Below are 90,744 nucleotides of genomic sequence, written 5' to 3'. Positions count from 1 at the left end.
CAAGGAACGGACGCTTCCTTTGTACTCACCCGAGAGACTCTCTCAGGCTTTCCTCCGGGCGCTTCCCTTCGGTCTTGCGTTTCCGACTCTATCAGGGTTTTTCCGGCCTCTTGACCACCATCCTGCAGGCATGCAGAAGATGATCCAAAGATAGGATCTGACAAGTTGGGTGCTGCTCAGTAAGCGCGCTTGATCGCGTCGCTCACCCTCAAGCAGGAGTACGACTGTACACGGGGCCGCGGAGGCGCTGCAAATCGGCTAGGCTAGTGGTCTAGACCACGGATCGTGAGCTCTCGTGCGGAACCGGTACTTCATATGACATACCCTGCTGCACAGTGCGCGGCCCTGGACAGGCAGTAACGGCCCATATACATCTCCACCCCTGGGAGGCTTCCCATGACCACCGTGACGTCCCCTCTTGCAGGACGCGCCATCGGACTGGCCGGCGTACCGGATCCGGTCTTCTCCGGAGCCATGGTCGGCCCGGGCACGGCGATCGACCCGGTGCGTGAGCCTTCCGAGGCCGTCGCACCCGTGGACGGCGTCATCGTCTCCCTCCATCCGCATGCTTTCGTCGTGGTCGACGCCGAAGGGCGCGGGGTGCTCACACATCTCGGGATCGACACCGTGCAGCTCAATGGCGAAGGCTTTGAGGTTCTCGTGAACAAGGGCGACACGGTCACCCGCGGGCAGAGCATCGTGCGGTGGAACCCTGTCGCCGTGGAACAGGCCGGCAAGTCCCCGGTCTGCCCGATCGTCGCCCTGGAGGCCACGGCCGAGTCACTCGGCGATCTCCGTGAAGACGGCGATGTGAAAGCCGGCGACGCTCTCTTTTCCTGGCAGTAGAGCCGACGCCGTCAGTGCGGCGGCACAGAGGACAACCACCGCGGCGGCGGGACCCGCCGCACTATCGGAGACGGGTGAGATGGAGACAACGCTGCGAGGCGTCGGCGTGAGTCACGGTGTGGCGATCGGCGAGGTTCGACACATGGGAACGGCGGTGCTCGAACCGCCTGCCAAGCAGATCCCTGCGGAGGAGGCGGAGCGCGAACAGGGGCGCGCCCGCAAGGCCGTCGAAGCTGTGGCAGCCGATCTGATGGCGCGCGGCAACCTGGCGGGGGGCGAAGCCCAGGCAGTGCTCGAAGCTCAGGCCATGATGGCTCAGGACCCCGAGCTGATGGTCGACGTGGACCGGCGGATCGCCGTCGGCAGCACGGCCGAGCGTGCCGTCTACGACGCTTTCGCCGCCTATCGCGAGTTGCTGGCAGGAGCCGGTGAGTACCTCGCCGGGCGGGTGGCCGACCTCGACGATGTGCGGAATCGTATCGTCGCCCGGCTGCTGGGTGTCCCGATGCCGGGTGTCCCGGACAGTGACGAGCCGTACGTGCTGGTCGCCCGGGACCTGGCGCCCGCCGACACCGCACTGCTGGACCCGACGCTGGTACTCGGTTTCGTGACCGAGGAAGGCGGGCCGACGAGTCATAGTGCGATCCTCGCCCGCGCCCTCGGCGTGCCGGCCGTCGTGGCCCTGCCGGGTGCCGGCGAGCTCGCCGAAGGAACGGTGATCGCCGTCGACGGCAGCACCGGCGACATCTTCGTGAACCCGAGCGACGCGAAGAAGGCCCAGCTCCAGGCTGCGGCGGCCGAGCGCAAGGCGGCGCTGGCCGCCTCGACCGGGCCGGGTGCCACCGCCGACGGTCACAAGGTGCCGCTGCTGGCGAACGTCGGCGGGCCGGCCGATGTGGCGGCTGCCGTCGAGGCCGGTGCGGAAGGTGTCGGGCTCTTCCGTACCGAGTTCCTGTTCCTCGACGACAGCAAGAACGCGCCCTCCGAGCAGAAGCAGGTCGAGGCCTACCGGCAGGTACTCGAGGCGTTCCCCGAGGGGCGAGTCGTCGTACGCGTGCTGGATGCGGGGGCGGACAAGCCGCTGGACTTCCTGACGCCGGCCGACGAGCCCAACCCGGCGCTGGGCGTGCGTGGGCTGCGGACGCTGCTGGACCATCCCGACGTCCTGCGGACTCAGCTGACGGCGCTGGCGAGGGCTGCCGAGGGGCTTCCGGTCTACCTCGAGGTGATGGCGCCGATGGTGGCGGACCGTACCGACGCGAAGGCGTTCGCCGACGCGTGCCGTGCGGCGGGACTGCGGGCGAAGTTCGGTGCGATGGTGGAGATTCCGTCGGCCGCGCTGCGGGCTCGTTCGATCCTGCAGGAGGTGGAGTTCCTGTCGCTGGGTACGAACGATCTCGCGCAGTACACCTTCGCCGCCGACCGGCAGGTGGGTGCGGTGTCGCGGCTGCAGGACCCATGGCAGCCCGCCCTGCTCGACCTCGTCGCCCTGTCGGCAGAGGCGGCCTCGGCCGAGGGCAAGAGCTGCGGTGTGTGCGGCGAGGCGGCGGCCGATCCGCTGCTCGCGTGTGTGCTGACGGGTCTGGGGGTCACCTCTCTTTCCATGGGCTCGGCATCGATTCCCTATGTGCGGGCCTCGCTGGCGAAGTACACGCTGGCGCAGTGCGAGCGTGCCGCTGCTGCGGCACGTGCGGCGGACACCGCCGAGGAGGCGCGTGGCTCGGCGCAGGCCGTGTTGTCCGGCGAGTAGTCGGCTCCGGCCGGCGATCGGCCGGTGAGCAGGGGCGCTCCACCGTCGGGTGGAGCGCCCCTGCCGTGTGTGGGCGTCCTTTCCGGTCAGTGTGTGTGGGCGTCCTTTCCGGTCAGTGTGTGTGGGCGTCGTTTCCGGTCAGTGTTGGTGGCCCGGTGGCGGTCCCTCCGGTCCGAGGTCCGGTGGGAAGCAGTAGTCCACTCCTGACTCGGGTGAGATGAGGTCGCCGGATTCGGCGTCGGTGCAATAGGCGTCGAAGACCTCGCCGGCGGTCAGGGGTTCGAGGCCGTCGCCGCGCAGCCGCCATCCGTAGATCCGGTCGGAGACGCCGTCAGCGGTGGTGCGCATGACCAGGCCGCCAGGGCTCTGAGTGGCGAGGCCGAGGGCGAGGACGGTGGTGAACTCGAGCGCTTCGGCCTCGTCGAGTTGTGGGGCGGCGTTGGCCTCGTCGTCCGAATGGAGGACGGCGACCAGTGTTTCGGGGGTGCCTGTGACGCTGCAGACGAGGTGTCGGTTGCCGTGTGGTGCGGTTTCGAGGATGCGAGCGACGAGGTTCGATGCGCGGGCGAAGGCTGCCCGGCCGATGTCTTCACCGCAGGTGGCGCAGGCGCCGAGGCGGGACAGGAGAATGGCCGCGTACTCCCAGGTCGCCTGCCGGACGGCCTCGTCGACGAGGGCCGGCACGAGGTCGGCGAGGGGTTGGCCCTCGTAAGGGATGGTGGGGCCTGTGGTCGCGAGTTCGGCCGTGAAGCGGGTGCGGTTGGCGGGGATGTCCGGGTCGAGCCCCTTGGCGGCGCAGTATGCGGCGTACTCCTGGGGGTCGAAGAGGGCCACGGTGGTGTGGGTGCCTTGGAGGGCGCGTGTCCTCAGGAGGTCTTCGACCTGTTGCAGATAGGTGGTGTGATCGTCGAACGTGAAGGTGCGGTAGTCCCGCATGGCGAGAAAGTCGTGCTCGTCGGTGAGCAGGCCGATGGTGCCGGCGATTTCACGGCGCAGGACGCGTCGCATGGTCTGGCGGTCGGTGTGTGCCATGTTTCCCCCTGTGTGCACAGTCGATCAATGCTCACTCACGGTAATCGACGGCACTGACAACGGGCTTTGCTTGAGTCGGTCGCGGACCAGGCGGTGTTGAAACATGCAGGTCACGGCGATTCCGCCGCCGAAGGTGAGCCAGCCGAGGGGGCCGACGGCGATCGCGGCGGTGACGGCGAGTGGTCCGAGGCTGCGCTGGGCGGACTGGGCCAGGCCATGGACGCCGAGGTAGGCACCCTGGGCGGTGTCGGGGGCCAGGGCGACGGAGAGTTCCCACGAGATCGTGGCGTGGAGCATCTCGGCGAGGGTGAAGAACACGGCCGCCGCGGTGAGGAGCAGGGGGGCGGTGAGAGGTCCGCCGGTCGTCGCTGCCGTCATCGCGACGCCGCCCAGGGCGAAGGCCGCCGAGAGCGGGACCAGGAGCGCGCGGGCTGCGGTCGTGGTCGCGCCGAACCGGGACAGGGGGACCTGAAGTGCCACAACCAGGACGTTGTTCAGCACGAGCAGGAGGGGTGCGAGGCCGTGCGGTGCGGTGGTCACGTGTGCGATCCACAGGGGTAGGCCGACTTTGAATACCGCGTCGTCGAGGAAGAGGACGGTGTCGGTGGCCACGTAGGCGAGGTAGGTGCGGTCGCGCCATGGGCCGACCGGTCTCACGGTGGGCCTGGGGTCCTTGGCGGTGATCACCGTGCGGGTTCGGGAGGACGGTTCGCCGCAGCGGAGGGTGAGGAGGGCGGAGGCGACGAAGGACAGGGCGTCGCCGACGAGGAGCCACTGGTATGCGGCGGTGTCGCCGACGGCGAGGGCCGCCGCTGCGGCCAGGCCGCCGAGCGCCCAGCCCACGTTCGCGACGGTGCGATGGATCGCCTGGTAACGCACGCGATCCGGGCCGGCGGCGCGGGTGGCGTAGAGCTTGGTGAGGACGTTGGCGGCTCTGTCGCCGAGGCTGCCGAGGGCGCAGAAGGCGAGCAGGAGGGCGTATCGGTCCGTGGTGAGCAGGGCGAAGGAGGCCAGCGCCCGCAGCAGTTGGACCGCGATGAGGACGCGAGTGAGCGGGAAGCGGTCTGCGAGTCGGCCGCCGAGCGGGGCGCCCGCTATCCCGACGGCTCCGGCGACGGCGACGAGGGTGCCGACCTCGCCGAGGGAGAGGCCGCAGACGTAGGTGAAGTACAGGACGCTTACCGATGCCCACAGACCGCTTCCGATGCGGTCGACGAGGGCGACGGTCAGCATCGCGCGTCCGTCACGGCCTCCGGGTATCCGACTTGGCCAGGTGGCTGCGCGACGGATCGGATGCATGTGGCTCCCCCCTTGCCGAGAGTTATGTATTGATACATAATTGGCAATGTGGCAACACAATATGGGATCAGCGGTACGACAGCCAAGGGGATTGCCGGGTCCGTCGAACGGGGCGTGGCCGAGGGCGTGTTGCGGCCAGGGTCCGCGCTGCCCCCGGTGCGACGGCTCGCGGACGAGCTCGGGGTGAGTGCGGGTACGGTCGCGACGGCCTACAAGGAGTTGCGGCGGCGGGGCATCGTGGTCACGCGCGGGCGGGGCGGCACCGTCGTGGCCCCGGTCCCCGCCGTGGCATCCCGCAGGCCGCCCAGGGTGCCGAGCGGGCTGCGGGACCTGGCCGGCGGGCATCCCGATCCCGCGCTGCTTCCGGCGCTGGTGCCGCCCTCACGCCTGTCTCCCGGCGCCCGTTCCCATCGTTCGACGCCCAGGTTGGAACGGTTGGAGGAGGCCGTACGCGCATGGTTGCGCCCCGACGGCGTACCGGTGGATCACGTGACGTTCGCGCACGGGGCGCTGGATCTGATCGGACGGCTGCTGTCGGTGGAGCTGCGGCCCGGTGACGCGGTCGCCATGGAGGATCCCGGCTATCACCATCTGCTGGACCTGGTCACCGCGCTGGGCCTGCGCATCGTGCCGGTGGCCGTCGACGACGAGGGGGTGCGGCCCGAGGCGCTTCGAGCGGCCCTCGGGGCGGGGGCACGCGCGCTGGTGTGCAGTCCGCGCGCGCAGAACCCTTATGGGGGCTGTTTTTCCGAGACGCGCAGGGACGCGCTCGTCGGCGTGCTGCGGGACGGGCCGGATCTGCTGGTCGTCGAGAACGACCACGCCTCCGTGATCGCGGACGCGCCCTTGTGGACCCTCGCCTCCGAAGGGCTGCCGCGCTGGGTGCATGTACGGACGGTGAGCAAGTTCCTGGGGACGGATCTCCGGTGGGCCACCGCGGCCTGCGACGCGACCACGCTGGCCCGCCACGACGGTCGGCTGCTGCTGACGTCGGGCTGGGTCAGTCATCTCCTGCAGGAGACGGTGTACGGGTTGCTGACCGACGACGACACGCGCGCGTTGGTGCAGCGTGCGCGGCAGACGTACGCGCTGCGCAGGGATGTGCTGCTCCGGGAGCTCGCGGCCCGGGGCATCGACGGCCACGGTGTGAGCGGGATGAACGTGTGGGTGCCGGTGCGGGACGAGTCGGCCGTGGTGAACGGGCTGCGGTCGCACGGTTGGTGGGTCGCCGCGGGAGCCCGGTTCCGGTCGGCGTCCGGTACAGGGGTGCGGATCTCCGTCGCCGAGCTGGAGCCGGCCGACGCGGTGCAGTTGGCCTCGGACTTCGCGGCAGTGCTCGGCGAGTCCGAGGCCACCTACGGCGGCTGAGGCGTCGTCTCTCGCGAGGTGCTCTCAGACTCGCTTGCGGGCGAGGTCTTCGTAGAAGTGCAGGAGCTCCAGGTTGTCGACGGAACCCGGGTTGACGGCCTTTTCCAGTGGGGTGCCCTGGAGAAGGCGTTTGACCGGGACCTCGATGCGTTTTCCGGTGAGGGTGTGCGGGACTCCTGGTACCTCGATGACCTCGTCGGGGACATGGCGCGGCGAGAGCTGTTCGCGGATGGACTGTTTGATGCGGCCCAGCAGTGCCTCGTCGAGGACAGCCCCGGGGGCCAGATGCACGAAGAGGGGCATCCAGTAGCCGCCGTCGGGCTGTTCGATGCCGATGACCAGGGATTCCTTGATCTCGGAGAGCCGTTCGACGACCTCGTAGATGTCGGCCGAGCCCATGCGCACGCCCTGCCGGTTGAGCGTGGAGTCGGAGCGGCCGTGGATGACGAGGGAGCCGCGCGAGGTGACGGTGATCCAGTCGCCGTGCCGCCATACGCCCGGGTAGGTGTCGAAGTAGCTGTCGTGGTAGCGGCTGCCGTCGGGGTCGTTCCAGAAGCGGACCGGCATGGACGGCATGGGGTTGGTGACGACGAGCTCACCGACCTCGTCGATGACCGGGTGACCGTTCGGGTCCCAGGACTGCAGGTCGGTGCCCAGGCAGGGGGCCTGGAGTTCGCCTGTGTGGACCGGGAGCGTCGGGACCGCACCGGCGAAGCAGGAGCACACATCCGTGCCGCCGCTGACGGAGGCGATCCACAGGTCGTCGCGCACCTCGTCGTGCAGCCAGCGGAAGCCGTCGGGCGGGAGCGGCGAGCCCGTGGTGGCGACGCACTGGACGCGGGAGAGGTCGAATGCGCGGGCCGGGTGGACCTCCGCCTTGCGGCAGGCCATGACGTACGCCGCCGAGGTGCCGTAGAGGGTGGCACCCGTGCGTTCGGCGATGCGCCACTGGGCGCCCGTGTCGGGGTAACCGGGGCTGCCGTCGTAGAGGACGATCGTCGTACCGGTCAGGAGACCGGAGACGAGGAAGTTCCACATCATCCAGCCGGTCGAGGTGTACCAGAAGAAACGATCCTCGGGGCCCAGGTCGCAGTGCAGGCCGAGTTGCTTGAGGTGTTCGACCAGGATGCCGCCCTGGGAGTGGACGATGGCCTTGGGCAGGCCGGTCGTGCCGGAGGAGTAGAGCACCCAGAGGGGATGGTCGAAGGGGACCGGTTCGAAGAAGGGTTCCTCGTCCGCGGCCGTGAGGGCCGACCAGTCCAGGGCTCCTTGGGGCGGTTCGGTGCCCAGGAGGGGGATGTGGATCACGGCGCGCAGGGTGGGCAGTCCGGCTCGGAGTTCGGCGACGACGTCACGGCGGTCATGCTCCTTGCCTCCGTAGCGGTAGCCGTCGACGGTGAACAGGACGACGGGTTCGACCTGCTGAAAACGGTCCAGGACGCTGCGGGCGCCGAAGTCGGGGGCGCAGGAGGTCCAGACGCCGCCCACGGCGGCCGTGGCGAGGAGGGCCACGACGGCCTGCGGGACGTTCGGGAGGTAGCCGCTGACCCGGTCGCCGGGGCGCACGCCGAGGGCGCGCAGCTCGGCCGCCAGCGAGCCGACCTGGCGGCGCAGCTCGGACCACGTCACCGGGCTGGGTTCGTGGGTCTCGTCGACGTACAACAGAGCCGGTTCCGCCGGGCGGGTGGTTGCGGCGCGCAGGGCGTGCTCGGCGTAGTTCAGTGTCGCTCCGGGGAACCACTGGGCGCCGGGCATGGCGCGATCGCCCAGCACGCGCGCGTAGGGTGACGAAAACCGTACGTCGAACCACTCCGTGACGGCTTTCCAGAACGTCTCCAGCTCGTCGACGGACCAGCGGTGCAGTGCCGGATAGCCGCCTTCGGACGGGGCTCCGTGCTGCTCGGCCGCCCAGGTCTGGAACTTCGCGATCTGGGCCTGGGCGATGCGCTGCGGATCTGGCCGCCAGAGCGGCTCGGGGTTCACGGTCGGCATGGGGCGGCTCCCGGACTCTGCGCGTCGTGTGCGTCGCCCGCGCACGAGCTGGGGTGGAGCCCGTGACGCGGCTGACACGGACGATGCCATGTGATCGACTTCTGCACCAGGGTGGGTTGCGCACAGTCCGTGTCGTGAAGATGTGGCCCCACCCCGGGTGAACGCAAGTTGAACGACCCGCGCGCGTGGCGCGGTCAGTGACAGGGTGAACAGCATGGACGGTCGTGACCTGGTGCGTTCGATGAAGCGGGTCGGTCCCGCGGGTGCGGGCCGGGGGTTGCGCACGGTGCGGGCCGCGTGGCGCAGGAGGCGCGCCGATGCCGCCGGGCTGCCGGTGCGGGGTCCCGAGCGGGCGCGGGTGCCGGGTCTCGTGCAGGAGGTGGAGCCGGGGCCCGGCGGTGGGACGCTCCGGTTCAGCCGCTCGGAGCTGTCGATCCGCGTCGCGGTGAACGGGGCGGTGTTCTGGGGCTGGGACGGTGCCGAGCCGGAGCCGTCGTACGCGCTGGCCGGCCGCTGTCCGGAGCCGGATCCCCGGGCGGTGCTGGAGCCGGACAAGGACGGTGGATGGCGGGTCGTCGCCGAGCGGGTGACGGTCGTGGTCTCGCGGCACGGCGCCGTGGAGGTGTGTACGCCGGGAGGCGTGGTGTTGCGCCGTGATCTGCCGCCCCGGTGGTGGGAGCCGCAGGGCGGTGGACCGGCGCGCTGGATGCAGCGCTCGGAGGTTGCGGCCGACGCGCGCTTCTTCGGTCTCGGCGGGCGGGCGTCCGGGCCGCGTCTGCGCGACGGGACGTACCGGCTGTGGAACACGGATCCGGGGCACGCGTTCGATCGCGAGGACGATCCCCTCTACCTCACGATGCCGGTGCAGCTGGTGGTGGCCGACGCGGGCACGCACCTGGTGTTCCACGACACCTCCTGGGACGGCTCGGTCGCGCTGCGGGAGGGCGAGGAGGGAGCCGGCTCGGGACATGACCGGGCCGGTGGGTGCGAGGTGCGGATGGACGGCGGACCGTTGCGCTGCTGGGTGATCGTGGGCACCCCCGCGCGCGTGCTGCTCGCCTGGGCCTCGCTCACCGGGGCGCCGGCGCTGCCGCCCGCGTGGGCGCTCGGACACCATCACGCGCGCTGGGGCTTCGGCAGCGAGCAGGAGGTGCGCCGGATCGTGGCGGGCTATCACGAGCACGGCCTGCCGCTCGACGCGGTCCACCTCGACATCGACCACTACGACGAGCACCAGGTGTTCACCGTCGACGAGGACCGCTTCCCGAAGCTGTCGGTGCTCGCCGAGGAGTTGCGGCGGGACGGGATACGACTCGTGTCGATCATCGACCCGGCGGTCAGGGCCACGCCGGGCAACGCCGTGTACGACAGCGGGGTCGCCGAGGACGCGTTCGTGCGGGACGCGTCGGGTCGGCTCGTCGAGGGCGTCGTGTGGCCGGGGGAGGCCGTCTTCCCGGACTTCACGCACGCGCGCGTGCGGAAGTGGTGGGGAAGTCTCTACGCCGAGCGGCTCGCCCAGGGGTTCGCAGGCTTCTGGCACGACATGAACGAGCCGACGTCGTTCGCCGCTTTCGGGGAGTCGACGTTGCCCCGGTCGGCCCGGCACTCCCTGGAGGGGCGCGGTGGTGATCATCGCGAGGCGCACAACGTGTACGGGCTGTGCATGGCCAGGGCTGCGTACGAGGGGCTGCTGGAGCTGGTGGCGGACCAGCGTCCGTTCGTCTTCTCCCGGTCGGGCTGGGCGGGCCTGCAGCGCTACGGCGGCACCTGGTCCGGGGACGTCGCCACGGGCTGGCCGGGACTGCGGGCGTCGCTGTCCCTGGTGATGGGGCTCGGGCTGTGCGGGGTGCCGTATTCGGGGCCGGACGTGGGGGGTTTCGACGGCAGTCCGTCTCCGGAGCTGTATCTGCGCTGGTTCCAGCTGGGCGCGTACCTGCCACTGTTCCGCACGCATGCGAGTCTGCGGGCGGGACGCCGGGAGCCGTGGGAGTTCGGCCCCGAGGTGTTGGAGCACGCGCGCGTGGCGCTCGTCGAGCGGCGGCGGCTGTTGCCGTATTTCATGACGCTGGCGCATCTGGCCCGGCGTACGGGAGCCCCTTATGTGCGCCCGGTGTGGTGGGGAGCGCCCGGTAACCGGGCGTTGCGGGACTGCGAGGACGCGTTCTTGTTGGGTGACTGCCTGCTGGTGGCGCCGGTCCTCGGCCCGGGCGTCGACCAACGTGCGGTGCAGCTGCCGCGGGGGCGCTGGTACGACACGGCGACGGGGCGGGCGTACGAGGGGCCGGGGCAGGTGCTCGTGGACGCTCCCCTGTCGCGTATTCCGGTGCTCGCGCGCGCGGGTGCCGTCATGCCGGTGCGGGGAGACGACGGCGCCGTGGAGCTGGAGGTGTGGGCGCCGGTCCGGGGGCGGACGGGTGGTGGTCTGGTGGTGCGGGACGCGGGCGACGGCTGGGCGGAGCCGGAGATCGAGCGGTACGTGGCCCGCTGGGAGGGCTCGCGGGTCGTCGTCGAGCAGGAGGGCGAGGACGGCGTGCGCGTGCCGTCCCACCCGGTGCGCGTACGCGGGCTCGGCGAGCGCTGAGCTCAGATGTAGCGGCCTTCGAAGAAAGCCCGCACGGCGTGCGTGTGCAGAGGGAAGGCGAGTTCCTCGGCCCTGCGCAGGAGGTGCCAGCCCTCGGTCTCGTCCGTGGCGGCGGACGTCGGGAGGCGGTCCGCGGGACGCTCCGGAAGGAGCCCGAACAGCAGCAGGTGGCCGTCGGGGGAGCTCATGGCGTCGGCCAGCCGCACCTCACGCGGCGTCGCGGCTATGCCGGTCTCCTCCATGAGTTCGCGGACGACTGCCTGCCGCCAGTCCTCACGGTCGTCGATATAGCCGCCGGGCAGTGCGATGCCCCCGCGCGCGGGGGCGATGGTGCGGGTGATGACGACCAGGGCGGTGCCCTTGGTGTCGTACACGGGCTGGAGTGCGACGGCCACCGGCAGCGGGTTGCGGTAGGCCACGGTGGCGCAGGCCCGACAGGTGCGGGGCCAGCCGGTGACGCCCTCCCCGTAGGGCGCTCCGCAGCTCGAACAGTGGGAGTCGCGCGCGGAGTTCGATGTGGAGTGCAGAGTTTCGGACACGCGGCGGAGCGTATCCGATCTTGGGGAGGGCGTCGTACGGGGGCGGTTCAGTGCTGCCTGGGGAGGGAGTCGGCGGACACGGGGAAGTCGAAGTAGGTGTCCGGATAGGGCTCGGGTTTGAAGGTGTAATGCCACCACTCCTCGGCCAGGTTCACGAAACCGAGGTTCTCCAGGGTGCTCTTGAGGAGCAGCCTGTTGGCGCGCTGTTCGCCCTGGATGCGCGGGTCGAGGGTGTGGGCGAGGGTGTCGAAGCAGTCGAACCCCGTGCCCATGTCGACCGAGTTGTCGGGGAAGCGCTGCTGTGGTGGGGCGTAACAGGGAACGAGGGGTTCGCCGGGGACATAGGGCCGCGTCGGCACGGCCGGGAGCCGCACGATGGTGAGGTCCGTCGTCGAGCCGCGGCTGTGACCGGACTTCTCGGCGATGTAGCCGTCCTCGAACAGACGGGTCTTGTCGACGTTCGGGTAGAACTCGCCCTTCATGCCCTGGGCGTTCAAGTCCTCCGCCCAGCGGACGAAGTGGTTCACGGCGCGCTGGGGCCGGTAGCAGTCGTACACCTTGAGTGTGTATCCCTGGCGCAGCAGCTTCGTCTGGGCCCGGTGGAGCGCCTCGGCGGCCGGCCGGGTGAGGATGCAGATCGGCTGCCGGTAGCCGTCGATGGGCTCGCCGACGAAGGTGTGCGGGGTGACGTAGCGCATCTCCTGAAGGATCGTCGGGTCCACGGTTCTCAGGGCCACGAAGTCCGCTGGGGCCTTGGGGGCGGTGTGCGCCCGCGCGGTGGCGGAGGCGGTGGTCACGGCCAGCAGGGCGGCGAGTGCGGCGACCGCACCGCGTACTGCGCTGGGGAGTCGTGTCATGTCTCCTCCCTGCCCAATTCCGGAGGGGCGTGCCACACTCCTGACGTCTCGTCAGATTCCGTGGCCCGGGAGGGAACCTTGTCGCGTACACGCACGCCCGTGGTCGCCGGGTGGTTCACCGGGGACGGGGAGGACTTCAGGTTGCTGGGGACGCACTGTTCGGCATGCGGGTCGGTCTTCTTCCCGCGTGAGGACACGCACTGCCGCAATCCGGGCTGCCGGGGCGGCGACCTGGAGGAGGTCCCGCTCTCACGACGCGGGCGCGTCTGGTCCTACACGGACAGCCGATATCGTCCTCCGTCACCCTATGTGACCGATCCGGAACTTCCGTGGGACCCGTATGCGTTGATCGCTGTGGAGCTGGAGTCCGAGCGGATCGTGGTGCTGGGACAGGCGGTTCCCGGGGTCACTGTCGCCGATCTGGCAGTGGGCATGGAGGTGGAGGTCGTCCCGGGCGTGCTCGACGAGGATGCGGAGACGACCTGGACGACCTGGCGATGGCGGCCGACGGGGGTGGCGGGATGACGGCAGAGGTGGCGGTGCTCGGCGCGGGGATGCATCCGTGGGGCAAGTGGGGGCGCAGTTTCGTCGAGTACGGCGTGACGGCGGCGCGGGCCGCCCTGGCCGATGCGGGCGTGGACTGGCGGGAGGTCGGTTCGATCGTCGGCGCGGACACGGTGCGTGGCGGCTATCCGGGGTATGTAGCCGGGGCGACGTTCGCGAAGGCCCTGGGATGGCAGGGAGCCCGGGTCTCGAGCGTGTACGCGGCGTGCGCGTCGGGGGCTCAGGCGATCAACACGGCGCGGGCCCAGATCCTCGCGGGTCTCGCGGACGTGGTGCTCGTGGTGGGGGCCGACGCGGCCCCCAAGGGCTTCTTCCGTCCGGCCGGCGGGGACAGGCCGGACGACCCCGACTGGCTGCGCTTCCGGTTACTCGGCGCGACGAATCCGACGTACTTCGGGCTGTACGCGCGCCGGCGCATGGCGGTGCACGGGGACACACCAGAGGACTTCGCCCAGGTCAAGGTGAAGAACGCGGCCATGGGAGCGTTGAATCCGAACGCGCGCTATCGGAAGCGGGTCACCTCGCAGGAGGTGGCGGCGTCGGCTGTGGTCGCCGATCCGCTCCGGCTGCTGGACATCTGCGCGACCTCGGACGGCGGGGCGGCCCTGGTGCTCTCCAGCATGGAGTTCGCCCGTCGGCACGGGGCGGCGGAACCGGTGCGGATCAGGGCCGTGTCCACCGTCACGCCCCGCTATCCCAACACGGTGCTGGATCTGCCGGACATCGCGACCGATTCCGCGCCGGCGGCGGAGCCTGCCAGTGAGACCTTCCGGGCCTCGATCGCCCGAGCCGCCTACGAAGAGGCGGGCATCGGTCCCGAGGACCTGTCCCTGGCCGAGGTCTACGACCTGTCCACCGCCCTGGAGTTGCAGTGGTACGAGGACCTGGGGCTGTGCGGCGACGGTGAGGCCGCCAAGCTGCTGCGGGAAGGAGCGACGGCTCCCGGCGGCCGTATACCGGTGAACACCAGCGGAGGACTTGCCTCCTTCGGCGAGGCCGTGCCGGCGCAGGCGATCGCCCAGGTCTGCGAGGTCACCTGGCAGCTACGGGGAGAGGCGGGCGATCGCCAGATACCGGGCGCGCGCGTGGCCGTCACGGCGAACCAAGGGCTGTTCGGGCATGGTTCGGCGGTAGTCGCCGTACGGTGAGCGGGAGGGAGCCTTCGGCGTGACACGGCCGTCCAGCCGACCTTTCACAGGCACTGCGATCGCCCCGGAATCCTGTGTGAACGTCTCATGAACTGCGCCTGGGCGCGCGCCCGCAGCGCCACCATGCTCCCGTGCACTCCTGGACGGACACCCTCCGCTTCGCCTTCCAGCCGGTGGTCAACCTGCCCACCGGAGGGGTCGTGGGGCTGGAGATACTTGCCCGCCCCGAGGCCGGCGACATCCTGGCACGGGCTCGCCGGGAGCCCGAACTCGACGGTCGGCTAGCCGTGTTGGCGGTTCGCGCGGCGGTTCGCAAGGAGACTCTGCTGCCCCTGCACGTGAACGTGTTCGCCGGCACCCTGGCCGATCTCGGCGGGCTCACCGCGCTGCACGACGCCGTGCGCGAGGCAGGGCGGCTGCCATGGGAGGTGACGCTGGACGTCGTCCCGCCCTACACGCACGTTCCCCAGGCCGCGCTCCTGGAGGCCGTGGCCGCACTCCGGGGCCACGGCTTCCGGATCAGCGCGGACGGGGTCGGGGACGGGGACACGCACCCCTGCGGCTGCTCGTCGGCATCGCGCCGGACCTGGTGAAGCTGGACGCCTCACTCCTGGCACGGCCCGCGGCGGTACGCGCGATGCGGACCCTGTGCGACGAGCTGAAGGCGTTCCTGGTCGTCGAGGGTGTGGAGACCCAACGGCAGTGCGCGGCCGCGCTGTCGGCGGGGGCACAGCTGGCGCAGGGCGCGCTGTTCGCGCCGCCCAGCCGCTTGCCCGCCGCCGACGTGTACGTTCCGCCCCTCGGCCGCGGCCCTGTACCGGCGCCCCCGTCGGGGCCGTCGGTGCGGGAGTTCGTGCGGCCGGCCGCGCTGCTGCCCGCGACCGCCTCCGCCGGACAGGTACGGGCGCTGCTCACCGGGGCCCCGGATGTGTCCGGGGCGCTGCCCGTGGACCGAGAGGGGGTTCCGGTCCGCTCGGTGCACCGGCCGCGCTTCCTGCTGTCGATGTCGCGGACGCTACGGCCACGCCCTGTACGCGGACCGCCCTGCGGCCAGACTGGGCGATCCACCGCGGACGGTCGGGGTGGAGGCGACGGCCTGGGAGGTACTGGACGTGGTCGCGGTCGGCGACCGGGACCGCACCTCCGACGATGTGGCCGTCGTCGATCGCAGCGGGCGATGCTTGGGCGTGGTCCGGCTCGCGGACCTCGTCCGGGCGCCGGCCGAGACCCGGGTCGAGGAGGCGGCCGGGCTCAATCCGCTGACCCGGCTGCCCGGCTCGGACGCGATCACCGGGGAGGTGGACCGGCGGATCGCGCAGGGGCGGACGTTCGTGTTGGGCTGGCTGAACATCGACCACTTCAAGCAGGTCAACGACGAGACCGGGTTCGCGGCGGGTGACGAGCTGATCCGGTCGGTGGGAGCGGCTCTGCGGATCGCGGCGACAGGGCATGCGCGCTGGGGCCACCACGCGCGCGTGGGGCACATCGGAGGGGACGACTTCCTGGTGCCGGCCGATCCGGAAGGCCTGGATCCGCTGGCAGCCTGCGTGCTGGACGCGCCCTGGTCGGCAGGCGGACGCCCGGTCACGCTGTCGCTGGCCTTGAAGAAAGCTGCGAAGTCGTTGAGCGGCGCGAGTTGGGTCGTGGGCCACGCCGGGCCGGCCGGATACGAGATCCGGCGCCGGTCGCAGCCGACGGCTCCTGCGGGTACGGGCGCGGTCGGGGAGGAACCCGGGAGGAACTGACCCTGACGGTCGGGAGCCCACACGAGGCGGCCGGGCCGTGGAAGCCGCCCCCGGTGCTGGGCTCGGATGGGCGCCCTCTCCCCCGGGCGCCGCTCCCCCGGGTGTCGGCTTTAACGGTCCGTGCTGCGCATCCCCAACCGTTGCTGTCGGCCTCCTTGACGCTCTCTGGGCACCGGTGAACACTTCCCGGTGTCAGCCGACATCGCCGTACATTCTCGGCGTATCCAGGCGCGCGCCAGGGGGACTTTCCGATGAAAGTCCCGCTCCCCCACAGGCGATTCGGCTACGACGGCACGCTCGTCACGGACGCCGGGTGGGGCGCGGGATCTCCCTGCCCCGGCCGAAGCAGCCACGGGAACCGCACCCTGCACGGAACACCGGGGTCGATCCGCCTCGGACCGGGCCAAGGAGCCGCCATGAGCAACGGAGACATATTCGTCGGCGAGGTCATCGGTACCGCGATCCTCATCCTGTTCGGCGCGGGAGTCTGCGCGGCCGTCACTCTCAGGTACTCCAAGGCCCGGGCCTCGGGATGGGTCGTGATCGCCTTCGGCTGGGGGTTCGGCGTGCTGGCGGGGGCGTACACCGCTGCACCGCTGTCGGGCGGGCAGCTCAATCCGGCGGTCACCCTCGGCATCGCCGTCGACACGGGCAAGTGGGGCAAGGTGTGGGTGTATCTGCTGGGCCAGATGGTCGGTGCGATGCTGGGGGCCGTCCTCGCGTACCTGGTGTACCTCGCCCAGTTCCAGGCGAACGTCCAGCAGCAGGGCACCACCGAAGGCACGGCCGAGGAGCCCACTCCCACGCTGGGCATCTTCTCCACCATTCCCGAGATCCGGAACCCGGTCGCCAACCTGATCACGGAGATCATCGCGACGATCGCCCTGGTCCTGCCGATCCTCGCCTTCGGGCTGACCAAAGGGCTCGGCGAATCCGGAACCACGGTGCTGATCGTCTCCCTGCTCGTCGTCGGCATCGGACTCTCGCTCGGCGGGCCCACCGGCTACGCCATCAACCCGGCGCGCGACCTCGGCCCGCGCATCGTGCACACCTTCCTGCCCATCCCGAACAAGGGCACCTCGGACTGGGGTTACGCCTGGATCCCGGTCGTGGGACCGCTCGTCGGCGGAGCGCTCGCGGGGCTCCTCTACAACGCGGCCTTCTGAATCGTCCGACACCCGCGCAGCCTTCTCAACCCAGCCCAAGGGGTAGCCATGACGGACACCGCCGAGAAGTACGTCGCCGCAATCGACCAGGGCACCACCTCCAGCCGCTGCATCGTCTTCGACCGCAACGGCGCGATCGTCGCCGTCGACCAGCGTGAGCACCGCCAGATCTTCCCCAAACCCGGCTGGGTGGAGCATGACGCCACCGAGATCTGGTCCAAGGTGCAGGCGGTGGTCGCCGGGGCGATCGCCAAAGCCGGGCTGCGCGCGGACCAGATCAGCGCCCTCGGCATCACCAATCAGCGCGAGACGACCGTGCTGTGGGACCGCGCCACGGGCAAGCCGGTGCACAACGCGATCGTGTGGCAGGACACGCGTACGGCGGCGCTCTGCAGTCAACTGGGCGGATCCGATGGGCCGGACCGATTCCGTGAGCAGACCGGGCTGCCGTTGGCCAGCTACTTCTCGGGGCCCAAGGCGGCCTGGCTGCTGGACAACGTGCCGGGCCTGCGGGCGCGCGCCGAGCGCGGCGAGATCGCCTTCGGCACCATCGACTCGTGGCTCATCTGGAACCTCACCGGAGGCACCGACGGCGGCCGGCACGTCACCGATGTCACCAACGCCGGACGCACCATGCTGATGAACCTGGAGACCCTCCAGTGGGACACCTCCATCCTGTCCGCGATGAACGTGCCCGAGGCCGTCCTGCCGGAGATCAGGTCCTCCGCCGAGGTGTACGGCACGGCGGTCGGCCAACTCGCCGGTGTGCCGGTCGCTTCGGCGCTGGGCGACCAGCAGGCGGCGGTGTTCGGCCAGGCCTGCTACGACGTGGGCGCGGCGAAGAACACGTACGGGACGGGGAGTTTCCTGCTGCTCAACACCGGTAACCGACCGGTGCCCTCGAAGAGCGGGCTGTTGACGACGATGGGGTACAAGATCGGCGGTGAGGCGCCTGTCTACTGCCTGGAGGGTTCGATCGCCGTAACGGGTGCGCTCGTGCAGTGGTTCCGGGACCAGCTCGGCATCATCCGTACGGCTGATGAGATCGAGAGCCTGGCGGCGAGCGTCGACGACAACGGCGGCGCGTACATCGTGCCCGCGTTCTCCGGGCTGTTCGCGCCGTACTGGCGGTCCGACGCGCGCGGTGTGGTCACCGGACTCACCCGCTACGTCACGAAGGCCCACCTCGCACGGGCGGTGCTCGAGGCGACGAGCTGGCAGACGCGCGAGGTCGTGGACGCCATGTTCCAGGACTCCGGGGTGCGGATCACGACCCTGAAGGTGGACGGGGGCATGACCAAGAACAACCTGCTGATGCAGCATCAGGCGGACGTGCTCGGCGTTCCCGTGATCCGGCCACGGGTCTCCGAGACGACCTGCCTGGGCGCGGCGTACGCGGCGGGCCTGGCCACCGGCGTGTGGAACGACCTCGACGAGCTCAAGACGCACTGGCAGAAGGACGCCGAGTGGTCTCCGGCGATGGAGGCGTCGGTGCGCGATCGCGAGTACCACAATTGGCGCAAGGCCGTGGAGAAGAGCTTCGGCTGGCTGCAGGACGGTGAAGGCTAGTGCGTGCGCGTGCAGCTGATCCACTGCACGCGCGCGTGTGTCTCGCTTGTGCCACACGCGCGTGCGGCTCCTCGCGCCGCGCTTCCCCCTGAACCACGGCCCGTACCCCAGTCGGCGGGGGTACGGGCCGTGCCGGTCGGCGGCCGTCCCTCAGGTGGTGACGGCCTGGCGACGTTCGGCGCCGTAGTCCATCGCGTGCTGGACCACGCCGACCAGAACGTCCCGGACCGACCTTCGGTCACGGGCGTCGCACAGCACCACCGGTACGCCGTCGTCGAGGTCGAGGGCCTGGCGCACGTCTGCCTCCGGGTACCGGGCGCCTCCCTCGAAGCAGTTGACGGCGATGAGGAAGGGGATGGAGCGCCGTTCGAAGTAGTCGACGGCGGCGAAGCAGTCCTCCAGGCGGCGGGTGTCGGCGAGCACGACGGCGCCGAGTGCGCCCTCGGAGAGCTCGTCCCACATGAACCAGAACCGTTCCTGGCCGGGCGTCCCGAACAGGTACAGCACCAGATCCTCGCGCAGGGTGATGCGGCCGAAGTCCATGGCGACGGTGGTGGTGTGCTTGCCCTCGACGCCGGTGGTGTCGTCGACCGGGCGGCCGGCCTCGGTGAGGTACTCCTCGGTGCGCAGCGGCTTGATCTCGCTGACGGCGCCGACCAGAGTGGTCTTGCCCACGCCGAAGCCGCCGGCCACCAGGATCTTGAGCGTGACGGGCTCGACCGGGGGCTTGCCGCGCTCAGAACGCCCGAAGATCATCGATCACTTCTCCTGCTTGATGGCTTGACTGGGGGTGTGGGGCGGCGGGCCGTAGCCTCCGCCTCCAGGGGTCTCGATGACGAGTACGTCGCCGCGGCCGACGTCCACGGAGTCGCTGCCGCCGAGCCGGACCACCGTGCCGTCCGCGCGCTCCACCCGGTTGGCGCCCAGCGCGCCGGGGGCGCCTCCCGCGAGACCGTACGGGGGGACCCTGCGGTGCTGGGACAGGGTGGAGACGGTCATGGGCTCGTGGAACCGGATGCGGCGGACCGCGCCGTCCCCGCCACGCCATCGCCCCGCGCCTCCGCTGCCGGGCCGGACCGCGAACTCCTCGAGCCGGACGGGCAGCCGCCACTCGAGGACTTCGGGGTCGGTCAGCCGGGAGTTGGTCATGTGGGTCTGGACGACGCTCGCGCCGGGGAAGCCGTCACCCGCGCCGGATCCGGAGGCGACGGTTTCGTAGTACTGGTGGCGTTCGTTGCCGAAGGTGACGTTGTTCATGGTGCCGGAGCCCTCGGCCTGGACGCCGAGGGCGGCGTAGAGGGCGCCGGTGATCGCCTGGGAGGTCTCCACATTTCCGGCCACGACGGCGGCGGGCGGTTCGGGCGAGAGCAGGGAACCGGGCGGCACGACGATCCTCAGGGGGCGCAGGCAGCCGTCGTTGAGCGGGATGTCGTCGGCGACCAGGGTCCGGAAGACGTACAGGACGGCCGCGTTGACGACGGAATAGGGCGCGTTGAAGTTGGTGGCCAGCTGCGGTGAGGTGCCGGTGAAGTCGACGGTCGCGCAGCGGTTCTCGCGATCCACGCGCACGCGTACCCGGATGACGGCGCCCGAGTCGGTCTCGTAGGCGTACGCGCCGTCGTCCAGGGCGTCGATGACGCGGCGCACGGCTTCCTCCGCGTTGTCCTGGACGTGCCTCATGTAGGCCTGTACGACGTCGAGCCCGAAGTCCTCGATCATGCGGGCCACTTCGTCGACGCCTTTGTGGTTGGCGGCGATCTGGGCGCGGAGGTCGGCGAGGTTGGTCCGGGGATTGCGCGAGGGGTACGGCGCGTCGGTGAGGAGACGGAGGGTCTCCTCTTCGCGGAATCGGCCGTTCTGCGCCAGCAGCCAGTTGTCGAAGAGGATGCCCTCCTCCTCGATGGTGCGACTGTCCGCCGGCATGGAGCCGGGGGCGATGCCGCCGATCTCGGCGTGATGGCCGCGTGAGGCGACGTAGAAGAGAAGCTCTTGCTCACTCTCCGTGACTTTGGTCTGCTCGGCTGCGCCGGCGCCGAAGACGGGGGTGATCACCGTGACGTCCGGGAGGTGCGTGCCCCCGTGGTAGGGGTCGTTGACCGCGTAGGTGTCGCCGGGGCGCATGGAGGAGCCGCGGCGGCGGATGACCTCCTTGACGCTCGTCCCCATCGATCCCAGGTGGACGGGGATGTGCGGGGCGTTGGCCACCAGGTTCCCGTCGGGGTCGAAGAGGGCGCAGGAGAAGTCGAGGCGCTCCTTGATGTTGACGGACTGGGCCGTGGACTCCAGTCGGGCGCCCATCTGTTCGGCGATGGACATGAAGAGGTTGTTGAAGACTTCAAGAAGAACCGGGTCGACTTTTGTGTCGAGATCGGAACTCTGCGTAATCGCCGCGCGTTCCATGACCAGATGCCCGTCGTGGCTCGTCGTGGCCTCCCAGCCGTCGTCGACCACGGTGGTGGCACTGGCCTCGGTGATGATCGCGGGGCCGGTGACGATCTCGCCGGGAGGGAGGTCCTCGCGGCGGTGAAGGGGTACGTCGCGCCAGGCGCCGCCGGTGTGGAGGCGGACGGTCCGGGGTTCGGCGGGGTGGCCTTCGTACGGGGCGAGGGCGGACAGATCGGGGGGTTCGGTGATGCCAGTGGCTTCCACGGAGAGTGCTTCGACGACGATCGGGCGGTCGAGCGTGAAGGAGTACGTGGCGCGATGACGTTCTTCGAAAGCCCGCCTCATCACGGCGGGCTCGGTGAGCTCGACGGTGAGGGCGGTGTCGGTGCCGTCGTAGCGGAGCTGCGCGCGGCGGGTGATGCGGACGCGGTCGTCGGGGATGTCCTCGGCGCGCAGTTCCGCGCGGGCCGCCGCCTCCAGATCGTCGGCGGTCTTGAGGATCGCGGGCAGTGCGGCGGCCTCCAGGGGCGCCTCCACGGACTGTTCGCGCATGGCTGTCGTGTCGGCGAGTCCGATGCCGAGCGCGGACAGCACGCCCGCCATGGGCGGCACGAGCACGGTACGGATGCCGAGCGAGTCGGCGACCATGCACGCGTGCTGTCCGCCCGCACCACCGAAGGTGGTGAGGGCGTAGCGGGTGACGTCGTGGCCCTTCTGGACGGAGATCCGCTTCACCGCGCCCGCGATGTTGGCGACGGCGATCTGCAGGAAGCCCTCCGCGACCTGCTCCGGCGTGCGGTCGTCGCCGGTCTGCTCGTGGATCTCGCGCGCGAGGGCGGTGAAGCGGTCGCGCACGAGGGCGTCGTCGAGCGGCTGATCGCCGTCGGGCCCGAACACCTTCGGAAAGTGGGCGGGTTGGATGCGGCCGAGCATCACGTTGGCGTCGGTGACGGCGAGCGGGCCGCCGCCGCGGTAGCAGGCCGGCCCGGGGGCCGCGCCTGCCGAGTCCGGTCCCACCCGGTAGCGGGAGCCGTCGAAACGGAGGACGGATCCGCCGCCCGCGGCGACGGTGTGGATGTCCAGCATCGGGGCGCGCAGCCGTACGCCCGCGATCTGCGTGGTGAAGACGCGTTCGTACTCGCCCGCGAAGTGCGAGACGTCCGTGGAGGTGCCGCCCATGTCGAAGCCGATGACCCGGTCGAAACCCGCGAGCTGGGACATCCTGGCCATGCCCACGATGCCGCCCGCGGGCCCGGACAGGATGGCGTCCTTGCCGCGGAACTGGCTCGCCTCGGCAAGTCCTCCGTTGGACTGCATGAACATCAGTCGCACACCGTGCAGCTCGTCGGCGACGTGCCGGACGTAGCGGCGCAGCACGGGCGACAGGTAGGCGTCGACGACGGCGGTGTCCCCGCGCGGGACGAGCTTCATGAGGGGGCTGACCTCGCTGGACAGCGAGATCTGCGCAAAGCCCGTGCGGGCGGCGAGCTGCCCGACGGCCTGTTCATGGACGGGGTGGAGATGGCTGTGCATGCACACGACGGCGACGGCCCTGATTCCGTCGTCGTACGCCTCCCGCAAGGGGCCCGCGAGGGCGTCCAGGTCCGGGGCGCGCAGGACGCTGCCATCGGCGGCGATGCGCTCGTCGACCTCCAGGATCCGCTCGTACAGCAGCTCCGGGAGCTCGATCCGGCGGGCGAAGATGTGGGGGCGGTTCTGGTAGGCGATGCGCAGCGCGTCGCGGAATCCGCGGGTGATGACGAGCAGCGTGCGCTCGCCCTTGCGTTCCAGCAGCGCGTTGGTCGCGACCGTCGTGCCCATGCGGACGGTCTCGACGGCGTCCGGTGCCCCCGCCAGGAGGGCACGGACACCGGCGACCGCCGCGTCGGCGTACCGCGCCGGGTTCTCCGACAGCAGTTTGTGCGTCAGCAGCCGGCCGTCGGGGCGGCGCGCGACGATGTCGGTGAAGGTGCCGCCCCGGTCCACCCAGAACTGCCAGCCGGTCACGTCCTCACCTCGCTTCCGCGCTGCTCACAGCGCTCGGAGGCCGTTGATCACGTCGCGCAGAATACTCTCGTCGGGCAGTTCGGCAGGGGGGACAGGTCGGTTCACATGGACGAATTCCGCGTCCACGAGGTCTCCGACCAGGACCCGCACCACTCCGATGGGCAGGTTGAGTCCGGCGGCGAGTTCGGCGACCGACTGCGGCGCGTCCTGGCACAGCTCCACGATGCCCACATGCTCCGGGGACAGCCCGGGGTCCTGTTCCGCCTCGTCGGCGTGGGCCTCGGCCACGACCACCGCGATCAGATCCAGGCGGTGCTGCATCGCACTGGTGGTACGGCCGCGCGTCATGGCGTACGGACGCACGACCGGTCCGGCCTCGTCGTCGAACCAGCGGCTGTTTCCCTGACCGTCTGTGCTCATGCCATCCCACTACCCGCCCGAGGGCAGATCGGTGCGCGGGGTGGTGCCCAGATGTACGCCGACCCGCTTGACGAGGAGCGTCATCTCGTACGCCACCTGCCCCACGTCCGAGTCCGCGTCCGAGAGGACGGCGAGGCAGCTGCCGTCACCGGCGGCCGTGACGAACAAAAAGGCGTCGTCGAGTTCGACGACCGTCTGGCGGACGCTACCGGCCTCGAAGTGGCGACCGACGCCCTTGGCGAGGCTGTGGAAGCCGGAGGCGACGGCGGCCAGGTGCTCGCCGTCCTCCCGGGACAGGTCCTTGGACACGCCGGTCGGCAGGCCGTCGCCGGAGAGGACGACGGCCTTGCGGATGCTGGCGACACGTTCGACGAGTTCGTCGAGGAGCCAGTTGAGCTCGCCGTTGGTGGTGCTGTGGCCGGTCGCCTTCGGTGCGGTCATCGACCGTCCCCCTTTGTCGTTCCTTGTGGTGCTGTGCCGCTGTGGGCGTCGTCGCCCTCGGCGTTCTCTACGCGGCCACGCTGCCAGCCCCGCTGGAGCGAGGCCATGCGGCTGCGTACCTCGTCGGCGTCCCGGTCCGCGGGGTCGGCACGGTTCTCGGTGCGCGGATCCGGGCCTTGCCGAAGTTGCGGGGCCAGGTTCGCCTGGCGCACGCGCCGCGGCAGCGCTCGGGTGCCGGAGCCGTCGTCATGAGGCACGGTTCCCGGGTTCCGGGTGCCGCTGCCCCGCTCACCGGCCTGTGCGCTCCCGTGCGTCCCGGGGGCTGCGGTCGCCGCGCGCACGGCCGTGTCGTCGGGGCCGGTGGGCAGCGCGGGGGTCTGCCGGCTGCGCCGTGGGAGAACTGGAGACGGGGGCTGCTCGTCGGCACCGCGCCCGGGGTGTTCCGGCAGTGCGGGCCGGTCGACGGGGCCGCCGTTGCGGGGGATCTGTGCCGTGGTGCCGCGGCGGCGGGACGGCAGAGGCGCCGGGCTTTCGCCCTCCACACGGCGGGGGCCGGGCCTGGCCGGGGGCTCTGTGTCCGTCTCCGCCCGCCGGGGCCGCTGTTCCGTGACCGGGCGCCCGTGCGAGCTGACCAGCTTGGGCGTGCGCGAACCGGGCAGCAGCGGTACCGGGGCGGCCGGGTCGTCGCTGGCCAGCCCCTCGGGGTCGCCGAGGCCGTCGGGCAGCCTGCGGTGCTGGTCGAAGGCGCCGGCGGCCGGCTCGTCCTCAGCACGGGTGAGGGAGCGGCGCGGACGGAACAGGCCGCCGTGCTCGTCGTCCTCCTCCAGCGCGGCCGGGAAACCTCCGAGGGCGTCCAGGTCGACGGGGGCCTCCAACTCGACGGGACCGTCGAGCATCGAGGCGGGCAGGCCGGGAAGCTGCACCGAGGCCGCAGAGAGCGCGGCCCTGCGGGTCTCCCCGGACTCCGGCTCCTTCGGGGGCCGAGGGCGGTCGAGGCGGAAGCCGATGCCGTTGGTGTCGGGGACGTCGTCGGTCAGCAGTGCGTCGGGAATGAAGACGATGGCGGTCGTCCCCCCGTACGGCGAGGGCTGCAGGGAGACGCGGACGTTCTGCCGCTGGGCGAGCCGGCTGACCACGAACAACCCGAGGCGATCGGTGTCGGACAGCTCGAATTCCGGTGTCTCGGCGAGCCGGAGGTTGGCCTCCAGGAGAGCCTCGGGCGCCATGCCGAGGCCACGGTCGTGGATCTCGAGAGTGAAACCGTTGGCGACCCGGTCGCCGAACACCTGGACGGCGGTGTGCGGCGGGGAGAACACCGTGGCGTTCTCCAGGAGTTCGGCCACCAGGTGGGTGAGGTCGGCGACGGCCGGGCCGGTCGCCGCAAGGCGGGGCAGGCGGCGGACCTCGATGCGTTCGTAGTCCTCGACCTCGGCGACCGCGGCACGCACGATGTCCATGAGCTGAACGGGCTTGCGCCACTGCCGGGAGGGGGCCGCGCCGGAGAGGATCACCAGACCCTCGGCGTGCCGGCGCATGCGGGTGGTGAGGTGGTCGAGGCGGAAGAGGTCGGCGAGTTCCTCGGTGTCCTCGGTGCGACGCTCCATGGTGTCGAGCAGGGTGAGCTGCTTGTGCAACAGGACCTGGCTGCGGCGGGCGAGGTTGACGAAGACCTCGGAGACGCCGGCACGCAGCTCGGCCTGTTTGACGGCGGCCTCGACGGCGGCACGCTGGAGGGTGTTGAGGGCCTGGCCGACGTCGCCCATCTCGTTCTTGTCGTATTCCAGCCGCGGAACCTCGGTCTCCACGTCGACCTGTTCGCCCGCGGACAGGCGGCGCATCACGCTGGGCAGCCGCACACCGGACGCCTCATGGGCCTCCAGCCGAAGCTGACGCAGGTCGCGGATGAGGCCGCGGCCGATGCGCACGGACAGGACGAGGGAGACGAGCAGGGCGATCAGCCCGAAGACACCGGCGACGACCGCCTTGACGATGACCTCCGTCGCCACCGGACCGACACGGTCCTGGTAGCGGTCGTTGGCCTGCTCGTCCAGGGTGCCGAGCTCGTCGAGGACGTTTCCGGCCGCGGTGTCCCAGTTGCGGGCGCTGACGCCTCGGGGCAGGCCGCCAGGTGTGGTGGCGACGACAGCCTGTTCGACCGTCCGCAGCGGGGCGGTGGTGGCGTTCTTCCAGAAGCTCTCGTAGCGTTCGCGCTCCGCGGTGGGCAGTTGGGCGAGGCTGATGTCGTAGACCACTGTCCGCTGGGCCGCAAGGTCGGAGACGTCGCGGATCTCCTCGCGGCTCAACTTGCCCACGACCAGGGCGGAGCCGAGCAGGGCATCCTCCTGGGAGAGCAGTTCACGGGCGCGGGCGACGCCGACGAGCGCGCGGTACTGCTTGTCCATCTCCACGCTGTCGACCACGTCCATCTTCGCCAACAGGGCGTAGCAGGGGTCGATCAGCTGGGTGTAGAGGTCGAGGGCCTGGGCTCGGGTGACGGTGCCCTCCTCGACGCTGCGGCGCAGGGAGTCGACGCCGTCGAAGGCGTCGAGAACCGCGGTCAGGCTCTCGCCGTCCTCCTGGTCGAGGACGTCGCGTACGTCGGGGTCCTGGGCGTTCCCCCGGATCTCGGCGAGTGCCTCGTCGGTGGCGGTCCGGGTGCGGCGCAGCGCGGACAGCGCGTCGGAGGCACGGGGGTCGGCGAGGTAGACGAGGGTCTGGCGGCGTTCCTGCTGGACGACGCGGACGGTGTCCTCGATGGGGTAGCCGACCTTCTCGACGAGGGACGACATGGTGAACAGACGGCTCGCCTCACGTCCCGTGAGTACCGTGGCGAAGCCCCAGATCGCGGTCAGGGAAACCAGCGGCACGAGGAGCAGCGCCACGATCTTCCGGCGGATCGACTTCCCGCGAAAGCGCATGGCCTCCCCCAGCTCGAACCCCCACCGACAGGGGGTACGCATGTGCGTCAACAAACGGCGCGAGCCTACTACCGACGCACAGGTAACTCGAAGAGCGGTCCGGAAGCTGAACTTCCGTACCGAGGGCGAGACATGGTGTGTTGTCCGGGCATTGTGGGAGATTGCCTCCCCGAATCCGGTGCGCGACCGCAGGCCGGATCCGACCGGCTCTGTAAACGAGTTGGCCAGAATTTTTCGCAACGCGGGAACATTCGGGGCAGGTCGCTCGTCCTACTCATTGGGAATTGGGGGCGGAATCGGCCACACGAGCCGTATGCCGCACCTGGGCGGCGTAAATCAGCGCAAGCCGGGCAGCCACTGGGGAGCCGGGTCTTCGATCCGGAGGCGAGCGGACTGCTGGCGGTGGGGAGTGACACGGTGATGGGCACGGCGGAGCGGCGTGAGGCACCCGAGGACGGCGCGGCGGCGCGCGGTACCGCGCTGCGGGATCCCGAGGCACGGGATCGCGACATTCCCGCGAACAGGCAAGTGACAGCGGATCGGCGCGACGGTTCGACGGGCACGCGAGAGTCGACCAACCGCGGTGTTCCGACGGCCGCGAAGTCCGTCGGCGCGAAGCGAGAGGGCGCCCGGCAGCCCGGTGCGGCCGGCGCCCCCGGTGCGGCCGCCTCAGGACAACAGCGGGCGTCCTACCGGCCGTTGTGGGTGGAGGAGCCGGCACGTCGACGCCGAATGCCCGATCCGGTGCGTACGGCGGCCGTGCGTGCGGTGCTGCTCATCGCCGTGACACTGATTCAGGCGATGGTCGCCTTCCTGTGCACACTGGCCGGATCCTGGCTGGCCTTCCCCATGGTGATCAGCGGTGTGGTCAGCACGGTGCTGGCCACCTGGGGCGCGCTGGACGTCTGGGTGACGCGGCAGGTGTGGAACCAGCGCAATGGCGTGGTGTCGACACCGAGCAGCACGGCGCGTTCGTTGCGCCGCGAGCGCCGCCGGGCGCGACGGCAGGCACGGGTGGCCGAGCGTCAGCAGGAGCGGATACGCAGGCAGAGCGGCACCGGGCAGCTGTCCCACTCCTGAGGCCGTCCGACGCGTCCCTGATGCGAGCGGCGACACGCTGACGCGGTCGGCGGCTCATGAGCATCGACGAGTTCGACTACTCGTGGTCGGCGGCGGCACGGGCGCGACGCCCGGGCCGAGGCGGGTACCTGGTCCCGGACTCGATGTTCCCCTACGGGTCGGTGCCGTGGACATGGACACCGCCCACCACGGCTGACCCGCCTCGGAGTACGCCTTCTGCCTCACCGCCCCTCAGGGGGCGGTGTCGGGTGCCGGCCGTTTGAACATGCGGGTCGCCGTGATCTCGCTGTGCACCGCTTCCCCGGCCTGGGGCTGTTGCGGCAGGCCCGGGCGGAGGTGTTCCTCGACGCTGATGTACTTCAGGCCCGCCCGCAGGTCGGCGTCATTGCGCAGCCGGATGACCAACGGGAACTCAGCCAGCGCCGTCGTGTCGAACAGGCCCGTCGTATACAGGAGCTGCACGCCCAGGGCGTCCGAGACGGCGCGCTGGAGCTCCAGCAGATAGGTCGCGTTGGCGCGACCGATGGGGTTGTCGAGGAACAGCGTGCCCGCGTGCCGGTGCTTGTCCCGGCCCCGGTCGTTGCTCCTCAGGGCCGCCATGGTGCAGTACAGGGCGATCGCGGCGGTGAGCAGCTGGCCGCCGGAGAACACGTCGCCCATCTGGCCGACGGGGACCCGCTCGGCGCGCAGGACAGCGTCCGGCTTGAGGATCTCGACTGCGACGCCCTTGGGCTCAAGGGCCGCGCCGACCCCGCGCAGCAGCAGGGACATGCCGTCGCGCCGCAGGTCGGAGTTCTTCTTGACGGCCGCGCGGGTCGCGTCGTCGATGACCTCGCCGAGCCGCTCGGTGAGGGTGGCCTGATCCGGTTCCTCGAAGCGGATGCGCAAGAACTCCTGGCCGGACCACTCGCCGAGCCCCTCGGGCAGGCGGGAGAGCCGCTGGGCCGAGCGCAGGGTGGCGAGCGCGGACTCGACGAGCCCCCGCAACCGGTCCACGATCGAGTCCCTGTTGCGCTCCAGCTGCGCCAACTCGTCCGTCAGGACGCGCAGTCGGGGCGCGAACGCGTCGGCCCACTTCTGTGCGTGCTCGGGCAGCGCGGCGGCGGGCAGCTCACGGATCTGCTGACGCGCGGGGGTGCGGACCTGCTCGTAGCGGGTGGAGTTGGCATGCCGGACGAGGATGTCGCCGGCCTCGCGTAGGGCGGACTCGGCGGCGGACAGGTCGGCGGCGCAGCCGCGCAACGAGCGGCGGGCCTCGGCGGCCGAATGGCGGGCCTCCTCCAGGGTGCCGGGGTACGGCTCCGGCTCCTCCTGCTCCTCCTCCTGCGGGTGTTCGCGCAGCAGGTCGCGGAGCATCGCGGCGATCTCGTCGAAGCCGCCGGCCGCGTCCTCGGCGGCCCGGTGGGCGGCCAGCAGTTCGGCGTGCGCCTCGCGGGCCTGGCTCAACGCCTCGGTGCGGGAGGCGAGTTCGGCCGTTGCGGTGCGCAACAGCGCCTGTGCGTGTTCGGCGTCGCGCGGCTGGAGCTCCTCGGCCAGCCCGGTGTGGGCCTCGCCGTCCTCGGGCGCGAGCCGCTCGTGCTCACCGCGCAGTCGCCCGAGCTGCTCGCTCGCGGTGGACATACGGGTCTCCAGGAGCTGCACCAGCTCCTCCGCACGTGCGGCGGCGGCCTGCCGGGACGGCCCGTCGGAGCCGTCGGGCGACTGCAGCAGCTGCTCGGCACGCGTACGGACCTTGTTGCTGAGCCGGTCCAGCTCCGTGCGGGCGGCGCTCTCTTCGCCTTCCGCGCGGGCCTGCTCGGCCCGCAGGTCGGCGCCGACGCCGACCTTCTCGTACAGCTGGGAGGCGGCCCGGTAGGCCTCGCGGAGGGCGGGCAGGGACGCCCTGGACGCGTCCGGGTCGGCTTCCGGGACGTCGTCGGGGGCGCCGGCGATCTCGGCGCGTTCGGCGCGCAGCGCACGGGCGGTGCGGCGGGCGTCGTCGGCGGCGCGCTGGGCTCCGCGGCGGTCCTCGTCGGCGGCGCGGGCGCGTTCCAGGCAGGACTGGGCGCGGGCCTCCGACTCGGCGGCCTCGTCGGCGAGTTCGCGCACCTTGACCTGCCAGCCGGCCCGCTCGCGCAGCCGGAAGGCGAGTCCGGCGAGAGCATCGGCGGCCCGCCGGGCCTTCTGCGCGGCCTCCTGGCGCTCGTCGCGCACCTGGGCGGCCTCGGCGGCGGTCTCGTCGGCCTCCGCTCGTACGGTCCGCGCCTCGGCCAGCTCGGCCTCGGACTCCTCGGCGAACACGCGCGCCTCCCCGGCGGCGTGGGCGAGTTCGGTGAGCCGCCCGGCTGGACAGCCGGTACGCCAGGAGGCCAGCCGGGCAGCCAGCTCCCGGTCCTTGCCGAGGCGCGCGGCGAGCCGGCGGATGTCCTCGTCCCGCTCGGTCGCCCGCGCGCGCAGCGCCTGTCGTTCCTCGTCGGCGGCGTGCTCGTCGTGCATGGCCGGGTTCGGTGGGACGAGGAAGACGTCGTCGCTCCGCGTGTCGGCGGCCGGGGTCGGTGCGAGCAGAGCGGCAGCCGTGCCGACGGCCACCGCCGAGCGCGGCAGCAGCGCGGCTTCACCGAGCGCCTCCCGTGCGCGTGCGTGCGAGTCGGGGTCGGTGATGATCACGCCGTCGACCAGCTCGGGCCGGGCGGCGAGCACGCGCGCGTGGTCGACGGGGTCGACTGCCTGGGCGAGGTAGCGCCAGCCGGGCAGGGCGGGGATGCCGTGTTCGCCGAGGAACTCGACGGTGGCCAGCACGTCCGGCCCCGGCGGCAGCAGTCCGCCGTCGCCGAGCGCGCCGAGGATGCGGGAGTCGTCGGCGGCGGCGGTGCGCAGCTCGAAAAGCTGCCGTTCGGCGGAGGAGACGGCGTCGTCGAGGAGTTCGCGCAGTTCGTCGGCGCAGCGGTCCAGGTCCTCGGGCGTGAGCGAGGAGCCGTCGTCCGGCTCGCCGTCGTGACGAGGCTGGGGGATCTGTCGGGGTGCCCCGCCGCCGGTCAGGCCGAGCAGCTCGGCGAGCCGTTCCTCACCGGCCAGCGACTCGGCGAGCCGCTGCTCGGCCTCGTACGACCGTTGGGCGGCCGTCGCCGCGTCCGCCGCGCGGGCCGCGGTGAGCTCGGCGCGGGACTCCGCGGAGGCGGCCTCGCGCGCGTGATCGGAGGCCCTGCGCGAGGCCTCACGGGCGGTGTCCCAGGCGGCGACGGCCGTCTTCTCCGCATCGCTGGCGGCGAGGGCCGCGCGCGCGGGATCGGCGTCGGGCGCGCTGTCGTCGAGCCAGCCCGCGCGCACAGCCTCGGCGGTCTCCTGTTCCACTTCGGCAAGGCGCTGGCGCAGGTGCCCGACCTCGCTGCGGGCGCGCTGGGCGTCGGTGGCGGCGGACGTCGCGTCCCGGTGGGCGGTCTCGCCGACCTCCTGGAGGGCGGCGGAGCGCTCCTCCTCCTCGTTGGCGAGGGTCTCGGCGCTCTCGGCGGCCGCGTGCAGGGCCCGGACGAGGTCGACCGCGGCCTTGGCGCGGGCGGCGAGGGCGGGCGCGGCGTCGCGTTCGGCCTCCTGGATGGCTGCGGAGACACGGGCGACGCGGTCGGCGGCGGCGCGATGGCGCAGCACGGCCTCGGCGGCCTGCCAGGCGGAGTGCAGGGTGCGGGCGTCGGCGAGTTCGCGCTTCTGCGCGGCGGCGGACTTCTCGGCGGCGGCGAGCGCCAGCGAGGCGTGCCGGAAGGCGAGTTCGGCGGCGATCAGCGCACTGCGCTCGCGTGCCCCTTCGGAGTGCGTGACCGCGTAGGCGGCGGCCGTGACCCGCTGGGCGAGATCACCGGCCCGCACCTTCTCCCGTACGCCCCGCGCGGACAGCCGGCGGGCCTGCGCGCGGGTGCGCCGCTCGGCGCCGGCGTGGACGTCACGCGCGCGTGCCCGCGCCTCGGCGGCCTCGACGATCCGCCCCAGCAGGTCCACCGAACCGGCGGTGAAGTCCCGTTCGGCGATCAGTTCGGCGCGGCGGCCCAGCTTGTTGCCGAAACCACTGACCAGGTCGGCGAGTCCGTCGGTGTCACGTGTGTCGGTCACCGCGCGCAGCAGCAGGTCGGTGAAGTCGGAGTCCTTCTTGACCGCGAAGAGGCCGGCGGCCTCGCCTTCGTCGGCGTTCATCTCCCGCTGGTAGCGGAAGAGTTCGGGGTCCAGGCCGAGCTCGCCGAGGTGCTCGATCCACCGGTCGTGGATCTCCTCCCAGTGCACCTCCAGGTGCGGATACGCCTTCCCCGCCTCGGTGAGGGCGTCCCGGAACCCTTTCATGGTGCGCCGCCGCCCCTGTGCCCCGGAGGCGCCCTCCACGGGCGGGCGTACCGCGGTGGACTCGGCGACGGGCAGGTTGTCCAGGCTCAGCCCGGGCCCCGGCCGGAACGAGTACCAGGCTTCCGCGAACTTCCGCGGATCGTTGGACACCTGCCGCCCGCGCCACTCGCTGACCTTGCCTACGACGACGCACTCACCGGTGAGCACGTGCTGCCATTCCAGCGCCACGTGTCCGCAGTCGTCGGCGAGCAGGAACTTGCGCAGCACACCGGAGCTGGCGCCGCCGAGGGTGTTGCGGTGACCCGGCAGCATCACGGAGAAGATCAGCTTGAGCAGGACGGACTTGCCGCCGCCGTTCTCCAGGAAGAGCACGCCGGCGGGGGCGGGGCGGCGCGGCGGGCCGACGGGCTCCTCCTCGAAGAACTCCGCCTGCGTGGGCGCGGGATCGGGCACGACGTCGCCCACACCCCGCAGGTCAAGCACGGTGTCGGCATAGCGCGCACCGGCAGGCCCGATGGAGTAGAGGCGGACCCGGGACAGCTCGTACATGGCGGACTCTCGTAAGTCTTCGGCAGATCGGCAGATCAGGGGGTTGGCGGTTCTTCGGGCTTCAGAAACCTCGGGGGCTTCAGAAACCTCAGGGCCTCAGGAGACTCAGGAATGGAACGGGAGTCCGGCGTCGGCCACCAGTTCCAGGTCGTCGCTCTCCTCGGGTGGCAGCAGCGTCGGCGTGCCGTCGGTGACCGGGACGACGCCCAGCTCCAGCAGTTCGGCCATGGCGGCGCCGCCCGCCATGTCACGCACCTGGAGCTGGTAGCGCGCGGTGGTCCGGTAGGTGCCGCCGTTGTCGTCGCCGGTCCGCTGGAGGAAGCCGGAGTCGGTGAGGAACCCGACGGCCTTGCCGACGATGCCGGTCGTCGAGCCGGCGAGTCTGCGCGCGTCCTTGGTGGCGCCGGTGGAACTGCGTCTGGCCCAGATCCGCCAGGCCGACTCCAGGCCGGGCGCGTCGGTCGCGGGGTCGGTGTTCTCGCTCTGCTCCTCGGCCCGCTCCTCCAGGCGCCGACAGGCCTGACGGACGAAGGCGTCGACTCCGTTGACGCTGACCCGCCCGATGTAGCCGTCGTCGGCCAGGTCCTCGGGCCGCGGGAACGCCATTGCGGCGACGGCGAGATGCGCGAGGCCGTGCAGGAAGCGGTCGCCGCCGTCGGCGGACGTGCGACGCGCGTAGTCCCCCATCCGCACGGCGAACACCGAGTCCTCGGCGGCGGTCACCGCCATCCCCGCGCGCGGGGACACCTCCAGCACGATCAGACCGAGCCCGGCGGCGACGGCGTCGGCGAGCCGGGCGAACGCCGGGTCCTCCCGGTAGCGCCGCAGCAGCTCCGCGTACTCCTGATCCCGCGCGGGCTGCAGTTTGGGCTGCAGCCCGAAGGCGACGAGCCGCGCCGCGTCGGCGGCGTCGGCGGGGGTGACGGAGGCGTTCACCGCCGGGGAGGGGACCTCCGTGTCGCTCCACTCGACGTGCTCGGTCACGGCTTCGGCTCCTCGGTGTTCTCGTGCTCGTCCATACTGTTCCCGGCTCGGCTCCCGGCTCGGCTCCCGGTCCGAATCCCCGCCCGATTCCCCGCCCGGCTCATGCCGCCTCCGTGCGGTCCGCTGCCATCCCCGCGGCGTCCAGCAGGGCGGTGCCGACTATGAGGTCGGCCCCGCCGAACTCCGGGTCGTCCAGTTCCGTCCCGTCGTCCACGGCGAACAGCAGTTTCTCCTCGCCCTGGCGGTAGGCCGTGCCCACGGCCGGGCTGGCGGCGTGCACCGCCAGCAACGCCACCAGGTACGGCAGATCGAGGTCGCCGGTGCTGCGCGCCTGCGCCAGCAGTCCGGACAGCCGGCGCGGCGCGTCCGCCGGCAGGTCGAGCAACTCCTTGGCGATCGCCAACTGTTCCTCGCTGAACCGGCTGTCGTCCGGCGTCGCGATGAGGTCCGGCTCCGGCATCTCCGCCCCCAGGTGCTCCCGTTCCACCGGCGGTGTCAGCAGCAGGTCGACGAGGTCGCCCACCCGCACGGACGCCGGCGTACGCAGTCCGGTCCCGCGCGCGAAGAACGCGTCCGTGACCCGGACCGCCTGCTCCAGCGGCAGCGGCAGCACGGGCGCGACGAGATGCCCGTACAGGTCTATCCCGGACGAGGTCATGGGGGTGGCGAACGCCTGGCGGTCCTGCTCGGCGCGGAACAGCGGGCCGGCCTCCAGCAGCCGGGACTGCAGAAGTGTGTGCCGGCGGATGCAGTCCTTGACGATGTCGACGAGTTCGGCGGCCCGCCGCTTGTTCTCCGCGTCCTCGATCTCGTCGCGGGCCTTGCGGATGTTGGTGAGGATCGCGTTCTCGTGGCGGTAGCGGTCGGCGACGTGGTCGAGGGCCTCGGCGATCATGTCGGGCACGGAGTTGAGCCAGTCGACCGCGCGCACGTTGCGCCGGGTGGCCTCCAGGGCGCGACGCAGGGTCTCCGAGTACTGCACGGTGCGGTAGCGGGCCTGCTCGGCGGCCAGCTGGGCGTCGGCGAGGCGGCCGCGGCGGATCAGCACCTCGAGCTTGACCTCGGCGGCGATCTGCGCGCTGGTGACGTCGGTGTCGAGGGCGCCCACCAGGACGTTGACCGCCTCGTCGGTGGTGCGGAGGTAGACCGCGCCGCCGTAGCCGGGGACCTCCTCGATCAGCTTGAAGTCGTAGTCGCGGCGCACATATGTGCCGTCGGGTGCGAACGTGCCGTACACGGCCCTGAAGCCGCGGTCGACGCTGCCGACGTTGATCAGGTTCTCCAGGACCCAGCGGGCCACCCGCTCGTGCTCGGCGACGGGCCGCTGCGGGGCCTGTGCGGCGATGCGCGGCAGGAGACGGGCCACTATCTGGTCGTGGTCGGCGCCGGTGTCGAAGTCCATGTTGAGCGTGACCAGGTCGATGGCGGCGAGGGCGAGCTCCGCCATGCCGTACACCGAGTACTCACCGGCGAGATTGGCCTTGCGCGCGTCGAGGTCGTGGATCGGCGCCGTGCAGGCGAGCGCGCGCAGCCGCCGCGCCAGCCCCTCGTCGGCGGCCGGACCCAGCGCGGGGCGCGGCCCCGCGCTGAGCTGGGGCGGAACACGGTCCGTCGAAGCAGGCGAAGTCACGGTGCACAGACTAGGTCCTCGGTCTGACATCGACCCAAACGACGCGGAACGCCTCCGGCGGTCGGGCGGGCGACCGGTTGTGTTTCGTCTACGGGCCGGTGGGGGCCTGTCGCGCGGTCCCGCGCGCCCCTACGAGGTGCTGTCCTCGCCCACCCTTCGCCGGTACACCTCGACCACCCGCGCCAGCGAGTCGGTCAGGTACGTCTCGAGCAGCTTTGCCGCCCCCTGCCTGTCGCCGGCCTCCAGGGCCTGCAGGATCTGGCGGTTGCGCTGGAGGTACGGCTCGTGCAGCCGGCGCGGCTCGCCGACGAGGTGGAAGGCGAGCCGCAGCTCGGCGAAGACGCTGCGCATCAGCTCGTCGGTGCGGGCGCTTCCGGCCAGGGCCACGAGTTCCCGGTGGAAGTGGAAGTTGGCGGTACCCAGTTCTTTCCAGTCATTCTCGAGAGCTGCCACCTGCCCCTCCGTGACGCTCGCCCGGAGACCGTCCAGCGTGTACGGCGGTTCCCCGAGCCCGCGCACCACGGCGCACTCGACGAGCATGCGCGTGCGGTAGATGTCCTCGACGTCCTCGACGGTCACGACCCTGACGAACACGCCCCGGTTCAACTCGTGGACGAGCAGACGCTCATGGGTGAGCAGCCGGAACGCCTCGCGGAGCGTGTTGCGGGAGACCCCGAGCGCTCCGCCGATGCTGTCCTCCGACAATCGCGTCCCGGGCGGGAAATAGCCCTCGGCGATACGGCTCCTGAGGATGTCCGAAACCCGTTCGGCCGTGCTCGTGCGGCCCAGGAGGGCGCGGTCGTCGGCCAGTCCCGCCAGCTGCTCTGCCATGCCCGGAATTCAACCGCAGTCACGAGAACGAAACAACATGGGTATTGAAGGATCGTTCAACGATCCTCTACCTTCCTTTCCAGGCACACGGCACGGCTCACTCCCCGCACCCTCCGTCATCCCTCAGCGAGGTGCCCCATGAGCACGACCCCTCCACCACAGGCCCCGACCACCGACGCCCGCGCCACCACGACCGAACACACCCGCGACGATGGCGCGCTGGGCTGGCTGCGCGCCCTCGGCCCGCGCGGCCGACGCGCCTTCGCCGGCGCGTTCGGCGGCTACGCCCTCGACTCCTACGACTACTTCACGCTGCCGCTGAGCATGGTCGCGCTGGCGGCGTACTTCGGTCTGGACAGCGGCCAGACCGGCCTGTTCACCACCGTCACCCTGGTGGCCTCCGCGATCGGCGGGGCCGTGGCGGGCGTCCTGGCCGACCGGATCGGCCGGGTCAGGGCCCTGATGATCACCGTGATCACCTATGCGGTCTTCACCGTCGCCTGCGGCTTCGCGCCCACCTACGAGACGCTGCTGGTCTTCCGCTCCCTGCAGGGTCTCGGCTTCGGCGGCGAGTGGGCGGTCGGCGCGGTCCTGGTCGCCGAGTACACGAGCGCGAAGCACCGGGGTCGCACCCTCGGCGCGGTCCAGAGCTCCTGGGCCGTCGGCTGGGGTCTCGCGGCCCTCACGTACACGCTGGTCTTCTCCTTCTTCGGCGACGACATGGCCTGGCGCGTGATGTTCTGGACGGGCGCCCTGCCCGCGCTGCTCGTCGTGTGGATGCGGCGCCGGGTGCAGGACGCGCCGCAGGCCACGGCCGCCCGCGAACAGAGCGCCCGGAAGGGGTCGTTCCCGGCGATCTTCAAGGGCCCGCTGCTGCGGACGACGCTCTTCGCGGGCCTGCTCTCCACCGGTGTACAGGGCGGCTACTACACGCTGGCGACCTGGGTGCCGACGTATCTGAAGTCGGAGCGCGGCCTGTCGGTGGTCGGCACCGGCGGTTATCTGACCTTCCTGATCTCGGGCGCCTTCCTCGGCTATCTGACCGGCGGTTACCTCACCGACCGGCTGGGCCGGCGCCGTAACATCTGGCTGTTCGCCCTACTGTCGGCGGTGTGCATCCTGGCGTACGCCAACATCCCTAGCGGCGCGGACACCCTGCTCCTCGTGCTCGGCTTCCCGCTCGGGTTCTGCATGTCGGCGATCTTCAGCGGCTTCGGATCCTTCCTGAGCGAGCTGTATCCGACCGCTCTGCGCGGCACGGGACAGGGCTTCACGTACAACACCGGCCGCGCCGTGGGCGCCGTCTTCCCCACCACGGTCGGTTTCCTGGCCGACAGCTGGGGTGTGGGCGGTGCGCTGGTCTTCGGCGCGATCGGATACGCCATCGCCGCCCTGGCGCTGCTGGGGCTGCCGGAGACCCGCGGGAAGGAACTCGAGTGACCCGTCCGATCCTCACGCAGGACCGCCGACCGCCCCGTGGCGAAGACCGTCCCGTCACCCTCGTCGACGAGCACGCGCACGCGTGGCGCCCCGAAACCGCCCGGGCCCGCTTCCGGGCGGGCCTGACCGGCCCCACGGCCGGAGTCGCGGCGGGCCACACCCAGGTCAACCTGATCTCGGTGCCCGCGGACTGGGCGTACGACATGCTGCTGTTCTGCCAGCGCAACCCGAAGCCCTGTCCCGTCCTCGACGTCACCGACGCCGGCTCCGTCACCACCGTGCTGGCCGAGGGTGCGGACCTGCGCACCGATCTGCCGCGCTACCGGGTGTGGGCGGACGGGGAACTGGTGGACGAGCCGACGGACGTGCGCGCGTACTGGCGTGAGGACCTGGTGTCGTTCCTGATCGGCTGCAGCTTCACCTTCGAGTGGGCGCTGTCCGGGGCGGGCGTACCGATCCGCCACATCGAGCAGGGACGCAACGTCCCGATGTACGTGACGAACCGTCAGTGCCGGTCCGCGGGCCGGCTGCACGGCCCGATGGTGGTGTCCATGCGGCCGGCGCCGCCGCAGCATCTCGCGGCGGCGATCCGGGAGAGCAGTCTGCTCCCGGCGGTCCACGGCAGCCCCGTACACTGCGGCGACCCGGCGGGACTGGGCATCGACGACCTCGGCCGGCCCGACTTCGGCGACCCGGTGGAGGCCGCGCCGGACGACATCCCGGTGTTCTGGGCCTGCGGAGTGACCCCACAGGCCGCGGTGACGGCCTCGCGCCCGCCGTTCGCCCTCACCCACGCCCCGGGACAGATGTTCCTCACCGATGCCCGCGACGAGCAGTACCGCGTGGCCTGAGAAGGAGACACGGAAAACCATGACCGCGACGACCGCGACGACCGCGATCGATCTGAACGCCGACCTCGGCGAGGGCTTCGGCCGCTGGCAGCTGACCGACGACGAGCAGCTGCTGTCCGTCGTCAGCAGCGCCAACGTGGCCTGCGGCTTCCACGCCGGGGACGCGGCCACCATGCGGCGGGTGTGCGAGCTGGCGGCCGAGCGGGGCGTGCGGATCGGCGCCCAGGTCTCCTACCGGGACCTGGCCGGATTCGGGCGTCGCGCCATGGATGTGCCGAGTGCCGAACTGGCCGCCGAGGTGGCGTACCAGATCGGCGCCCTGGAGGTGTTCGCCCGGGCGGCGGGCGCGCGCGTGGCGTATGTGAAGCCGCACGGCGCGCTCTACAACCGGGTCGTGCACGACGAGGAGCAGGCCGGCGCGGTGGTCGACGGGGTGCTCCTCGCCGACGCCGCACTGCCCGTGCTCGGCCTGCCCGGCTCGCGTCTGCTGGAGCTGGCCCGCAAGGCGGGGCTGCCGACCGTCCCGGAGGCCTTCGCGGACCGCGCGTACACCGAGGCGGGCACACTCGTGCCGCGAGGGCAGGCCGGGGCCGTGGTCTGCGACCCGGACGCCGTCGTGGAACGGTCGGTGAGCCTCGCCCGCCTCGGCCGGGTCACCTCCCACGCGGGGTCCTCCATCGAGGTACGCGCGCGTTCCCTGTGCCTGCACGGCGACACGCCCGGCGCGGTGGAGCTGGCCCGCCGGGTCCGGCGCCGGCTGGAGGAGTCGGGCGTGCGGGTGGAGGCCTTCGCATGAGTCTGCGCGTCCTGTCCGTCGGCGATGACGCCCTCCTGGTCGAGGTGGCCTCGGGTGCGCAGGCAGAGGCCCTGCATGCGGAGCTGCTGCGCCGTCGTGCGGCGGGCCTGCTCGCTGCCCGTGAGATCGTCCCGGCGGCCCGCACCGTCCTCCTGGACGGCCTGACCGACCCCGGCAGGCTGGCGGCCGAGCTGGCCGTCGCCGACGTACCGCCCGCGCCGCCACGGGAGCAGGACGTCGTGGAGATCCCGACGCGTTACGACGGCCCGGACCTGACCGAGGTCGCCGCTCACTGGGGTGTCTCGGAGCAGGAGGTGGCCCGCATCCACGCGGCCGCCGAGTTCCGGGTCGCCTTCTGCGGGTTCGCGCCCGGCTTCGGCTATCTCACCGGCCTGCCCGCGCGCTACGACGTCCCGCGCCGGGCCACTCCGCGCACGGCCGTTCCGGCGGGATCGGTGGCGCTGGCGGGGCCGTACACGGGCGTGTACCCGCGCTCGTCGCCGGGCGGCTGGCAGCTGATCGGCACCACGGAGGCCGTGTTGTGGGACCACGCGCGCGTACCGGCCGCGTTGCTCGCGCCGGGCACGCGCGTGCGCTTCGTCCCCGCGGATCAGGCGGATCAGGCGGATCAGGCGGAGCAGGCGCGGCCGGTGGGAGCGGTATGAGCGACCGCGCACTGTGCGTCGTCCGCGCCGGGGCGCTCACCACCGTGCAGGACCGGGGCCGTCCCGGACACGCGCATCTGGGCGTCCCCCGTTCCGGGGCACTGGACCCGCCCGCGGCGGCTCTCGTCAACCGGCTGGTGGGCAACGCGCCCGACGCGGCCGTCCTGGAGACCACGCTCAACGGCTGTGCCCTCAGGCCGCGTTGCGACGTGACCGTGGCGGTCGGGGGCGCGCCGTGCCAGGTCACCGTGGACGGCCGGCCGGTTGCCTGGGGCGCGGCCGTACGCGTGCCCGCCGGTGCGGTGCTCGACGTCGGACCGGCCCTGTCCGGTGTACGTGGCTATATAGCCACGGCCGGCGGCATCACCGTCGAGCCGGTCCTCGGCAGCCGCTCCACGGACCTGCTCTCGGGCCTGGGCCCCGACCCGCTCACGGACGGCACGGTCCTGCCCCTGGGGCAGGAACTCGCCCCGCACGCGCGCGTGGACGTCGCCCCGCAGCCGGCGCCCCCGGCCGAGCTCGTCCTGCGGGTCACGCTCGGCCCCCGGGACGACTGGTTCACCGCCGACGCGGTCCGGGCCTTCACCTCGCGGACCTTCCGCGTGTCCTCGGCGAGCAACCGCATCGGGCTGCGCACCGAGGGGCCCGCGCTGGAGCGAGCCCTGAGCGGGGAGCTGGCGAGCGAGGGCATGGTTCTGGGCGCCGTACAGGTGCCGCCCGCGGGTCGGCCGGTGGTCTTCCTGGCCGACCACCCGACCACCGGGGGCTACCCGGTGATCGGGGTGGTCCGCGCGACCGACCTCCCGGCGGCCGCCCAGGCGCCACCGGGAACACCGGTCCGCTTCGTGGCCGTACGCCGACGGTGACGCCCAGGGCGCCTCAGGCGGCGTCCGGCTGCCGTTCCGCCACCGACAGGGCGGCGAGCGCGGCGGACACGGCCGCGGAGGCCCGCAGGTCGAGCCGGGCGCTGGTGCCCCGCGCGCGGTGACGCATCTCGTCGGCCGCCAGGGTGAGCAGTTGCGGGAGCAGGTCGGTGCACCGTCGGGCCACCCAGCCGGTGCCCGCGGTCGCCAGCCACCACAGGCTCGCCGACGTCGTGGGCGCCGGGAAGTCGGGCTCGGGCGAGGGCGCGGGCCCGCTCGCGAGGCCCGCCTCCGCCAGCACCGCGTGGAAGCGCACGGCCAGTTGCCGGTGCCCCCGTTCGCCGGGGTGGAGCCGGTCCGCGCTCCACATCGCCCGGTCGGTGAGCCAGGCGCCCTCCGAGGCGTGCAGGTGGACGGCGCCGTAACGCTCGGAGAGGGCGTGGACGACGGTGTTGACGGCGCGCTGCCTGCGGGCCAGCGGCCGGGCGAGGGCGCCGGGCAGCCCGAGGGTTCCGCCCGGGTCGGGCAGGCACGCGGTGAGCAGGACGGCGCCCTGCTCGGCGAACGCGCCGTAGACCGTGTCGAGTCGGGCGGCCACGGCATGGATGTCGAAGGTGCAGCGCAGGGTGTCGTTGACGCCGACGACGACGGAGACCAGGTCGGGCCGAAGCTCCAGCCCGGCCGGGAGCTGCCGTTCCAGCACGTCCCGTGTCTGCGCCCCGCTGACCGCGAGGTTGGTGAACTCCACGGCTGCCGCGGGCCCCTCGGCCCCCTCGCGCCCTGCGGCCCCTTCGGCCTCCCCGGCGAGCCCGTCGGCGAGCAGCGCGGCCCAGCCGCGCCACCCGTCGCCCACAGGGTCCCCGACGCCCTCGGTGAGCGAGTCCCCGAGGGCGACGAAGCGCACGCGTCTCATCCGAGGCCTCCGGGCACGAACGGACGGACAGGTGCGGCGGCCGGTGTGGGCGCAGGCGGGTCGTAGACGTCGCCCCGGACGGGCAGCGTCGCGTCGTGCGCGGCGAGAAACGCGTCGACCGCCGTCCCCCAGCCAAAGCACTCCGCACGCGCGCGTGCCGCCTCCCGGCGGTCCGTCGGAGGGCGTTCGAGCAGGTGCTCGACAGCCTCCGCGAAGGCCTCCCCGCGGTCGGCCGCGGTGGCCCCGGCGGCCCCGATCACCTCGGGGAGCGCCGAGGAGGCGCTCGCGACGACGGGCGTCCCGCACGCCATCGCCTCCAGGGCGGCGAGCCCGAACGTCTCCGCGGGCCCCGGCGCCAGGCACACGTCGGCGGAGGCCTGGAGCGCGCCCAGGGCGCCGCGGTCGGAGACGTGCCCCAGGAAGGTCACAGGCAGCCCGCGCTCCCGGGCGCGCTGCTCCAGCCGCGGCCGCAGCGGTCCGTCGCCCGCGACGACCAGCACCGCCCGCACACCGCGCCGCAGCAACGCCTCCAGGGCGTCCAGCGCGGTACCGGGCCGCTTCTCCACGGAGAGGCGGGTGCACATCACCAGCAGGGTCTCGTCCGCGCGCGCGTGGACGGCCCGCAGCCCGGCGTCCCGCAGGGCGGGGTGCCGTTCGACGAGGTCGACGCCCAACGGCGCCCGGACCACGTTCCGCGCCCCGATCCGTACGAACTCCCGCTCGGCGAACTCGGTGGTGCACACCACGCGCGCGTACGTGTGCGCCGTACGGAGGTTGAGGGCGTCGGCGACGCGTCCGGCCGCCCCCTCAGGCACGCCCCAGGTGCGCAGGACACCGTCGGCGGTCTCGTGGGAGACCATCACCGCGGGCACCCGGGCCCGGCGCGCCCACTTGCCGGTCCAGCGCAGCGTCGTGCGGTCGGAGACCTCCAGGCGGTCGGGGGCGAGTTCCTCCAGCAGGCGGGCGACCCGCCGTTTGTCGGTGAGGACGCGGTAGCCGCCGGTGCCGGGCAGCAGCGGCCCGGGCAGGGTGATCACCCGGCCCTGCTCGGTCTCCCGGTCGCTCACCCGCTCGCCGGGGACGATCAGGACCGGCTCGTGGCCTGCCGCGCGGTAGCCCTTGCCGAGCTCGCGCAGGGCCGTGCGCAGCCCGCCCGAGGCGGGAGCCACGAAGTTGGCCAGGCGCACGATCCGCAGCGGCCCGGTGCAGGCGCCGGCGGCGCGGCCGTCGTTCACCTCGGGGCTCATGCCGCCACCACCAGTCGGCGTGCGGCGAGCACGTCCTGGTAGTGGTCGATGAGCCGGTCACCGACGGCGGCCCAGGTGCGCCCCTCGACCATGGCCCGGCCGGCGGCGCCGTAGGCGAACCGCTGTGCGGGGTCGGCGGCCAGCGAGGCCACCGCCTCCCGCACCGCGGTTGCGTCGCGCGGCGGGATGAGCAAGCCGGTGCGCCCGTGGGCGACCAGGTCCAGGGGGCCGCCCGCGGCGGGCGCGATCACCGGGACACCGCTGGCCATGGCCTCCTGGACGGTCTGGCAGAACGTCTCGAACGGGCCCGTGTGCACGAAGACGTCCAGTGAGGCGAAGATGCGGGCGAGTTCGTCGCCGGTGCGCTTGCCCAGGAAGACCGCGCCGGGCAGGGCCTCCTGAAGGCCGGGTCGGCTCGGCCCGTCGCCCACCACGACGACGCGGACGCCGGGCAGCCCGCATGCGCCGGCCAGGAGTTCGACCTGCTTCTCGGCGGCGAGCCGTCCGACGTAGCCGACGATCAGCTCGCCGTTCGGGGCGAGGGCGCGGCGCAGTGCCTCGTCGCGGTGGTCGGGGCGGAAGCGCACGGTGTCCACGCCGCGCGGCCACAGCTTCACCCGGGGCACGCCGTGCGTGTCCAGGTCGTGCAGGGCCGCGCTGGAGGGGGCGAGGGTGAGGTCGGCGGCGGCGTGGACGGACCGTATCCGGCGCCAGGCCGCGGCCTCGCCTGCGCCCATGTAGGTGCGGGCGTAGCCGCCCAGGTCGGTCTGGTAGACGGCGACGGCGGGGATGCCGAGCCGGGCGGCTGCGGCCATGCCGCGGACGCCGAGGATGAAGGGGCTGGCCAGGTGGACCATCTCGGCACGGTGTTCGGCGATGGCGGCGGCGACGCGTCGGCTGGGGAGGGCGACGCGGACCTGGGGGTAGCCGGGGAGCGGAAGGGAGGGGACTCGGACGACGGGGCAGGGCGCTTCGGCGTCCGGCCCGATCCCGGCGGCGGTGGCCGGGGCGACGACGACGGGGGCGTGACCGCGATCGACGAGGTGTCGGGCGGTCTGGAAGGCGCAATGGGCCACGCCGTTCACGTCGGGGGGAAAGGATTCGGTCACGATGACGACACGCATACCCGTGTTGTCGCCGCCCTGGACGTGGCCGCGTCAAAGTGGATCTTTCCGAAACACAAACGTCCCATGAGCGTTGCGCTGCGCAGCCGGTGCTCCCCGGGTGCGCAGCGCGCAGGTCGGACGGCGTCCATGCCCGTACGCCCCACTGGCCACCGGGTGTTCACCCGTCGGGCCGGCCGCCGCCAGGCTCCCCTCCGGCGGCGGCCTGTCCCCGGGGTTCACATGGCGGAGGCGGCGTCGGGGCCGATCCGGCTCCGTACGGCCGTCTGGACCTCCGCCTCCTCGGCCGGGTCGGCGGCGAGCCGGCGCAGGCGTTCCACGACCCGGGCGTCACCGGTCTCGGCGTGCCGGGCGGCGATCTCGCGGGTGCCCTCCTCGCAGTCCCAGAGGCACTCGACGGCGAAGCCGGCGGCGTAGGAGGGGTCGGTGGCGGCGAGTGCGCGGGCGCAGCGACCCCGCAGATGGGAGGAGGCCGTCTCGCGATAGATATGGCGCAAAACCGGTGCCGCGCAGACAATGCCGAGCCGTCCGGCGCCGTCGACGAGGGTCCACAGGCTCGGCGCGTCGCAGCCCTCGCCGCGTACGGCCTCGCGCAGGGCGCCGAGGACCAGGTCGCTGTCCTGGGTGCCGCCCCGGCAGGCGAGCATGCGGCCGGCGGCGGCGCCCAGGGCGTCGGGCCGGTGGACCCAGCCGCGGGCCCGGTCGACTGCGGCGATGCTGCGCATGCGTTCGAAGGCGTCGACGGCGGCCTCCACGACGGCCGTCGAGCCGGTGGCGACGGCCTGTTCGATCAGGACGGGGGCGTCGGGATCGTTGCAGTCGGCGAGGTAGCGCAGAGCGGTGCACCGGGCTCCCTCGGTGCCGTCCTTGGCTGCCTGCACGATCTCGGGGCGGTCCTCGGGCCCGGCCACGGCGGAGAGGCAGCGGGCGGCGGGGACATGGAGGGCGGCGCCGCGTTCGACGCCTTGTTGGGCCCATTCGAGCACGGCCTCCACGCTCCAGCCGGGGCGGGGTCCGCCGGGGCTCATCTGCCGTTGCCAGCGGTCGAAACAGCCGGCTTCATGAGCGGCACGCACGCGCGTGGAGATGTGGTCGCGCGGATCCTCGGCCCACAGCCGCCAGGGCCGTGGCTCGAAGGCGTCCCGTACCGCGGCGGCCAGTTCGGCCTCGCCCTCGGCGTCGGTGGCGAACCGCGCGAGCACGGGTGCGGCAAGGGCGCGCAGTCCGGCGTCGTCGTCCCGCAGGGCGAGCTCGTCCAGCGCCCAGGCCCAGTTGGCGCCCGTGGCGGCGTATCTGCGCAGCAGGGCGAGGGCGTCCCGCCGGCCGTAGGAGGCGAGGTGGCCGAGGACGGCCAGGGCCAGGCCCGTGCGTGACTCCTCGGTGTCGAAGACGTCCTCGACGTCGAAGAGGTGGGCCTCGATCTCGTCCAGCTCGCCGTTGAGGTCGAGGAAGAGTCGGGCGTAGTAGAGGGAGCGGTTCTCCACCTGCCAGTCGTGGCGGGGGTCCCGCAGCACACAGTGGTTCAGCGCCGCGAGGGCCTCGGCCCGCGGGGCGGTGAGCGCGTGCAGCGTGCCGTCGCCGCGGCCTCTCTGGAGCAGGCCGAGCAGCGTACCGCTGGGCGCTATGACCGGATCGAACATGGGAAACAGCCTCACATCAAGCGTCGACGCAACCGGGGACGTGCACTACCTGGCCGCGTGACAACACGTCGGGGCGCCCGCCGTTTCCTGCTTGCTGTAGACCATTTTCCTCTGCCTCTCGTCGGTGGCCCATGCGGACCGCATCACGGCCCGCGCGGTGCGGCAACACCTGCCCAGCCATCGCGTCCGTGAATCACGACGTCATGATGACCCGGCTGTTCTACCTGCCGCGACCGAAATTTCCGGCGGCCTTGTACCGCCTCCCCCGTGGTCGTTGATTTACCTGGTCAGGAACTTCTGTTGACCTGCTCAGGAGGGTCGGCCTCAGTGTGCGCCGAACAGCTCCAGCAGGTCGGTCTTGTCGAACATGCGGGCCGTGTCGACGGCCGAGGGCGTGCCCTGGGAGGGGTCGGCGCCGGCCTCCAGCAGGGCCCGGATGACGTCCGTCTCGCCCTTGAAGACGGCCCCGGCGAGCGGGGTCTGGCCCCGGTCGTTGATCCGGTCGGCCTCGGCGCCGCGGGCCAGCAGGGCCCGTACCGCGTCGGCGTGGCCGTGATACGCGGCGAGCATCATGAGCGAGTCGCCGCGGTCGTTGGTGAGGTTGGCCGGGACGCCCGCGTCGACGTACGCCACGAGCTCTTCGGTCTGCCCCTGGCGGGCCAGATCGAAGATCTTGGTCGCAAGCTCCACGACCTCGGGGTCGGGGGCTTCAGTCATCGGCCGGACCGCCTCTCGCTACAACCGTTCAGGTGAATCGCCAGCGTACTGGCTCGTCGGACACATGGCCGGTCCCGTCGGCGGCAAAGATCACGGGCAGCCCCGTTCGACGCGATTTCCCTGCTCAGCCAGCCCAGCAGACCTACCGCCACCTGGGGTAAATCAGCCGTATTTCACCCAGTTGCACCTTTTATCGTATGGATACATCCTGTGAGCCTGGAAGTACTCATGGTGACTGTCCCCGCGAACCAGGAGAACCAAATGATCCTGTCCATGTCAGGCGTGGTCCTGCTCGGCATCATCGTCTTCCTCTTCTTCCGCAAGGACGGGCTCAAGGCGTCGCACGCCTGTGTCTCGGCCCTGTTCGGGTTCTACATGGCCAGTACGGCCATCGCCCCGAGCATCAAGGCCGGCGGCGAGAGCCTGGCCAGCCTCCTCGGCGGCATCAAGTTCTGACGCCGCACGTCCCCCGTCCGTACGCACCTACAGGAGACAGCAGTGGCCCGGCGCCCCCTCCCCCGCATCCTGAGCACAGGCAGCGCGCAGATCGCCCGGAGCCGGGAGCTGGCCCGGACGGCGGCCGACGGCGCCACCGATGTCCTCCATCCGCTGATCACGATCACCCGCGGACTGCGCCGGCTGGCCTCGGCCGGGCGGCGCAGGTGGGCCGAGACCCCCAAGGACAAGCGCGGGCCGCTGCTGTTCCTGGCGGCCTCGGTGATCCTGATCGTGGCGCTCGTGCCGTACGGCCCGCTGCTTGCCGTCATCACCCTGATGGCGGCAGCGGCCTGGCAGGGCAGGGACCGCACCCCACCGGCTCCCGACGGCCCTGACGAATCGCAGATCCAGCGACTCCAGGTCCTGTACGAGGCCCTGGTCCCGTACTTCTCGACGGCCGAAGACCCTTCTCCCCTGTACGCCCACGGCGGCGACTGGGAGAAGGTCTTCCCCACCCAGGAGTTCGACGACGAGGACCGCGTCACCCACCTCGTGATCCGCTACCCGGCATACTTCCCCGACGGTGAGGCCGCCTCCCGCGCGCGGATCGAGCAGCTCCTCGCCGCGAAGTCCGGCCGCGGCCGCGAGTACCTCTTCGTCTGGGACGAGGAGGGCAACGAACTCACGGTCAGCGTCCTCACCCCCCTCCCCACCGAAGTCTGCGCCCAGCGCTTCGTCACCGCCCCCGGCGAGACGGTCCTGGGCTTCACCGACCCCTCCCGGGTCCAGCGCACACTGCCTCTCGCCTTCGGCGAGGATCGGCGCGACGTCCCGCCGGTCGTCTGGCGCACCGGCCTCCGCTCCACCGAGCCGCACCTTCTGGCGGTAGGCCAGCCCGGCAGCGGCACGTCGACCCTCCTGCGCTCCCTCGCCCTGCAGGCCCTGCAGTACGGCGACGTCCTGATCGTCGAGGGCGGCGGCACCGGCGAATACGCCTGCCTGACCGGCCGCGACGGCGTCCTGGGCATCGAGGTCGGACTGACCGGAGCACTGGCCGCCCTGGAGTGGGCGGCGGGCGAGACGGAGCGCCGGCTCATCGCCGCCAACCACGCCCGGCAGTCGGGTCACGCGCCGCCGGACGACACCAAGCGGCCCCTGTGGATCGTGCTGGACCGCCCCACCGCCTTCACCCACCTCGCCGAGGCGGACGGCCGCAAGGACCCGCAGTCCCTCCTTCAGGTCCCCCTCCGGCACGGCCGCGCGGCCGCCGTCACGGTGGTCGTGGCCGAACAGTTCGACGCCCTGGACTCCCTGAGCGACGCCGTACGGCAGCACACGCGCGCGCGTGTCGTGCTGGGGCCGGCGTCGAGGGGGCAGCTGGAGACGGTGCTCGGCGCGCCCCCGCACACCACGCCCGTCGACCAGGTCCCGCCGGGGCGCGGATACGCCCGGCTGGGGTCGGGTCCGGTGCACCGGCTACAGGTCCCGGCCACTCCGGATCCGTACGACGACGCGACGAGCGACGCCCATCGCAGGGCGGTGCTGGATCTGCTGCCGCCGCGGTCCACACCGGCCGACACGGAGTCGCCGCCGGTGCCGGTCGAGGCCGTGGCCGCGGAGTAGGGCACAACCGGCGCCCACGCGGGCGGGCAACACACCCGCCCCCGCCGCACGGGACAGAACCGCCCGCCCGCTCCACCACCGAACGCAACGACCACCGAACGCACCGAACGCACCGAACGCACCGACCGCCGACCGCGCGGCCGGCACCGACGGAGGCCGCGATCGCACAAGCCACCGTCGCGGAGCGGACCCTGAAGGCAGGCGCCCCCGGCACCCCGCCCACCCGCTGTGCAACCACCGTCGGCAGAAGCCATCACCGCCGCGGCCGAGAGGCCGAAGCAGGCGACCGCTTCAGCATCCTCGCCCACCGACTGCACGACGAACGCGCACGGCCCCTCACCGCCCACCGCGCCTCGCTCGCCACCACCGCACGCAACAACCGCCGACCGCACTTCCACCGCCGACGGACGCCATCACCGCCGAGGCCGCCATCGCGGACGAGACGCCAAAGGCAGGCCACCCCCCGGCACCCCGCCCACCCACTACGCGACAAACGTGCGCGGTCCCTCTCCGCCCGCTGTGCCGCCGCTCTCGACGATGCGTGCGGCGGCGGCCAGGCGTGTGGCGGCCTCCTCGGCGACCGCGCCGCCCACCGTGAAGGGCAGCCGCACATACCCCTCGAAGGCGCCGTCGACCCCGAACCGGGGACCGGACGGCACTCGCAGGCCCACCCGCTCCCCCGCCTCGGCGAGCCGCGACCCGGAGAGCCCGCCCGCCCGCACCCAGAGCGTCAGCCCGCCCCTGGGCACGGCGAACTCCCACTCCGGCAGCTCCCGCCGCACCGCCGCGACCAGGTCGTCCCGGTTCACCCGGGCCTGGGCGCGGCGCAGCTCGACGGCCTGCGCCCAGCCGCCGGTGCTGAACAGCCAGTTCACGGCCAGCTGCTCCAGCACGGGGGTGCCCAGGTCGGCGTAGGCGCGCGCCGCGACCAGGCTGCGGATGACGTCCGGAGCCGCGCGCACCCAGCCGATGCGCATTCCGGCCCAGAAAGCCTTGCTCGCCGACCCGACCGTGATCACCGTCGACCCGGCGGGGTCGAAGCCGCACACGGGCCGCGGCATCTCGACATCGTCGTCGAGCCACAGTTCGCTCATCGTCTCGTCCGCGACCAGGACGGTCCCGGCGGAGCGGGCCGCCTCCACGAGCCGGCGCCGCTGGTCCTCGTCGGCGAGCGCGCCGGTCGGGTTGTGGAAGTCGGCGACGACGTACGCGATGCGCGGCGCGGCGTCGCGCAGGACCTGGCGCCAGCGGTCCATGTCCCAGCCGGCGAGCCCCTCCGCCATCGCGACGGGCACCAGCCGCGCGCCCGCCTCCCGCATCAGCTGAAGGATGTTGGCGTAGGAGGGCGACTCGACGGCGATGCGCTCGCCGCGCCCGCCGAACAGATGGCAGATGGCGTCGATGGCCCCCATCGCCCCGGTGGTGACCATGATCTGCTCGGGCATCGTCGGTATCCCGCGCGCGGTGTACCGCTCGGCGATCATCGCGCGCAGCGCGGGCAGGCCCGCCGGATAGTCGCCGTGTGTGTGGGCGTACGGCGGCAGCTCCTCCAGCGCGCCCTGTACGGCGCGGGTGAGCCAGGGCTCGGGCGCGGGCAGGGCCGCACAGCCCAGATCGATCATGGAACCGAGGGTCTCGGGCGGCAGGGGCTCCAGGCCGCGCGCCGGGACCGGGTTGCCCGCCGGGACGGCCGTCCAGCTGCCCGCCCCGCGCCGGGACTCCAGGAACCCCTCCGCGCGCAGCGCCTCGTAGGCGGCGGCGACGGTGGTACGGCTCACGGACAGGGCGAGGGCCAGCTCGCGTTCGGCGGGCAGACGGGCGGCGACGGGGACGCGACCCTCCAGCACCAGCAGCCGGACGCCGTCGGCGAGCGCGCGATAGGCGGGCGGGCGGCGCGTCCCGGGGCCCGCGGGGCGGTCCTGCTGGGACTTGAGCAGCCGCGCGAGCTGTGCGGCACCCACCGCCGAGGTCCACTGCGCCATGGTTACCAGTCCACCTTCCCCGAATTGGCCATGGATGGCGTTCGCTTCCAAGCCACAGAGTGGCACGGGTCAGGCCACTACGACCACAGGGGGCACCTCTTGGCGACCCGGGGACATCTCACACGACGGCTGGTCCAGCTGTACGCCGGTCTCGCGCTGTACGGCGCCAGCTCGGCCCTGCTCGTGGAGGCGGGTCTGGGCCTGGAGCCCTGGAACGTCCTCCACCAGGGACTGGCCGAGCTCACCGGCCTGACGATCGGCGTCGTGTCGATCTTCGTGGGCGCGGGAGTGCTGCTGCTGTGGATCCCGCTGCGGCAGCGCCCGGGCCTCGGCACGGTCTCCAACGTCTTCGTCGTGGGCCTCGCGATGGACGGCACACTGGCGCTGGTCCCCGAGGCGCACACCTGGGCCGTGCGCGTTCCGCTGCTGGTCGCGGGCATCGTGCTGAACGGCGCGGCCACCGGCCTGTACATCGCCGCCGACTTCGGCCCCGGTCCGCGCGACGGGCTGATGACGGGGCTGCACCGGCGCACCGGGCGCTCGATCCGGCTGATGCGGACGGCGGTGGAGGCGGCGGTCGTGGTGACCGGCTTCGCCCTCGGCGGCACCATCGGCGTCGGCACCCTGCTCTACGCGGTGTCGATCGGCCCGCTCGCCCAGCTGTTCCTGCGGGTTTTCGCCGTTCCCGCGGCATCCGGCGGCAGCACGGTCGTTGCCACCGGGACACCCCGGGGAGCGATACTGCGTCCGTGACCACGCCCATACGCCACCCCTACCTCGACCATCCGGGGCCCATCCCGTTCGCGCACCGCGGCGGGGCCGCGGACGGTCTGGAGAACACCGTGGCGCAGTTCCGGCGCGCGATCGAGACAGGCTACCGCTACCTCGAGACCGATGTGCACGCCACCCGGGACGGCAAGCTCGTCGCCTTCCACGACGCGACGCTGGACCGGGTGACCGACGGCGCCGGCCGCATCGCCGACCTCCCGTGGTCGGACGTACGGCACGCGCGCGTGGGAGGCAAGGAGCCGGTGGCGCTCTTCGAGGAACTGTTGGAGACCTTCCCCGAGGCGCGCTGGAACGTCGACCTCAAGGACGAGCCCGCGCTGCACCCCCTGCTCAACCTGATCGCACGCACCGACGCATGGGACCGCGTCTGCGTCGGCTCCTTCTCCGAGGCCCGCGTGGTGCGCGCCCAGCGGCTGGCGGGGCCGCGCCTGGCAACGTCGTACGGCACCCGGGGCGTGCTCAACCTGCGGCTGCGGTCCTGGGGCGTGCCCGTGGCGCTGCGCCGCTCGGCGATAGCCGCGCAGGTGCCCGAGGCCCAGTCGGGCATCCAGGTCGTCGACCCGCGCTTCGTGCGCGCCGCCCACGCGCGCGGCCTGCAGGTGCACGTGTGGACCATCAACGACGCGGATCGGATGCACCGGCTCCTGGACCTGGGAGTCGATGGCATCATGACCGATCACATCGACACGTTGCGCAAGGTCATGGAGGACCGGGGCGTCTGGGCCTGACCCCTCGGGCCACCGCCCGCGCGCGGTTGCGGCAGCGGGAAGCGAGGGCACGGGTGGGCACCGACACCGTGCGGGCGGCGGCCTTCGGCGAAGCCGCCGAGCGGCGGCGCGAACAGCGCGGCTGGTACTTCTACGACTGGGCGTGCTCGGTCTACTCGACGAGCGTGCTCACCGTGTTCCTCGGCCCCTACCTGACGTCGGTCGCCAAGGAGGCGGCGGACTCCGGCGGATACGTGCATCCTCTGGGCGTCCCGGTCCGCGCGGGCTCCTTCTTCGCGTACTCGGTGTCCCTGTCGGTGATCGTGGCCGTCCTGGTGATGCCGCTGGTGGGCGCGGCAGCCGACCGCTCCGGGCGCAAGAAGCCGCTGCTGGGCGCCGCCGCCTACGTCGGCGCCGCGGCCACGACCGGCATGTTCTTCCTCGGCGGCGACCGCTACCTACTGGGCGGTGTGCTGCTGATCGTGGCGAACGCCGCCCAGTCCGTGGCGATGATGCTCTACAACTCCTACCTCCCGCAGATCGCCCCGCCCGAGGAACGCGACGCGGTCTCCTCCCGGGGCTGGGCCTTCGGGTATGTCGCGGGCTCACTGGTCCTGGTCGTCAACCTGGTGCTGTACCTCGCGCACGACTCCTTCGGCGTCTCCGAGTCGATGGCCGTCCGCATCTGCCTGGCCTCCGCCGGCCTGTGGTGGGGCGGCTTCACGCTCGTTCCGCTGCTGCGGCTGCGCGACCGCCCGTCCGTGGTGCGCGCGGAGGCGACCGCTCCGGGGCTACGGCAGCTGGCGGCGACGGTCCGTGACATGCGCCGCCACCCACTGACCCTCGCCTTCCTCCTCGCGTATCTCGTTTACAACGACGGCATCCAGACCGTGATCTCCCAGGCCTCGGTCTACGGCTCCGAGGAGCTCGGCCTGAGCCAGTCCACGCTGATCGGCGCCGTCCTGCTGGTGCAGGTGCTGGCCGTGGCGGGCGCGCTGGGCATGGGGCGCCTGGCCCGGACGTACGGCGCGAAGCAGACGATTCTCGGCTCGCTGGTGGCGTGGACGCTCACCCTGGGCGCCGGGTACTTCCTGCCCGCCGGGGCGCCGATGGGTTTCTTCCTGCTGGCGGCCGCCATCGGACTGGTCCTCGGCGGCAGCCAGGCCCTGTCCCGCTCCCTCTTCTCCCATCTGGTCCCGCCGGGCAAGGAAGCCGAGTACTTCTCCGCTTACGAGATGAGCGACCGGGGGATGAGCTGGTTGGGGCCACTGATGTTCGGCTTTACCTACCAGCTGACCGGTAGTTACCGGGACGCGATCGTCTCGCTGGTGGCCTTCTTCGTCATCGGGTTTCTCCTGCTCGCGCGGGTGCCGGTGCGGCAGGCGATCGGCAACGCGGGTAACCCGGTACCCGAGAAGATTTAGCGCTCAACGCGAAAGGGCGGTAGTGTACGCGTTTGGCCTGCCAGGCGTACCGTTACTGCGCGTCAAAGATGCCGAAACGCTGGGTGACATCTCCTTTCAGATGTGACAAACCGGGCGCCGGTGGGTACTGCACTGGTTGACAAGGCTGCGGCTACGACGGCGACGCACGACCCGGAACGGGACACGGAACGGGAATCTTTACCGCCGACCGGACGTTGACCGGATGACGACGACAGCGACACCTGTCCTGTGGGCGACAAGCCCGGGAGGCACGATTCATGAGTGAGCGAGCTCTTCGCGGCACGCGCCTCGTGGTGACCAGCTACGAGACGGACCGCGGCATCGACCTGGCCCCGCGCCAGGCCGTGGAGTACGCATGCGAGAAGGGGCACCGCTTTGAGATGCCCTTCTCGGTCGAGGCGGAGATTCCGCCGGAGTGGGAGTGCAAGGTCTGTGGAGCCCCTGCACTCCTCGTGGACGGCGACGGCCCTGAGGAAAAGAAGGCCAAGCCCGCGCGTACGCACTGGGACATGCTGATGGAGCGGCGGACCCGCGAGGAACTGGAAGAGGTCCTCGAGGAGAGGCTGGCCGTTCTGCGGTCCGGGGCGATGAACCTTGCGGTGCATCCCCGGGACAGCCGCAAGTCCGCGTAGCGGGAGGCCGGCAAGAAACGCGCGCCAATGACCGCGGGCGCCGTACGTGAGATATGCGTACGGCGCCCGCGGTCGTTGTGCTGCGCTCCGCCGGTTCCGGGTGACCGGCCCTGGCGGCCTCCGCCCCCTCAGACCCCCATCGGGCCCCCGTGGGGACCCCGTCGGCCCGGGACCGGCCCCCGGGCCTCGTCCTCCTCGGACGTCGGACAGGCCGGGTGGTGTTACTGCTCGTCCCTGATGACCTCGCCCTGGACCACCTTGCCGTCCGGGCGGTGGATGCGGGCCTGCTGGAAGGCGTCACCCAGGCTGCCCGAGCCCGCCTCGCGGAGTTTGCGGTCGACCGTGCGTTCCGCGTAGGCGCCCACGGCCTTCTGGACCGGCGGAAGCAGCAGGAGCAGGCCGAGCGCGTCGGAGGCCAGGCCCGGGATCATCAGCAGGAGACCGCCGAGCATCATCAGGCCGTTGCCGCCGCCCCGGGTGGGGGCCGTGCCGCGCTGGAGCGCCTCGTTCAGGTGCTGGAAGGCTCGCCGACCCGCGCGCTTGATGACCACCGAGCCGAGCAGGAACCCGGCGAGCAGCAGCAGGAAGACGGTGAATCCGCCGGCCGCCCCGGCGACCACGGTCAGCAGCCAGATCTCCAGCACCAGCCACGCGGCGAGCCCCAGCGGCAGGAACGTCCGCAGACGGGAGCGGCGGGGCCGGGTGGGAGCGGATGCTGATGCGGAAGCGGGGTACGTCGGGATCGGAGCGCCAGTCGTCATGCCCCCAGTGTGCCCGGACCCGGCTCAGAGCGGCGTAAGAGGACGTTCAGCCGCCGCTGTGAGGCTCCGCACCCTTGTGAGGCTCGTCCTGGTCGGACTGCTCGTCCTGGTCGGACTGAGGGTCCTTGCGGGGCTCCGCGCCCTTGCGGGGCTCGGTGGCGCCGAGCGGCTTGGCGGACGGCTGGTCGGCGGAACGGCCGGTGATCTTGCCTACCCGCTCCCCCACGCCCCACGCCGTGACCCGCCAGAGCGCCTCCACGAGGATGTCGCGGCTCATCTTGGAGTCACCGAGCTCGCGCTCGACGAAGGTGATGGGGACTTCGACGACATGGAAGCCGGCCTTGACCGCGCGGCGGGCGAGGTCGACCTGGAAGCAGTAGCCCTGGGAGGCGACCTCGTCGAGGCCGAGGCCCTCCAGGGTCTCCCGGCGGAAGGCACGGTAGCCGCCGGTGATGTCGCGCAGGGGGAGGTCGAGGGCGAGGCGGGAGTAGAGGCTGCCGCCGCGGGAGATCACCTCGCGGGACTTGGGCCAGTTCACCACCCGGCCGCCCGGCACCCAGCGGGAGCCCAGGACCAGGTCGGCGCCCTTGAGCGCGGTGAGCAGACGAGGCAGTTCCTCGGGCTGGTGGGAGCCGTCGGCGTCCATCTCGATCAGCACGCCGTAGCCGTTCTCCAGGCCCCAGCGGAAACCCGCCAGGTAGGCGGCGCCGAGGCCTTCCTTGCCCTTGCGGTGCAGGACCTGCACCTGGTCGTCCCCGACGGCCAGTTCGTCGGCGAGCTTGCCGGTGCCGTCGGGGCTGTTGTCGTCGGCCACGAGGACGTGGGCCTCGGGGACAGCCTTGCGGACCCGGTCGACGATGCTCTTGATGTTCTCCGCCTCGTTGTAGGTCGGAATGATCACCAAGGCGGTGCCGAGCGGACCGAACTGTCTCCCTCGGTCCTGTGCCGCGAGGGTCCCGTCGCCGTCGTTCACTGCTGCCCCTTCGTGTCCGTACGCAGGGAACCACCATAGTGGCCCTCGCCTGCGCCGACATGACAGGACGACCGACTCCTGGTGTCGAACAGGCGAGAGCCGGGTATGTACGTGCTTTTGAGCTTGTTTGTACGTACCTACCCCGCGCGGGTGTGTACAAGCCTGCTGCGGATGGGGGCCCGGCGCCCTTCGGGCCGGCCCGGGACCCGCTGGCTGCGGGTCGGCCGAATGCCGTTGTCTACTGAGCGCCCGGGCCCCACCCGGGTCACACCTCCCCGACCGGCCGGAACGTTCCCTCGCTGCGGCGCGGGCGCTGAGCCTGGCTGCCAGTGGCGGTGCGCCGGTGCGGCACACCGTCCCTGACCCAGCGGCGCCGCGGCGAGTGCGCGGACATTCCCCGGCGGGGCGTCCGGTGGTGGACTCCGCCGAACCTACCGGCCTTCCGCCGTCGGCTGTCAACAGCCGTTCGACCTGCGGGTATTTCACCAATGCCCTGGTCAGCGGGGCGGAGACGCAGGTCGTGCGACGACGGGCGGACGGGTGATCCTCCCCGCGCCACCCCGGGAGATCACTCGCTCGGCCGCACGAACACGGTCCGGCCGCCCACCACCGTCCGAAGACATACCGGGAGGTCGGCGCCGGGGGTCAGATCGGGCAGTCCGGGGGTGCCGGAACGAGGGTCGGTGGACCAGCGGGCGACCCGGTCGTCGGGGGCCTGGACGACCAGTTCCTCCGTACGCCAGACCGCGTAGTCGGCGGGTGCGCCCGGGACCAGGACGCCCGCGTCGTCGCGGCCGACCGCCCGCCAGCCGCCGCGCGTGTGGGCCGTGAACGCGGCGCGTACCGAGACGCGGTGCTCGGGCGTGCGGTGGAAGGCGGCGGCGCGGACCGTGCCCCACGGGTCGAGGGGCGTGACCGGGCTGTCGGAGCCGAAGGCGAGCGGAACGCCGGCGCGCAGGAGGGCCGCGAAGGGGTTCAGGGTGCGGGCCCGCTCGGCGCCGAGACGCTGGGCGTACATGCCCTCTTCGCCGCCCCACAGGGCGTCGAAGGCGGGCTGGACGGAGGCCGTGAGGCCGAGCTCGGCGAAGGCGGCGATCGTCTCGGGGGTGAGCATCTCGGCGTGCTCCACGCGGTGGCGGGCGGCGCGGATCCGGGCGAGGCCGACCTTCTCCGCGGCGGCCCGCACGCCCTCCACGACGGCGGTCACGGCGGCGTCTCCGATGGCGTGGAAGCCCGCCTGGAGGCCGGTCTCGGTGCAGGCCGTCACATGCGCGGCGACCTCGGCGGCGCCCAGGTAGGCGGCGCCGGTGTGATCGGCGTCGGTGTACGGGGTGTGCAGACAGGCGGTGTGGGAGCCGAGGGCCCCGTCGACGAACAGGTCGCCGGCGGCCCCGAGCGCGCCCAGCTGGCGTGCCTTGTCGACATCCTGCTCGGCCCAGTAGCCCACGACCCGCGGGCCGCTCTCCTCGGCGGCGAGCCGCAACAGGTCCGTGAAGTCGTCCTCGGAGGAGATCTCGGGGCCGGCGCACTCGTGGACGGAGCCGATGCCCAGGGAGGCGGCGTGCGCGAGGGCGGCCCGCTGGGCCTCGGTGCGCTGTGCGGGCGTCACGGCTGCGAACGCGGCGGCGCGGACGACGTGGTGGGCGTCGGCGGTGAGCGGGCCGTCGGGTGCGCCGAGGCCGGGGGTGAGCTCCAGCAGGGCCGTGGTGACGACCGCCGAGTGGACGTCGATGCGGGACAGGTAGAGGGGACGGCCGCCGGTGGCCGTGTCGAGTTCGGTGCGCGTCGGGGGGCGGCCGCCGGGCCAGCGAGAGGCGTCCCAGCCGTGCCCGAGCAGCACCTTGTCCTGCGGTCGGGCCTCCGCGAAGTCCCTTACGCGGGCGAGGGCGGCCTCCAGGGAGGGGGCGCGGGACAGGTCGAGGCCCGTCAACGCGAGGCCGGTGGAGGTGGTGTGCACATGGGCGTCGGTGAACGCCGGGGTGACGAGCGCGCCGTCCAGGTCGAGCACCTCGTCCACGCCGTCCGCGAAGGCGTCGGCGGCGCCCTCGGAGCCGACCCAGGCGACCTGGCCGCGCTCGACGACCATCGCGGTCGCGAACGGGTCGGCAGGGCTGTGGACCTCTCCTCGGCGGAGCAGGACGGTCTTCGACTGGGGGGCGCGCTCACTCATGGGCAACAGTCTCGCGCCTCTCCCCCGGCCGCCCGGCACGGGGGACCCCTCAGATCTGCGGCGGCCGGGCCTCGTAGGGGGTGGACAGGACGACCGTCGTCCGCGTCGACACCCCCGCGAGCGCCCGGAGCCGCCCGAGCAGCTCCTCCAGCTCGTGCGGGGTGGCCACGCGCACCTTGAGGATGTAGTTCTCGTCACCGGCCACGCTGTGGCAGGCCTCGATCTCGGGTACGCCGGCCAGCCGGTCCGCGATGTCGTCGGGGGCGCTGGGGTCGAAGGGTTTCACCGAGATGAAGGCGGTCAGGGGCAGCCCGACGGCCTCGGGGTCGACGACGGCCGCGTACCCACGGATGACGCCGCGCTGTTCCAGCCGGCGCACTCGTTGGTGCACGGCCGACGTGGACAGGCCCGTGGCCTTGCCCAGATCGGTGTAACTCATCCGCCCGTCCTTGACGAGCAGCTGCACGATTTGTCGGTCCAGCTCCTCCATGACGCAAGAACTTACAGTGCGCCTGATCTCCGCGTATACCTATGCACCCCAGGTCATAGCCGGTTTACGAGAGAGCGGCACCCGGCACCTGCATGCGGCATGTGACGAATGCCACAGCGCTCGTCAAGGCTTCGTGATGGCCTCGTGATTACCGCCGAGACGGGGTGGGAAGTGCTTGCTGTGGTCGAGGCCGCAGTGCCTTCACGGCCCAGCCCGAGGGGGAGAATCCCATGCAGAGTCTTAAGCGCCCTGGTCGCACCGCGCCCAAGCGGCTCCAGTCGGTCGTCGAGCCCCAGCCGGAGGGCGTCGAACCCGCCGACCTGGACTACTCCGACAGCTTCGACGCCGACGAGGCCGACGACTTCGACGCGTACGACACCTTCGAGATGTACCGGGTGATCTGCCCGGACTGCGCGCAGCCCATCGCGCTGCTGGCGGACGAGGAGAGCCTGCCGGAGCACGCGCTGTGCGCCTCGCCGTGGAACCCGTTCGGGCTCACGGTCTGCGCCGGGACGGGGCGCGCGGCATCCGAGGCCCGGCCCGCGGACGAGTCCGTGGAGCCCCAGGAGCAGGACACCGCGCTTCTGTTGACGCTCCCTCAGGGACTGGACTGGCGTACGCAGCCCTTCTCGCACGTCGGTGGCCCGGCCTCACGCCCGATGCGCGTGCCGACGTTGCGCCGCGCCGCCGCCTGAGCGCCGTTTCCGCGCTCGCTTCACCGGCTCAACTCCAGTAGCTGCCCTGCACCATGGCCCGCAGGCTGCCGTGGTGCAGGATCAGGCTGTCCGGATCGGCCGGGACGACGACCTCGCCGAAGTACACCTGCCGGTAGGCGACGCGCAGCATCACGATCGCCTGCCGCAGTGCGGCGTACAGGGTGTAGAAGTCCATGTCCCGCGGGGTGTGTCCGGTGAGCCGTGCGTAGCGTTCCTCGACGCGTTCGCGGCGCAGGAAGCCGGGCAGTCCGTGCCCGCCGGAGGCGACGGTGAGGTCGTGGAAGAAGCGGTGCAGGTAGATCGTCCAGCCGAGGTCCACCTCGCGCGGGGCGAGGGCCGCCATCTCCCAGTCGAGGACGGCCGCGGGCTCGAAGCCGTCGTAGATCACGTTCCCGATGCGGGCGTCGCCCCAGGTGAGCACCGGTGTGCCGGGATCGCGCGGCCAGAGTTCGGTGAGCCCCTCGAAAGCGTCCTCGATGAGCGGTGAGCGGGGCAGACCGTCGACGACCCAGTGGTAGTAGGCGCGTTGGGCCTCCACATGGCGGTGGAGTGCGTCGCCGTCACCGGGGAGGGCGAGGAACTCGGCCTCCTCCAGCGGCACTTGATCGTGCAGCCGGGCCAACAGGCTGATCGTGGCCGCCTCCAGGTGTGCGCGCTGGGCATCGTTCGCCGCGTGCAGCCAGTTGCCCTCGTAGGTGTACGGCATGACGTCGGGCGGTACGCGCCCCTCGACGCGCTGCATGACGAAGAACGGCGCGCCGAGCGGCTCGGGGTCCTCCTCCAGCCAGAGCACGCGCGGCACGGGCACGTCCGTGTGCTGGGCCACCAGGCGCATCGTGCGGTACTGGCGGACCATGTCGTACACCGGGAACACCGTGTACGCCGACGGGTCGGCCGCGAGCCTCAACGCGCAGGCCCGGAAGGGCGGTTGAAGCCGCCTCGGGTGCTCGATGTCGAAGAGCAGGGTCTCGCTGGACATCCCGTTGGAGGCGGGGACGGTGACGTCGACGGCCCGGGCGCCGGGCAGACGGGTGGCGAGCCAGACCGTGAGCCGGCCGGCGATCTCCTCGGGGTCGCGGGTGCTGGTGCGGGGGCGGGGTGCCGTGGCCATGTGACCTCCAGAGGGCCTGGGGCGAAACACGCCCTGGCTGCGACTGCCTTACGGCGCGACCGAGTCGAAGCCGGTGAAGCCGCTCGGATCGTGCCGGCCGAACGAGCCGTGCTCGAAGATCCCGTGGCCGGTCCGGCCGTCGAGGCGGAAGCGGGCGGCGTGGTCGGTCACCCCGTACCCGGCCAAGGGGTGCGGGCTCGACAGGTCGTAGCTGCGGCGGTCGGTCCAGCGGGGGCCGCGCCAGGTGCCGTGCTGCCAGTCGTCGGCCGGCGGGTAGCCGGCGCCGATCGCGAGCGGGGAGGAGGCGAGGATCTCCGCCTCGAGCTCCAGCGGCTTGCGGAGGTCCCCGAGGCGGATGAGGGCGTGCTCCGGGTGGCGGGTGCCCGGCCGGTAGGTGATCTCGGCCTGGGGCCAGCCGAGTTGGCGGTCGCGGCGGCCCGGGCGGACGAGCGTGGCGTCGTTCAGGGAGCGGTATCCGTCCGCGTCCTCCTGCATGATGACCATCAGGAAGCGGTCGTCGAAACGGACCGGGCACCAGATCCAGTGGAAGCCCTCGGTCGGGTGGTCCTGGGCGAGCCGCCCGCCCTCCTCGCCGGGCACGGGCCGCACGCCCCAGCTGCGGTCGCGGGTGCCGGTCCATGCGCCGGCCGTCAGCCGCGTCAGCTCGCCGCCCGCGCGCAGCCATCCCACGCACCGGCCCGCCTGCACGAACCGCTTCCCCTCCAGCGTGAGCCGCCCGCCGCGCCGCTGCTGGTGGTGCGGCTCCCACAGGGCCGGAAAGTCCGCCGACCAGTGGATCTCGTACGACAGTCCTTCGGGGTCGTCCGGGTCCGCCGCGCAGCTCAGCACGAAGTCGCGCAGCGGGCGCTCGACCTGGATGCGCAGGGGGCCGACCTCCAGCCGCATACGGTCCTCGCCGAGGGCGTCGGAGGCGCGGACGGCGTGCAGGCGATCACCGAGGCGCAGGGTGGCGTAGGCGTCGATCACGCCGAGGTTGGGGTAGACCCCGAGGCCGGCGATCAGCAGGGCTCGCCCCTGGTGGTCGAGGACGTGGAAGATGCAGCGGTCGTAGGCGTTGCGGTCGCCGGTCGCTACGTGCTTCATCGACAGGGGCACCTGGTGGACGGGGTACTCGTCGAGCGGCACGGGGCGGTCGTCGTCCATGAGCACACCTCCCTGAGGGCAAGGGATTTGACGGTACGTCAGACATGACCCGCGGAACAGATGCGTACCGGCCCCGAACCGGGGCACGTCCCGAACTGACGCTCGATCGCATCTTCCGGTGACCTGTCGTCATACCTCCGCGTTGCCCCGGTATGACCCCCATTTCTTCGGCTGCGCCCGGGCGTCACCGCACGCTCTTCGTCCCCGTGCGCCCGCGGCCCGTCCGTGCGGAATCGGTTCAGCCCGCTCCGCCTGCTCTGCCTGCTCCGCCGCCCCCGCAGGACCCGCCCATCTACCGTGAGCTGCTACGCGTCTGGGCCGACCGGGGCCGTACGCTGCCGGGGCGCCACGACCCGGAATGGGTACGGCTGGCGGCCCCGCAGGTGCGCCCCGGACAGTTCAGCGGGTTTCCGGACCCAGTAGGTGACGGGCGATGACCATCCGCTGGATCTGGTTGGTGCCCTCGACGATCTGTAGGACCTTGGCCTCGCGCAGGTAGCGCTCGACCGGGAAGTCCGCGGTGCAGCCGTATCCGCCGAGGACCTGGACGGCATCCGTGGTGACCTGCATGGCGGCGTCGGTGCAGTGGAGTTTGGCCATGGCGGCCTGCCGGGCGAAGGGCCGGCCGGCGTCCCGCAGCCGCGCGGCCGCGAGATAGAGCGCCCGGCCCGCCTCAATCCGGGTCGCCATGTCGGCGAGCAGGAAGCGCAGCCCCTGGAAGTCGGCGATCGGCCGCCCGAACTGCCGCCGCTGCCTCGCGTAGGCGACGGCCTCGTCGAGGGCCGCCTGAGCGACGCCGACCGCGCAGGCGGCGATGCCGAGCCGCCCGGAGTCCAGCGCGGCCAGGGCGATCGCGAAGCCCTGGCCCTCGTCGCCGATGCGGCGCGCGTCGGGGATCCGTACACCGTCGAAGTGGACCTGGGCGGTGGGCGAGCCCTTGAGTCCCATCTTCCGCTCGGGGGCTGCGGCGCTCAGGCCCACGGCGTCGCCGGGCACCAGGAACGCGGTGATCCCCCGGGCGCCCTCGCCGCCGCTACGGGCCATGACGGTGTAGAAGTCGGCGATCCCGCCGTGCGTCGTCCAGGCCTTGGTTCCGGTGATCACCCAGTTGTCGCCCTCCCGTACGGCCCTGGTCCGCAGCGCGGCCGCGTCCGAGCCGGAGGACGGCTCGGACAGGCAGTAGGCGCCGAGCAGCCCGCCGCCGAGCATGGCGGGCAGATGCGCGGCCCGCTGCTCGTGCGTGCCGTGAGCGGCGAGGGCGTAAGAGGCCAGGGTGTGCACGCTGACGCCGAGCCCGACGGTGAGGCGGGCCGCGGCGAGCTCTTCGAGGACCTGGAGGTAGACCTCGTAGGGCTGCTCGCCGCCGCCGTACGCGGAGTCGTACGGCAGACCGAGCAGCCCCGATGCGGACAGAAGGGTGAACAGCTCGCGCGGGAAGCGGCCGGCCTCCTCTTCCTCCGCGGCTCGCGGCGCGACCTCGCGGCGGGCGAGGTCACGGACGAGGGTCATGAGGTCCCGGGCCTCGGCCGTGGGCAGCGGCCGCTCCACCGGGGTCGGAGCGCGCTCGGGCATGGCGGCCTCCTCCTCCCTGGCTGGCCGACGGCTTCGCGCTGTGAGTATGCGCGCGCGACGCCGTCGCCGCACGGGCAGAAGGGCGCAGGAGACGCAAGGACCTGCGTCAGTCCTCGCGACGGGCCGGCTTCGGGGCCGGGAAGGAAGGGTCGAGTTCCTCGATGGCGCGCAGGGAGCCGCCGAGGGTCTTCACCAGCAGGTCGCCCATGACCTCGCGGGAGAGTCCGGGGCGGTCGATCCATTCGAGGGTGGCTCCCTCGACGCTGCACACCCAGGAGAGCAGGCCCATGCGGGGCAGCGGCGGGATGTCGCTGCGGCCGTACGCGCCCTCGGCGATGGTCGACACGATCGCCGCGCGCACCCCGTCCCGGATCGCGTGCACCTCGGTGTCGAAGCCGACGCCGCCGCTGACGATCGTCCGGTAGGCGGCCTGGTTGTGCTCCGCGTAGCGCAGATAACTGTCGATGGTGCGGTGCACCCGGTCCACCTGCGGCAGTTCGAGGCCGCTCGCAGCGAAGGAGACCAGGTCGGCGACGGAGTCCTGGATGATCGCCAGGTAGTAGCCGCGCTTGGACTGGAAGTAGTAGTAGATCAGCCCTTTGGCGACGTGCGCCTGCCGGGCGATGTCGTCCATCGACAGCGCGTCGTAGGACGTGTCGGCGAACAACTTCCGTCCGATGGAGATGAGTTCGGCGCGGCGCGCCAGTGAACGCTCGGTGCCGCGTGCCCGGGGACGGGCAACTTCGCGCTGTTCGCTGATATTCAATTTCGACCCTGGTCTCGGGCGGTCGGCGGGACATCCGCAGTATGTCAGGTCAACCGTGCGTCAAGTCACACCCGTCAGAGCAGTCCGAGTTGGGTGACCAGCATCGCGACGACCGCGACGAGGACCCAGCCCATGACGTGCTCGAGGACCTTGGGGCCGTCGGCGTCGGGGCCGCCCGTGCGGGCGCGGGCGGTGGTGGCTGTCTGTGCGGTCATGGTGTCTCGCTGAGGTCGGACGTTCGGGTGGATTCCCCCCACCGATCCGTCCACCTTGCCACCCGTCGGGGCTTTTGCGGCCGAGACCTTCCTCACACGGGCACGCCCACCGCCGTGAGGGCCGCGCACTGGGGTGCGGTCGGACGCGCCGGGAAGTAGAGGTAGCAGACACCCCCGGAACCGGAGACGACCTTGCCGCTCGCGTTGTACCGCTTGGTCCTGAGCCAGATGTTCTCGAACTCCCGCCGCCGGTACACGCGCCGCACGGCACCGTCGTCCGCTGAGAACGGATCGTTGGCGATCACATCGCCCCCGGCCGTGAAGCCGATCACGGTCATCAGGTGTCCGGCGGTGCCGTACCCCGCTCCCGTGAGCTCCTCCTTGAGGAAGGACTGGGAGGTCGCGGCCGGGATCCCGGCCGCGATGAGCCTCTCCAGGTCGGTGAGGGAGCCGAGCCGGGTGACCACGCCCTGGAGGTCCTTGAAGGTGGCCGCGTAGGCGGCGTTGAACGGCCAGTTGCCGCAGCCGGCGTACTGGTGGTCGTAGGTGTGTCTCGCCGCGTGGCACACCTGCGGGTCGGCGTAGGCGCGGTCGACCCATGCCAGTTGCTCCGGGGTGAGCCGGCCGCCCCAGTACTCGATGATCATCTGCGAGGAGGTGGGGCTGCACCAGGCCTCGCCGCCGCTGTCGTACTCGGGGTACTGACCCCGGTGGATCTCCTGCGAGTAGCGCGGGACGGTCAGCTCGCGCGCGAGGCCGGGCACGGAGGCGGGGACGGTGAAGCGGTCCGGGACGGCGGAGCCCATCGCGCCCAGCCGCCACACCGTCGGGGTGAGGCCGGTGCCCGGACGGCGGTACAGGGTGAGACGCAGGCGGTAGGCGGTGAGGCGCAGGCCCGTCGAGGCGTCGTCGATCGCGAGGGTGTCGGTCCCGACGGTGCTCCTGCCGTCCTTCTGGCCGTCGACCGAGGTCCGCTTGATGTCCTGGTCGCCGGAGGCCCAGCGGCCCATCACGTACCAGGGGGTGTCCGTGCCGTCGGAGTAGGTGCCCCTCAGCTCGATCTGGAGCCAGGTCCCGGCCGGGGTGCTCGCGTTCCAGGAGGCGATCACCTCGGTCGAGGGGACGGCGAGCCTGTGGAGCGGGGACGTCCAGGTCGCGTACTCCCAGGACGCGGTTGTCCCGGTGTGCGGGTCGGTGTAGCCGACGGTGCCGAGCGGGGTCGCGACGGCGACTCCGGGGCGGGCGCCCGCCACCGCGCGGGCGCCCCTGGCGGTGCCGGCCCGCCAGTCGGCGTAGGTGGTCCAGGCGCGGTAGTCGACGGATCGGGCGGGGGCCGATTCGGCGTCCCCCCTGTCCGCGGTGGCGGCGGCTGTGTCGGCGGCCGTGGCGGCCGGGGCCGAGCCCCCTGCCGTCGCCGCGACGACCGCGGCGGCGAGGACCGTTCTGCGGGACGGCTGTTCGGCTCTGCTCATGGGCGGATGACCCCCGAGGTGTCGGCACGGCTGTGGGCCCACTATGAACGGGGGCGGGCACGCCTTCCAGCACCTTTGCCGTGCCGCGCCCAGGAATGGGGCGCCGCGTCACTGGCATGGGCGCGGCGCGCGACGGCCCGGCCGTAGACTTTCGCGCCGAACCGATGCTCCTTCTCCGCACCCCAGGACCCGCCATCCGCCAGCTCGCCTCCCGGCTCCGCCGTCTGCCCCCGTCCTGCGGGCCGGTCCGTCTGATCGGCGTCGACGGGCACGCCGGTTCGGGGAAGTCGACCTTCGCCGGCCGGCTCGCCGAGGCGCTGGGGGGCGCGCCGGTGCTGCGTCTGGACGACATCGCCAGCCACGACGAGCTCTTCGCGTGGACCGGGCGGCTGCTGCCCCAGGTGATCGAGCCCTTCGGCCGGGGCGAGAGCGCGCACTACGCCGCCTACGACTGGCGCGGCCGCCGCTTCGGCCCGCCCCGGCCGCTCCCGGCCGCCCCCGTCGTCCTGGTCGAGGGAGTGGGCGCGGGCCGCCGCGCCCTGCGGCCGTTTCTGGCGTGCCTGCTGTGGATGGATGTGCCGCCCGAAGAGGCATGGGCGCGTGGACGCTCGCGGGACGGAGAGGAACAGCGGGACTTCTGGGACCAGTGGGTTCCGGCCGAAGTCCGTCATTTCGCCGAGGATCCTTCACGACCGTACGCCGATCTGTTGGTGCGGCAGTTGAAGCAGGGGTACGAGGTACGGCCGGGGCCGGCGGGAGAGCTTGGTCCGCACCAGGATGTCACCCACCGTGACGGACCACCCGCGTTGTGGTGAACCTGTGAAGGGCCCTCCGCTCGAAGTTCGCCAACTGCTTCAACTCCGCTTGACCGACGGGCCGTACAGGTCTTACGTTCTCAATGTGCGGCATTGAAGCCGCCCTCGAACGCGAAGCCCCCGGTTGTTCCCCCGTGATCGGGGGCTTCGTTCTGTCCGCAGCCCGCCTCCCGCCCCTTATCCGGACGCGACGCGACACAGATCGCTCACTCTGGGTCACCGCGCGGGATGCGCCCCCGTCTGCTCCCACCCCACCGAGCGGCTGGTACGACACCCTACGGCGGGCGACGCTCACGCAGGTACGATGCCCTCGGTGCGACCTGGACAGTTGCTGCGCGCACCTTGCAACTCCGGTCCGCGGCACAGCGGTTCGACCAAGGCAGCCGACGGGCGAAACCCGCCGGCACACCGACGGGGGCACGGCTTGTGGGGGACGTGATGGACTTCGGCACGCAGGGTCCCGAGGCCCCGGCCGACGCGGCCGACCTCGCCTGGCTGCGCGGCGTGGACGCCTACACGATGGGCGCCTATCCGCAGGCGGAGGAGGAGTTCCGCGCCGCGGTGCGGATCGATCCCGGGATGGCCGACGGCTGGCTCGGGCTGCACGCGCTGCGCGTCGACACGACGACCGCGCTCCTGCGGATGTTCCGGCACCGTGAGCGGTTCGGAGAGCAGCGCACCCGGCACCGCCGCACGCTCAACTCCTGGTACTGGCTGGGCTGGTGGGTTCAGCCGGTACTGGAGAGTCCACGCGATCTGCTTCTCGCGCACGCCTCGCACTGGCTGGACGGCCGCCATGTGCCCGAACTGGACCGTGCGCTCGCCGGACTCCCACCCGTCGACACCGATCACCAGGTCCGCTTCCTGCACGCCTGCCGCGCCTATCTGGTCAAGGACTGGGAGCAGCTGGTCCGGCACACCGACCCGCTGCTCGACGATCCGCTGCTGGGCATCGAGGCCGGCCTGTTCGGCGGGATGGCCCGGGTGCGCCTGGAGATGTACGGGCAGGCCGAGCCGCTGCTCTCGGCGGCGCTGATGCGCTGCCGCAGCGAGCAGCCGCAGCGCAAGGAGCTGCGGTACTGGCTGGCCCGGGCGCACGAGGGCACCGGCCGCTCGGCGGCGGCCCTCCCCCTGTACCGGGCGGTGCACCGCGTCGACGCCGCTTTCATGGACACCTCGGCTCGGCTCGCCGCGATCGCCGAAGGCGACGGTTATGACGGGTACGACGACGCGGCCGACCTCGCGGCGATCACGCTCACCGGGGTCGGGCAGGACATGGTGGACGGGCCGGACGGCTTCGACCCGCTGTTCGGCACGGAGGGCCGGGACCTGAGGCTCGGCGAGCCCTCCGATCTGCCGCCCGTCGTCCCGCTGCCGCCGGTGACCGAGCCCGCGGTGCGGGAGAAGAACAGCGTCCCCTCGCCGCTGCCGGCCGGGCCCACGGACCCCGTGTTACTCGAGGAGGCGCTGGCCGAGCTGGAGCGCATGGTGGGCCTGGAACCGGTGAAACGCCAGGTCAAAGCGCTGTCCGCACAGCTCAACATGGCCCGCCTGCGGACCGGGCAGGGTCTGCCGGTCCAGCCCCCGAAGCGGCACTTCGTCTTCTCCGGGCCCTCCGGCACCGGCAAGACCACGGTGGCCCGCATCCTCGGCCGTGTCTTCTACGCCCTCGGTCTGCTGGGCGGCGATCATCTCGTGGAGGCCCAGCGCGCGGACCTGGTCGGCGAGTACCTCGGCCAGACGGCGGTGAAGGCCAACGAGCTGATCGACTCCGCCCTCGGCGGCGTCCTCTTCGTCGACGAGGCGTACTCGCTCTCCAACTCGGGCTACGGCAAGGGCGACGCGTACGGCGACGAGGCGTTGCAGGTGCTGCTGAAGCGGGCCGAGGACAACCGGGACCACCTGGTGGTGATTCTGGCCGGCTACCCGGAGGGCATGGACCGTCTGCTCGCCGCGAACCCCGGACTGTCCTCCCGTTTCACCACCCGCGTCGACTTCCCCTCCTATCGGCCCCTGGAGCTGACCTCCATCGGCGAGGTGCTGGCCGCGGAGAACGGTGATGTGTGGGACGAGGAGGCACTCGACGAGCTGCGCTCGATCGCCGGGCATGTCGTCGACCAGGGATGGATCGACGAGCTGGGCAACGGGCGTTTCCTGCGGACCCTGTACGAGAAGAGCTGCGCGTACCGCGATCTGCGGCTGTCGACCTACCCGGGCATGCCGACCCGGGACGACTTGTCGACACTGCGGCTGCCGGACCTGATGCAGGCGTACGGCGAGGTGCTGTCGGGACGGGGGCCGCAGGATCCGTCGGCGATGTGACGGACCCCGCGGCTCACGGCCGCGGGCGCACCGGCCTTCCAGCGGCGCGCCCCTAGCTGGCCAGCGCCTGCTCCGGCTCGTCGCTCGCCCGGGGCTCCGTCAGCCGGACCTCGGGGAGTTCCCGGTGCGCGGGGTCCGTGACCTCGCCCACGAGCAGCTCCAGTACGTCCTCCAGGGCGACCAGGCCGAGTACCTTGCCGGACGCGTCGGCGACCTGCGCCAGATGGGTCGCCGCCCGGCGCATCACCGTCAGCGCGTCGTCCAGCGGGAGTTCGGACCGCAGGGTCGTCATCGGACGCCACACCTGCTGCGGCACCGCCCGCTCCGAGTCCTCCAGGTCGAGGACGTCCTTGACATGCAGGTAGCCCATGTAGGCGCCGTTGTCCGCGGCGACCGGGAAGCGGGAATAGCCGGTGCGGGCCGTCAGCTCGACGATCTCGCCCGGGGTGACCGACGGGCTGACCGTGACCAGCAACTCGCGCTTCAGAAGGACGTCCGTCACCGGGCGGGAGCCCAGTTCCAGCGCGTCCTCCAGCCGCTCCTGCTCCTCGGGGTCGAGGAGCCCGGCCTGTCCCGAGTCCTCCAGCAGCCGGTTGAGCTGCTCGCTGGTGACGACGGCCTCGACCTCGTCCCTGGGCTCGACGTGGAAGAGCCGCAAGATGCCCCGGGCGCAGGCGCCGAGGGCCACCGTGATCGGCCGGCAGACGCGGGCGAAGGCGACCAGACCGGGGCTGAGCCACAGCGCGGCCTTCTCCGGGGCCGCCATGGCGAGGTTCTTCGGCACCATCTCGCCGATGACGAGGTGGAAGAAGACCACCGCGGCCAGGGCTATGACATACCCCAGGGGGTGGATCATGCCCTGCGGGAGGCGGATCCCCTCGAAGAGCGGTTCCAGCAGCCCCGCGACCGTCGGTTCGGCGACCGCGCCCAGGGTGAGGGAGCAGACGGTGATGCCGAACTGGGCCGCCGCCATCATCTGCGGCAGTCGCTCCAGGCCGTACAGGACCTGGCGGGCCCGTGCCGTGCCCAGGGGCTCGATCTGGCTGCGGCGGACGGACACGAGCGCGAACTCGGCGCCGACGAAGAAGCCGTTGGTGAGCACGAGCAGCGCGGCGAAGACGAGTTGGAGGACGCTCATCGGGTGACCTCCACGACCACGCCGGTGCGCACCAGGCGGACCCGTTCGGCCCGGTAGTGGCCGACCCGGCGCACCGAGAGCCGCCAGCCGGGCAGTTCGGTCCGGTCGCCGACGGCCGGGATGCGGCCGAGCAGGTCCGCGACGAGCCCGGCGACCGTCTCGTACGGCCCCTCCGGGACGTCCAGGCCTATGCGCTGGAGGGTGTCGACGCGGCAGCTGCCGTCCACGTCCCAGGCGGGTCTGCCCTCCTCGGGCGGGGCCGCGGCGAGTTCGGGCGTGTCCTGGCCGTCGTGCTCGTCGCGGACCTCGCCGACGATCTCCTCGACGATGTCCTCCAGGGTGACCACACCAGCCGTGCCGCCGTACTCGTCGACGACCACGGCGATGGGCTGCTCGCTGCGCAGCCGGGCCAGCAGGGGCTGCACGGGCAGGGTCTCGGGGACCAGCAGCGCCGGGCGGGCGATCCGGGCGAGCGGAGTGCGCAGCCGGTCGTGGACGGGAACGGCCAGGGCGTCCTTGAGGTGGACCATGCCGACGATTTCGTCGATCTTCTCGCGGTAGACGGGGAACCGGGACAGGCCGGTGGCCCGGGTCAGGTTGACCACGTCCTCCGCGGTGGCCGTGGACTGCAGGGCGCTGACCTTCACGCGCGGCGTCATGACGTGCTGCGCGGTCAGCTCGGCCAGCGACAGCGTCCGTACGAAGAGGTCGGCCGTGTCCTGTTCGAGGGCGCCGGCCTGGGCCGAGTGACGGGCCAGGGAGACGAGTTCGCCGGGGGTGCGGGCGGAGGCCAGCTCCTCGGTGGGCTCGACGCCCAGGGCGCGCACCAGGCGGTTGGCAACGGTGTTGAGGGCTGAGATCACCGGCCGGAAGAGGCGGGAGAAGCCGGCTTGCGGGCCCGCGACGAACCGCGCGACCTGCAGGGGCTTGGACACTGCCCAGTTCTTGGGCACGAGTTCGCCGATCACCATCTGCACGGCGGACGCCAGCAGCATGCCGACGACCACGGCGACCCCGGAGACGGCGCCCTCGGGGATGCCGATCGCGGTGAACGGGGTGTGCAGCAGCTCCGCCAGCGCCGGTTCGGCGAGCATGCCGACGACGAGGGAGGTGATGGTGATGCCGAGCTGGGTGCCGGACAGCTGGAAGGACAGCTCCTTCAGCGACTCGACGACCGTACGGGCTCGTCTGTCGCCCTCGGCTGCGGCTTTCTCGGCCTCCGGGCGTTCGACCGTGATGAGGCCGAACTCGGCGGCGACGAAGAAGCCGTTGGCGAGGATGAGCAGGAACGCGGCTGCCAGGAGCAGCAAGGGGATGGTCATGATGCCGCCGCCTCCGAACCAGGTCGGGTGGGGGCGGCGCAGGTACTACAGGACGAACCGTCCATCGCCGGAGGGAGTCACTCCTCGGGTAGCAGGAACCCCTGTGAGCCCGGCAGGGCACAACAGGGGCGGAGGCACAAGGGGAACGCCTCCGTCACCAGATTAATCAAGACAGGGGCTCCAGCGGCAGGGTGGGCGGCCCCGAGTCAGCCCTGATCTTGCCCTGTGGACGCTTCGGGGTCCCGGACGGACCGGGTTTCCGCGAGGGCCCGCAGGGTGCGCGCGTCGGCGATGGCCTGCTGCTTGTCGATGCCGGGCTGGATCCCGAGCGCGGGCAGGCTGGTGCCGTCGGTGAGGTTCAAAAACACCCAGGGGTCGCCCGGACGGAGGTTCACCTGGATGATCTCCGCCCAGTCGAGCCGCCGCCTGCTTGCGATGTTCACCACGGTGACGCCGGAGTCGTCGGCGACGACCCGCACGCGGGCGAGCCGGGCCAGCGCCCAGAAGATGAGGGCGCCGGTGAGGATGAAGCTGAGCCGCTCCCCCGGGCCGAGTTTCTCCAGCAGCATCGCGATGGTGGAGATGGTGAGCAGGATCGCCACCCCGGCCGTGAGCAGCACCGCGCGGGTGCGGGCCGGCCGGAACGTGACGGGGAGGGTGGGCAGGTCGCCACCCGGCAGTCGGGACATCGTCGCGTGGATCTCTCGGGCCTCAGAGGCGGCAGGCGTGGATGGCCGTGGTCAGGATGGCGCGGGCGCCGATGTCGTACAGGTCGTCCATGATCCGCTGGGCTTCCTTGGCGGGGACCATGGCGCGGACGGCGACCCAGCCCTCGTTGTGCAGCGGGGAGACGGTCGGCGACTCCAGGCCCGGGGTCAGCGCGACGGCCTTCTCCAACTGCTCGACGCGGCAGTCGTAGTCCATCATCACGTACGTCCGGGCGACCAGGACGCCCTGGAGGCGGCGCAGGAACTGCTGCACCTTCGGCTCGGCGGCATCCTCGGTGTCCGCGCCGGCGCGGCGGATCACGACGGCCTCGGACGTCATGATGGGGTCGCCGAAGACTTCCAGGCCCGCGTTGCGCAGCGAGGTGCCGGTTTCGACGACGTCGGCGATGACCTCGGCGACGCCCAGCTCGATGGCCGTCTCGACGGCGCCGTCGAGGTGGACGACGGCGGCGTCGATGCCCTGTTCGGCAAGATGCTTGGCGACGATGCCCTCGTAGGAGGTGGCGACCGTCTTGCCCTTGAGGTCCTCGACGCCGGTGGCGGTGCCCGGCTTGGTGGCGAACCGGAAGGTGGAGCGGGCGAAGCCGAGCGGGAGGATCTCCTCGGCGTTCGCACCGGAGTCGATCAGCAGGTCGCGGCCGGTGATGCCGATGTCGAGGCGGCCGGAGGAGACGTAGATCGCGATGTCGCGGGGGCGGAGGTAGAAGAACTCGACCTCGTTGCCCGGGTCGACGATCCGCAGCTCCTTGGACTCCCGGCGCTGCTGGTAGCCGGCCTCATGCAGCATCTCCGCCGCAGGGCCTGACAGGGAACCCTTGTTGGGGACGGCGATGCGCAGCATGAGGCGAGCTTCCTTCGTTCGTGCGGAGTGGGTGCGGATACGGCTTACAGGTGGGCGTACACGTCGTCCAGCGAGATTCCGCGGGCGACCATCATCACCTGGACGTGGTAGAGCAGCTGCGAGATCTCCTCGGCGGCTGCCTCCTTGCCCTCGTACTCGGCCGCCATCCAGACCTCGGCGGCCTCTTCGACGACCTTCTTGCCGATGGCATGGACGCCCTTCCCGACCAGTTCGGCGGTGCGGGAAGTGGTGGGGTCGCCGTTGGCGGCCTTCTGCTGGAGCTCGGCGAAGAGCTCCTCGAACGTCTTCTTGGACATGGTGCTGCCCACCCTAGCCGTATCGCCGGTGGACCTATCGCCAGGGTTCAGATACTGAGCGGAGGGTGGCCGCGGTCGCCACCGCCGCGGTCACCGCCTCGTGGCCCTTGTCCTCGTGGGAGCCTTCGATGCCGGCGCGGTCCAGGGCCTGCTCCTCGGTGTCGCAGGTGAGGACGCCCATGCCGACGGGGACGCCGGTCTCGACGGAAACCTGGGTGAGGCCCTGGGTGACTCCCTGGCACACGTACTCGAAGTGCGGGGTGCCGCCGCGGATGACGACGCCGAGGGCGACGATCGCGTCATAGCCCCGCCCGGCCAGCACCTTGGCGACGACGGGGAGCTCCCAGCTGCCGGGGACCCGCAGCAGGGTCGGTTCGTCGATGCCCAGGTCGCGCAGGGCGCGCAGGGCGCCGTCGACCAGACCGTCCATCACCTTCTCGTGCCACTGTGCCGCGATGACGGCGACCCGAAAGTCACCCACATTGCGTACGGACAGTTCCGGTGCGCCCTTGCCGCTCACGTCTCTCCTCAATGCTGTTCTTACCGGTTCTGCTGGTTCTGCTGGTGCTGCCGGCTGTGCTGGTTCTGCTGCTCCTGCTGGTGCTACTGGTTGCCGCAGGGGGACACGGGGGCCGTCTCCAGCCAGGGCAGGTCGTGTCCCATCCGGTCCCGCTTGGTGCGCAGGTAGCGGATGTTGTGCTCGCCCGCCTGGACGGGCATCGGCTCGCGCCTGGTGACCTCGATGCCGTGCCGGACGAGCGCGTCGGTCTTCTCGGGGTTGTTGGTCATCAGGCGCACGCTGTGCACGCCGAGGTCCTCGAGGATCTGCGCGCCGGCCCCGTAGTCGCGGGCGTCGGCGGGCAGGCCCAGCTCCAGGTTGGCGTCGAGGGTGTCGTGGCCCTGCTCCTGGAGCTCGTACGCCCGCAGCTTGGACAGCAGGCCGATGCCCCGGCCCTCGTGTCCGCGCAGGTAGACCACCACGCCCCGGCCCTCGCTCTGGATGCGCTCCAGGGACGCGTCGAGCTGGGGGCCGCAGTCGCAGCGCTGGGAGGCGAAGATGTCGCCGGTGAGGCACTCGGAGTGGACGCGGACCAAAACGTCCGCGCCGTCGCCGAGGTCGCCGTGGACGAGGGCGACGTGCTCGACACCGTCGACGGTGGAGCGGTAGCCGTACGCGGTGAAGGTGCCGTGGACGGTGGGCAGCCGGGTCTCGGCCTCACGCCGGACGGTGGGCTCGGAGCCACGGCGGTAGGCGATCAGGTCCTCGATGGAGATGATCGTCAGGCCGTGCTTGCGGGCGAACGGGATCAGTTCGGGCAGCCGGAGCATCCGGCCGTCCTCGCCGGCGATCTCGACGATCGCGCCGGCCGGGCGCAGCCCCGCGAGGCGGGCCAGGTCGACGGCGGCCTCGGTGTGGCCGTTGCGGGTCAGGACGCCGCCGGGCTTGGCGCGCAGCGGGAAGACGTGCCCGGGGCGGACGAAGTCGTCGGCCTGCGCCTCGCCGCTCGCCAGAAGCTGGAGGGTGGTGGCGCGGTCGGCGGCGGAGATGCCGGTGGTGACGCCGTGGGCGGCGGAGGCGTCGACGGAGACCGTGAACGCGGTCTTCATCGACTCGGTGTTGTCCTCGACCATCTGCGGGAGCTTCAGCCGCTCCAGCTCGTCGCCCTCCATGGGGACGCAGATCAGGCCGCGGCACTCGCTCATCATGAAGGCGACGATCTCGGGGGTGGCCTTCTCGGCGGCGACGACGAGGTCGCCCTCGTTCTCGCGGTCCTCGTCGTCGACGACCACGACGGGCCGGCCGGCCGCGATGTCGGCGATGGCCTGCTCGACGGGGTCGAGGGAGAAGTCTTCGATGCCGTCCGTGCTGTAGAGGATCGGTGGGACACGAGGGGCCGCGCGCAGTGCCTCGTTCGGGGTGGGGGCGGGAGACGGGTGGGCGCTCATACCGGCGCTCCTTCCAGAGCGGGTTGCGAAGCCTTGCGGGAGCGCAGCCACCAGTCGCGCATGCCCCACAGGACCAGCGCGCCGTAGATGACGTACACGAAGCCGGAGAAGGCGTAGCCGTTGGCGAAGTTCAGGGGGACGCCGACGAGGTCGACGAGGAGCCAGGCGATCCAGAACTCGACCATGCCGCGCGCCTGGGCGTACATGGCGACGATGGTGCCGACGAAGATGTAGGCGTCCGGCCAGGGGTCCCAGGACAGGGACGGATAGGCCTTGAAGAGCAGGGCGACGGCGACCGTGCCGACGGCAGCGGCGCCGACCATGCCCGCGCGCTCGGGCCAGGTGGCGAAGCGCGGGGTGATGGCGCCGTCCGCGGACCGGCCCTTGCTCCGGTTCCACTGCCACCAGCCGTACAGGGCGACGGCCATGACGACGACCTGCTTGCCCGCGCTGCCGGTCAGGTGGCCGTAGAAGGCGCCGAAGAGGACGAGGCCGGAGAGGAACTGCACCGGCCAGGTCCACAGGGAGCGCCGCCAGCCCAGGGCGAGGGTGATCAGGCCGAGGATGTTGCCGATCATGTCCGACCAGAGGATGTGCTGGTCGAACATGACGAAGGCCTCGGAGTTCAGCGAGTTCACTGCGCCGCTCCCTGCGGGGATGCTCCCTGAGCGGAAGCTCCCTGAGTGGTGGTCAGCAGCCGCTCGACGTACTTGGCGACGATGTCCACCTCGAGGTTGACCGGGTCGCCGGGCTGCTTGAGGCCGAGCGTGGTCAGGGCGAGGGTGGTGGGGATGAGGCTGACGGTGAAGTGGTCGAGCCCGGCGTCCACGACCGTGAGGCTGATGCCGTCGACGGTGATGGAACCCTTCTCCACCACATACCGGGTGAGGTCGGCGGGGAGGGAGATCTTGATGATCTCCCAGTTCTCGGAGGGCTTGCGCTCCAACACCGCGCCGGTGCCGTCGACATGGCCCTGCACGATGTGCCCGCCGAGGCGGGCGCCGACGGCGGTGGGGCGTTCGAGGTTGACGCGGGAGCCGACGCCGAGGGCGCCGAGGCTGGAGCGGTTCAGGGTCTCCGCCATGACGTCGGCGGTGAACTCGTCGCCCTCGTGCTCGACGACGGTGAGACAGACCCCGTTCACGGCGATGGAGTCGCCGTGCTTCGCGCCGTCGGTCACGACGGGGCCGCGCAGCCGGAAACGGGAGGCGTCGCCGAGATTCTCGACGGCGGTGACCTCACCCAGCTCTTCGACGATTCCGGTGAACACTTCCCGGGTCCTCCTGCCTCTTCGGGCACGGACTCCGGGGCCTGTCGATGACGACAGCTTGTACGGGCAACGGCACCGGGGGCGACGCCGGACAGACTCGTCCGCGGACGAGTACATATACGGCGGCGCGCACGAATGCCCGCCCGGCGCGCACTGCCTCCCATCCGGACTTTAACCGTCGGTCCAGGAATTTCACCTGGTCAACCGGCCGTTGGAAGCGACCGGGTCGCGGACTGTAACCGCCGGTTCGGACTTTCACCGACCCCGGAGTGCGCTGCTTTAGGTACACGGCCAGTGTGCCACGGCCGGCAGGCGTCCATACAGGTGAAGGGTGTGGGGTGGCTCACAGGCTGTCAGGCCCGGTTCGGGCCGGGGCCGATCCCGGACGGCACCCGCCCCTCGACGTACTGGTTCCACCCCTCGACGTACTGGTTCCCACCCATTGACGTACTGGTTCCCACCCATTGACGTACTGGTCTAGTCCTTTCTAGGGTCTGCGGTGTGCGGCCCGGTGGCGGTGACGACGGCCCTTGCCCGCCGCCGGGTCTCCTCGGACCGGCCGGTCGCGCCCTGACAGGGTGATCCCATGACGACCGCGAGCGCCGACGACTTCGAGGCCCACCGCCCCCGGCTGTTCGGGCTGGCCTACCGGATGCTCGGCTCGGCGCACCAGGCCGAGGACACGGTCCAGGACGCCTACCTGCGGTTCAGCGGAGCCGACCGCACGGACATCACGTATCCGGCCGCCTAGCTGGCGAAGACCGTCACCCACCTCTGTCTGAGCCGGCTGACCTCGGCCCGGGCGCGCCGTGAGAGCTATGCCGGGACATGGCTGCCGGAGCCGGTCGTCACCTCGGACGGCGCGCTCGGCCCTCTGGAGTCGGCGGAGCAGCGCGACGCGGTGTCGCTCGCGATGCTGGTGCTGCTGGAGCGGCTCACTCCCACGGAACGGGCGGTGTACGTGCTGCGGGAGGCGTTCGCGTACGGGTACCGGGAGATCGCCGAGGTGCTCGACCTGAGCGAGGCCAACTGCCGTCAGCTGTACCGGCGGGCGGAGCAGCGGCTGGCCGCGGCGGAGCGGCGCTTCGAGGCGGCTCCGGCGCGGCAGGAGGAGTTGGTCGCCTCGTTCCTCACGGCCGCCCGGGACGGGGACCTCGCCGCGCTGGAGCGGCTGCTCGCGGCCGACGTCACCTGGTGGAGCGACGGCGGTGGCCGGGTGACCACGGCCCGGCGGCCGATCCTCGGACGCGAGAAGGTGCTGCGCTTCCTGGCCGGTGTGCTCCGGAACTTCACGACCCGTCCCACCTTCACGACCATCGAGCTCAACGGCGCGCCGGGCCTGCTCGTCCGGGACGGCGGCGAGCTGATGGCCGCGCTCGGGTTCGAGTGCCTCGGCGGGGAGATCGCGGGGGTTCAGGCCGTGATGAATCCGGAGAAGCTGGACTTTGCGGAGCGTCAGGTCGGGCGGGTGTAGCAGCGGCTGTCACATTCCGCGGGGGCTGTTCGGTCTGAGCTGCCGAAGGGCGTTCCGACCGGGAGCGTCCAAGTGTCCGAAGGGGCTGAACAGCATGAACACGATCCTGGTGACCGGTGGCAGTGGAACCCTCGGCCGGCTCGTCACCGCGCGACTGCGGGCGGACGGACACGAGACGCGGGTGCTGAGCCGGCGCTCCGAGCCGTACGCCGTCGACCTGCGCAGGGGCGGGGCCGGGCTGGACGCTGCCGTCGCGGGCGTGGACACGATCGTGCACTGCGCGAGCACACCGCGCGGGGGTGACGAGCAGGCCGCCACGCACCTGATCGCCGCCGCGCGCAAGGCCGGGGTGGGCCACCTGGTCTACATCTCGATCGTCGGGGTGGACCGGGTGCCGTACGGCTACTACAAAACGAAGCTCGCCGTGGAGAAGCAGGTGGAGGAGTCGGGGCTCGGCTGGACCGTGCTGCGGACGACCCAGTTCCACGATCTGCTGGTCCAGGCGTTCCGGGCGCTGGCCAAGGTGCCGGTGCTGGTTCTGCCGGCCGGGGTGAGCGACCAGCCGGTGGAGGTGGCGGAGGTCGCGGACCGGCTCGTGGAACTGGCGACGGGCGCGCCGGCGGGGCGGGTCGACGACATGGCCGGGCCCGAGGTCCGCACGGCCGAGTCGCTGGCCCGCGCGTACCTGAAGGCGAGCGGCCGGCGGCGCCCGGTGGTGAACGTGCCCCTGTGGGGCGCGGCCTACCGGGGCTTCCGCACCGGAGGCCACCTGGCCCCGGAACGGGCGGTGGGAAAGGGCACGTTCGAGAACTACCTCACCACCCACACCCCCCACTGACCCACCCCAGCCTGCCCCGCCCCCCGCACCCCCGCGCCGCCGTGCCCCGGAACCCCGCGGCCCGCACACCACCGCGCCCCGAACCACTCGGACCCGCTCGCCCCCGCACCGCCCTGCCTCGAAATCCCGGCGGCCGCGCGGCGAACGGCTCCGGCCAGCACGCCCCGCCGCGCCCCGCCCCGCCGCGCTGCGAAACCCGGCGTCCCGGCGTCCCGAGAGCCTCCGGCCGGGCGCTCGGGCCGCCCGAGACGCTCAGGCGCGCCGGCCCGGCAGCCCGAGGGACGCGGGCCCGCCCGCCGACACGGTCCGAACGCTTCCAGGCCCCCACCGGGATGCTCCGAACCGCCCTACCCCGCCCGCATGCTCCGCCCGGCTCCCGGCTCCCGCCGGGATGCTCCGAACCGGCCCGGCCCCGCCCGCCGCATGCTTGGAGAAGTCCCCTCCGGGGCTATCGCCCCCCGAAGAGTTCCTCCTGGGCCGACTCTCGGGCCGTGAGCAGGGCGCCGCGTAGGACTGCGGCGCCGCCGAGGGTGCTGGGGCGGACCTCCGTGGGGAGGGGGGCCATGCGGCGGAGGCGTTGGGCCACCCGGTCGGCGAGCGCCTCACCGCCGGCCTGTCCGACCTCGCCGCCGAGGACCACACAGCCGGGGTCGAGGACAGCGACTACGGAGGCGACGCCGAGGGTGAGCCGGTCGGCGAGGGCGTCGAGGAAGCGGTCGGCGGCGCCGCCGGGAGCCGGCCGCGCCGCCTGCCGTACCAGCGCCGCCGCCACCGGTTCGGCGGGGTGCGCGGCCGCCGCCGTCAGGCCGTGCTCCCCCGCCAGTGCAGCGATCGCCGCCGAGCCGGCCAGGGAGTGGAAGCCGCCCTCGCAGTCCGTCGCCGAGGGCAGGCCGCCGGTGCCGGGGACGGGCAGGAAGCCGATCTCGCCGGTGCCGCCGGAGGCTCCGCGGCGCAGGGCGCCGTCCAGGACGACAGCCGCGCCGATGCCGTGGCCGAGCCACAGCAGGACGAAGGTGTCGCGGTCCCGGGCGGCGCCCTCGCGCTGTTCCGCCAGGGCGGCGAGGTTGGTCTCGTTCTCGACGTGCGCGTGGGCGAGCGGGAACCGTTCCTGCAGGGCGGCCACCAGGCGGCGGTGCCATTCGGGCAGCCCGCCGGAGTCGCGCAGTTCACCGCAGGCCGGGTCGATCAGGCCGGGCGCCCCGATGCCGAGGGTGTGCAGCCGGTCGGCCCCGGCCTCCTTCGCCGTCCGCTCGACCAGCGTGACCGCCTGTTCCACGGCCGTCCCGGTGCCCGTGTCGCCGCCGATCGGCACGGATGCCTCGGCGAGCACCCGGCCGACCAGGTCCGACACCAGCACGGCGACGCCGTCCGTGCGCACGTCCAGCGCGGCCAGGTGGGCGCGGTCGGCGACGATGCCGTAGAGCCGGGCGTTGGGTCCGCGGCGTTGCTCGCCCGTCTCTCCGACGACGTCGATCAGGCCGGCGGCGGCGAGGCGTTCGACGAGGTCGGCGACCGTGGGCCGGGACAGGCCGGTGAGCTGCTTCAACTGCCCTGCCGTCAACGGGCCTTCGTGTTGCAGCAGCCGCAGGGCGAGCCGGTCGTTGATGGCCCGGGCGGTGCTCGGGGATGCGGGCATGGCGGGAATCCTCCCACGGCGGTCGAGGGCACCAGGTGGCCGTCGTAGCGCCCTCTATTTATCAGGCAGGGTTCCTGATAGTTTACGTCGGCATCGCGACGGCGCGGCGTGAAGGCTGGAGGCGGAAGAATGAGCGGAGTGGCCGAAGTGATCCACGCACCGGCGGAGGTGCGGCGCGCCCGGTACGCCGTGGCGGCCGTGTTCACCGTGCACGGCGCGGTCACCGGTTCGTTCGCCACCCGCGTGCCGTGGATCCAGGACCACGCCGGTGTGTCCACCGGCCAGCTCGGGTTCGCGCTCGCCTTCACGGCGTTCGGGGCGGCCTGTGCGATGCCGCTGGCCGGCTCGGTCACCCACCGTTTCGGCAGCCGTACGGCCCTGCGCGGCCTGCTCGCGCTGTGGACGCTGGCACTGACGCTGCCCTCCCTCGCCCCGAACCTGCTCACGCTCTGCCTGGCGATGTTCGTCTACGGCGCGACCTCCGGCATGGCCGACGTCGCGATGAACGCGCTCGGCGTGGAGGTGGAGCGGCTGCTGGGCAGGTCGATCATGTCGGGACTGCACGGCATGTGGAGCGCGGGCGCCCTGATCGGCTCGGCGGGCGGGACGCTCGCCGCGCACCTGGGGTCGGACGCCCGCCTGCACCACCTGCTGGCGGCGGCCGTGCTGACCGTCCTCGGCCTGCTGGTCTGCCGCTGGGTGCTGGACCTGCGGCCCACCGAGGACGAGGAGCCGCCCCCGCGGTTCGCGCTGCCGCCCCGCTCGGCGCTGCTGATCGGCGCGGTCGGGTTCTGCGCGGTGTTCGCCGAGGGCGCGAGCCTGGACTGGTCGGCCGTGTACCTGCGCGACGAGCTCGACTCCTCGGCCGGGGTCGCGGCGGCCTGCACGACCGGCTTCATGTTCACGATGGCGGTGGCCCGGATCGCGGGCGACGCGATGGTGAACCGGTTCGGCGCGGTGCGTACCGTCCGGGCGGGCGGCGTCCTCGCCGCGCTGGGCGGGGTGTTGATCGTCGTCGCGGGGCACCCGGCTGTGGCGATGGGCGGGTTCGGGCTGATGGGGCTGGGCATCGCGGTCGTCGTACCGCTGTGCTTCGCCGCGGCCGGACACAGCGGGCCGAACCCCAGCCAGGCCATCGCGGGCGTCGCGACGATCACGTACACCTCCGGGCTGATCGCCCCGAGCCTGATCGGCGGGGTGGCGCAGGCGACCAGCCTGACGGTGTCGTTCGGCGTGGTGACGGCGCTGTCGTGCGGGCTCGCGGTGTTCGCCCCGGTGCTGCGGGGCGGCGGCGGGCGGACGGACGCGAAGATCAGTGCGCAGGCCGCAGCAGTGCCCGGCCCGCGGCCCTGAAGGCGTCGCTCCACGGCGTGGGGCGCAGGGTGCTCGCGTCGAGGCGCACCAGGACGCGGGTGCCCCGCGCATACGTCGTGGCACCGTCCGCCGAGCAGAGCCGGAAGCCGTAGGTCAGGCCCGTGGCGCCCAGCCGCTCCAGCCAGAGGTGGACGGCGTACGCGCCGGTGCGGGTGACCGGGGTCTCGTAGCCGATCAGCAGTTCCCTCACCACGTTGCAGGCGTCCCCGGCGCTCGCCCAGTCGCCGTCGAAGCGCACGCCGTTGGCCTGCCAGAACTCCGTCCAGGCACGCTCGACGAGCAGCGGGTAGCGGGCGTTGTGCAGCATGCCGAGCGCGTCCAGGTCGTCGAAGTGGACGGTGACGGGGATCAGCCGACCGTAGGACAGGGCGGGGGCGATCGAGGCTTCGGCGGTCACGGGTGGGACTCCTGTGCAGGTATGAGACGACGCTCCCCATCCTACGGGCTGACTAAGCGGTCGCTCACCCGCATGCCTCGTTCCCCCGTTCCCCCGTTCCGGGGAAGCGTCGGGCCCGCCGACCCGCGCGGCCGCCCAGGACTGCGACCCTGCCCCCATGCCGCACTTGGAACAGTTCACCGCTCCCGTCGGGACAGACGTCGAGCCGCGCGTAGACCCGATCGGCACGAGCGTCGACGACGTGCTCGACCGGATGCGTGCCCTCGACGCCGCCCTGCCCGCCTGGGACGGGATCGCGGTCTTCAACCGCGTCTACCTCGCGGTGACCCAGGAGGTGGACCGGCGCATCGACACCGGCCGCTTCCCGGACCCGCGGTCCGCCGCCACCCTGGACGTACGGTTCGCGGAGCGCTACCTGAACGCCGTGGAACCCACACCGGTCGACCGGCGCCCACCGGCCTTCCGGCATCCACCGGCCTGCTGGCGTCCGCTGCTGCAGTTCCGCCGTCATCCCGGCGTACGCCCCCTGCAGTTCGCGCTCGCGGGCATCAACGCGCACATCGGGCACGACCTCGCGCTCGCCGTCGTGGACGCCTGTCGTAGTCTCGGCTGCGAACCGGCCGAGCTGGAGGACGAGTTCGACCGCGTGGGCGATCTCCTCGTGTCCCTGGAGGAACGCATCCGCGAGGAGCTGATGCCGGGCCCCGACCTGTTGCAGATCGCCGACCCCCTCACCCACCTGCTCGGCTCCTGGAGCCTGGAACGCGCCCGGGACGCCACCTGGACGGCGGCCCGGGCGCTGTGGGCGCTGCGCCGACTCCCGGACGTGGCCGAGGAGTTCACCGTGCGGCTCGACACCGCCGTCGGCTTCGCGGGCCGCATGATGCTCACCCCGCTGTGAGACCTCGCACGACGAGGCCTCAGTCCTCCGGGAGTTCCACCGGCGCGATCTCGTCGTACAGGTCGCCCGGGCCCGGGTTGCTCGCGTCGGTCGCACCGCCGAAGTGGTGCATGACGCCCCAGACCGCGTTCAGCGCGGTCTGGACGGCGCCCTCGGCCCAGCCGGCAGTCCAGGAGATGTCGTCGCCGGCGAGGAAGACGCCCCGCTTGTCCTCGGGCAGCCGGTCCTGCATGAAGTGCGTGAACAGGCGCCGCTGGTAGCGGTAGTGGCCGGGCAGGTTGGCCTTGAACGCGCCCATGAAGTAGGGCTCGTTCTCCCAGGAGACGGTCACCGGGCTGCCGATGATGTGCTTCCTGATGTCGACCTTCGGGTAGATCTCGCCGAGCGATTTCAGCATGACCTCCATCCGCTCGTTCGCGGACAGCGGCAGCCACTTCAGGCTGTCGTCGCACCAGGTGTAGGAGAGGCAGATGACGGCGGGCTTGTCCGGGCCGTCATCGAGCAGGTACGTCCCGCGCGTCATGCGGTCGGTGAGCGTCATCGACATGACGTCACGGCCGGTCTGCTCGTCCTTGTCCAGCCAGAACGGCCGGTCGACGGGCACGAACAGCTTGCTGGACTCCATGTAGTGGGTGCGCTCGATGGCGGTCCAGTGGTCGATCGGGAAGAGCGAGTCGTCGCAGGCGATCTTCGACAGCAGCATCCAGGACTGGGCGGTGAAGATCGCCGCCCGGTAGGTGCGGATGTCGCCGTGGGCGTCCGTCACGGTGATCCGGTTGCCGGCGGTGCGGTGCAGCCGGGTGACGGCCGGGCGGGGCTCGCCGCCCTCGTGCAGGCCCGCGAGCGAGGTCCCGTACGGCCAGTGGACGATCTTCTCCGGCTCGCGTTCCCAGAGCCGCAGCGGCAGTTGCTGGGAGCCGCCGACGATGCCCCGGTGATGGTCGTCGGCCTCGGTGTAGACGACGCGCAGGATCTCCAGGATGGAGTTCGGGAAGTCGGTGTCCCAGCCCCCGGTGCCGAAGCCGACCTGGCCGAAGATCTCGCGGTGACGGAAGGACTTGAATGCCTCGGAGTCGCAGAGGAAGCCGTAGAAGGTCTGGTTGTCGAGCTTCTCGACGAGCCTCGCCCAGATCTCGCGGATGCGCGGCACGTCCCGCTCCCGCAGGGCGCGGTTCATGTCGGAGAAGTCGGCGCCGTCCTCCAGGCACTTGTTCCAGGCGGCGGCGACATCGCGGTAGACCTGCGGAAGGTCCTCGGCCGTCTCGGCGTAGTGCGACTCGCCCTTGAGGTCGACAACGGTCGAAGGGGTCGCCTCGGCCAGGGGGTTGGGGAAGGGCCGCGTCTGCAGGCCCACCAGGTCGATGTAGTGCTGCAGGGCCGTGGAGGACGGCGGGAAGCGCATCGCGCCCATCTCGGCGGTGAGGGAGGGGTCGCAGCCGTCGAAGCCCACCGTGCGCAGTCGGCCGCCGATCCGGTCGGCCTCGTAGACGACCGGCTTCAGGCCCATCTTCATCAGCTCGTACGCGGCCACGATGCCCGACAGCCCGCCGCCGATGACGGCGACCTCGGCGCCGTGCTCGGTCGCGGGGATCTGGCCGAGCCCCGCCGGGTGGGCGAGGAAGTCGTCGTACGCGTACGGGAAGTCCGGGCCGAACATGGTGATCGGCGACTGCTGCTCGTCTGCGTGCTCGACGGCGTTGGGCACGGTGGACGTCATGGGGCACGGACTCCTAGCACAGGAAAGTGAGGGGGAGACAGAGGGGGAGGGCGTCAGACCAGGGAGCCGTAGAGGCCGGGGCGGCGGTCCTTCAGATACGGGTTCGCCTCGCGGGAGGCGGCGAGGGCGACCGGGTCGGCGTCGGCGAACAGCAGTTCCTCGCCGCGTCCTGCGCGGGCCCGGGCGACCCCGTCGGGGCCGGCGAGGGTGGAGAGCCCGACGAACTCGAACTCCCCTTCCCGGCCTACCCGGTTGACGTAGGCGACGTACATCTGGTTCTCGAAGGCACGCACCGGGATCATCGACTCGGCGACGAACTGGAAGGGGTGCATCTGCGCGGTCGGCACGACGAGGAGGTCGGTGCCGGCGAGGGCGTGGGCGCGGACGTTCTCCGGGAACTCGACGTCGTAGCAGATCATGAGGCCGACGGTGAGGCCGTTCAGCTCGGCCTGGACGACCGGCCGGTCGCCGGGCGTGAAGTGCTCGTGCTCGAAGCAGCCGAACAGGTGGGTCTTGCGGTAGCCGACGAGCCGGGCGCCGTCGGCGGAGACGAGCTGGGCCGCGTTGTACACCGTCTCGCCGTCGCGCTCCGGGTAGCCGTACGCGATCGCGAGCCCGTGCCGGGCGGCGAGCTCGGCGACGGCGTCCGCGGAGGCCCCGTCGGCGGGTTCGGCGAGGCGGGCGATGTCGTCGCCGATCGCGTAGCCGGTGAGGAACAGCTCCGGCGCGACCAGCAGCCCGGCGCCCGCGGCGGCGGCCCGGCCCGCGGCCTCGTCGAGGACCTTGAGGTTCTCGACGACCAAGCCGGGGCGGCCGGAGCTCTGGAGCAGGGCGGTGCGCATGCGTGATCCTCACCGGTACGACGGGGTCGGGGGGCCGTTCGCGGGGCCGTTCGGGCGGCCGTTCGCGGGGCCAGATAGACGGTACGGTCGGCCGCGCGGGCCGGACAAGACGGAGCCGTTGCGCGCCGGTGAGCGGTTCGTTGCGTGCGTCGGGGCTCGGGCGGCGATTCGTTGCGCGTCCTCACTTCCGCCGTCCCCCGGCCACGATCAGCGCCGTCACCAGGTACGGCACGGCGCACAGCGCGAACACGGCGCCGTGGGAGAAGGCCGACCCGAGGGCGCCGTACGCGCCGTAGACGCCGATGGTCAGCAGCTCCGTGCCGAGGCCCGCGACGGAGGTCACGGTGGCCCGGCCGGTGCCCTCGATGCGCTGCTGGAGCCGGACGTCGGCCAGGACGGTCGCGAGCTGGAAGCCGCCGAAGGCGAGGGCGACGAGGACGATGCCGGCCGGCTTCCCCGTCAGCGCGCCGGCCGCCAGGGCGAGCGCGGCGCCCGTGAGGAGCACGGCGAGGCCGCTGCCGTCGAGGCGCTCGGCTCTCCCGGAGAGCAGGCTGCCGGCCGTGACACCGGCCCAGATCACGACGAGCAGGTAGGGGACGGCGGCCTCCGGTACGCCGGTCTCCCTGACCAGCAGCGAGGTGTACTCGTCGAGCGCGCTCCACACCGCCGTGACGGCCGGGACCAGCAGCAGGGCGCCGAGGACGCCGCGGTCCCGGCGAACGTCGGCGAGTCCGTCGCGCAGCGTGGCGGCGAGGCCGTCGTCGCCCTCGGCGTCCGGGGACCGGTGCTCGGGAAAGCGGGTCGCGGTCGCGGCGCAGAGCAGACAGGCCAGCACGCTCGCCGCGCCGACGGCCGGATAGCCGCCGAGCGCGAAGACCGGCCCGGCCAGGCCCATGGCCGCCATGACGGCCGCCTGGCCCACCGCGTGCGCACGGCCCATGACCCGGGCGTACCGGTCCGCCGCGCCGGCCCGGTCCAGTTCCTCGTACACCAGCGCCTCCAGCGCCCCGGAGCTCAGGGCGCCGCGCGCGCCCCACAGCACGAAGCCGGCCGCGAAGGCCCAGTACGACGGGAACAGCACCCAGAGCGCGAAGCCGGCCCCGCCCAGCAGCGGGCCGAGCCACAGCAACAGCCGGCGCGAGACGGCGTCCGCCCAGGCGCCCGAGGGGACCTCCAGCAGGACGCCGGTCAGCGACCACAGGACGAAGAGGGAGGAGATCTGCCCGACCGACAGGCCGCTGTCCGCCATCAGCAGCACGTACACCGGGTAGAGCAGCACGAACTCGTCGAGGAACGCGTACGCGTACAGCGTGGCGGTCAGTCGACGGGTGTCGGGGCCGGTCGTGGATCAATGTCGCCAGGTCATGTCACCGATGGTAGACACGCCCGGCCCCACCGCCCAGCGATTTACCGGCGCCGGCCGGGGCGGCTCGGTCGGCTCGGCGCTGCTGACGTCGCCTCAGGTCGGCGAACCCGACGAGAAGCGGCGCAGCAGAGGCGACAGCACCAGCACCGACTTCGTGCGTTCCACGAACGGCTCCCCGGCGATGCGCTCCAGCACGCGCTCGAAGTGCCGCATGTCGGCGGCGAAGACCTGGGCGACGGCGTCCGCCTCCCCGGTGACGGTGGACGCGGCCACGACCTCCTGGTAGCGCTCCAGGCCCCGCTGGATGGTCTCCGGGGAGGTGTTGCGCCGGCAGTAGATCTCGACGAACCCCTCGGTCTCCCAGCCGAGGGCCGCCGGGTCGACGCGTACGGTGAAGCCGGTGATGGCGCCGGTGGCCCGCAGCCGGTCCACGCGCCGTTTCACGGCGGGCGCGGACAGGCCGACCAGGTGCCCGATGTCCGCGTAGGAGCGGCGGGCGTCCTCGGCGAGGGCGTGGACGATGCGTTCGTCGAGATCGTTCAGCACAGTGGGTCGATCACTTCTCGGATGGTGCGGGCGCTGCGAGTCGGGAACGGCGTTGGCCGTAGAGGAAGTAGAACACGAGCCCCACCGCCGTCCAGACCCCGAAGACCGCCCAGGTGACGGCCGAGAGGCTGCCCATCATCAGGCGATCAGCTCGCCCGTCGTCGCGTACGCATACGAGTACGAGGACCCGGCGACCGGGATGGCGCCCGCCTCGCTCTGGCCGCCCTCGGCGACCAGGCGTTCCACGGGCTTGCGCCGCAGGAGGCGCGCGAGCGGCCCCGGGGACGCGGGGGCGGTCCGACTGCCCTGTTGCGGGGGTGCGCCTTGGTCGAGCACGCGCTGACTCCTTCGCCGCTGCCTCAGGGCGCGACAGGGACCGGCGGCACACCCGCGCGGGCGAGAACCACCGAGCGGGGTCCCAGCCACGCCACGTACAGCGCACGACCCTATGAGCAGGGCCGTAGCAGTCGTAATGCAGCAACCTTGCGCGCACGCGCAAGATCGTTGCGTTCATGGCACCGAAGTGCGCTTTCCTTGCGGGCCGGCCGAGGAAGGTTCGCACGGCCCGGCCTGCGGAGCTACCAGCTGGAGTGCAGCGGCTTGCCCTCCGCGTAGCCGGCCGCGCTCTGGATCCCCACGACGGCCTTCTCGGCGAACTCCTCGAGTGAGCCCGCGCCCGCGTACGTGCAGGAGGAGCGGACGCCCGCGATGATCGAGTCGATCAGGTCCTCGACGCCCGGACGAGCCGGGTCGAGGAACATCCGGGAGGTGGAGATGCCCTCCTCGAACAGCGCCTTGCGGGCCCGGTCGTACGCCGACTCCTCGGACGTGCGGTTGCGGACGGCCCGCGCGGAGGCCATGCCGAACGACTCCTTGTACGGGCGGCCGTCCGCGTCGTGCTGGAGGTCGCCCGGGGACTCGTACGTGCCCGCGAACCAGGACCCGACCATCACGTTGGACGCGCCGGCGGCCAGTGCCATCGCGACGTCGCGCGGGTGGCGGACACCGCCGTCGGCCCATACGTGCTTGCCGTACTTCTTCGCCTCGGCGGCACACTCCAGGACGGCCGAGAACTGCGGCCGGCCCACGCCGGTCATCATGCGGGTGGTGCACATGGCGCCGGGTCCGACACCTACCTTGATGATGTCGGCGCCCGCGTCGATCAGGTCCTTGACGCCCTCGGCGGAGACGATGTTGCCGGCCACGATCGGCACCCGCGGGTCGAGGGCGCGCACGGTGCGGATCGCGCCGATCATCGACTCCTGGTGGCCGTGCGCGGTGTCGATCACGAGCGTGTCCACGCCCGCGTCGAGCAGCTGCTTGGCCTTGCCCGCGACGTCGCCGTTGATGCCGACGGCCGCGGCGATGCGCAGCCTGCCGTGCGCGTCGACGGCCGGCGTGTACAGCGTGGCGCGCAGGGCGCCCTTGCGGGTGAGGATGCCGGCGAGCTTGCCGTCCTTGCCGACGGCCGGGGCGTAGCGCCGGTTGGCCGCGTCGAGGGTGTTGAAAGCCTCGCGCGGATCGATGTCGGCGTCGAGCAGCAGCAGGTCACGGGACATGACGACCTCGAGCTGCGTGAAGCGGTCGACGCCGCTGAGGTCCGCGTCGGTGACGACGCCGACGGGACGGAAGTCCTCGTCGACGACGACACCCGCGTTGTGCGCCCGCTTGGGCAGCAGGGCCAGCGCGTCGGCCACCGTCTGGTGCGGGGCGAGCACGATCGGGGTGTCCAGCACCAGGTGACGGCTCTTGACCCAGGAGACGACGTCGGTGACGACGTCGATCGGAATGTCCTGCGGGATCACGACGAGCCCGCCGCGCCGGGCCAGGGTCTCGGCCATCCGGCGACCGGCGACGGCGGTCATGTTGGCGACGACCAGCGGGATCGTGGTACCCGTGCCGTCCGGGGCGGAGAGGTCGACGGCCTGACGCGATCCGACCGCGCTGCGGCTCGGCACCATGAAGACGTCGTCGTAGGTCAGGTCGTAGGCGGGCTGGATGTCGTTGAGGAAACGCACGTGCTGCACATCCCGGTCGTTCAGAGGTGACCCCCGGACAGGTCAGCCAGGGGGAGAAGCACGTACTTCATTCTCCCACGAAGGCCCGGCCGCAATGCCCGGACAGAACGTCCAAGCAGCTCACGGGCGCCTTCGGAGGATCCTCCGAAGGCGGCGGCTCAGGCGCCGCGTCGACCGGTCAGCCGCGTCGACCGGTCAGCCGCGTCGGCCGGTCAGCCGTGACACGAGGGAGGCGAGTGCCGCCGACGGGCCGCCTCCCTGCCGTGCCAGTGCGAGGGAGTCGCGCACCGCGGTGAAGCCGTAGTCCACCATGTCCGCCTCGTAGCGGTCGATGGCCTCCAGCAGTTCCCGCTCGCCGCAGGCCGCCGCCGTCAGCTCGGAGCACAGCAGCCCGGCGTCCTTGAGGGCGATGTTGGCCCCCGAGCCCCGGCTCGGCGGCATCGCGTGGATGGCGTCCCCGAGCAGTGTCACCGGGGTGGCCGGCCAGCGCTCGACCGGGTCCGACGTACGGATGTTCAGGAAGAACGTGTCCTCGGGACGGGCGCCCTCTACCAGCGCCCGCAGCTCGGGGGCCCAGCCGCGCACCAGCCGCGCACCGACCTCCAGCAGCCCGGGGTCGTCCATGGCCCGCATCCGCTCGTCGGCCGGGAACGCCCTGCCCTTGCCCGACAGCGCCCACATCACGTACGAATCGGCGTCCTTGAAGTCCGCCGCGGGCCACAGCCGGGCGGCGGCCTGCGCGGGAGGCTCCTGGAACTGCACCAGCCCGAGGGCCATGCCCAGGTCGCGCGACCCCACGACGGCGGCGAAACCGTCCCACAGCATCTCCGGCAGCCGGCCCCGTATCTCGTCGGTGAGCGGCGTCTTCCCGTACAGCGCCCGGTCACCGGTGTCCCGGACACGGGCGTGCGGCAGGTACTGGCCGCGGATGCGGGAGCCGGCCCCGTCGGCCGCCACCAGGACGTCCGCGGTGTCCTCGGCGCCGTCGGCGAAGAACGCCCGTACGGTCTTCCCGGAACGGCCGGCACCGTGCTCGTAGCGGACGAAGGTCCTGTCGAAGTGGACGACGTCCTCCAGGCCGGCCAGCAGTATCGTCCGCAGGACGAAACGGTCCACCGACGTGTTGACCCGGGCGGGGACGGACGGGTCCGGCTCGGGGAACCGCACCCTGTGCAGCTGCTTCAGCCGCTTGGTGACCACGGTGACCTGCCGGCTGGGACGGCCGGTGGTCGCCGTGAACAGTTCGTAGAGCTCCGGCGGAAGACAGGCGTGCAGCCCCTGGGCGGCCCGCCCGTCCAGATGGAGCCGATATCCCTGACGGCGGGCGTCCAGTGCCGCGTCCCGCTCGTACACGGCGACCTCGACGCCCGCCCGCCTGAGCCCCTGCGCCAGGCACAGACCACCCAGGCCGGCTCCGACGATCACCACCCGCATCAGCAATCCGTCCTGTCCGTGTCCGGCCTTCGGCGAGGAAGACGGCCGTGGCCCGAGCGAGCGGAGACGCAGCCGTCAGCCGAGCGCCAGGACCACCTCCAGCGGGCGCGCGGTGCCGCGCAGGCGCTGCACGGCCTCGGTGAGGACCTCCTGCGCGATGGTCCACTCCTGTGGCGCGGTCTGCGCGTACTCCTGCCAGGCCCGCACCGTGAT

General features: G+C 72.0%; 75 protein-coding genes, 4 pseudogenes and 1 riboswitch (1 of these 80 cut by a window edge). Of the genes and pseudogenes, 29 read left to right on the top strand and 50 right to left on the bottom strand.

The features are described 5' to 3' along the window. Positions 1 to 396 precede the first annotated feature (396 nt). Both ACZ5SK_RS17525 and ptsP read left to right on the top strand, forming a co-directional pair. The gene (locus ACZ5SK_RS17525; protein ID WP_334583149.1) at positions 397 to 846 is read left to right on the top strand and encodes a PTS sugar transporter subunit IIA; all 450 of its coding nucleotides are present in this window, start codon (positions 397 to 399) and stop codon (positions 844 to 846) included. A 79-nt stretch (positions 847 to 925) separates the two neighbouring features. Continuing rightward, the gene (gene ptsP / locus ACZ5SK_RS17520) at positions 926 to 2,596 is read left to right on the top strand and encodes a phosphoenolpyruvate--protein phosphotransferase (RefSeq protein WP_457493958.1); all 1,671 of its coding nucleotides are present in this window, start codon (positions 926 to 928) and stop codon (positions 2,594 to 2,596) included. A 138-nt stretch (positions 2,597 to 2,734) separates the two neighbouring features. Here ptsP and ACZ5SK_RS17515 read toward each other — a convergent pair whose 3' ends face one another. Both ACZ5SK_RS17515 and ACZ5SK_RS17510 read right to left on the bottom strand, forming a co-directional pair. Further along, positions 2,735 to 3,628 carry a hypothetical protein gene (locus tag ACZ5SK_RS17515; protein ID WP_334583151.1) on the bottom strand — a complete coding sequence of 298 codons (894 nt, stop codon included), beginning with the start codon at positions 3,626 to 3,628 and terminating at the stop codon, positions 2,735 to 2,737. Between the two features lie 24 nt (positions 3,629 to 3,652). Then, positions 3,653 to 4,861, bottom strand: coding sequence for an MFS transporter (locus ACZ5SK_RS17510; RefSeq protein ID WP_457493956.1), 1,209 nt, complete (start codon positions 4,859 to 4,861; stop codon positions 3,653 to 3,655). Between the two features lie 114 nt (positions 4,862 to 4,975). On the opposite strand from ACZ5SK_RS17510, the gene ACZ5SK_RS17505 reads away from it, so the two are divergent. Continuing rightward, positions 4,976 to 6,295: an aminotransferase class I/II-fold pyridoxal phosphate-dependent enzyme gene (locus tag ACZ5SK_RS17505; protein WP_457493955.1), complete on the top strand. Its 1,320-nt coding sequence runs from the start codon at positions 4,976 to 4,978 to the stop codon at positions 6,293 to 6,295. A gap of 24 nt (positions 6,296 to 6,319) precedes the next feature. Here the strand turns inward: ACZ5SK_RS17505 and ACZ5SK_RS17500 are convergent, their stop codons facing one another. Next, positions 6,320 to 8,287 carry an acetoacetate--CoA ligase gene (locus ACZ5SK_RS17500; RefSeq protein ID WP_334583154.1) on the bottom strand — a complete coding sequence of 656 codons (1,968 nt, stop codon included), beginning with the start codon at positions 8,285 to 8,287 and terminating at the stop codon, positions 6,320 to 6,322. A gap of 214 nt (positions 8,288 to 8,501) precedes the next feature. Here ACZ5SK_RS17500 and ACZ5SK_RS17495 point away from each other — a divergent pair, with 214 nt between their 5' ends. After that, entirely contained in the window at positions 8,502 to 10,868 is a 2,367-nt protein-coding gene (locus tag ACZ5SK_RS17495; protein WP_468576245.1) for a glycoside hydrolase family 31 protein, read from the top strand. 2 nt (positions 10,869 to 10,870) lie between these two features. On the opposite strand, the gene ACZ5SK_RS17490 is transcribed toward ACZ5SK_RS17495, so the two are convergent. Together ACZ5SK_RS17490 and ACZ5SK_RS17485 are read right to left on the bottom strand one after the other, a co-directional pair. Then, a complete protein-coding gene (locus tag ACZ5SK_RS17490) occupies positions 10,871 to 11,407 on the bottom strand; it encodes an NUDIX domain-containing protein (protein WP_334583156.1) in 537 nt (178 codons plus the stop codon). A 47-nt stretch (positions 11,408 to 11,454) separates the two neighbouring features. Next, positions 11,455 to 12,264: a M15 family metallopeptidase gene (locus ACZ5SK_RS17485; protein ID WP_334583157.1), complete on the bottom strand. Its 810-nt coding sequence runs from the start codon at positions 12,262 to 12,264 to the stop codon at positions 11,455 to 11,457. Positions 12,265 to 12,363: 99 nt separating this feature from the next. Here ACZ5SK_RS17485 and ACZ5SK_RS17480 point away from each other — a divergent pair, with 99 nt between their 5' ends. The 5 genes and pseudogenes from ACZ5SK_RS17480 (at position 12,364) to glpK (ending at position 18,456) form a co-directional block, all read left to right on the top strand. Continuing rightward, positions 12,364 to 12,789: a Zn-ribbon domain-containing OB-fold protein gene (locus tag ACZ5SK_RS17480; RefSeq protein WP_361701557.1), complete on the top strand. Its 426-nt coding sequence runs from the start codon at positions 12,364 to 12,366 to the stop codon at positions 12,787 to 12,789. Then, entirely contained in the window at positions 12,786 to 13,976 is a 1,191-nt protein-coding gene (locus ACZ5SK_RS17475) for a lipid-transfer protein (protein WP_361701559.1), read from the top strand. The genes ACZ5SK_RS17480 and ACZ5SK_RS17475 overlap by 4 nt, the downstream gene beginning before the upstream one ends. A 131-nt stretch (positions 13,977 to 14,107) precedes the next feature. After that, a pseudogene (locus ACZ5SK_RS17470) lies at positions 14,108 to 15,721 on the top strand (EAL domain-containing protein). Positions 15,722 to 16,137: 416 nt separating this feature from the next. Next, positions 16,138 to 16,887, top strand: coding sequence for an MIP/aquaporin family protein (locus ACZ5SK_RS17465; protein ID WP_334583159.1), 750 nt, complete (start codon positions 16,138 to 16,140; stop codon positions 16,885 to 16,887). A gap of 48 nt (positions 16,888 to 16,935) precedes the next feature. Further along, positions 16,936 to 18,456: a glycerol kinase GlpK gene (gene glpK, locus ACZ5SK_RS17460; RefSeq protein ID WP_334583160.1), complete on the top strand. Its 1,521-nt coding sequence runs from the start codon at positions 16,936 to 16,938 to the stop codon at positions 18,454 to 18,456. Positions 18,457 to 18,606: 150 nt separating this feature from the next. On the opposite strand, the gene ACZ5SK_RS17455 is transcribed toward glpK, so the two are convergent. The 5 genes and pseudogenes from ACZ5SK_RS17455 to ACZ5SK_RS17435 all read right to left on the bottom strand — a co-directional run bounded on the left by ACZ5SK_RS17455 (position 18,607) and on the right by ACZ5SK_RS17435 (position 26,627). After that, positions 18,607 to 19,212 (bottom strand): GTP-binding protein, encoded by a 606-nt coding sequence (locus ACZ5SK_RS17455; RefSeq protein ID WP_334583161.1) that lies wholly within the window; start codon positions 19,210 to 19,212, stop codon positions 18,607 to 18,609. After that, positions 19,193 to 22,848, bottom strand: a pseudogene (locus ACZ5SK_RS17450) (hydantoinase B/oxoprolinase family protein). The gene ACZ5SK_RS17455 and the pseudogene ACZ5SK_RS17450 overlap by 20 nt, the downstream one beginning before the upstream one ends. A 24-nt stretch (positions 22,849 to 22,872) precedes the next feature. Next, positions 22,873 to 23,268, bottom strand: a complete 396-nt coding sequence (locus ACZ5SK_RS17445; protein ID WP_334583162.1) for a DUF742 domain-containing protein — start codon at positions 23,266 to 23,268, stop codon at positions 22,873 to 22,875. A 9-nt stretch (positions 23,269 to 23,277) separates the two neighbouring features. After that, complete coding sequence (locus ACZ5SK_RS17440; RefSeq protein WP_334583163.1) at positions 23,278 to 23,709, bottom strand: roadblock/LC7 domain-containing protein; 432 nt, start codon at positions 23,707 to 23,709, stop codon at positions 23,278 to 23,280. Further along, entirely contained in the window at positions 23,706 to 26,627 is a 2,922-nt protein-coding gene (locus ACZ5SK_RS17435) for a sensor histidine kinase (RefSeq protein WP_361701562.1), read from the bottom strand. Before ACZ5SK_RS17435 ends, ACZ5SK_RS17440 begins: the two co-directional genes overlap by 4 nt. Before the next feature lie 402 nt (positions 26,628 to 27,029). Here ACZ5SK_RS17435 and ACZ5SK_RS17430 point away from each other — a divergent pair, with 402 nt between their 5' ends. Further along, positions 27,030 to 27,707, top strand: a complete 678-nt coding sequence (locus tag ACZ5SK_RS17430) for a hypothetical protein (RefSeq protein ID WP_468156866.1) — start codon at positions 27,030 to 27,032, stop codon at positions 27,705 to 27,707. Positions 27,708 to 27,938: 231 nt separating this feature from the next. Here the strand turns inward: ACZ5SK_RS17430 and ACZ5SK_RS17425 are convergent, their stop codons facing one another. The 4 genes from ACZ5SK_RS17425 to ACZ5SK_RS17410 all read right to left on the bottom strand — a co-directional run bounded on the left by ACZ5SK_RS17425 (position 27,939) and on the right by ACZ5SK_RS17410 (position 36,006). After that, positions 27,939 to 32,561, bottom strand: a complete 4,623-nt coding sequence (locus ACZ5SK_RS17425) for a hypothetical protein (RefSeq protein WP_468416699.1) — start codon at positions 32,559 to 32,561, stop codon at positions 27,939 to 27,941. 105 nt (positions 32,562 to 32,666) lie between these two features. Then, the gene (locus tag ACZ5SK_RS17420) at positions 32,667 to 33,545 is read right to left on the bottom strand and encodes a hypothetical protein (protein ID WP_468576243.1); all 879 of its coding nucleotides are present in this window, start codon (positions 33,543 to 33,545) and stop codon (positions 32,667 to 32,669) included. 100 nt (positions 33,546 to 33,645) lie between these two features. Continuing rightward, on the bottom strand, positions 33,646 to 35,175 hold the full coding sequence (locus ACZ5SK_RS17415) for a hypothetical protein (protein ID WP_468576242.1): 1,530 nt from the start codon (positions 35,173 to 35,175) through the stop codon (positions 33,646 to 33,648). Positions 35,176 to 35,304: 129 nt separating this feature from the next. After that, the gene (locus tag ACZ5SK_RS17410) at positions 35,305 to 36,006 is read right to left on the bottom strand and encodes a GntR family transcriptional regulator (RefSeq protein ID WP_361701567.1); all 702 of its coding nucleotides are present in this window, start codon (positions 36,004 to 36,006) and stop codon (positions 35,305 to 35,307) included. Positions 36,007 to 36,144: 138 nt separating this feature from the next. Between ACZ5SK_RS17410 and ACZ5SK_RS17405 the strand changes: the two genes are divergently transcribed. From ACZ5SK_RS17405 to ACZ5SK_RS17385, 5 genes are read left to right on the top strand one after another with little or no spacing between them, the layout of a single operon-like run. Further along, entirely contained in the window at positions 36,145 to 37,446 is a 1,302-nt protein-coding gene (locus ACZ5SK_RS17405) for an MFS transporter (protein WP_361701569.1), read from the top strand. Then, on the top strand, positions 37,443 to 38,297 hold the full coding sequence (locus ACZ5SK_RS17400) for a putative hydro-lyase (protein ID WP_468156867.1): 855 nt from the start codon (positions 37,443 to 37,445) through the stop codon (positions 38,295 to 38,297). Before ACZ5SK_RS17405 ends, ACZ5SK_RS17400 begins: the two co-directional genes overlap by 4 nt. A 19-nt stretch (positions 38,298 to 38,316) precedes the next feature. Further along, positions 38,317 to 39,093: a LamB/YcsF family protein gene (locus tag ACZ5SK_RS17395; RefSeq protein ID WP_334583171.1), complete on the top strand. Its 777-nt coding sequence runs from the start codon at positions 38,317 to 38,319 to the stop codon at positions 39,091 to 39,093. A gap of 2 nt (positions 39,094 to 39,095) precedes the next feature. Continuing rightward, complete coding sequence (locus ACZ5SK_RS17390) at positions 39,096 to 39,758, top strand: 5-oxoprolinase subunit B family protein (protein WP_361701816.1); 663 nt, start codon at positions 39,096 to 39,098, stop codon at positions 39,756 to 39,758. Further along, entirely contained in the window at positions 39,755 to 40,624 is an 870-nt protein-coding gene (locus ACZ5SK_RS17385; RefSeq protein ID WP_334583172.1) for a 5-oxoprolinase subunit C family protein, read from the top strand. The genes ACZ5SK_RS17390 and ACZ5SK_RS17385 overlap by 4 nt, the downstream gene beginning before the upstream one ends. Positions 40,625 to 40,637: 13 nt before the next feature. On the opposite strand, the gene ACZ5SK_RS17380 is transcribed toward ACZ5SK_RS17385, so the two are convergent. The 5 genes from ACZ5SK_RS17380 to ACZ5SK_RS17360 all read right to left on the bottom strand — a co-directional run bounded on the left by ACZ5SK_RS17380 (position 40,638) and on the right by ACZ5SK_RS17360 (position 46,262). Then, the gene (locus ACZ5SK_RS17380; RefSeq protein WP_334583173.1) at positions 40,638 to 41,534 is read right to left on the bottom strand and encodes an SGNH/GDSL hydrolase family protein; all 897 of its coding nucleotides are present in this window, start codon (positions 41,532 to 41,534) and stop codon (positions 40,638 to 40,640) included. Further along, positions 41,531 to 42,781: a glycosyltransferase gene (locus tag ACZ5SK_RS17375; protein WP_361701572.1), complete on the bottom strand. Its 1,251-nt coding sequence runs from the start codon at positions 42,779 to 42,781 to the stop codon at positions 41,531 to 41,533. The genes ACZ5SK_RS17380 and ACZ5SK_RS17375 overlap by 4 nt, the downstream gene beginning before the upstream one ends. Next, entirely contained in the window at positions 42,778 to 43,905 is a 1,128-nt protein-coding gene (locus ACZ5SK_RS17370; RefSeq protein WP_334583175.1) for a glycosyltransferase family 4 protein, read from the bottom strand. Before ACZ5SK_RS17370 ends, ACZ5SK_RS17375 begins: the two co-directional genes overlap by 4 nt. 218 nt (positions 43,906 to 44,123) lie before the next feature. Beyond that, the gene (locus ACZ5SK_RS17365) at positions 44,124 to 45,545 is read right to left on the bottom strand and encodes a HEAT repeat domain-containing protein (protein WP_468156869.1); all 1,422 of its coding nucleotides are present in this window, start codon (positions 45,543 to 45,545) and stop codon (positions 44,124 to 44,126) included. A 324-nt stretch (positions 45,546 to 45,869) separates the two neighbouring features. Further along, positions 45,870 to 46,262 (bottom strand): ankyrin repeat domain-containing protein, encoded by a 393-nt coding sequence (locus ACZ5SK_RS17360; RefSeq protein WP_334583177.1) that lies wholly within the window; start codon positions 46,260 to 46,262, stop codon positions 45,870 to 45,872. A gap of 261 nt (positions 46,263 to 46,523) precedes the next feature. On the opposite strand from ACZ5SK_RS17360, the gene ACZ5SK_RS17355 reads away from it, so the two are divergent. Beyond that, positions 46,524 to 46,718 carry a hypothetical protein gene (locus ACZ5SK_RS17355; protein WP_327313745.1) on the top strand — a complete coding sequence of 65 codons (195 nt, stop codon included), beginning with the start codon at positions 46,524 to 46,526 and terminating at the stop codon, positions 46,716 to 46,718. Positions 46,719 to 46,760: 42 nt separating this feature from the next. Continuing rightward, positions 46,761 to 48,323 (top strand): P-loop NTPase family protein, encoded by a 1,563-nt coding sequence (locus ACZ5SK_RS17350; RefSeq protein WP_443041387.1) that lies wholly within the window; start codon positions 46,761 to 46,763, stop codon positions 48,321 to 48,323. Between the two features lie 482 nt (positions 48,324 to 48,805). On the opposite strand, the gene ACZ5SK_RS17345 is transcribed toward ACZ5SK_RS17350, so the two are convergent. Continuing rightward, entirely contained in the window at positions 48,806 to 50,305 is a 1,500-nt protein-coding gene (locus tag ACZ5SK_RS17345) for an SCO1417 family PLP biosynthesis transcription factor (RefSeq protein WP_361701576.1), read from the bottom strand. 99 nt (positions 50,306 to 50,404) lie between these two features. On the opposite strand from ACZ5SK_RS17345, the gene yczE reads away from it, so the two are divergent. The 4 genes from yczE (at position 50,405) to ACZ5SK_RS17325 (ending at position 53,878) form a co-directional block, all read left to right on the top strand. Then, positions 50,405 to 51,058: a membrane protein YczE gene (gene yczE / locus ACZ5SK_RS17340; protein WP_361701578.1), complete on the top strand. Its 654-nt coding sequence runs from the start codon at positions 50,405 to 50,407 to the stop codon at positions 51,056 to 51,058. Further along, complete coding sequence (locus ACZ5SK_RS17335; protein WP_334583180.1) at positions 51,055 to 51,822, top strand: glycerophosphodiester phosphodiesterase family protein; 768 nt, start codon at positions 51,055 to 51,057, stop codon at positions 51,820 to 51,822. The genes yczE and ACZ5SK_RS17335 overlap by 4 nt, the downstream gene beginning before the upstream one ends. Positions 51,823 to 51,875: 53 nt before the next feature. Continuing rightward, positions 51,876 to 53,225, top strand: a complete 1,350-nt coding sequence (locus ACZ5SK_RS17330) for an MFS transporter (RefSeq protein ID WP_468576241.1) — start codon at positions 51,876 to 51,878, stop codon at positions 53,223 to 53,225. Between the two features lie 278 nt (positions 53,226 to 53,503). Beyond that, a complete protein-coding gene (locus ACZ5SK_RS17325; RefSeq protein WP_020128921.1) occupies positions 53,504 to 53,878 on the top strand; it encodes an RNA polymerase-binding protein RbpA in 375 nt (124 codons plus the stop codon). Positions 53,879 to 54,099: 221 nt separating this feature from the next. On the opposite strand, the gene fxsA is transcribed toward ACZ5SK_RS17325, so the two are convergent. The 4 genes from fxsA to ACZ5SK_RS17305 all read right to left on the bottom strand — a co-directional run bounded on the left by fxsA (position 54,100) and on the right by ACZ5SK_RS17305 (position 58,272). Further along, positions 54,100 to 54,639 carry an FxsA family membrane protein gene (fxsA, locus tag ACZ5SK_RS17320; RefSeq protein ID WP_334583182.1) on the bottom strand — a complete coding sequence of 180 codons (540 nt, stop codon included), beginning with the start codon at positions 54,637 to 54,639 and terminating at the stop codon, positions 54,100 to 54,102. A 46-nt stretch (positions 54,640 to 54,685) separates the two neighbouring features. Next, positions 54,686 to 55,612, bottom strand: coding sequence for a polyprenol monophosphomannose synthase (locus tag ACZ5SK_RS17315; protein WP_334583183.1), 927 nt, complete (start codon positions 55,610 to 55,612; stop codon positions 54,686 to 54,688). A gap of 568 nt (positions 55,613 to 56,180) precedes the next feature. Next, the gene (locus tag ACZ5SK_RS17310; protein ID WP_334583184.1) at positions 56,181 to 57,782 is read right to left on the bottom strand and encodes an amidohydrolase; all 1,602 of its coding nucleotides are present in this window, start codon (positions 57,780 to 57,782) and stop codon (positions 56,181 to 56,183) included. Between the two features lie 49 nt (positions 57,783 to 57,831). Then, positions 57,832 to 58,272 carry an Lrp/AsnC family transcriptional regulator gene (locus ACZ5SK_RS17305; RefSeq protein WP_079663570.1) on the bottom strand — a complete coding sequence of 147 codons (441 nt, stop codon included), beginning with the start codon at positions 58,270 to 58,272 and terminating at the stop codon, positions 57,832 to 57,834. Between the two features lie 230 nt (positions 58,273 to 58,502). Here ACZ5SK_RS17305 and ACZ5SK_RS17300 point away from each other — a divergent pair, with 230 nt between their 5' ends. Further along, a complete protein-coding gene (locus tag ACZ5SK_RS17300; RefSeq protein ID WP_319334677.1) occupies positions 58,503 to 58,967 on the top strand; it encodes a hypothetical protein in 465 nt (154 codons plus the stop codon). 28 nt (positions 58,968 to 58,995) lie between these two features. On the opposite strand, the gene ACZ5SK_RS17295 is transcribed toward ACZ5SK_RS17300, so the two are convergent. From ACZ5SK_RS17295 to ACZ5SK_RS17270, 6 genes are all read right to left on the bottom strand, one after another. Continuing rightward, positions 58,996 to 60,099, bottom strand: a complete 1,104-nt coding sequence (locus ACZ5SK_RS17295) for a phosphotransferase family protein (RefSeq protein WP_334583186.1) — start codon at positions 60,097 to 60,099, stop codon at positions 58,996 to 58,998. Between the two features lie 48 nt (positions 60,100 to 60,147). After that, positions 60,148 to 61,263, bottom strand: coding sequence for an Rv3169 family protein (locus ACZ5SK_RS17290; RefSeq protein WP_468576239.1), 1,116 nt, complete (start codon positions 61,261 to 61,263; stop codon positions 60,148 to 60,150). Between the two features lie 399 nt (positions 61,264 to 61,662). Beyond that, positions 61,663 to 62,835, bottom strand: coding sequence for an acyl-CoA dehydrogenase family protein (locus ACZ5SK_RS17285; protein ID WP_334583188.1), 1,173 nt, complete (start codon positions 62,833 to 62,835; stop codon positions 61,663 to 61,665). 106 nt (positions 62,836 to 62,941) lie between these two features. After that, positions 62,942 to 63,601, bottom strand: a complete 660-nt coding sequence (locus ACZ5SK_RS17280) for a TetR/AcrR family transcriptional regulator (protein ID WP_334583189.1) — start codon at positions 63,599 to 63,601, stop codon at positions 62,942 to 62,944. Positions 63,602 to 63,675: 74 nt separating this feature from the next. After that, positions 63,676 to 63,816 (bottom strand): SCO1431 family membrane protein, encoded by a 141-nt coding sequence (locus ACZ5SK_RS17275; protein WP_107472667.1) that lies wholly within the window; start codon positions 63,814 to 63,816, stop codon positions 63,676 to 63,678. Between the two features lie 92 nt (positions 63,817 to 63,908). Next, entirely contained in the window at positions 63,909 to 65,288 is a 1,380-nt protein-coding gene (locus ACZ5SK_RS17270) for a peptidase C39 family protein (protein WP_334583190.1), read from the bottom strand. 164 nt (positions 65,289 to 65,452) lie between these two features. Between ACZ5SK_RS17270 and ACZ5SK_RS17265 the strand changes: the two genes are divergently transcribed. Both ACZ5SK_RS17265 and ACZ5SK_RS17260 read left to right on the top strand, forming a co-directional pair. Continuing rightward, positions 65,453 to 66,103, top strand: a complete 651-nt coding sequence (locus tag ACZ5SK_RS17265; RefSeq protein ID WP_334583191.1) for a uridine kinase family protein — start codon at positions 65,453 to 65,455, stop codon at positions 66,101 to 66,103. A gap of 438 nt (positions 66,104 to 66,541) precedes the next feature. Then, complete coding sequence (locus ACZ5SK_RS17260) at positions 66,542 to 68,425, top strand: AAA family ATPase (protein ID WP_361701594.1); 1,884 nt, start codon at positions 66,542 to 66,544, stop codon at positions 68,423 to 68,425. A 52-nt stretch (positions 68,426 to 68,477) separates the two neighbouring features. On the opposite strand, the gene ACZ5SK_RS17255 is transcribed toward ACZ5SK_RS17260, so the two are convergent. The 9 genes from ACZ5SK_RS17255 to ACZ5SK_RS17215 all read right to left on the bottom strand — a co-directional run bounded on the left by ACZ5SK_RS17255 (position 68,478) and on the right by ACZ5SK_RS17215 (position 75,988). Next, a complete protein-coding gene (locus ACZ5SK_RS17255) occupies positions 68,478 to 69,563 on the bottom strand; it encodes a hemolysin family protein (RefSeq protein WP_334583193.1) in 1,086 nt (361 codons plus the stop codon). Next, positions 69,560 to 70,885 carry a hemolysin family protein gene (locus ACZ5SK_RS17250; RefSeq protein WP_334583194.1) on the bottom strand — a complete coding sequence of 442 codons (1,326 nt, stop codon included), beginning with the start codon at positions 70,883 to 70,885 and terminating at the stop codon, positions 69,560 to 69,562. Before ACZ5SK_RS17250 ends, ACZ5SK_RS17255 begins: the two co-directional genes overlap by 4 nt. A gap of 206 nt (positions 70,886 to 71,091) precedes the next feature. Further along, positions 71,092 to 71,574 carry a PH domain-containing protein gene (locus ACZ5SK_RS17245; RefSeq protein ID WP_319676485.1) on the bottom strand — a complete coding sequence of 161 codons (483 nt, stop codon included), beginning with the start codon at positions 71,572 to 71,574 and terminating at the stop codon, positions 71,092 to 71,094. Between the two features lie 22 nt (positions 71,575 to 71,596). Then, positions 71,597 to 72,454, bottom strand: a complete 858-nt coding sequence (gene hisG / locus ACZ5SK_RS17240) for an ATP phosphoribosyltransferase (protein ID WP_334583195.1) — start codon at positions 72,452 to 72,454, stop codon at positions 71,597 to 71,599. A gap of 44 nt (positions 72,455 to 72,498) precedes the next feature. Further along, complete coding sequence (locus tag ACZ5SK_RS17235) at positions 72,499 to 72,771, bottom strand: phosphoribosyl-ATP diphosphatase (protein WP_079665193.1); 273 nt, start codon at positions 72,769 to 72,771, stop codon at positions 72,499 to 72,501. A gap of 34 nt (positions 72,772 to 72,805) precedes the next feature. Beyond that, a complete protein-coding gene (gene ribH / locus ACZ5SK_RS17230) occupies positions 72,806 to 73,291 on the bottom strand; it encodes a 6,7-dimethyl-8-ribityllumazine synthase (RefSeq protein ID WP_334583196.1) in 486 nt (161 codons plus the stop codon). 83 nt (positions 73,292 to 73,374) lie between these two features. Beyond that, positions 73,375 to 74,718, bottom strand: a complete 1,344-nt coding sequence (locus tag ACZ5SK_RS17225; RefSeq protein ID WP_334583197.1) for a bifunctional 3,4-dihydroxy-2-butanone-4-phosphate synthase/GTP cyclohydrolase II — start codon at positions 74,716 to 74,718, stop codon at positions 73,375 to 73,377. Next, entirely contained in the window at positions 74,715 to 75,356 is a 642-nt protein-coding gene (locus ACZ5SK_RS17220) for a nicotinamide mononucleotide transporter family protein (protein ID WP_334583198.1), read from the bottom strand. Before ACZ5SK_RS17220 ends, ACZ5SK_RS17225 begins: the two co-directional genes overlap by 4 nt. Further along, a complete protein-coding gene (locus ACZ5SK_RS17215) occupies positions 75,353 to 75,988 on the bottom strand; it encodes a riboflavin synthase (RefSeq protein ID WP_334583199.1) in 636 nt (211 codons plus the stop codon). Before ACZ5SK_RS17215 ends, ACZ5SK_RS17220 begins: the two co-directional genes overlap by 4 nt. A 146-nt stretch (positions 75,989 to 76,134) precedes the next feature. Further along, a riboswitch (FMN riboswitch) is annotated at positions 76,135 to 76,265 on the bottom strand. Between the two features lie 309 nt (positions 76,266 to 76,574). Between ACZ5SK_RS17215 and ACZ5SK_RS17210 the strand changes: the two genes are divergently transcribed. The 3 genes from ACZ5SK_RS17210 (at position 76,575) to ACZ5SK_RS17200 (ending at position 78,300) form a co-directional block, all read left to right on the top strand. Further along, on the top strand, positions 76,575 to 76,739 hold the full coding sequence (locus ACZ5SK_RS17210; protein ID WP_468576238.1) for a sigma factor: 165 nt from the start codon (positions 76,575 to 76,577) through the stop codon (positions 76,737 to 76,739). 150 nt (positions 76,740 to 76,889) lie between these two features. Further along, positions 76,890 to 77,462, top strand: coding sequence for a sigma factor-like helix-turn-helix DNA-binding protein (locus tag ACZ5SK_RS17205; RefSeq protein WP_468576237.1), 573 nt, complete (start codon positions 76,890 to 76,892; stop codon positions 77,460 to 77,462). A 94-nt stretch (positions 77,463 to 77,556) separates the two neighbouring features. Beyond that, positions 77,557 to 78,300: an SDR family oxidoreductase gene (locus ACZ5SK_RS17200; RefSeq protein WP_334583202.1), complete on the top strand. Its 744-nt coding sequence runs from the start codon at positions 77,557 to 77,559 to the stop codon at positions 78,298 to 78,300. Between the two features lie 448 nt (positions 78,301 to 78,748). Here the strand turns inward: ACZ5SK_RS17200 and ACZ5SK_RS17195 are convergent, their stop codons facing one another. Beyond that, positions 78,749 to 79,936, bottom strand: a complete 1,188-nt coding sequence (locus ACZ5SK_RS17195; protein ID WP_334583203.1) for an ROK family transcriptional regulator — start codon at positions 79,934 to 79,936, stop codon at positions 78,749 to 78,751. A gap of 129 nt (positions 79,937 to 80,065) precedes the next feature. On the opposite strand from ACZ5SK_RS17195, the gene ACZ5SK_RS17190 reads away from it, so the two are divergent. Then, positions 80,066 to 81,289 (top strand): MFS transporter, encoded by a 1,224-nt coding sequence (locus ACZ5SK_RS17190; RefSeq protein WP_468576236.1) that lies wholly within the window; start codon positions 80,066 to 80,068, stop codon positions 81,287 to 81,289. Here the strand turns inward: ACZ5SK_RS17190 and ACZ5SK_RS17185 are convergent. Next, positions 81,249 to 81,707: an acyl-CoA thioesterase gene (locus ACZ5SK_RS17185; protein ID WP_334583204.1), complete on the bottom strand. Its 459-nt coding sequence runs from the start codon at positions 81,705 to 81,707 to the stop codon at positions 81,249 to 81,251. The two genes, ACZ5SK_RS17190 and ACZ5SK_RS17185, sit on opposite strands and share 41 nt — an antisense overlap. 157 nt (positions 81,708 to 81,864) lie before the next feature. On the opposite strand from ACZ5SK_RS17185, the gene ACZ5SK_RS17180 reads away from it, so the two are divergent. Beyond that, entirely contained in the window at positions 81,865 to 82,608 is a 744-nt protein-coding gene (locus ACZ5SK_RS17180; RefSeq protein ID WP_334583205.1) for a DUF5995 family protein, read from the top strand. A 19-nt stretch (positions 82,609 to 82,627) separates the two neighbouring features. Here the strand turns inward: ACZ5SK_RS17180 and ACZ5SK_RS17175 are convergent, their stop codons facing one another. The 9 genes and pseudogenes from ACZ5SK_RS17175 to ACZ5SK_RS17135 all read right to left on the bottom strand — a co-directional run. Next, positions 82,628 to 84,325 (bottom strand): flavin monoamine oxidase family protein, encoded by a 1,698-nt coding sequence (locus ACZ5SK_RS17175; RefSeq protein ID WP_334583206.1) that lies wholly within the window; start codon positions 84,323 to 84,325, stop codon positions 82,628 to 82,630. Positions 84,326 to 84,378: 53 nt separating this feature from the next. Further along, entirely contained in the window at positions 84,379 to 85,167 is a 789-nt protein-coding gene (locus ACZ5SK_RS17170; RefSeq protein WP_334583207.1) for a carbon-nitrogen hydrolase family protein, read from the bottom strand. A gap of 181 nt (positions 85,168 to 85,348) precedes the next feature. Continuing rightward, positions 85,349 to 86,488, bottom strand: coding sequence for an MFS transporter (locus tag ACZ5SK_RS17165; protein ID WP_334583829.1), 1,140 nt, complete (start codon positions 86,486 to 86,488; stop codon positions 85,349 to 85,351). A 138-nt stretch (positions 86,489 to 86,626) separates the two neighbouring features. Then, complete coding sequence (locus ACZ5SK_RS17160; RefSeq protein ID WP_055638498.1) at positions 86,627 to 87,079, bottom strand: Lrp/AsnC family transcriptional regulator; 453 nt, start codon at positions 87,077 to 87,079, stop codon at positions 86,627 to 86,629. Between the two features lie 10 nt (positions 87,080 to 87,089). Further along, positions 87,090 to 87,218 (bottom strand): annotated as a pseudogene (locus ACZ5SK_RS17155) (amino acid permease C-terminal domain-containing protein); the annotation flags it as partial. Between the two features lie 2 nt (positions 87,219 to 87,220). Beyond that, a pseudogene (locus ACZ5SK_RS17150) lies at positions 87,221 to 87,415 on the bottom strand (hypothetical protein); the annotation flags it as partial. A gap of 242 nt (positions 87,416 to 87,657) precedes the next feature. Further along, positions 87,658 to 89,097 carry a GuaB1 family IMP dehydrogenase-related protein gene (locus ACZ5SK_RS17145; RefSeq protein WP_334583830.1) on the bottom strand — a complete coding sequence of 480 codons (1,440 nt, stop codon included), beginning with the start codon at positions 89,095 to 89,097 and terminating at the stop codon, positions 87,658 to 87,660. A gap of 195 nt (positions 89,098 to 89,292) precedes the next feature. Continuing rightward, positions 89,293 to 90,531, bottom strand: a complete 1,239-nt coding sequence (locus tag ACZ5SK_RS17140) for an FAD-dependent oxidoreductase (RefSeq protein ID WP_361701610.1) — start codon at positions 90,529 to 90,531, stop codon at positions 89,293 to 89,295. Positions 90,532 to 90,606: 75 nt separating this feature from the next. After that, a protein-coding gene (locus ACZ5SK_RS17135; RefSeq protein WP_334583209.1) for a barstar family protein crosses the window boundary here: on the bottom strand, positions 90,607 to 90,744 show its end. It continues 207 nt past the right edge of the window; the window shows 138 of its 345 coding nt (coding positions 208-345); its start codon lies off the right edge, out of view; the stop codon is at positions 90,607 to 90,609.

The organism is Streptomyces sp. NPDC031474, assembly GCF_055581185.1.
This window is presented reverse-complemented; position numbering and strand designations above follow the sequence as displayed.

What these genes read in the sequence shown, in the direction of transcription:
- ACZ5SK_RS17440 (WP_334583163.1), bottom strand. Translation starts at nt 23,709, where the DNA reads ATGACCGCACCGAAGGCGACCGGCCACAGCACCACCAACGGCGAGCTC.
- ACZ5SK_RS17410 (WP_361701567.1), bottom strand. Translation starts at nt 36,006, where the DNA reads ATGGCAGAGCAGCTGGCGGGACTGGCCGACGACCGCGCCCTCCTGGGC.
- ACZ5SK_RS17290 (WP_468576239.1), bottom strand. Translation starts at nt 61,263, where the DNA reads ATGGACGACGACCGCCCCGTGCCGCTCGACGAGTACCCCGTCCACCAG.
- ACZ5SK_RS17300 (WP_319334677.1), top strand. Translation starts at nt 58,503, where the DNA reads ATGCAGAGTCTTAAGCGCCCTGGTCGCACCGCGCCCAAGCGGCTCCAG.
- ACZ5SK_RS17180 (WP_334583205.1), top strand. Translation starts at nt 81,865, where the DNA reads ATGCCGCACTTGGAACAGTTCACCGCTCCCGTCGGGACAGACGTCGAG.
- ACZ5SK_RS17225 (WP_334583197.1), bottom strand. Translation starts at nt 74,718, where the DNA reads ATGAGCGCCCACCCGTCTCCCGCCCCCACCCCGAACGAGGCACTGCGC.
- ACZ5SK_RS17465 (WP_334583159.1), top strand. Translation starts at nt 16,138, where the DNA reads ATGAGCAACGGAGACATATTCGTCGGCGAGGTCATCGGTACCGCGATC.
- ACZ5SK_RS17360 (WP_334583177.1), bottom strand. Translation starts at nt 46,262, where the DNA reads ATGACTGAAGCCCCCGACCCCGAGGTCGTGGAGCTTGCGACCAAGATC.
- ACZ5SK_RS17305 (WP_079663570.1), bottom strand. Translation starts at nt 58,272, where the DNA reads ATGGAGGAGCTGGACCGACAAATCGTGCAGCTGCTCGTCAAGGACGGG.
- ACZ5SK_RS17245 (WP_319676485.1), bottom strand. Translation starts at nt 71,574, where the DNA reads ATGTCCCGACTGCCGGGTGGCGACCTGCCCACCCTCCCCGTCACGTTC.
- ACZ5SK_RS17375 (WP_361701572.1), bottom strand. Translation starts at nt 42,781, where the DNA reads ATGAGCCCCGAGGTGAACGACGGCCGCGCCGCCGGCGCCTGCACCGGG.
- ACZ5SK_RS17140 (WP_361701610.1), bottom strand. Translation starts at nt 90,531, where the DNA reads ATGCGGGTGGTGATCGTCGGAGCCGGCCTGGGTGGTCTGTGCCTGGCG.
- ACZ5SK_RS17270 (WP_334583190.1), bottom strand. Translation starts at nt 65,288, where the DNA reads ATGAGCAGAGCCGAACAGCCGTCCCGCAGAACGGTCCTCGCCGCCGCG.
- ACZ5SK_RS17255 (WP_334583193.1), bottom strand. Translation starts at nt 69,563, where the DNA reads ATGAGCGTCCTCCAACTCGTCTTCGCCGCGCTGCTCGTGCTCACCAAC.
- ptsP (WP_457493958.1), top strand. Translation starts at nt 926, where the DNA reads ATGGAGACAACGCTGCGAGGCGTCGGCGTGAGTCACGGTGTGGCGATC.
- ACZ5SK_RS17285 (WP_334583188.1), bottom strand. Translation starts at nt 62,835, where the DNA reads ATGCCCGAGCGCGCTCCGACCCCGGTGGAGCGGCCGCTGCCCACGGCC.
- fxsA (WP_334583182.1), bottom strand. Translation starts at nt 54,639, where the DNA reads ATGACGACTGGCGCTCCGATCCCGACGTACCCCGCTTCCGCATCAGCA.
- ACZ5SK_RS17310 (WP_334583184.1), bottom strand. Translation starts at nt 57,782, where the DNA reads ATGAGTGAGCGCGCCCCCCAGTCGAAGACCGTCCTGCTCCGCCGAGGA.
- ACZ5SK_RS17445 (WP_334583162.1), bottom strand. Translation starts at nt 23,268, where the DNA reads ATGAGCACAGACGGTCAGGGAAACAGCCGCTGGTTCGACGACGAGGCC.
- ACZ5SK_RS17500 (WP_334583154.1), bottom strand. Translation starts at nt 8,287, where the DNA reads ATGCCGACCGTGAACCCCGAGCCGCTCTGGCGGCCAGATCCGCAGCGC.
- ACZ5SK_RS17525 (WP_334583149.1), top strand. Translation starts at nt 397, where the DNA reads ATGACCACCGTGACGTCCCCTCTTGCAGGACGCGCCATCGGACTGGCC.
- ACZ5SK_RS17235 (WP_079665193.1), bottom strand. Translation starts at nt 72,771, where the DNA reads ATGTCCAAGAAGACGTTCGAGGAGCTCTTCGCCGAGCTCCAGCAGAAG.
- ACZ5SK_RS17355 (WP_327313745.1), top strand. Translation starts at nt 46,524, where the DNA reads ATGATCCTGTCCATGTCAGGCGTGGTCCTGCTCGGCATCATCGTCTTC.
- ACZ5SK_RS17200 (WP_334583202.1), top strand. Translation starts at nt 77,557, where the DNA reads ATGAACACGATCCTGGTGACCGGTGGCAGTGGAACCCTCGGCCGGCTC.
- ACZ5SK_RS17425 (WP_468416699.1), bottom strand. Translation starts at nt 32,561, where the DNA reads ATGTACGAGCTGTCCCGGGTCCGCCTCTACTCCATCGGGCCTGCCGGT.
- ACZ5SK_RS17260 (WP_361701594.1), top strand. Translation starts at nt 66,542, where the DNA reads ATGGACTTCGGCACGCAGGGTCCCGAGGCCCCGGCCGACGCGGCCGAC.
- ACZ5SK_RS17365 (WP_468156869.1), bottom strand. Translation starts at nt 45,545, where the DNA reads ATGTTCGATCCGGTCATAGCGCCCAGCGGTACGCTGCTCGGCCTGCTC.
- ACZ5SK_RS17515 (WP_334583151.1), bottom strand. Translation starts at nt 3,628, where the DNA reads ATGGCACACACCGACCGCCAGACCATGCGACGCGTCCTGCGCCGTGAA.
- ACZ5SK_RS17210 (WP_468576238.1), top strand. Translation starts at nt 76,575, where the DNA reads ATGACGACCGCGAGCGCCGACGACTTCGAGGCCCACCGCCCCCGGCTG.
- ACZ5SK_RS17510 (WP_457493956.1), bottom strand. Translation starts at nt 4,861, where the DNA reads ATGCTGACCGTCGCCCTCGTCGACCGCATCGGAAGCGGTCTGTGGGCA.
- glpK (WP_334583160.1), top strand. Translation starts at nt 16,936, where the DNA reads ATGACGGACACCGCCGAGAAGTACGTCGCCGCAATCGACCAGGGCACC.
- ACZ5SK_RS17275 (WP_107472667.1), bottom strand. Translation starts at nt 63,816, where the DNA reads ATGACCGCACAGACAGCCACCACCGCCCGCGCCCGCACGGGCGGCCCC.
- ACZ5SK_RS17250 (WP_334583194.1), bottom strand. Translation starts at nt 70,885, where the DNA reads ATGACCATCCCCTTGCTGCTCCTGGCAGCCGCGTTCCTGCTCATCCTC.
- ACZ5SK_RS17475 (WP_361701559.1), top strand. Translation starts at nt 12,786, where the DNA reads ATGACGGCAGAGGTGGCGGTGCTCGGCGCGGGGATGCATCCGTGGGGC.
- ACZ5SK_RS17495 (WP_468576245.1), top strand. Translation starts at nt 8,502, where the DNA reads ATGGACGGTCGTGACCTGGTGCGTTCGATGAAGCGGGTCGGTCCCGCG.
- ACZ5SK_RS17435 (WP_361701562.1), bottom strand. Translation starts at nt 26,627, where the DNA reads ATGCGCTTTCGCGGGAAGTCGATCCGCCGGAAGATCGTGGCGCTGCTC.
- ACZ5SK_RS17395 (WP_334583171.1), top strand. Translation starts at nt 38,317, where the DNA reads ATGACCGCGACGACCGCGACGACCGCGATCGATCTGAACGCCGACCTC.
- ACZ5SK_RS17380 (WP_334583173.1), bottom strand. Translation starts at nt 41,534, where the DNA reads ATGAGACGCGTGCGCTTCGTCGCCCTCGGGGACTCGCTCACCGAGGGC.
- ACZ5SK_RS17345 (WP_361701576.1), bottom strand. Translation starts at nt 50,305, where the DNA reads ATGGCGCAGTGGACCTCGGCGGTGGGTGCCGCACAGCTCGCGCGGCTG.
- ACZ5SK_RS17455 (WP_334583161.1), bottom strand. Translation starts at nt 19,212, where the DNA reads ATGATCTTCGGGCGTTCTGAGCGCGGCAAGCCCCCGGTCGAGCCCGTC.
- ACZ5SK_RS17265 (WP_334583191.1), top strand. Translation starts at nt 65,453, where the DNA reads ATGCTCCTTCTCCGCACCCCAGGACCCGCCATCCGCCAGCTCGCCTCC.
- ACZ5SK_RS17370 (WP_334583175.1), bottom strand. Translation starts at nt 43,905, where the DNA reads ATGCGTGTCGTCATCGTGACCGAATCCTTTCCCCCCGACGTGAACGGC.
- ACZ5SK_RS17405 (WP_361701569.1), top strand. Translation starts at nt 36,145, where the DNA reads ATGAGCACGACCCCTCCACCACAGGCCCCGACCACCGACGCCCGCGCC.
- ACZ5SK_RS17385 (WP_334583172.1), top strand. Translation starts at nt 39,755, where the DNA reads ATGAGCGACCGCGCACTGTGCGTCGTCCGCGCCGGGGCGCTCACCACC.
- hisG (WP_334583195.1), bottom strand. Translation starts at nt 72,454, where the DNA reads ATGCTGCGCATCGCCGTCCCCAACAAGGGTTCCCTGTCAGGCCCTGCG.
- ACZ5SK_RS17325 (WP_020128921.1), top strand. Translation starts at nt 53,504, where the DNA reads ATGAGTGAGCGAGCTCTTCGCGGCACGCGCCTCGTGGTGACCAGCTAC.
- ACZ5SK_RS17175 (WP_334583206.1), bottom strand. Translation starts at nt 84,325, where the DNA reads ATGACGTCCACCGTGCCCAACGCCGTCGAGCACGCAGACGAGCAGCAG.
- ACZ5SK_RS17195 (WP_334583203.1), bottom strand. Translation starts at nt 79,936, where the DNA reads ATGCCCGCATCCCCGAGCACCGCCCGGGCCATCAACGACCGGCTCGCC.
- ACZ5SK_RS17190 (WP_468576236.1), top strand. Translation starts at nt 80,066, where the DNA reads ATGAGCGGAGTGGCCGAAGTGATCCACGCACCGGCGGAGGTGCGGCGC.
- ACZ5SK_RS17170 (WP_334583207.1), bottom strand. Translation starts at nt 85,167, where the DNA reads ATGCGCACCGCCCTGCTCCAGAGCTCCGGCCGCCCCGGCTTGGTCGTC.
- ACZ5SK_RS17485 (WP_334583157.1), bottom strand. Translation starts at nt 12,264, where the DNA reads ATGACACGACTCCCCAGCGCAGTACGCGGTGCGGTCGCCGCACTCGCC.
- ACZ5SK_RS17295 (WP_334583186.1), bottom strand. Translation starts at nt 60,099, where the DNA reads ATGGCCACGGCACCCCGCCCCCGCACCAGCACCCGCGACCCCGAGGAG.